Here is a 112,323-nt window from a genome sequence, read left to right on the forward strand (position 1 = left end):
ACGACGCAGATCGACCGCCATCCGGATCGCGCGCTCCCGAAGCTCGTCCGGGTACTTCCTCGGTGCAGCCATGACTCTCATCCTCCGGGGATTGAGAGCCTCCACGGAACCCGGGGCGGTTCACAAGGGGCGAATTCCCTCTGGCGCCGGGGTTAGCGCCCGGCGCGCGCTTCGGAAGCCGTGGCAGCGATTCGTTCGCGGCAACGGTCCGGGTCGTGGAGCAGCTCGTACTCCCAGAGTCGCAAGAGGCGCCAGCCGGCTCGGTCGAGGTAGGCGGCCTGCCGTGCGTCGTTCGCCATGTTCTTCGCGACAAGCGGGCTCTCGCGGTCCTCGGGATTTCGGCCGTGCCAGTAGTCCCCATCGGCTTGGACGACCAGCCGCATTGCCGGCACGCACGCGTCGACCGTCCATTTGTCGAAGATGAGGTGCTGAGGAGCCCAGTTGCCCTCGCCGAAGACATCGTCCATCAGCACGTACAGAGCAAGTTCAGGCCTAGTGGGGCCTCTGCTCGCGAGGTGGTCACGCTGCATCTGCCGCACGCGATGAACGGTGGACTCGTCGGTGCGACGAGCCTCGGTCGCGCATTCTCGCGAACAGCACACATCCCGGTTGCTGACGGGTCGCACGAAGTCGATCCCGCAAATCGGACATTGCCGTATCTCCCGGTTCCGGGCGCCCAGGCCGCGACACTCAACCGAGCAGTAGCGGCCACCCCCGTCCGCGTCGACGCTCGCTACTACCTCAAAGCTCTTGCCACAGACGACACAACTCTTCGCGACCCGACGACGACGGCACTCGTTCGAGCAGAACCGACCCCAGCCCTTCGCGATCTCGCTCTTGGTGGCGGTGAACTCCGCACCGCACCGTTCGCACGACCGATGAACCGGCCCGGGGAACGCACATGACTTCGAGCAGTAGATGCCCCGGCCGTCATTAGCTCGCTGCTGGGTCACTTCGAATGTCACCGAGCACGTCGGGCACACGCGCGCCAAGCGCACCACTCGACGGGCAACGCCCGCGCAGGGCTTCGAGCAGTACACCGCGTCGTCGTCAACCTTCGCGGCCCGCACCGGGAACGGCTTCCCGCAGGTGCTGCACGGCCGGACCGCCCGGGCCCGATCGGCGTCCTTACATTCCTTCGAGCAGAACACGCCTGCCCCGGACGCGAGCCGATTCGGCGACACCTTGAAAGTGCTGGCGCAGTGCGCGCAAGTCCGATCGACGAGGTGTCCCCGCTTGGATGCGTACCAGCAGTCTCGCGAGCAGAACGTCGCGTCGTTGTACGTAGCGAACGCGTTCCCGCAATTGGCACAGTGCTTCGTGACGCGCGGCACGTCAATGGACCGTCAGGCTCGAGACCATGAGCCGAGTGAACACCATCGCCCTACATTCCAAGTTGACACACGACTGCCGGCCACGGCGCGGTACGGGCCCCGCATGGCGGGTCCTCAGACCCCTGCGAGCCGCTCTGGCGGCACGGCAATAACCCCGCGGATTGGCCTGGCCTTCCTTTCACACGCGCGCCCGCGACGCTAGAGCACTTCACGCGTACGCGAAGAGTCGGTGGAGTGGGAGTGACCGCACCTTGCCCTGGAGCTCCGGGTAGTACCCCACTTGATGCAGCCACCAGTGAGGCTGGGGGACGACGCGTACGCAGATGTCGCCGCCCACGTCCAGTGGCTCGGACGCGCCCACGAACCAGAACCACTCGCCCGCTGCGTTGCGAGACCTCAGCGCCCGTCCGGTGAGAGCGCCTGCGTCGCGCGCGGTGACCGGACGCAGCACCGGAGGTGAGTCGGCGTCCAGGCGCACACGCTCAAGCCACGACGAGGCCTCGACATTGGACGATGCCTCTTCAGATTCGACGGACGTCCCTTCGGGCGGAAGCGCGTCCCGGTATACCCACGCATAGTCCGCCGGCCACCACTGCATCACGGGGTTTCGGTCCTGACTGACCCTCCACGTCCAGTAGTGGATCGGCGCACACACGGCCACCGACTCGTGCAGCTCGCCGTCCCCGGGGAACTCAACCAACCGACGCTCCGGGCGAAGAAGCACCTGACCGTCGATGAAGTACCGCCGTGGGACCCCGATCGTCACCTCGTCACCGACCTCGAGGTCGGGTACGTAGGCAGCGGGCACCGGGTGGCGGACCGGCGGCGGCACGGTCTGCCACGTGAGGTCTTCGAACGCGAAGAACTCGGCGTCCATCATGACCATGCTCGCAGGTTCACTCCGTGCTGGAGCATGAGCGGCTCGGGATCCACGGGCACTCCGTTGACGTGAACCTCGAAGTGGTAATGCGGACCGGTGCTGACGCCAGTGTCGCCGGACAAGGCGATGATCTGGCCGCCCCGCACTTGGTCCCCCGGCTTCACGAGCACCTGGGACAGATGAAGATGGCGGGTCTCGACGCCACCGGCGTGCGCGAGGGTGACGTTGAGCCCCGCGCCCGAGTCCCAAGAGACGGTTTCCACCACGCCGACCGTGGGCGCGGCTATCGGCGTTCCGACGGCGGCTTGGAAGTCCGTGCCTGCGTGCAGGCGCCAGACGTGCAAGATCGGGTGGAACCTCATGCCGAACGGTGACGTGATCCGCGCCTGCAACGGAGCGGTCCATTGACCAGAAGGGATGATCCGCTCCTGCGAGGCGGCCGCGGCCCCCGACGCCGAAGCGAGCTCGAAGTTGGACGAGCAGAACGCATCGATGTCCACGCCGCTTGCGCGGTAGTCGGCTGCCGTCATGACGCCTTGCGGCTCGCCGCCGACTTGGAGCGCCGTGCTCGGCTCCTGCGATGCCACCGATCGGGCCGCGCCCGATCCGCCGGTCAACGCGTCCACGATGATCGTTGCTCGCGCCTCGTGCTTCGCGTACGCGCCAGGGAAGGCTGACCGCTGGACGCTCTGGGCGGAGACGGTGATCGGGAGCTGCGCCCAACCGGCGACGTCCAGCAGACCGGCCGGGGATGCCTTGCCGCTCGCGGGGTCGAAATGGGGCGAGGTCCGACCGCCGAAGAACGACAACGCCGCGAAGCGCGGATCGCGAATCTGCTGAGCGGTGCCCCAACCCTGCGACGGCCGCTGCTGGAAGAGCCCCAGCGAGTCGCGGTCGCCATGGTCGAGGTTCTCGAGTCCCGACTCCTGCAAGGCGGCGGCGATCCCCACGATGAGGCCGCGCCGCCCCACGCCGGCTTCAACGCCGGCCACGATGATGCCCTGAGCATTGGTGATCTTGTCGCCGTCCGTAGGGCCGAAGCCAGGGACGGCCCCGCCCGTGGGAATCGTCGGCGCCTGGTCGAGAGGCGGTGGCTGGTACGCGGCGTCGTCGACGGAGTAGCCGAGTTGGGTGCAGGTTTCAGCGGCTGCGGCCTCCCGGCCGCCGCTCGAAACCACAGTCGCCGCCGTGACCCCGACGAAGACGCACGCGCCACCGAGCACGAGGGCGCCGACAAGGAGCTTCGGCCAGTGGCGCGCGAGCCATCCAAGAGTCTGGGTCTTCGCCCAGAGGACGAGCCAGGCGGTGAACGGTTCCAACGGTCTGCTCCCAGATCACCCAGCCGGCTCGACGCTGGAGACCAGCCACGTGCCGCCGGCGGGAGCTGGAACAACGTGGACGCGAATCCACGCACCCGTCGTCGGAACGTCCAGTACGCCCTCCTCGGCGTTGATCGCGACCTGCCGCGGCTGACCACGCACGGTGACGTCTGGCGTACTCGCCGGGTTCGTCGTGCTCAGTCCGCTGCTCCAGAGCTCGCTTGTGACGAGCGGACGCACGCCGGCGGACCAGGCCTGAGCGTCAAGGTCGGGACGCGCCCAGGCGGCGACGAAAGCGGCCGCCGCGTCGGCTGCAGCCGCAGACGGATCGCCGCCAGTCTCATCGGCGCCGAGATCGTCGGTGCCAGCCGTTCTATCTACGACGTTGTCGCTCAAGCTGTCGGATGGGGAGGGAGCGGCGGTGGTCGAGACGGCCTCAGACGGCGAGGCACTGACCGCAGTCGTCGGTCCGGACCCTGAGTGGTCGTTCGCCTGGCCGACAAGGAACACCGCGGCGAGCGCGACGATGACGACGGCGGCGAACCGCCGCGCCGAATACAACGGCCACCGGACGATCGGAGCGAGCGCGTCCCACATCAGAGGTACTCCTCCGGCTCGTCGGCCTTTGCATGCGCGCCCGTCGGCGGCCGCCAGATCTCGAAGACCGGCCTGCCTGCGGCGTCGTATCGCGCGGTCGCCTCCACCACACCGGGCGGAAGCTCGACGGAGTGGCCCAGGACCTCACCTCGGGGAGCGTTCTTGTCGACCGGAGCGGCGAGATCGACATCGCGTTCCTCCGGTCCAATCGGCGGGTGGCTCCGTAGTTGCTCGCGAGTGCCGCCATGCTCGCCGTCCAGCTCGGCGCTTGCTGCGCGCCGACTTCCCATCGGTCCGGCGTCGCGGGCAGCAGAGCCAGCTATCTCCCGCGCACTGGACTGGTCGTTGAGCGCATCTCCTCCACCGACGATCGCCAGCTCACGACGCGAGCGGCGCGGCAACGCATGCTCGGGCTGCTGACCTTCGGGCAGTTCGCGCTGGCGGTCCAGGTACCGCCCTGTGCCTGCAGCGGCGGCCGCGTCCGTCAGCTCGCGGGGTGCTGGCGCCGTCGGCAGCTCGCGACGAGGCGCACCCGTCATGGCGATTTCGTGGGCGTCGCCCACCGCCACGGGGGCGCCCTTGGCGTTGACGATTCGATACGTGCTGGGCTTGCGGCGCAGATCCTCGGGTCCGCCCAGGTCCGGGTTGCCGCCCTTGGCCTGGCCGTCGTCGACAGCGTCGCGGACCGCCTTGTGCGTCACGAATCCGTTGAACAGCGTGCCGATGCCTGACCTCGCCATGCGGCGCGCCGCGCGAGATCCCGGCATCGCTCGGCCGGGTCGCAGCAGCTTGAACAGCACGATGGGAATCGCCGCGACAATCACGAGCTGCAGCCCGAACGCCAGGTGGGAGTCGAGCACCGCCGTGTCGAGCAAGAGATTCGCGAGCGCGGCGACGAAGAAGGCCGGCCCGAGGACGACGAAGCGTCCGACCTGCTTGAGCACGCCGATCACCCAGTCCTGCGTGACGTAGAGCAGCCCGAGCACGCCGAACGCCGGCGCGAGCGGCACGAAGACCCTCGTGGCGATGTACGCGATGACGATGAAGACGGCGGCCACTGCGAGGAAGGGCATCGTGACCCCGACGCGCAGGACCACCGTCGCCGCCGCATCCCAGCGTCCGTTGTTCCCGGTGAGCTGCTGGTACGCGCCGGAGTCATCGCGCTCCACCGACGACGCAGTCTTGACCCACAGGTCCTTCTTTGCCTGGATGATCGCCTGGCCCGCGGACGGATCGTCCTTGACGGTCTCCGCTTCGCGCCACGAGAGGTGCGAAGCCCGGAACAGGTCCGGCCCGTAGGTACGAGCGATCGCGCTGTCCGACGAGCCGACCGTCCCGTCGAGCCATTCGTTGTAGCACGTGTCCCGGTTGATCGTGTCGAACATGTCGTCGAGCGCCGCTTGCGCTCTGTTCGTCCCAGGCGGCCCAGGCGTCTCCTCAGCCGCGCCGACGCCTCGGGCCGACGTGGCGATCGTGGTCTGCACGAGCTGGTCGACCGCGCGCGCCGACGAGACCGGGTAGCTCATGACGAAGGTGGCAGTCACCAGGACCAGGAGCGCCCATCCGGCCGTCGTTACCGCCGCGGAAACCTGGGCGCGCGTGGCTGCAATCAGCACGCCCGAGCCGACGATCACTAGCATCGCCGTCACCCACGGGTCCCACAACCCACCCTTGATCGCGCTCGTTGCCGCGGTGAGCACGCCGTCGAGCGGAGCCAGGAAGTCTGGCGTCACCACGACGCTGAACAGGGAATGCGTGAAGGCCGACACCGACGCGCTTCCGCTCATGAGGGCGTTCGCGACGGAGGTCTGGACCTTGGGCAGCGCATCAGAGCCAGGAAGGCAGCCGTTGTCGTAGTTCACCCAGTGGTAGGAGTACCCGTAAACGTCGGCGATTTTGACGTTCCGGTCCGTGAACGGGTCGGCGTCCGTCGCTGTCGCAGGCTTGCCGTAGAGCTTGCCGGGCAGGCCGTCGAACGGCGAAGCCGGTTCGGGAGCGGGCGCGCACGCCTTCGTCAGCACCGGACCAACTGCCGGCGCGGACGCCGCCGAGGCAGCAAGCGCGGGGCCACCGACGGTCAAGCCAACCGCGAGGGCTGCCGTCATCACGGCGCGGCGGATCATGCCGCGCCCTCCTCCGCGACGAGCTCCACCGCTCTCCGCTTCGCCGGGTCCGCCGTGGTGTTGAGGGCGGCGGTCAGACGTTCGTGATTGCTGTAGTCGACGCGGATCTTCTCGACGCCGCCCTTGCCGTCCTCGCCGCCCATACCATCGCGGAAGATGAACTCCCGCGGTGTCCCGGTGAGCTCGGACCGTCGGGAACGCCGCGAGAGCTTGGCGAACTCAGCCTCGTATCCGACGCCGACCGGCAGTCCGAGGAGCCGGCAGTTGTGGGCCTGCGCCTCGTCGTCGGTCGTCTTCCCGACGAAGGCGGCGCCAACGAAGTTGTTGATGTTCTGCCCGATCACGTTGGCCGCGTTCTGCGTCGAGACGAGCGCCGCTATGTCGTGCTTGCGGGTGTCGGTGGCGACCTTCTGCACGAGCGTCCGGCCGGTCGAGACGGCGGTGATCTCGTGGACCTCGTCGAGGAACATGCCTTTGCGCTCGTTGAAGTCCGCTCGGTACACCGACCGCAGCGCCGACCACGCGGCCAAGGACATGACCGGGCGGCTCATGAGCTCGTCGTACGACCATTCGGTCTTCGGCTTGTTCTCGTCGATCTGCGCCAGGCCCTTGAGGCTGAAGAACGTCATGCGCCGGTCGCTCAGCGGCGCGCCATGGTTTCCGCTGGACGGCGTGGCGAAGAACAGCCGTGAGAGCTCGCGTTCCGACGCCTCACGCAGCCGTCGCCCGACCCGGGCGACGAGGTCGCGGTCGCCCTGGGCGTCGTTGTGCAGGGTGATCAGGACGCCGTGGGCGGTCGAGTGCGGCCGTGCCTCAGCCCTGGCGACCGCGTCTCGTAGGACGGAGAGCGCAGCCTGGTCATTCTGGTCTTCTGCGGGCAGACACCACCGCAGCGTGTCGGTCATCAGGTCTCGGCGCTGAGCCTCGGCAGCTGACTTCGCCAGCGCGAGGGCGTGCTGCGGGTCGGGCTCGTCACGGAACCACGCCAGCTGCGGTTCGGGCACGAGCGCGTACGGGTTGAGTGCGCCCGGCTCGGACTGCAGCAGATTGATGGCGGCCGCGACTCCCCGGAACTCGGGCAGCTCGGCCAGTGCGCCGAGTCGGCCGGACGGGTCCATCACCGTCCACGGCACGCCCTGCGCTCCCGTCTTGTAGACGATCCCGCCTGCGAAGAAGCTCTTGCCCGCGCCGAGCCCGCCGACGATCGGGACGAGGCCCGATCCCTCCACGACCTCGGGGCCGTACCAGGGGTCCCACGTGACCGGACGCTCTGCGAATCCGCTTGTGTAGCCGATCAGCACTCCGCGCTTGTCGCCGACCTCGGCCGTCGCCGCTGGCACACCGGCCGCGAGCTTGAGGATCGGCAGATGGCGAGTGTGGCCCGTGTTCGCCAGCGGCTCCATCGGCACGAACTCGCGCGCCAGACGGAACTGATCGAACTCGCGCTCGATCTTGATCGCCGGCTTGTAGACCTTCTGGACGAGCTTCGCTCGCTGGAGTGCCTCCTCCTGGCTCGGAGCGGCGACTGCTATCCGGAACCAGCCCCGCGTGCGGGTCGCGAGGCCGTCGAAGCCTGAGCGCTGCTCGTCCTCAACCGCCGAGGCCCGCTCGGCCTGCCGGGCGAGCTGACGAGGCGGCTGCTTGCCGTGGTCATCGAGGTAGTGATCGCGCTGAGCCAGGACGCGGTCGGAGAGCTTGTTCATCTCCTTCGACGTCTCTTCCGGCGAGCGCACGTCGACACGGAACGCCCACTCGACGGGGAACGGCAGCTTGTCCGTCTTGGCGATCCATGGCTCGTCCAGCTCAGGGATGTGCAGCTCGCCCATGCGACCGACGGTCAGGACGACCACGTGCCGAGTGATCGGCTGGTCGCCCATCGTCGAGTCGATCCGCACGGACTGCGCCAGAGGCTCCGCGCTCCAGTGCGTCGCGCCGGTGAACTCGTGCAGGTCCTCCTTGGACCACTCGCGTTCCTCGATGGTGTCCTGCAGGGGAGCGGGGCAGCCGAGCGCGAACGAACGAGCCAGGAGCCACGCCATGTCGTTGCCGACGGCGGGCATGGCGTCGACGCCCGGGCCGGCCATGATCTCGTCGATCTCGTCCAGCCGATGCTGGAGCGCCTCGAGCTCCCGCCGCGCGACATCGGCGATCACGCGCCCGGTCAGGTTCACCGCCGACGACCGCGAGCCCAGGTCGACGCCGAAGTACACGAGCTTGTCGCTCTGCATCCGCGACGAGAGCTGGACTTGGTCGCGCTCGAGGATCTTGGCGAAGCCCTCCGTCGGTGCGGGGGAGTTGTTCCACGCCGCCTCCGCCCAGGTCTCCACCGCGTACGGCCGCGTCGTGATGCGCCCGTACACCGTCCGACCCACGAGCTCGGCGATCTGCGACGCGTGCGCCTCGATCAGCGACTCGCCGTCCGCGACGGTGCGAAAGCTCCACCGCTGCGGATCCAGCAGGTACCACGCGACCATGCGCTTGTCGGAGAACGTGACGTGATCCGCCACGCGCGAGAGCAGCCAGTGCATCGGGCTCGTGAGCCGCGGCGCGTCTGGGTGCCGGCCCCGGCCCTTGGGTGCCCTCGTCGACCGCGGTTGCGAGCTGTCGACGAGTTCCTCCGCCGGGTCGTACGAGACGTCGACGTCTTCGTCGTCGTCCCCGTTGGGCCGATGACCCAGCAGCGACCTGAGATTGAGCTGCATCATTCCCCCTCGTATGCAGCGGCCTTTCGGTTCGCATAGGACCGCCACCGTCGACGCCGCCCGAGCGGCAGTGCATGCGCATCCCCGATCGAGGTGATCCGCCTGCGGAATGCCGATGACCGGCGAGAGTGCTGGCCCCTCGTGGGCACGCGGGTCGCGGTCAGCTCGTGCCAGAAAGTCGCGGCGAGCACGCTCATCGGGCGCTCGTGCGTCGTCTTGTCGACCACCCACTGCGACAGTCGCAACGACACGAGCACCGTCAGGGCGACCGAGAGCAGCGAGAACCCGATGCCGGTCTTCACCAGGAACGCGAAGCCCAGCAGCGCGAACACTGGCGTCACGGCGATCATCCGGTAGCGGAGCCGCCCGATGTAGTAGCCCGGTGGACCGAGATAGGTCTGGTCGACGTCGTAGATCTCGTCGTCGTCGGGCAGGCGCATAGTCAGCCCGCGTTGAACAGACCGAGCAGCCACCGTCCGACGTCGTCCGACTTGCCCGAGATGACCATCGCGAGGAATGCGATGCCCACGAGCGTGACGCCGACCTTAGTCACTGCCTTCGAGATGTTGCCGGTGTTGCCGGCCCACAGAACACCGATGGCGATGATGATCAGGATGAGCGGAACCACGTTGTCCTGGATCCACTGAGCGATGCCGCCCGTACCAAACATGACCTACCCCCTGTGTCGGTCTCTATCGTGTAACGCACTACACGCTACACGCGAAGTCGGACCGCTGCCAGCGACCGCTTCGAGATTCATCCGAGATGTTGTGGACCCGTCGGACTCAGACAACCGTCCAGATCGCGAGCCCGCGGGGCGTGCGTTATCGCACGCGGGGCTCAATGGGCCGCACGACTGCTTCGGGCGGCGATGCGCACTGTCATCTCCAGTGTTAGCGGGCGCGTCCCAGCCGCGTCGGCGGCGCGCCGGGCGCCGGCACCTTCGCTAGACCGCTTCGCTCGACGCCCCGGAGTGCTTTGCGAGGTAGGCGCGGGCCTGCTCCGCGTTCTCAAAGCTCGCGCGGGCCGTCCGCTCGATGTAGGCCACCATGCTCTTGGACAAGCCCACGTCGGCGGCCACACTACTGAGCGAGGCGCCGGGCGTGGCCAGCATCGCCAGCACCTCGATGTCCCGAGCAACGCGGGCCTCGCGTTCCCGCTCTGACGCTTCCTTCTGGCGCGCGATCGCTTTGCGCGCGCGGTCGCGGTGCATGTCGTAGCGGGAGCCGCCGTTCACAGGTGGACCCTACCTCACGGCGTACAACGCGTTGCACGAATCTCCGCTTGGCTCGCATCCTGAGTCCCAGGTTTGGCGAATGCAGCCGAGAGCCCTCGGATGCGGATCTCCCGAGCGGACCCGGGAGTCGGGTGACTGGGCATGATCAGATTCCATGGTTCGGTCGGCGCGCGCCTAGCACCAAGCCGCCACGCAGCACAGCTGCGAATCGGGGCTACTTGAGTCGGCTAGCGCCCAGGAGTGCCTCGTCCCGGACGGCTTCCGCCACCGCGGTTGATGAAGTCACCCACAATGCGCGTCCCTGCGGCGACTTCGAGACATAGGAACTTCCAGGCGGAGCGACCAGCCATCCCGAGGCCGCCGCTTGCAGGAGCGCCGGTCGGTCGCGCAGGTAGCCGAGCAATTGTGCGAGACCCGCGCTCAGGTAAGAACTTGAGGATGAAGCTTTAAGTTCCAGCAGAATCGCGCGCGTCGGCACACCGCTATCGACGAACTCGACCACTATGTCGGGGCGGTTGCCGCCCGCAGCCAGCTCATAGTGGAGCATTGCGTCCATCAGCTCAGATGGTGCCGTAGAGGGCGGCCATGACTGATACCACACGCGCACATCGCGCGACGCACTGATCCTAAATGCCGCAAATGGGCGACTTTGCCCATCGACTAATAGGCGAGTCGGATTTAGCCGCAGACCAACTACGGCCAGCGCAGCGGTGATTCGAAGAAGAACGGCTATCTCAAAGAGCCTCCAGTCCTCCTTCGGCTCGAAGTAACGCTCGCTCAGGGCGTCAATCACATCCTCGGGCGACGGTGCGACAAGCATGCGTCGCAAGTGGCGCGCCGCAGCGCCAACTCGCAGTCGATAGAAACCGATGCGATCCGCCTCAAGCCTCGAATATGCCTCGTCGCCCGGCCACTCGGCCGGGACGCCCTCGAGCCAGGCCATGCGGCGCGCGCGATGGATGATGTCGGTCATCGAACGGATCTCCGAGCTCCAAGTCGTCGCCGACTCGCTCAGCCGAGACGCGGCAATCACGCTCCGCTCTTCAGCCGCTTTTAGTGACCATGCCAGAAGCCGATTCTCGGGGATGTCAAAGATGCGATTTGCCGGACGGGTCACCCAAATATCACCCGCCGGGCTCGAGGTCGCGCGATGTCGGACTGTCGCAGCCCAGTCGATGCCGGAGGTCACACTCCGGCCCGCCACCCTCGGACGAGCTGACGCCGTAAGCGGTCTGCGGATTCCTGTCGGCAGCGCAGCAACGAGATCTCGAACCGGCCTCGACAGCATCAAGTGGACAGCCAGAACCCGACGAAGGTCGGACTCCGCTAGGCGAAGCAGTTCGGCTGCTGCCGCGACTGGCCCGCCACGCTCAGTGCTTGCTGCACTGAGGAAAGCAGGGAGATGGTCCCTGACCTCCGAGAGCAGTACCGCTCGGAGTCCAGGCTCCAGGCTGCTCTCGATCTGGCTCATGACAACGCGACTTCGCGGATGGCGGACTCGAGAACGTCTCTGGCGCCGACGCCGGCGCTCGGCAGCAGCTCGTCGATCAGTCCCAAGAGCCTCTCGCTGGCTGTCAATGGCTGGCCCTCGTACTGCGGAACGACGAGGAGACGCGTGGCAGTCAGAATCGCTTCCTCGTCACTAGAAAATGTCGGTTCTCCGCTCGCGGTTTCCGCCAATCCTTCCACTATGAGCTGTGCGAAGTCGCGCCCGATCGCCGGACCGATCGCGACGGGTCCCGCGACGATCGCCATCGCGACGTCGACGAAGATAGCAACGTCGGGGCGGCCCAACTTCGCGAACCATTGCAAAAAGAGCGCGCGATAGTCGGCTTTCGCTGGAAGAGGCACGTCGATCACGGCGAATCGACGAAGGAACGCAAAGGATAGGCGAAAAAGGCTGGCCTTATCGGATACGTTCAGCGTGCCAATAATGCGCCACGCTGGCGTGACGGCGAAGACGCCGTCCGCGACGGTCGGGTTCGATGACCATTCGATCGTTACCGGCTTTCCGTCGCTGGTGGTATACGGCAATACGGAAGTCCGTCCACCGGATCCCTCGCCGCCCGAAAGCACTGTGAAGAGGGGACCAAACGCCTTATCGATGTCGGCGCGGTTTACCTCGTCAATGACCAGCCAGCCGTTGGTGCGTAGCGAGCGCAGCACAACACCAGGTACGAACCGCAATCCATTGGCATCGGGGAGATAACCCCCGATCGTGTCGAACGTTGTCCAGTCGGCTGTCGCGGTCGTCACGTCGTAGTTATTGCTCACGACGGCTCGACACAGCGCTTCGCCCAGCGTAGTCTTCCCGGTTCCCGGTGGGCCGCCCAATAGCAGATGCTTTCCCGCACGAAGGGCGGCGACAGCAGCGGCGACAACGCTGCGCTCGATCGAGAAGCCATCTGGGAGTTCCGCCAGTACGGCTTCGACGGAAAGCCCCTGCAGCGCGGCGGCTGTGTCGGCGTCCGCAGGTGCTTCCTCGGTCGCACCCAGTACCGCGTCCGGGGGAAGCGGTCGCTTTGCCAGTTCAATGGCTTGAGTCACAGCGCGGCTGAGCGAGCGGAACTCGTAGAACGCGGCGTAGTCGTCGACCGCACGGACCGCCTGATTGGAATTCAGGAGGCCGAGGAGTTCATCGGTCGCGCCAATGGCAGGCTCGGCGTTGAACGGGTCGGCGGGTGTCGCCTTGCGTTCAGCTTCAATTAGGAGTGCGCGTATCTCTTCGGGCGTGCGGGCGATTGGCTGCTGGGGTTGCGCCAGTACCCCGCTCGCGTCGGCGGTGGCTGTCCCCGGCATTGTCGCTCGCGTAACGAGGAATGCCATGTCGCCATCGCGCGGAGGGCGCCCTGCGGCCGTTAGAAGTTCAGCAGCCTTTTCGACGTTCTGCGCCTCGACGAGGCTGAGCCTCCTGAGCAAAGCCTCGTCGTCGCGTCCGGGATCGGCAGCCGCTCGAAGGCTAGCAACGAGCCCACGAGAGACCTCCTGGATGGGTCTCGCTGGAGCTGACCCCTTGAACTGTGAAGCGACGGTCTCGCTCAGGCTGCGCAGCCGCAGGAAGTCAGCTGCCGGCAGGGGAGCGGTAAGCGGCTCCACCGCGACAGGTACGACAACCCAGACTTGTCCGTTGTCGGTTCTGTCGCTGGCCTTGCCGGCCACTCGAAGCACGTGCGGGACGCCGCCCGCGACCGCTTCGTACTGTCCGAGTAGCTCCTCGTCGGCTTGCCCCATCGACGCTGCCAGATCGTGCAGTGTGTGCAGTTCATCCTCGCCTCGGGCTGGGGATGACTCGTACAGCGGCACGATCTGTTCGCCGGGCGACACGCGGTGCAATGCGTCTGCCATCGCGGTGTCCGGCTTCGCAGCCAGCTCGCCGTTCTGGACGTGCGCGAAGGTCGTCGCGTTGGCGAACAGGGCGTAGTCGGTCACGACCGTAAAGTAGCGGAGGCCGGCCGCGGCTCCAGGGACGTGTCGGTAGGACACCCTATGGTGACGACGTGTCCAACCGACGACCTTCACCCGACTGGCTTGCTCTGTCGTCACCAGGGCACAACCGTCCACTCGTTCCCCGGGTGGAACGACGGGCGCGGCACGTTCGGGCCGTCGCCGCCAAGGTGGAGTCCGATGTCGGTCTGCCGTTCGAGGAGCTCTACAAGCCGACGAGGGCCGGACTGGGTTTCACGCTCGTTGATCGTGACGTCGCCCGGCGCTCCGCTTGGGCGCTCGTCGGCGAATGGCTCGTCGCTGCTTCAGTGCAAGCGCCCTGCGCGAGCGATGGCCTGAGCGCCGCTCATGAGTGGTTCTGGCGGGGAAGTGACCGCGCGCTCGGTGCTGTGCCTGAAGTCCGCATGTCGATCGACGTTGAAGCCCTCGAGCTTCGAGCCCTGCTTCCGTACCTACTCGACCCGATGGCGGCGGCGACGCGACGCGACGTTCTCAACGCAAACAGCACCCCTCACGAGCGGAGAGTCCGCAAGGCAACCGGCGTCTACTACACGCCGGGCGACGTTGCCCACTTGATGGTCGAACGGGTCGCGTCACGCCGCACAAGTCTCGCTACCGACCTCTGGCTCGATCCCGCTCATGGGAGCGGCGTCTTCCTGCGCGCGGTCTTCTGTGCGCTTGGGGGGCGCCCGGATGCTCTCGATCGCATTTACGGCGTCGACGTGGATCCGATCGCGGCGGAGACTGCATCCTTTGTGCTCACCGCGGAGAGCATCGCCAACGATCCCGACGGAGATCGTCCTTGGGAGGTCTGGCACCGCGTCCGCCGAAACCTGGCCACGGGAGACGCTCTTCTAATTGACCCTGCGCCGCTGACCGACGCGCCGACTTCGCTCATTGACGAAATGGCGCGATCGTTGGACGGGAACCCGCTCGGAAGTGTTCGGCCCTGGCGGCTAGACTCAGTCTTTCCTGAAACGAACGCCAGCGGTTTTGCGTGCATCGTAGCGAACCCGCCGTACGCCCCGCTTCAGCGCAACGCGGCGACACACCACATTTCTGACTTGCACCCCGTTGCGGGCCCGACAGTTAGTGCAGACATATCGCCGGTATTTGTGGAGCTGTGCACCAACCTATTGCCTCGCGAAGGCGCTCTGGCGATTGTACTCCCACTTTCCGCGGTCTCATCCACGCGGTCGCCCTTCCCACAACTTCGCGAATACTTGGCCGGTCAACCGGGCCGGCTCGAGTTGCTCTCATTCGACCGGGTTCCAGATGCCCTCTTTGGCGATGACATCAAGACGCGCAACTCAATTGTGCACCTGGACAGGAGCGCTCCAAGCGACATTACTGTGAGCCCGCTCTACCGCTGGACCAGCCGACGGCGTTCTTCGGCATTGGGCGAAGCTCCCATCGTCTCCATCGCTGGTATCGCGGAAGTGCCAGAAGTCATTCCGAAGATCGGCTCGTCTTGGGAGCGTGAACTCCTCCTCGCCTGCCAAGGCCACGGGCGCTACCTGGCACACCTGACCTTGAGCCAGCGGCTGTCACCGCTCGACAACACGGGCGGGGCCCTGACCGGCGGTGACCAGCTAGACCTGCTGGCGTTGGCGCCGACGGCGTACAACTTCCTCGGGGTTGTCCGCGATCCCTTTCGCGCGGTCATCGACGGGCACGACTCACAGAACAAGTTCTCGATCCTGCGATACGCATCGGAACGGGAAGCCTCGGCCGCCTACGCCCTGCTCAGCAGTCGCCTGGCCTTCTGGCTGTGGCACGTAACGGGCGACGGCTTTCACGTCACCGGCGCGCTCGCCCGCCGCCTGCCGGTCCCGTGGCGCGAGCAGGAGCGCGTCGAGCGGCTGGCGGACCTCGGAGAGCAACTGTGGAAGGACGCGCTTCAGAGGCCCCTGATCAGCAAGAACCGCGGACGCACCACCGTTGCGTACCCTCCGGAGCGCGACACGCAACTCGTCGACGAGATCGATGCGGTGATGGAGGAGGTCGTCGGCGTACCCTATGGCGCTCAGCTGGCCGCGTGGCACGAGCAACTCATCGTTGTCGACTCCGACTCCGAGAGACGCAACTTGATCCGGAGGACGAAGCAGTGAGTCTCGTTGTGACCCGAGAGCAGCGCGACGCCAGCGCGATCACCAAGGAAGAGTGGCGCGAGTACACCAAGACCGTGTGGAGCATCGCCAACGTCTCCGATCCCGAACACCCCGCCGTTTTCCCCCGGGAAATCCCCGCGCGGCTCATCAAGATGTTCAGCTTCGTGGGAGAGACGGTCTTGGACCCGTTTGGCGGCACGGGAACAACGGGTCGCGTCGCAGCCGAGCTCGGCCGCCGGGGGGTTTGTGTCGATCAAAGCGACGCTTACGTCCAGCGCATGCGTCGAGAGAAGGCGATGCTGAACGGGTCAGGCGAGTTGTTCGAACCACGCCTCGGCGACGCCCGGGCGCTCGATCTCGAAGACGAGTCGGTCGGCTTGGCTGTCACGAGTCCGCCCTACTGGAACAAAGCCGACTATGGCCAGGGCCTGAACAATTTGGGCAACGTCGAGGGTTACCTCGAGTTCATCGAGTCCCTACGGCCAGCGTTTTCGGAAGTGTTTAGAGTTCTGGCACCTGGACGGAAGTTTTGCGTTAACACTGCCAATGTCAACCAGCACACCGAGCACGGCTTGCTTACCTTCCCTTTGGCGACGGACCTCGTAATCCTCCTCCGCCAACTTGGATTCGTGCTTGTCAATGAGATCATTTGGAACAAGGATGGCACCGGAGGCAAGTGGGGCTCGGCGAATGGTCAGCGCCCCATCTTTGGCAGCTATCCGTATCCACCGAACTTCCTATTTAAGAACGTGCACGAGTACATCATCATCGTGGCAAAGCCGCCTTCGAAGAAGTCCTCTGGCAAGACCGTGGTGCCCTACGATGAGATTATGCGATCGCCAGAACGGTGAGCGGGGAGCGGGATGACACAGCTGCCAGACCTTCTGACTGGGACAGAACTTTGCCTCGTGGCAGAGGTCCCGGGTGCGGGTGATCGATGGAAGCAGGTGCATTTCAACCTCGACATCGCGCGGCGGTTTTTTAATCTCGAACCCGGTTCGAATCGCTCAATTACTCTCGAGCGTATCGGCCCAACCGGGTACGTCGTCGAGCGTGCTAGCCGGCAGTTGGTCATCCCCGAATCGAACAGAAACTCAAGGATTGAGTTTTCGTTTGGGCGCGCGGCGGAGTATCCTCCGGCTCCGAATCGACCGATTGTTGTTGTCGTGGAAGCGAGCTACCTGACCTACCGGTACAGAACGCTCATGCCCGGTGAACCCGGCTACGAGGGTGCCAAGGCTCTCCTTGCCGCCGGGCCAAGCATTGGAAAGGGTGTCCGGCGAAGAATCGTTACCCTCGATGACCTCGAGGGCTACTGGCCCCACGCACTTCTTCGTGGCGGCATCTAGGCCGCTTCGCTCTGTCGACCGACCGACACATCGAATCTCGATCGATCTTCAGAGCCGCATGAAGGCTATCGTTGCGCCCAGTTTCTAGCGTGTCGCCCGCTCGTGCGTCGGCCCATGGCGATTTTCCGAACCGTGACTACCTTGCAAGTTGTGCATCGATCGCTGCACGAACGCTCGTGAGAGCGTCGGCGTCAAAGCCATCTGGCTTCAACGCCAGGCGATGAAGCCGAGCGTCTTCGTTTTCGGCGCGACCGTCGTCATGGCGGTCGATTTCTCGTACATGCAAGAGTCCGTACCAGTCGAGAGTCTTCCGCGCAGCCGAAAAAGGGTCGCGGTGGATGCCGTAGTGCCGGAGTCGCGCCCAAGCTGGGATCGCAACCTCACCCTCCCTGACGTCACTGTCCGGGTCCGGTCTTAAGGCGTGTAGCCCGCACGCGACCATCAAGAGCAACGTGATCTCCGAATCTTCCAGGACGTGGATCCAGCCGTTCGTGATGAAGCCTGCTGGTACAGCAAAGGTGCTGGACTCGCGCAGACGAGGAACGACGTACGGTCGCCGGTCACCGGAGAGTTGCCGTCCCGCCTCGTGCAGGAGCGTGAAGCCCTCGTGCCGGCCGCGCCGTCCGGGATCGCCCGGGAGTTCGACGAGACCGGCTTCACTGAGGGTGTCGAGCGCAGCGCGGACGGAGCGAGCTTTCTTGTCTCGTGCCGAGGAGTGAGTTGCTCCCCTTCCGGAACTGATGGCGCCGGACGCGATGACGTCGGTCCACCCTCGTTCCGACTCGAAAGAGGCGATCTCGAGCTGCGGGAGGCGAGCGCGATGTCCCGGCGGGGTAGTCATCTGCGCGATCGCGAGGCCCGCGAGATAGAGGCGCAATGCCACTCCCTGGCTCGTCGAGACACGTGTGGCGGACGGTCGCAACTCCCGCCGCGGAGCTCGGCGGTCTGAGGCCGCGTTCTCGTCGATCGGTGCGTCGAGGCACACGAACTCGTTCCGCAGTGTCAGGCCCCGTCGGAGTGATCCGAAGCGGTCAAGCGCCTCGGCCGCGGAGACCACCGACCGTCCGAACGCGCCCGCTAACCGGTCCCGTCGGTACTCGAACGCAGAGCGTTCCTTCGCTCGCAACGGGCGGCTGAAGTCGATACCAAGCATGGGCGCGCTGCTGCCCTCTTTCGTCAGATAAGTCTGAGCGCCTAAACCGGCCAGTACTCGACGTTACTGGTCGATGCTCTAGCAATAGGACTGGCTGGTTTACCTGCGGAACCATGCTACTCGATTTGGCCCAGTGTCGCCCCTACCTTCGACTTGCGTTCGACTCGAGAGGAGGTGCACATGCACAAGACACGAGCCCCTGCGCCACCAGACAACAGGTGGCCTGGGCGCCTGGACGTAGTCAGAACGCTTCTTCAGGCAGCCCAGACCATCCTGCTGCTGCTGCGCTTCATGGGTGGCTGTTGACACCCAGGGGCCCGTCCCGATGCACCGGGGCGGGCCTCACGCGCTTCCACCGTACGACGCAGTCACCGCCAAGGAGAAGAAGGCATGGGAGCTCGACGCCACGGGTAAGGCACGGTTGCGGACCGTCGGTGGCGGGCTGATCGACAAGCAGCGGCGCCTCGGCCTTCACGGCGTCGGCCCGGCGGCAAGGGGACTCAGACCGGCAGGACCCCTCCGTTACGGCTCGCCGTGAGAACTTTCCTTACTGACTCAAGGCGCGCGCCTCCGGCGCGCGCAGTCGGCCTCCCGGGCGGGGCCCCGCGCTCCGGCGCTTCGCGCCTGCGCGCACCCCACCCGTCCAGCCTCCCGCGACACCACGAACGCGAGCCGCAAGCCCCCGGAACTACCTCACCCTCCACTGCTATCCAGCGCCACTGGACCCGCTCGCCCAGCCGGCCCGCACCGACTGCCGAGCATCCGGCCGGCTCCACACCGTGTCAAGGGCGCCGTCTGCGCCGCTGCGCGATGGCCCTTGGCCACCCCTGACCCGGAGCTCCGCCGGCCTCTTGTGCTCCGCTATCGGTTCAGCCCTCGGAATGTCCCATCCGTGAGCCCCAGAGAACGACCACCAAGAGCCAGGCCGACCGCTCGGTGCAGCGGGGTGTAAGCACGGTGGCGGTCTTTGCCTTACGGCGCGGGCACGGAGGTTGGGGTCGAGATCATCGCGGCGATGATCCGTCCAAGAGTTCCAGTTGGCGGCGCCATTCGCCGTGCCACCGCTGTGATGTCAGTGCTTGGGGCAATGATCTCAGCGTTGTCTCGTCGAGGGCGTTGGAGGAGCTGTGGCGCACGGCAATGGCAGACGTCGGCGCGGGTGGGTCGACAACACGGTGCCGGACTTGTGGACGGCGGTCGGCACTCAACAGTCGCGGCTGACGCTCAGCCGGATGTCATGGCCTGCACCGTCGCGCTTCCCGGCCAACCACGCGTCCTCACACGTCGATTCGATCCTGCGACCCGACTTGATGGCCAGCTCGGCGGTGCTGGCGGTCGTCGGCTTCGCTTCCATTGAGCAACTGGTTGAGCTCGTCGCTGCGCGATCGGCCGATCCCCGCGACGGTGTGCGGGTGCTGCTTGGGTGGGAGCCGTTCATCAGCCAACGGGTGTCGTTCGGGTCAGCCACAGCATCGTTCGATGACGAGGTTCGCCGCTACTGGATCGAGCAGGAGGGCGTCTCACTACGCAGCTCCGCCAAGATCGTGCAGACCTTGAACGCCCTTGAGGCCGGCCACCTACAGGTGCGGTTCGTCCCGGGCCACGATCGCCTTCACGCGAAGGTGTACCTCGCCGATCGGGCGGCGACGCTCGGCTCGAGTAACTTCACGCGCAACGGACTGCGAACCCAGCTGGAAGCCAACGCACGGTTCGACCGGCTCGACTCCGACGGGCGCTACGAGGAGCTGCGCACGATTGGCGAGAACTTCTGGCAGATCGGCCAGGCGTGGGACGAGCCGTTCGCCGCACTGCTGCGTGACCTGCTCAAGTTCGTCTCGTGGCCGGAGGCGCTCGCCCGCGCATGCGCCGACCTGCTGGAAGGTCACTGGGCCGACCGTTTCCTGTCGGCGCAACCCGGCGGTGAGCCGCTGTGGCCTTCTCAGCGGTTTGGGATCGCCGAAGCACTTTGGGTCGTTGAGAACGTCGGATCGGTGCTCGTCGCCGACGCCACCGGGTCGGGCAAGACCCGCATGGGTGCCCACCTGACAGCGGCGGTCCGCAACCGGCTTTGGAGCACGGGACGCGTCCGGCGCGACCTCACCGTGGTCGTATGCCCCAAGGCGGTCGAGGCGGACTGGTTGCGGGAGGCCGTCTCCTGCGGCCTGACCGCCCGCACCGTGGCCCAGAGCCTGCTGTCGCAGGCATCGCCAGACGGCCCCCGCCTCCAGGAACGAGAGGTCGCCGAAGCCCAGATCCTCGCAGTGGACGAGGCGCACAACTTCCTCACGGCCTCGCGGCGCACCAGATTCGTCCGAGAGTCATCGGCAGACCATGTGCTGATGTTCACCGCGACCCCGATCAACCGGGGTGCGTCCGACCTGCTGTCCCTGGTCGACCTGCTCGGCGCAGACAACTTCGACGACGCCACACTGAAGGTCCTGGACAATCTCGGCCGACGCGGGCGCGACGGCATCCTCGCGGATCAGGAGAAGGCTCTGCTGCGAGCCGAGATCCAACGGTTCACGGTCCGACGCACCAAGAACCGTCTCAACGGACTCGTCGCAGACAACCCCGAGGCGTACCGCGACCCATCGACCGGCCGGATCTGTCGCTACCCGGAGCACCGCAGCTCGAGCTATCGCACGGGGGAGTCAACCCAAGACGTGGCTCTGGCTGCCGAGATCCGAGAGCACGCGCATGCGCTCACTGGAGTTGGGCTGCTCGGAAACCAACTTCTGATGCCACCCGGACTGCGCCGGGAGATGACCGATGAGCATTGGCTCGAGCTCCGGCTCGGATCGGCCCGCGGCTTGGCGGCCCACCACGTACTGTCCGCGCTCCGTTCCTCGAAGGCCGCGCTGATCGAGCACTTGCGCGGCACGGCCGTTGCGGTGGTCAGCCTCGAGGTGACGAACCTGGTCAAGGCCCAACCTACGGGCAACCAGATCGGCGCCGTTGGTGCGGTCAGGGAGCGCGGACGTCCGACAGTCGACCTGCGGTGCAAGCTGCCTGTGTGGCTGACCGATGACGACGCGTGGCTCGCACGGTGCGAGGAGGACCTCGAGCACTACCTGGCGATCGAACGATGCGCTCGGGAACTGGACGCCAGCCGCGAGCAGGCCAAGGCGGAGCATCTGCTCGCGCTGTCACGCCGGCACAGCCTCGTCCTCGCCTTCGACCGGCACCCCATCACGTTGGCCGTGCTCGGCGCGCGCCTGGCCGCCGCCGGAGTCGATGTCGAGATCGCGACCGGCGCGGACAAGGCCAGCCAGAAGCGCGTGACACGGCAGTTCGCCCTCGGATCGACCCACCGCGGAGTTGCGCTCTGCTCGGACGCGATGAACGAGGGCATCAACCTGCAGGGCGCCTCCTGCATCGTGCACCTGGACATGCCAACGACGCTGCGGGTCGCGGAGCAGCGCGTCGGTCGCGTAGATCGGATGAACTCCCCGCACGCCGCCGTGGAGGTCTGGTGGCCGAACGACGGAGCGGAATTCGCGACTCGAGCCGACGAGCTGTTGGCCACCCGGAACATCGAGAGCTCGCAGCTGCTCGGCTCTAACCTCCCGATCCCGTCGGACGGGAACACGATCATCGACCACTCCCTGTTCAGCCAGACCCGGGACGAAGACTGGGACGGCCTGTACGACGCGCTGGAGCCCGTGCGCCGGCTGGTTAGCGGGGAGGACGCTCTAGTGCCGCCCGACGTGTACGAGGACCAGCAGCACGCCCGGGAACGCGTGATGTCACGCGTGAGCCCGGTGCGCTCCAGCGTGCCTTGGGCGTTCTTCGCTATTGCGGGCACGGCACACGGCGCTCCTCGCTGGCTCGTGTTGGAAGGGAGTGACTCCGCGCCAACGACAGGGCTTCCCGAGGTGACAGCCCGGCTGCGTGCGCTGCTCGCGGAGGATCCGCCGCAACGCGACTTCGACGGGGCCTGCGAATACTGGCTCGAGCGGTTCCTCGACGCTGCGGCACGCGCCGAGATCGCGCTGCTCCCGCGGCGGGATCAGAGGGCTCTCGCGCAGATGGCCACATGCGCGCGAACGTGGGCGTCTGCGGCGAGGTTCGCGGGCGACAGGGAGGAGGCCGCTGCGCGGTGGGACGTGATCGGCCGCATCGCGCGCGGCGAGACCGATGAGGGGGCGGTCGACCTGCACGAAACGGCGGCAATCTGGCGTCAACTGACCCGCACCCGACGTGACGAGTACCGAGCCGCACACCGGCGTCGCCGCTACCTGACCCTGTCCGACCTCGACCAGGACTTGGCGGTCCGACCGCTGGATCTGACCGACGTTGAATCGGGACTGTCCGGCCTAAGCGTGATTCCCACCCTTGACCGACGCATCTCAGCCTGCATCCTCGCTGTTCCGTGAAAGCCGCACGGTGGCCGGCCGGCCCTGGCGCCGCGTCAGCACGAGGAAGGCGGGTCCCCGCTCGCCCATGGCTCGCGCGGTCGACGAGGAAATTGGAGTCTGGGGCACGAGCGGGTGACACCTGACCAACCGAGTCGGGGCGGAACCGTTGTCTACGCCGCAGCGCTGTAGCGGCGGGAGGCTGGTGCGGGCCGCGCGGATGCTCGAACCCTCGGGTTCGCGTCGCGCGCCCGACGACGGGCTGGGCTCTCGTACGCTGCCCAACATGAAGGACCCCGTGCAGCCGACGATCGGCCCACTTGCGTTCCAAGACGCGCCGGTCCCTGTTGACGACCCGAACCAGTGGTTGCGTGCGGCGAGCCGGACGCTGCGTCATCTGGCTCGGTGCCCCCACCTGTCTGACACCACGACCTTCGTCGTCGTGTCGGCTGCCGAGCTCGACCGGTACGAGGTGTGCCAGTGGTGCGCTGACGAAGCCGCCGGAGTCGGACGGAAGTACTTCACGAATCTGGAGGACGCACTGGAAGCGTTCCACATGCCGTTGGAGAACCGGCGCCGGGCACGTGAGGTCGCAGCGGCGCACCGTCACGACAAGATCTGGACGAACGGTGCACGGACCTACATAGCTCTTGCGCTCGGGGACGGGGGGATGCTTGCCCAGCTCGGTAAGTCATGGATCTGGACGTGGGACAACGGTCGTGAGCTCCTCCCGAACCACACCAGCTCGCGGTCGTCCACGACTCGAAGCGCCGACCAGAGGGCGGCCAGCGTGTGCCCCACCTGCAGCGTCCAACTCCCCGCGACCGGAATCTGCGACACCTGCGGGTGACTGACGTCCGGGCCGGCTAGCGTCGGCGCGGCTTAATCGTCCGCACGGCCGCGCTGACAGGAGGGGAGACCCGACCCTCCTTCCGCGTTCCCGCCGTTGACGGCGTCAACGCTAGAATTCTCGCGGGCGCGAACTGGACGCGACACCGTCAGCAAAGGGGCACGTCAGCGCTTCGCGGCAACCCGAGTCGGCCCGCCGTGGTTGGTTCGATTCCCGCCTCCTCCACCGACCGGCTTCACGTCTCTGACCTGCACATTCGCGTTGGGGAGAGGCGCTCCTCGCGGACGCCATCCACAGACGCGTCTCGACGCCGCGCGTCGGCGAGCCGTCCCGCGGGAGCGGCCGATGCACCGGGTAGCCAGTCCGGCTCTGGCGCGGCGACCAGGCGCTGCGTTCGCGCGGGGCGCTCGACCTCGTCAGCGGGCGCCGCGGAGCTGTTCGACGATCGGGCACTCGAACGGGTCACGAGCGGCAAGCCCGACGCGGTTGAGGTACCGCACGACGATCCCGTACGACCGCAGCAGGCTCGTCTCGGTGTACGGCACGTCGTGCTCGGCGCAGAACCGGCGGACGACGAGCCGGGCCGCGCGGAGGTTGGCCGACGGCATGCTGGGGAAGAGGTGATGCTCGACCTGGTAGTTCAGGCCCCCCATGAACACGGCCATGAACCGCCCGCCGCGGACGTTGCGGCTCGTGCGGACCTGGCGTTCCAGGAAGTCCGTCCGGGCGTCGCGCGGGATGATCGGCATGCCCTTGTGGTTGGGCGCGAACACCGCGCCCATGTAGACGCCGAACACCCCGAGCTGCACGGCCAGGAACGCGACGGCCATGAGTGGCGGCAGGAACCAGAACACGACGGCGAGATAGCCGCCGAGCCGCAGCGTGATGAACGCGATCTCGACGGGCCGCCGCTTGACGGCCCCGCGGCCGAAGATCGTCTTGACCCCCGAGATGTGCAGGTTGAGGCCCTCGAGCAGCAGCATCGGGAAGAAGAGCCAGCCCTGGTGCGCCCTGAACCAGCGGCGGAGGGGGCTGCGCGCGACGGGCACGTCCTGCGTGTGGAAGAGGATCGCTCGCCCGTTCACGATGTCGGGGTCGGCGCCGACCTGGTTCGGCTTCGCGTGGTGGCGGCTGTGCTTGTGCTGCCACCAGCCGTAGCTGACCCCGGCGACGAGGTCGCCGATCACGAGGCTCGCCCAGTCGTTCCACCGGCCGGAGCGGAAGATCTGCCGGTGCGCGGCGTCGTGCCCGAGGAACATGACCTGGCCGAGGACCACCGCGAGGGCGGCGGCGACCAGCAGCTGCCACCAGGATCGGCCGATCACCACCAGCGCGACGCCGGTCGCCGCGAGCAGCACGACGAGCACCCCGAACCTCGTCCAGTACCGGCCGTAGCGCCGGCGCATCAGCCCCGCGGCCTGGACCTCGCGGCTGAGGTCGGTGAAGGCGCTCACGGCGCGCGCACGGGGCGACGCGTTCCCGGCTCCGCGCGACCCCGGCGCGGCCGTCGTGGCGCGCGGTCCAGCCGCGACGGAACTCCTACTCGAAGACGACATCCGAAGCCTGCCGGGTGATGCGATCTGTACGGTCACGTTCCTCGTGCGCCAGCACCTCGCTCGCTGCGGATGCCGTGTCACGGTCGTGCTCGAGGTCGTCGGCGATGTCCCGCAGCACCGCGGCGATCTGTGCGGCCAGCCCGTCGCGAAGCTCGTCAAGGGTCGTGTGCTTGATCAGCAACCGACGGTCCGACACGACGAGCTCGATCGGGGCCCCCGCGTGGTCGCTCAGGCGGCGAGCCGTCTCCGGGCTCTCGATGCGGATGCGTTCCGTGCCTCCCACCTGCCGGGAGAAGACCGCCGGCACCGTGTAGCGCGCGGGCGCGTGGCTCGTGCCCAGCTCGGGCGGCAGGCCCGAGACGAGCACCGACGTGAGCCGCAGCGGATCGATCCGCGCGCCGGAGCTGCTGGGCGCCGCGGCGCCCCGGATGCCGTTCACAGGACGGGCTCCGGAGTGGCGCCGCCAGCAGCCCTCCTTGCGCGCCCGAGCCGGTGGCGGAGCTGGCCGATGCGCACGCTCCCGACGACGAGCGCCACGATCCCGACTCCGACACCGGCGATGAGCAGCGTCAGGGCGAGCGGTGCGGTCCCCGACCATCCGAGGAACGACACGGAGACCGGTGCGGTGTTCTGGAGCATGAACACGATCAAGAGGAGCAGGACGGCGCCGCCGATGCAGATGGCGACCCAGGCGCCGCCCAGGCGCGACCGCGAGCCGGGGGTCCGGTTCAGGGGCTCGGTGGGTTTGGAGCCGCTCTGCTGCTGCGGCACGCCGTCGAGCGACGGAGGAGAGGGAGGGGAGTTGATGTTGTTGCGCTGGACGGGCATGACGCCCTCTTCCGCAGTGCCGGGTAGCGGGCGGCCAAGCTGGCCGCCCTTTCGTCCCGGAACTGTGTTCCATGTTACGCCCCCCCGGCGCACCCGCCATCGGGGACGAGGACGTGCAGCCCTTCCCCGCCATCGTGGCCGCACCCGCACCCACCACTGCCACGGCCGCAGACCGCGCGTCGCGCCGTCAACGGTCGGACAGCCAAGCGGGACGTCGGCGGACCGGACGTGAGCCCACGCGGTGGGGGGTCAGGGCTTCGTCGTCCCTTCGCGGCCGTATCGGTCGGCGAACCTGACGACGTCCTCGCGCCAGCCGGGTGCCGCCGTCGACGCCTCGGCGAAGAGGAGATCACCCACGGCGGTGACGCGGTGGAGGACCGTGGCCGGAAGGTGGACCACGTCGCCGGGTCGCAGCGTGCGGGAGACGAGCCGGGCCGGGTCCTCGCCGTGCTCGAGGCGAGCCTGCCCGAAGACGACGGTGAGGGTCTCGTCCTTCTGGGCATGCAGCTGGAGGCTGAGGGACTCGCCGGCTCGCACGAAGATGAGCTTGCCCACGTAGCCGTGCGTGCCGTCGGCGAACAGGGCCTCGTGCCCCCAGGGTTTGGCCACGCCGACGGTGCGCCCGAAGCTGGCGCGGGCAGCCACCGCGGGGGAGCGGTCGCCCCTGCTGCCGTCGGTCGGCGTGCCCGCGTTGAGTGTGTCGGTCATGTGTGCAGCTCCTCGAGCAGGGCGTCCAGGTCGACCAGTGCGATGCGGATGGTGGAGTCGCTGCAGCCGTAGGGCAGGACGAGCGTCCGGCCGTGGAGCATGGCTCCGCAGGAGTAGACGACGTTGGGGACGTAGCCGGAGCGCTCGTCGGCCGCAGGGGTGAGCAGCGGGCGCGCGAGGCGGCCACGAACCCGGGTCGGGTCGTCCAGGTCGAGCAGCAGCGCGCCGATGCGATAGGTGCGCATCGGTCCGACGCCGTGCGTCAGGACGACCCAGCCGCTCTCGGTCTCGATCGGCGATCCGCAGTTGCCGATCTGGACCAGCTCCCAGGGGTGTGCGGGACGCTGGACGACGACGGACTCTGCCCAGTGCAGCAGGTCGCTCGACGTGGTGACCGAGTTGGTTTCCCGGTCGGCCCGCGACAGCGCCAGATAGCGGCCGCCGACCTGCCGGGGGAACAGCGCGAGGCCCTTGTTCCGTGCACCCGGACCCGACAAGGGGGTCGCCGTGAACCGGGTGAAGTCGCTGGTGCGCAGCAGCTGCATCGACACCTCCCGCCCGTCGAAGGCCGTGTAGGAGGCCAGGTACTCCTGCGCGCCGTCGGGAGCGATGAAGCGCACCATCCGGACGTCTTCCACTCCGTGGCTCTCCGAGGCGCCGTGCGGCAGCAGCACTCTCTCGCCGATGGCCGAGTCGGACGGGTACTCGACCTGGTAGGTGCAGTCGGCGATCCACTCGAGGCGGGCGATGGTGCGTTCCGCCGCGCCGCGTGTCAGGCGCTGAGCGCGCAGCACGTCCAGGGCGCGATCGAGGTCGTGCCGGTCGAACGTCGGCGGCAGGGCGTCCAGGACGAAGTCGGCGTTGGTCAGGTGGCCGCCCAGGTCGTCGAGCCGGTGTCGGAACGCCTCGCGCGAGTAGGGGGCGGGCCGGGTGGCCGGGAGCACGCCGACCGACGGGGCGGGGTCCAGCGTGAGGTCGTCGTGGGCGTCGATGACGCCCGTGCGCAGACCCATGCTGGAGACGTGGCCTTCGCCGACGGCGCGCACGGCCATGACGAACCGGGTGGAGCCCGCCGCGACTCCCGTCTGGTCGGGGTGCGGGACCAGGGACGGGTTGAACAGTGCCGCGCCCTCGACCGCGAACTCCTGGGTGAAGTACGCGCCGATGAGTCGCCGGCGGTGCTGTGCCAGGTCCACCGCGTCGGCGACCCGGTGGCGCATCAGGGCGAAGTGGGCGTCCCAGGTGGCGTCGAGGTCCCGGTGACGAGGAGCGAACGCACGAGTCAGGCCGTCCAGCTCCGCGTCGACCTCGCCGTCGGTCAGGCCCAGCACGCGGGCGAGCACGGCCGCCGAACGCGACTCGCCGGACGCGAGCAGCTCCTGGCCCGGCAGGAAGAGCGTGCTGACCACGCGGGTCGGGTCGGGGCCGAGCCTGAGGTCGGTGCGTCGGACCCAGCTCGGGTCGTCGGTCGCGGAAGAGGTCATCGCGCTGCGACGGGCTGCGCCTGCACCAGCTGCAGGCAGGCCAGCCACGCGAGCGTCGACTCGGCGCCCTGGTTCCGGTTCACGCCCGTCGGCTCCAGGCCGTCATAGCAGCCGCCGGTGTGGCGGTCCCGCATCGGGAGATGGCTGTCGTTGTCGCCCTCGAACCAGGTGACGCACCGGTCGAGGACCACGCGCCAGCCCTCGTCGCCCGTCGCCAGGTACGCGGCCGATGCGGCCTCGGCCAGCACGGCGGCCTCGATCGGCTGCTGGTCGAAGCCCGGGCTCATGTCGCCCGGGCCCCGCCCACCCGCAGGGACGAGGGACAGGTGACCGGCGCGGGTCTGTTCCTCGACGAGCCAGCGCAGCAGGCCCAGGCCGTCCTGCAGCAGGTCGTCGTCGTCCAGCTCGACCCCGATGGTGATCAACGCCTGCGGAAGCACCGCGTTGGCATAGCTCAGCCGGGTCTCGGGCCACGGCCAGGGGGCGTCGCCAGCGAGACGGGGCAGCACCCCTCGGGCGTCGCGAAGCATGCGGGACGCCATCGCGTCGTCAGGCGAGCAGCGGAGGATCGCGGCGGCGCCGAGTGCGGCGTATGCCATCGCGCGGGGGTAGGCAGATCGTGCGCCCATCGCCACGGTGGCGCCTCGGCGGGCGTCCGCGGCGAGAGCCTCGTCGTCCACGTGCGCGGCGGCCGTGCCGAGCGCCCAGATCGCGCGGCCCCAGTGATCTCCCGTCGACGGCGCGTCGACCCAGGCGCCGTCTGCGGTCCGCCGGTTGTGCGTGCGGCCGTCGGCGCGCTGGCCGTCGCGCAGGAAGCGCAGGTAGGTCGTCGTCAGCGCTCGCGTCGTCGGCGTGGGTTCCGCCACCCGTGCCATGACGACGAGCCCGCGGGCCACGTCGTCGACGCACATGCCGTTCGCGACGCGCGGCGCCGTGCCCAGCGCGTGCTCGTAGAGCCCGTCCGGCGTCGTCAGGCGCAGCAGGTGCTGGAGCGGGAGCGGACGGTCGCGGGCCGTCGTGCCGTCCATCAGACGGCGCGAACGGTCAGTGCTCGCATCGACGAGGCAAGCTCGAGGTAGCGCGCGGCGACGGTGGGCCACAGCAAGGACGCGGCGAGGTTCCGGGACGTCGCGGCCATCTGGTCGGCCAGCCCATGGATCGTGAGCACGCGCTCGAGGGCGACGGCGATCGCGGACGGGTCGCGCGGCGGCACCAGGAGGCCGGCGCCGCTCGAGAGCAGCTCGACCGCGTGCGGGAAGCTCGTCGAGATCACCGGCTTGCTGGCCGCGACCGCCTCCGTCAGCACTCCGGACGTCACCTGGTCGGGCGAGTCGTACGGGAGCAGGATCACGTCTGCTTGCCGCACCACCTCACGCAGGTCCGGGCTCGACAGGTACCTGCGGTCGAACCGGACCCGTTCGGCCAGGTGCAGGCTCGCGGTCATCTCCACGAGCCGGTCCCGGTACGCCTCGCCCTCGCGCTCCAGGACGCGCGGGTGGGTCTGGCCGACGACCTCGTAGTCCGGCAGCGGCATCCTGCGTCGGAGCTCCGCGAGACCGAGCAGGGCCCACTCGATCCCCTTGCCCTCGGACAACAGTCCCCACGTCAGCACGCGGCGTCGGCGGGTGTGTCCGTTGGGGAACGGCACGATGGTGGACCGGTTGTCCTCGGCGCCGTGCGGGATGACCGTCACGCGGTCCGGGTCGACGCCCCAGCCGGCGATCAGCCTGTCGCGAGCGGTCGTCGTCATCGTGACCAGCGCCGCCGCGTGGTCGACGAGCTCGGCCATGACACGGTGCTGGTTCATCGACGGGCGGGTCAGGACCGTGTGCAGCACCGCGACGACCGGGACGTTCAGCCGCGCGACGAGGTCGAGCAGGTCCTGCCCGTCGGGGCCGCCGTAGATGCCGTACTCGTGCTGCACCACGGCGACGTCGTAGTCGTCGAGCGTCGCCGCGGCCGCAGCCGCACCCGCGGGCTCGGCCGTGACCCATTGGTCGACGACAAGCGGCACGGGCGGCGCGGGCGCGTCCACGAGCCGGACCAGGCCGACGTCCGCCCCGGCCGCCACCAGGTGCGTGACCAGTGCCTCGCTGAACGTCGCGATGCCGCACTGCGTGGGCGGATAGGTGGACAGCATGCCGATTCGAACGCCCATGTGGGGCCTCTTCCGTGGTGCGTTGCCGCAGCGAGAGTGCTGCCGTGCACGGAGGAGGGGAAGGCCGCGTCCCTGGGTTGCTCCACGGAGAGGCGGAGCCGAGGCCGGGAATGACGTCCGGCCCAGTGCGATGCTGCTCCGTCACAGTACCCCGGATCGCCCGCGGCCCCGGCGTACGCTCGAGCCGAACCGGGGGAGGCCACCGTCAGAGTCGCCGTGCTCGCCTCGATCGCGCACCGCGTGCCGCCGCGCGACTACGGGCCGTGGGAACAGGTCGCGGCGACGATCACCGAGGGGCTCGTCGCTCGTGGGCACGACGTGACGCTGTTCGCGACCGCCGACTCGCTGACCTCGGCTCGGCTGCACGCCGAGGCGCCCGCCGGCTATGAGGAAGACGCCTCGGTCGACGCCAAGGTCTTCGAGGCCCTCCACATCGCCGCCGTGTTCGAGCGCGCCGACCAGTTCGACGTCATCAGCAACCAGTTCGACTTCCTGCCGCTCGTCTTCACCCGCATGACGTCGACGCCCGTGGTCACGACGATCCACGGCTTCTCCTCGGAACGCATCGTGCCCGTCTACCGCGCCTACGACGACGTCGGCCACTACGTCGCCATCAGTCACGCCGACCGTCGAGCCGACCTGACCTACGCGGCGACGATCCATCACGGCATCGAGGCACGAGACTTCACCGCCGGCGCGGGTGAGGGCGGGTACCTGCTGTTCCTCGGGCGCATCCACCCGGACAAGGGCACCGCAGCGGCGATCGAGGTGGCCCGCCGCGTGGGCCTGCCGCTCGTCATCGCCGGTGTGATCCAGGACGCCGACTACCACCGCCGCGAGGTCGAGCCGCACCTCGGCGGCACGAACGTGACCTACCGGGGACCGGTCGGGCCCGCGGAACGCAACCAGCTGCTCGGCGGCGCGCGGGCGCTGCTGCACCTCATCGACTTCGACGAGCCGTTCGGCCTGTCCGTGGTCGAGGCGATGATCACCGGCACCCCCGTCATCGCCTTCCCTCGCGGCTCGATGCCGGAGCTCGTCCGGCCCGGCATCTCGGGCTTCCTCGTCGACGACGTCGCACAAGCGATCGCCGCCGTCGCTGCTGCCGGCGATCTCGACCGCGCGGCGTGCCGCCTCGACGCGCTCGCCCGCTTCTCGGCCGACCGCATGGTCGACGACTACGAACGCCTGTTCCGTCGCATCGTCGCCGGGATCACGCCCGACGGCCCGCGACCGACGTCCGCCGCCTGAGCCCGTGCTGCCACCGGCCGTAGCTGACACCCGCGACGAGGTTGTCGATCACCAGGCTCGGGGAGGAGTCCCGGTCTGCGAGCGCCGCTCTACGCCCCCTGGACGTCGTCGTCGCCAATGCCCTGCTCGGCCCACCTGCGGCGCAGCGTTCCCGCGAGCCAGTCGGGAAGGATGAAGCTGAACTCGTCGCCGGCGTCGTCGCGAAAGACGTGCCGGTGCATGTCGCTCGGCATGCCGGCGTCGTCCTGCCAGCCCAGGTAGTCCACCAGCATGCGCAGTCCAGCCGCGTCGATGTCTTTGCCCACGTAGACGGCGTGGTCCTCGTCGTTGTACCTGAATGGCAAGCCGGCGGCGATGAGCGCGTCGTGTTCGCGGCACACGCGGAACTCGATCGGCAGGCGATCCGGGTCGCCGCCGTGAACGACCCGCGTGGCGGCGGACTCGTTGTCACAGCGCAGCACCATGCAGGTGGCCATGGTCTGCACCGTAGCGCGCACACCGCCGTGGGGTGTCAGGGGCCGAGTGCCGAGGACCCCGGCGGCGTTCAGCACGTCAACGGATCGCCTCGAAACGGCGCTCGGACCGTCGGATCGCCCGGCAGAACCGCTGCTCAGCGGCTCGCGACGGGCCGAGCTGCCTGGCTCGGACAGTTTCGGTTCCCGGCCGGTGCCGTCCGTCGCGCCCCGCCATCCGGCGTTGGCACTCGAGCCAGGCGCCGGTTAGTTGTCCTGGGCGCCCGGAGCGGGTCGGTCGCCGCGCGGGACGTCGAACCAGACGGTCTTCCCCCCGCCGTGGTGCCGCTCCACTCCCCACGCGTGCGACAGTCGATCGATCAGCAGCACCCCACGCCCGCCGATCTCGCCCGGGGCGGGATCGCGCAAGACGGGAACGGCATCGCTGCCGTCGCGCACACCGACGCGCAGGTGGGGTCCGCGCTGGTCGACGGTGACCTCGACGGTGCCGGCCGGCGGGCCGTGCACGACCGCGTTGGTGACGGCCTCGGTGGCGAGGAGCTCGATCGTGCGCACGGTGCGCAGGCCGACCCGGTGCGCCCGAGCCTGCTCGCCTGCCCAGTGTCGGGCGTGCGGGATCATCGAGAGGGCAGCGATGAAGCGCACGAACGTGCTCCCGGGGGACTGGTGCGAGATGCGCACGGGTTCATCCTGTGCGGCGATCGGCTCTGACGCACGCCAGGGGGCGCGCATGCCCGGATCACATCTGCAGAGCGTGCGCTGGTGCGCCGAAGGTCAGGCCGCACGCGTCGAGGGTGACGCGGACCGGCTCGCTCGCCGCCCGGACGGTGAACGACTCAGCGGGAGCGGCTGCTCGCAGCGCGACGAGGGCGTCGGCGGCCCACGCGCCGAAGAACGTCACCTCGCTGAGATCCACCGCCACCGGCAGGCCACGCGCCTCGACGAGCCCACGCAGCGAGGTGACGTGCTCGGCCAGGGCGAGGTCGAGCTCGCCCACCTCGAGAGGCGGCGCTCGAGCCTGCAGGACGCGCCTCGCCGGGGCACGCTGGGTACCGGCGGCGGTGGTGCCGTCGAGGGAGGCGCATCCCATGGGCCGTGACGTCGGGCACCGGATCGACGCAGCACTGGCGTCGAGGCACGCATCGCCGTCCGCCGAGGCGATCGACCCCCGCTGGTTCACGAAGCCGGTCCTGACGTTCGACCTGATGCCGCCCGAGGCACGCGCCGCCGACCGGAACGGGGGCACGCCGCTGGCGGACGTGGTCCAGGTCGCGCGCTCGTACGCGAAGACGATCGACGGGGTGCCCCACCAGCTGCAGACGGGCTTCCGGGTGTACCCGTCGCAGGTGGTCGTCGCCCATGCCGTCCGCCCGCTGCGGCCCGCCCCGGCCGGGGCCTTGACGCCCGCGGGTCCCTGGCGCCACCTCGACGTCGTCGTCTACTCGGCCATCAGCACCGTCGGTCGCACCACCGGGCAGCTCGACCCCGGCATCGGCGTCACGCCGGAGAGCGACGACGAGGACGAACCCGTCGACCCGCAGCACCGGCACGCGGCAGAGCAGTGGCCGCGCCTTCCGCCCGCACTGCGCGCCACGCTCCGGCGCGACGTCCCCGACCCGCGCACGTGGCTGTCGAGCATGGCGCAGTGGACGTACGGCGGCGTCCCCCAGCGCCAGGACGCCGTCGTGGTGCGCATCGACGACTCCACGCTCACCTACGCGCTCCTCGAGCGGCGCGTGTCCTGGGGCCTGCGGGTGACGGCCGGAGCGTCCGCGCTGACGCACGCGCCCTGGCGCGTGACGCAGGTGACGTTCGCGCACGACGGCGGCGGCCGCACGGGGATCGGGCGCTCCACGCGACGCCTCGGCCGCGCGTGGCGACGGGGGATCGGACGGTGAGCACGGCGTACGACGTCCTCGGGGTGTCGCCCGACGCCACGCAGGACGAGCTCAGGAGGGCGTACCGCTCCCGCGCGCGCCGGACCCACCCGGACGCCGGCGGGACGCACGAGGACTTCGTTCGCGTCTCGCAGGCGTGGGACCAGGTGCGCGACGCGGCGTCGAGGGCCGCGTACGACGGACGGGTGCGCGCGTCGAGGCCAACCTCGGCCAACCCTGACGTCGCCGCGGATCCGCCGGCGGCGGAGTGGGGGAGCCGCGAGTACTTCCGGCCGGGACGGGCGGGGAACAACCCGCGACCGCGACCGGCGCCGCAGCCGTCCGGACCGTACCCGCCGCCCGGCTGGCGCCCGCCGACGGGCTTCTCGCCCCGCACGACGTCGCGGCGACCGCCGACCGGGGCGTCCCGGCCCGGTCGCCGCGCCGTGCCCACGGAGAAGCGGTGGGGTCCGCGCACCTGGCGCGGGGCTCTGCTCTGGTGGCCGATCTCGTTCGTCTACTGGTGGACGCTGCTGATCGCGATCGTGGTGCTGTCGGACGGTGGCCGGGACGTCACGGGTGCGGCCGCGCTGATGCTGTTCGGGTGGCTGCCGGCGCTGCGCTACTTCCGCCGGCTGCGGACGTGGCGACTCTGGGTCGCGCTCGGGCTGGTCACCTCGTTCTTCGCTGCGGTTGCCTACCTGACGCAGTGGTCATTCGTCGGCGGTCTCATCACGATGGCGGGGCTGGTGGTCGGGGTGGAGCTCGTCCGTCAGGCCGTCCTCAGCTCGAAGGAGATGCTCCTCGCCGGGCGCCGGTGAGACCCGGTCGCGCAGCGAACGCCTCCCGGGACGAGGATCCTGCTCGTTGTCGTCGTCGGTGCTGACCAAGGTGGGGCCATGGGACGAGTCGTGGTGTACGAGCTGCTGTCGCTCGACGGGATCGCCGAGGACCCCGCTCGGTTCATGGGCGACTGGGACGCCGAGCTGGACGCGAACTTGGCTGCCGTGATCGGACGCCAGGACGCCGTCGTGCTCGGCCGGCGCAGCTACGACGAGTGGTCCGGGTTCTGGCCGACCAGCGACGTCGAGCCGTTCGCAACCTTCATCAACACCGTCCCGAAGCACGTGGCGACCTCGACGCCGCTCGCCCACCAGTGGGCGGGCGCCACCGTGATCGAGGGCGACCTCGTCGCGTTCGTCCGCCACCTGCGCGACGCGCTCGGCGGTGACGTCGGCGTGCACGCGAGCATCTCCGTGGCGCGGGCGCTGCTCGCCGCCGGCGAGGTCGACGAGCTGCGCCTCGTCGTCGCCCCGCGGACCGTCGAGGGCGGCCGTCGGCTCCTCGACGGGCTGCCGCTCGAGCTCGAGCTGCTCGAGTCCGTGACGTCGTCGAACGGCTGGCTGCTGCTGGGCTACCGACCGCAGCGCGCCTGACCGCACGAAGGTGGCTCCGCCTACCTCGCCACCGCGGCGACGGATCCTCGTCCGAACAGCGGCATCGCGAGCCGGTGCACGACGGGGGAGCCGGACGCCTCGGCCGGCTCAGCCTTCTCCCGCATCCCCAGCAGCACCTCCACCGCCCGCCGCCCGAGCTCCTCGTGCGGGATCCCGAACGTCGTCAGCCCAGGCCGCAGCCACTCGGCCAGTGTCGCGTTGTCGAACGACACCACCGACACGTCCTCCGGCACCCGCAGCCCCGCCTCCTGCAGCGCCTGGTAGGCACCGAACGCGAGCCGGTCGTTGAAGCAGATCAGGGCCCGCGGGGTCGGGTCCCGCGCGAGCAGGTCGTGCACCGCCGCAAAGCCGTTCGGCGGGAGCCACGCGTCGCACAGCCACCCGGACGCCGGCGCGAGCCCCGCGGAAGCCAGCTCGTCGCGGATGCCGGCGAGGCGCTCGCGCCCGGCGACCGTCGCCGGCGGCACGTCGTGCTCGCCGGGCCCCGCGCCGATCAGGTGCACCGAGCGATGGCCCGCCTCGAGCAGCAGCCGGACCGCAGAACGCCCCGCGGCGTACTCGTCCGGCACCACCGACGGCACGGCCGACGCGCCCACCGGCAGCGCGTTCAGCATCACGGCCGCCGTGCCGTCGAGCGTCGAGGGCAGCGGACGCAGCCGCGTGAACATCGAGGCCAGGATCACCCCGTCGACCTGCCGGTCGAGCATCGCGTCGATCAGCTGGCGCTCGCTCGCCGCGTCGCCCTCGGTCTCGCCGATGAACAGCATGTAGCCGTGCTCCTGGGCGGCCTCGAGGGCGCCTCGGATCATGTCGCCGGCGAGCTGGGAGGTCGCGACCGTGTCGGAGACGAAGCCGATGGTCTTCGTCGTCCCCTTGCTCAGGCCGATGGACACGATGTTCGGCCGGTAGCCCAGCTCGTCGGAGACGGCGTGGACCCGTTCCTGGACGATGTCGGAGATGCGCAGCTCGCGTCCGCGCCCCGTCAGGACCAGCGACGCCGTGGTCGGCGAGACCCCTGCGGCGGCCGCGACGTCCGCGAGAGTCACTCTCTTGCGAGCCACTGAGCCTCCCCAAGTCGAGCCGAGCGTAGTGGACGGTCACAGCCGCGTAACGAACGCGAATCGCGCCCCGGACGCGTTGACATCGGATCGATCGCGTGGCAACACTAGCGCTGCTAAGCCGATTTAGCACAGAGAACGGCGACCGGGCGACGAGGCCCGATCGAACCCGTGACGAAGGGAGACATCGGTGTCTCGACCGGCTGGAAGGACTCGGCGCAAGGCCGCCACCGTGGCCTTGATCGTCGGCGGTCTCATGACCGCGACGGCATGCAGCGCCCCCGGGGGCGACAACAACAACGCAGCGAACACGCAGGGTTCGACGAGCACGTCGACCGCAGGAGGGCAGCCGACCTGCGGGACCGCTCCGGTCAAGCTGAAGATGTACATCGAGACGGGCTTCCCGCTGCCGAAGGACCTCTCGGACGAGTTCACCAAGCAGTACCCGAACGTCACCTTCGACGTCCGCGAGGACCAGTTCGCGGTGATCACGCAGAACGCGCCGCGCGTCCTGGTCGACGACCCGCCGGACCTCATGCGGCTGCCGCAGGTGTCCGAGCTCGCCAAGGACAACCTGCTGCTCAACCTCGACCCCTACGCGACCGCGTTCGGGTGGGACAAGTGGCCCCAGTCGCAGCTCGAGCAGATGCGCGTCAACGCCGACGGCAGCCGAGGCGACGGGCCGCTGTACGCGATGGGCCTCAACTTCTCCATGACCGGCGTCTTCTACAACAAGAAGCTCGCCCAGCAGATCGGCATGACGGCGGCGCCGACGACCCTCGCCGAGCTCGACCAGGACCTGCAGAAGGCGAAGGACGCGGGGATCGTGGGCATCGCCCAGTTCAACGGAGGCGCCACCGGCGGCCTCGCGTTCCCGCTGCAGAACCTCATGGCGGCGTACGGCGACCCCGCGCCGATCAACGACTGGATCTTCCAGAAGAAGGGTGCGTCGATCGACACGCCGACCAACCTCCAGGCGGCCGAGCACCTCGACAAGTGGATCAAGGCGGGCTACTTCGCCAAGGACATCAACTCGTTCGACTACGCGACGATGATGAGCCGCTTCATCGGCGGCAAGAGCCTGTTCATCTTCGACGGCGACTGGGAGTCCGGGAACCTGGACAAGCAGATGGCGGGGAACGCCGGGTTCTTCATCATGCCGCCGGCCCAGGCGGGCGGTAAGCAGGCCGCGATGTCGGCGCCGCTCACGTACGGCATCTCGGCGAAGGCCGCGAACCCCGACTGCGCCGCGTTCTTCCTCAACTGGGTGGCGACGAACGACAAGGCCCGGACGATCGCCGTCCAGGTCGGCGGTTCGCACCCCATGGGCCCGGCGGACGCGTTCATGCCGCCGGTCGAGGCGAACACCGTCACCGCGCAGACGCTCGACGCCGGCGCCAAGATCGGCAAGGACAACGGGGCGATGGACTTCATCGCGAACGCGACCGGAGCCATCTACGCGAAGAGCTGGACGCCGAACCTGCAGAAGATGGTCGCGGGTCAGCAGACGCCGCAGGGTCTTCTCACGGCGGTCCAGAAGGACTACGAGAGCGAGATCGGCGGCTGACATGAGCCAGCAGCGGCTGGACCGGACCGACGCCGACAGCCGCGAGGTCACAGCGCCCGACGCTGAAGCCTTCGAACGCAGGCGCCGCGCCCTCAGAGCGCGGCGCCTGCGCCGAGGCTGGGTCGCGTGGGCGCTCGTGGTTCCCGCGGCCGCGTTCTACGTGGTCTTCGTCCTCAAGCCCATCGTCCTGACGGTGCAGTACTCGTTCTACGACTGGGACGGCGTCACGGCGGCGTCGTGGGTCGGGCTCGGGAACTACGCCAAGCTCCTGCAGGACCCCGAGCTCGGCGGGTCGATCGTCCACGCCTTCGAGCTGATCCTCTACTTCAGCTTCATCCCCGTGGCCCTCGGGCTGGCGACGGCGGCGATCATCCGGAAGTTCGCGACCAGCCGGATCTCCGTGGTGTCGCGGACCGTCCTCTTCCTGCCGCAGATCATCCCGCTCGTCGCCGCGGGCATCATGTGGACCTGGCTGCTCTCCACCGACGGTCTGGTGAACCAGGTGCTGCGGGCCGTCGGCCTCGGGTCGATCACCAGGGCGTGGCTCGGCGACTTCCACACCGCGCTGCCCGCGGTGGGCGTCATCGGCGCGTGGGTGCTGTTCGGCCTGTGCATGCTGCTGCTGCTCGCGGGCATGACGAAGATCGACCCCTCGCTCTACGAGGCGGCGCGCATCGACGGCGCCGGCGCGTGGCGCGAGTTCTTCTCGATCACGCTGCCGAGCCTGCGCCAGGAGGTCGGCGTCTGCCTGACCGTGACGGTCATCGCGGCGCTCGCGAGCTTCGACATCGTCTACATCTCGACGCAGGGCGGTCCGGGCAACGCGACCCTCGTGCCGGGCCTCGAGATCTACTACCTGGCCTTCTTCCAGCGGCAGGTCGGGACCGCGTCCGCGCTCGCCGTCGCTCTCATGCTGCTCGTCCTCGCCGTCGTGCTGCCGCTGCAGCGCCTGAACCGGACCGGTGACTCGTGATCGCCTCCCGCCGAGAGCTGTGGCTCGGCCGCGTGCTGCTCGTCGTCCTGATGCTGGTGACGGTGATGCCGTTCGTCAGCCTGTTCGTGACGGCGCTGCACGAGTCGGGCACGTACCCGCCGGGGCTCGCGTGGCCGGAGGTGCTGCACTGGTCGAACTTCGCGACCGCGTTCCAGTCGGCGCAGATGGGCAAGCTGCTCGTCTCGAGCGTGCTCATCGAGCTCGGCGTCGTGCCGGTCGCGCTGCTGATCGGGACTCTCGCCGGTTTCGCGATCGGGCACCTGCGGCCGCCGGGCGGCCGGTGGATCTTCCTCGCGTTCCTGCTCGGGCTGACGCTCCCGTTCGAGGGCGTCATCGTGCCGCTCTACTACCAGATCCGGGACATGGGCCTGCTGAACACCCGCTGGGCGATCATCCTGCCGCTCATCGGGCTGTACATGCCGTTCGCGGTGTTCTGGATGCGCGCGCACTTCGTCAACATGCCCGACGACGTCTCCGAGGCCGCGCGGATCGACGGCGCGACCACCTGGCAGCTGTTCTGGCGGATCCACCTGCCGCTGTCGATGCCGGCCCTGTCGTCGCTCGGGATCCTGATGTTCCTGTGGACGTGGAACCAGTTCCTGCTCGCCGTGGTGCTCGTCGACGACCCCACGAAGCGGACGATGGCCGGCGCGCTCGGCGCCTTCCAGGGCCAGTGGGGGACCGACATCCCGCTGCTCTGCGCGGGCTCCCTGCTGATCCTGCTGCCGACGCTCGTGCTGTTCGTCGTGTTCCAGCGGCAGTTCGTCACCGCGCTGCTGCAGGGCTCGGTGAAGGGGTGACCGAGGTTGCCTGGCGGCGGCCGCCCTTCGACCCGGAGATCCAGGCGGCGCTGGAGTCGCAGCGCTCCGAGGTCGTGACGGCGCTCGCATCGGACGAGGTTCCCGAGCTGCGGGAGCGGTCCGTCGTCCCGTCGGACGCGCTGCTGAGCCAGAACGGCCGGCTCGCCGTGACGCGGCTCGTCGTGCCCGGCGCCGCGGGGGCGCCCGACGTCCCGGCCGTGCTGGTCCGACCGCGCACGGCGCCCGACGAGCGGACGCCGGTGCTCTTCCACCTCCACGGCGGCGGCCTGGTGACCGGGACGATGTACGACGACCTCGTGCCGGCCGTGTCGCTCGCGGCCGACCTCGGGTGCGCCGTGCTGTCGGTGGACTACCGGCTTGCGCCCGAGCACCCGTACCCCGCCGCGCTCGAGGACGCGTACGGGGCGTTGGTGTGGATGGTCGAGGAGGCGGGCGACCTCGGCCTGGACGCCGACCGCGTCGTGATCGGGGGCGTGTCGGCGGGAGGAGGGCTCGCGGCCGCGGCGACGCTGCTGTCCCGGGAGTCGGGCGGGCCGGCGGTGATCGGCCAGATGCTGGTCTGCCCGATGCTCGACGACCGCAACGACACGACCTCGGCCGTCCAGATGGCCGGCGTGGGCGCGTGGGACCGGCAGGCGAACCAGACGGCGTGGAGCGCGTACCTCGGCGACCGGGTCGGGACGCCCGGCGTCCCGTCGTACGCCGCGCCCGCGCGGGCGACCGACCTGGCGGACCTGCCGCCGACGTTCATCGACGTCGGGTCGGCGGAGACGTTCCGGGACGAGTGCGTCGCGTTCGCCGGGGCGTTGTGGGCGGCGGGGAGCCAGGCCGAGCTGCACGTGTGGCCCGGCGGCTGCCACGGGTTCGAGTTCCTGGTGCCCGACGCGGCGATCTCGCGTGCGGCGCGGGCTGCGCGGACGCGATGGCTGCGGCGGACACTGGCGGCGTCGGCCGGGGCGCGGCGTCGCGGCTGACCCCGAGTCCTGTCACACCTGCGAGCGGAGTACGTCCACCTCGCACCCGGGCGCGAACGGGTCGAAGCCGTGCTCGGTGAGCCAGTGGATCGCGACCAGGCTGCGCCAGCACCACCACGCGCGGACCCCGTCGAGATCGACGTCGGCGCCGTAGCCCGCGACGACGTCGCCGAGCCGCTCGCCGTGCCCGAACGTCAGGCTCGCGAGGTCGAACAACGCGTCGCCCGGGCCCGCCTCCGACCAGTCGAGCACGCCCGTGATCCGGTCGCCGTCGACGAAGACGTGGTCGGCCTGGAGGTCGCCGTGCGCGAAGACCGGCGGGCGCGGCCGCAGTGCCTCCTCGGCGACGCGGCGTCCGCGCGTCACCACGTCGGTGGGCAGGACGCGGTTCGTGACGAGCCACGCGCACTCGTCGTCGAGGCGGGTCGCGAGGTCGTCGAGGCTCCTGCCGGGCCACGGCGGCGGCGGCGCGTCGTGGAGCGCGCGGACGGCTTCTCCCGCCGCGGACCAGGCCGTCGGTGAGGCCGTCGACGGCTGGCCGAGCCGCGCCAGCGGCGCGCCGTGGACGGCGGCGAGCGCCAGCACGTGCGGCTCGCGCCAGAGGACGTCCGGGGTCGGGAGCGGCGCCAGGGCCATCGCCTCGGCCTCGAGCGCGCCGCGCGCCTCGTCGGCGTCGACCTTCAGGAACATGTCGCCGACCCGCAGGACGGTCCGCTCGTTGTGCGCGACGACGACCTCGACCTCGGCCACGCTCGCCATTGTCGTCCGGGCGGTTGTCGGGGTCGTCCCCTTATCGGATGGCCGGCGCGTCGGCCGCACTCGGACGATGCGTGGCGAGCCGACGCGCGGCCCATCCGATCGCGCCATGGACGAGACGCGCCCTGACCTGCAGACTCGCGGGGTGACCACCGTGGGCGGGGCGGTACTGATCGGGCGCGACGACGAGCTGCGGGCACTGACGGCGCGCCTCGCGGACGTGGGCACCGGGCCGGCCGCGACGCTCGTCGTCGGGGGACCGGGGGCGGGCAAGACGGCGCTGCTGGCCGCTGTCGAGCACGATGCTCGCGAGCGAGGCTTCACGGTGCTCGCCGCCCGGGGCACGGGCGCGGAGGCGAACTTCCCGTTCGCCGCGCTGCACCTGCTCCTACGGACGCGGCTCGACGGCGTCGACCGCTTGCCCGCCCAGCAGCGCGACGCGCTCCTCGCGTGCTTCGCGATGGGCGAGCCGGCCGAGGTGAACCCGTTCTTCGTGTCGCTCGCGGCGCTCGAGCTCGTGGTCGAGGCGGCGCCGGTGCTGCTCGCGCTCGACGACCTCGACCGGATGGACCAGCCGTCGGTGGACGTGCTGCGGTTCGTGACGCGCCGGATCGCGGGGGAGCGCGTCGCGGTCGTCGCCACGACGTCCGCGACGCCGGCCGCCGCGAGTGAGAGCACGACCACCGCGCTGCTGGAGCTGGGCGCCCTGGACGCGGACGCGTCGCTGGAGGTGCTCCGGTCGCGGGTGCCGGCGCTCGACCCTGCCCTCGAGGAGCGCGTCGTGCAGCAGGCCGGCGGCAACCCGCTCGCGCTCATCGAGCTGGCGCGGGCGCTCGACGAGGGTGGCGCCGAGCCGGACGAGCGCCTGCCCATGACGGCCCGGCTCGAGCGCGCGTTCGCGTCACGCGCGGGCGAGCTCGACGCGGACGCCCGCGCGGTCGCCGACGTCGCGGCCGTGGACGACGGCGAAAGCGTCGCCGACCTGCTCGCCGCGGCGGAGCTCCTGCTCGGAGAGCCCGTCGCCTGGGCGGCGGCCGAGGCGGTCGCGCGTCGCGGGATCGTCGACGTCATGGGCGATCGCTACCGCGTCGCCGGCCCGCTCATGGGGGACGCCCTGCGACGCACCATGTCCCCGGCCCGGCGCCAGGCCGCACACGCCGCGCTCGCGGAGGTGCACGCCGCCGATCGCGACCGCGCCACCTGGCACCGCGCCGCTGCGGTCGCCGGCCCCGACGAAGCCGTGGCGGCCGAGCTGGAGGCCGCCGCCGCGGACGCGCGCCGGCGCGGCGCCGTCTCGACCGCCGTCGCCTGGCTCGAGCGCGCGGCAGCGCTGAGCCCGACCCCCGAGGCGCGGGCGTCACGGCTGCTCAGCGCCGCCGAGCTCGCGTACGAGCTGGGGCGGTTCGGCCAGGTCGAGGAGCTCAAGGCGCGCGTCGCGGGGACGGCGCTGCACGCGCGGGACCGGTCGCGGCTCACGCTGCTCGACGGCGCGTTCCACGACGGAGCGTCGAGCGAGCCCGCGGAGATCCGGCGCATCGTCGGGCTCGCGCGCGACGCGACACGCGCCGGCGACCCGGACCTCGCGGTCCAGCTGCTCTTCGGCGCCGCGCGCCGGGTGTGGTGGCGCGACCCGGGTGCGGCGATCCGCGGCGAGATCGTGGACGCCGCGCGGCAGGTGCCGCTGCCCCCGCACGACCCGCGCATCCTTGCAGCGCTCGCGCTGGCGGAGCCGTTCGGGCTCGGCGCCACCATCGTCGCGGACCTCGGGCGCTGGCCCGCCGATGCCGACGGCCGGCCGGACCTCGCGGCCCTGCTCGGCATCGCCGCGTTCTGCGTCGGCCAGTTCGACCGGGCGGACGCGTTCCTGACGACCGCGATCCAGGAGCTGCGGGCGCAGGGCCGGTTGAGCCTGCTCGCCGAGGCGCTCGCGATCCGGTCGTGGACCGAGGTGAACCTCGGCATCTTCGTGCCCGCACGGTCCGCCGACGAGGCGGTGCGGCTCGCCGACGAGACCGGTCAGGCGGTCTGGGCCGCCAGCGCGCGGATCGCGCTCGCGCTCTCCGACGCGGTCGCCGGGCGCTGGGATCCCCGGCACGCGGTGCTCGGCCACGCGGAGCGGACCGCGGTCCGGACGCCGAACGCCAGCTCGTCGCTGCTCTCGGCGGTCCAGCTCGTGCGCGGGGTCGGCGAGCTCGGCGCGGACCACCCGGGCCAGGCGTTCGACGAGCTCCGGCGTGCGTTCGACCCGTCCGACCCGGCGTACCAGGAGGTGCAGCAGCTCTGGGCGATCGGCTACGTGGCCGACGCGGCCGTGCGGACCGGGCGCCGCGATGCCGCGCGTGAGCTCCGCGCGGTGTGCGAGCAGCTCGCCGGTGCGCAACCGCCGCTCGGCTCGGCCATCGCGCTGGAGTACGCGGCCGCGGTCCTGGCGGACGACGACGCCGCGGAGGCGCGCTTCGAGGCGGCGCTCGGCGGTCCGGCGCGCGCGTACCCGTGGCACCGCGCGCGCCTGCTGCTCGCGCAGGGCGAGTGGCTGCGCCGTCAGCGGCGGTCCGTCGAGAGCCGGGAGCCGCTGCGCACGGCGCGCGAGGCGTTCTCCGCGCTGGGCGCCGCGTCGTGGGCCGACCGCGCCGACCAGGAGCTGCGCGCGACGGGGGAGCAGGGCTGGCGCCCGGCGTCCGCGCCGGCCGAGGAGCTGTCCGCGCAGGAGGCGCGGATCGCCGAGCTTGCGGCGCAGGGACTGTCCAACCGCGAGATCGGCCAGCGGCTGTTCCTGTCGCACCGGACGGTCGGCTCGCACCTCTACCGCGTGTTCCCCAAGCTCGGCATCACGAGCCGGGGTCAGCTCGCCGGCGCGCTCGCGGTCAGCCGACCGACGTCGCCGCCGCCAGCACCGCCGCGGTGACCGCCTCGGGACGCGACACCATCACGGCGTGCGACGACGTCGTCTCGGCGACCGTCGCGCCGGCGCGCTGCGCCATCCACCGCTGACCCGCCGGCGGGATCGCGTTGTCCTCCGAGGCGACGAGCGCCCAGCTCGGCAGGTGCTTCCACGCGGGTTCGGCGGCGGCCGTGCCGGTGAACGCGGTCAGCGACAGAGGTCGCTGCTCGAGGTACATCAGGCGGGCGCGCGCGGCGCCGACGTCGGCGGCGAAGACCTTCGCGAAGTCGGCGTCGGTGATGTAGAGGTCGCCGTCCTGCCCGTCGGGCGCCGCGGGGTTGCGGACCGGGCGCGTGATCGTCGTCTCCGGGCCGAGCAGCCCGCCGGGGTAGCGCTCCGGGTCGAGCACGGTCGCGATCGACTCGCCCTCGTCGAGCGCGTAGGCGGCGACGAAGACCAGCGCCCGCACGTTCGACGCGCCCCGCGCGGCCTCGCCGATCACCGCACCGCCGTACGAGTGGCCGACCAGCACCACCGGGCCGTCGATCGTGTCGAGCACCGATCGGACCTGGTCCGCGTCGGCGGTGAGGCCGCGCAGCGGGTTGGGTGCGGCGATCACGGGGTAGCCGCGGCCGTCGAGGTCGGCGAGAGTGCTGGACCAGCCGCTCGAGTCGGCGAACGCGCCGTGCACGAAGACGAGGGTGGGCAGAGTGCTCATCTGACGTCCTTCCGGGGTCACCAGGTGGGGTCGAAGCCGCCGTCGAGTGCGATCGCGGCTCCGGTGAGGTTCGGCCACCGGTCACCGGCGAGCACCACCGCGAGCGCGGCGACCTCCTCGGGCCGCGTGAACCGGCGGGTGACCATGGCCGCCGCCGCCCCCTGCTGGACGGCGGCGGGGTCCTGGCCCGTCGCGGCGCCGACGACGTCGGCGACCCCGCCCGCGCCGAGCCACAGGTCGGTCGCGACCGGCCCGGGGTCGATGCTGTTGACGCGGACGTTCCGGTCGCCGAACTCCTTCGACAGCGACTTCGCGAGGTTGACCTGCGCGGCCTTCGCCGCCGAGTAGTCGACGACGAGCGGGTCGGGCACGCGCGCGTTGACGGAGCCGATCACCACGACGCTGCCGCCGCCGCGGGCCAGCAGCACCGGGATCGCGGCGCGCAACGTCCGGACGTGGCTCAGCAGGTCGAGCTCGAGCGTCTGCCGCCACATCTCGTCCGTGACACTCGCGAAGCCCTCGGGCCGCGGGTGCACCGACCCGACGTTGTCGACGACGACGGCGAGGTCGGGTCCGGCCGCGTCGATCAGCGCCGCCGGACCGTCCGGCGTCGCGAGGTCGACCGCGACCGCCTCGACGCCCTGGTCCGCGAGAGCCGCGAGCTCGGGCGTCACCGTGCGCGAGCCCGCGACGACTCGCGCCCCCTCCGCGACGAACGCGCGCACCGTCGCCAGCCCGATGCCCCTGCCCGCACCCGTCACGACGACGGTCGTCCCGCTCAGCCCCAGGTCCATGCCGACGACGCTAGGAGCGCGGCGCCGGGCGATCTTCGGTCAGATGACTGAGTCGTCCGTACTCAGTCACGTGACTCAAGCGCGCTCCGCGCAGGCGGGACGACGATCGGTGACGTCATCGTCTCCGAGGGAGGAAGCCATGTCTGACGTCCGACGCCCCGTCGTCTTCATCCACGGCCTCTGGCTGCACGCGTCGTCGTGGCAGCCGTGGGTCGACCTGTTCGAGCGCGCCGGCTACGCGCCCATCGCACCGGGCTGGCCCGGTGACGCCGACACCGTCGAGGAGTCGCGTGCCCACCCGGAGGACATCGCGGACAAGGGCATCGACGACGTCGTCGAGCACTACCTCGCGATCTTCCGCACGCTGCCGCGCAAGCCGATCCTCGTCGGCCACTCGTTCGGCGGGATGATCTCGGAGAAGCTGCTCGGCCTCGACGCCGCCGACGGCGCGGTGGCGATCGACGCGGCGCAGATCAAGGGCGTGCTGCCCCTTCCGCTGTCGTCGCTGCGCGCCACCCTGCCCGTCTTCAAGAACCCGGCCAACAAGCACCACGCGGTGTCGCTGACGAAGGAGCAGTTCCGCTACAGCTTCGGCAACGCGGTCTCGGACGCGGAGTCGGACGAGCTGTACGAGCGCTGGACGATCCCGGCGCCCGGCAAGCCGCTGTTCGAGGCGGCCGCCGCGAACTTCTCGCTGCACTCGCCCGCGAAGGTCGCCACCGACAACGAGGCGCGCGGGCCGCTGCTGCTCGTCACCGGCAGCGAGGACCACACCGTGCCCGAGGTGATCACGAAGTCGACCCTCAAGCAGTACCGGCACTCGAGCGCGGTCACCGAGCTGGTGGAGCTGACGGGCCGCGGGCACTCGCTCGTCATCGACAGCGGCTGGGAGGTCGTCGCGAAGACGGCGCTCGCCTGGCTCGAGGAGCAGGGGCTCGGCCCCGACGCCTGACGCGGCGCGGGGCCTGGCCGCCCGGCGCAGCGCGGCTCGCGCCGGGCGGCCTCGGTCGCCTCACCAAGGCGACCTGGGCCGACTGCGCCGGCCATCAGCGGCTTCAGGCCGGCCCGCGGCGCCCCAGCCGACAGGGAGCTCAGGCCGCGCCGCGGCGGGCTCGGACGGCCAGGGGGATGCCGATGCCCGCGCCGACGACCACGAGGCCGAGCGCCCACCACACCCACGCCGGCGTGCTGCCGTCGGACGGGTCGGTCGGGGTCGCCGTCGGCGACGGGCTGGGCGTCGGAGTCTCGGTCCGGGTGGGCGTCGGGGTCGGTGTGGGCGTGGGGGTCGGCGTCGGGGTCGCGGTCGGCGTCTCGACCGGCGGCGGGACGACGGCAGTCTCGGTCGGCTGCGGCGGGGTCGTCGGCTTCGGCGTCGGGGTGGGGGTCGGCGTCGGGGTCGGGGAGGGCGACGGGGTTGGCGTCGGCGTGGGGGTCGGCCGCGGAGTGAGCGTCGGGGTCGGACGCGGCGGCACGGTCACCGTCACCGTCGGCGAGGGGAGCGAGAACGTGGGCGTCGGCAACGTCCGCGTCGGGCTGGGTCCGCCCCCGCCGGTGCACGACGCGAGCAGAACCACGGTGATCAGGACGGCGACCACGCCCGCGATCGTGCGGACGGTGCCGCGCTGCGGTGCTCCCACGCCAGCCTCCCGGCGATCGGTCCGGACCACGGCGGCCGAGGGCGGCTGCCCTCGGGAACCCGGCTCTCGGGGGATGCAACGTATCGGCGCGCCGGAGCGGGTGAGAAGGGTCGGACCTCTCGCTTCGTCCGATATCACCCAGCCCGGGTGACCCGGGGCGCGGCGGCCGGCTGCGGATGGGCGGCGGGCAGAACTCGGCCCTTTGGTCCCGGTCCGGCGGCCCGTCCACGTCACTAGCGTCGAGCTGACGACTCGGTGTGGAGCGACCATGACGACCATCAGGGAAGCGGCGGACACGTTCCTCGGCGTGCAGCGGATCGCGGTCACGGGGGTGTCGCGCACGCCGGCCAGCCACGGCGGCAACGTCGTGTACCGAAGCCTGCGCGAGCGCGGCTACGACGTCTTCGCGGTGAACCCGAACGCGACCACCGTCGAGGACGACCCGGCGTACGCGAGCCTGGAGGCGATCCCGGGCGGGGTCGACGCGGTCGTCGTCGCGACGCGCCCGGAGCACGCGCGCGCGACTGTGCAGCAGGCGATCGACCTCGGCATCAAGCAGGTGTGGATGCACCGGTCGGTGGACCGCGGCAGCGTGGACGACGCCGCCACGCGGCTGGGCCGCGAGCACGGGCTGACCGTCATCGACGGCGGCTGCCCGCTGATGTACGGACCCGACGCCGACCGCGCGCACCGCGTCATGTGCCGCGTGATGTCGCTGACGCGACGCATCCCGCGCGAGGTGTAGGGCCGTCCGGTCCGGCGTCCGACCCGCCCGAGGGAGTGCGGGCCGGGCGTCCCGCTCGGCGTTCCCGTGCGCTGTCACGTTTCGCGGCGCTGTCTCGACTCGTGGGGTGAGACCGCGGTGAGACCCACGAGAGGTGAGAACGATGCACGTGTACGTCGCAGGCGCCACGGGCGCCGTCGGGACGAGGCTGGTCCCGATGCTCGTCGAGCGCGGACATCGGGTGACGGGGACGACGACCGACCCGGCGAAGCGGGCGCTGCTCGAACGGATGGGCGCCCGGGCGGTCGTCGTCGACGGGCTCGACGGCGCTGCCGTCGGGGAGGCGGTGGCGACAGCCGAGCCGGACGCCGTCGTCCACCAGATGACGGCGCTGGCCGGGCGGCCCGACACGAGGAACTTCGACCGGTGGTTCGCGCTCACCAACCGGCTGCGGACCGAGGGCCTGGACCACCTCGTCGCCGCTGCTCGCGCGTGCGGGGTCACCCGCTTCGTCGCGCAGAGCTACACGGGATGGCCGAATGCCCGGACCGGCGACTGGGTCAAGGATGAGGACGACCCGCTCGACCCGGACCCGCCCCAGGCGCAGCGCGAGACGCTCGCGGCGATCCGCTACCTCGAGGAGGCCGTGCGCAAGGTGGACGGCACCGTGCTGCGATACGGCGCGCTCTACGGCGGCGCCCCCGACCCGATGGTGGAGCTGGTGCGCAAGCGGCGGTTCCCCCTCGTCGGCGGCGGCACCGGTTACACCTCCTGGCTCCATCTCGACGACGCCGCGGGCGCCGCGGTGCGCGCGCTCGAGGCCGACGTCCGGGGCGTGTTCGACATCGTGGACGACGAGCCGGCGCCCGCGTCGGACTGGCTGCCGTACCTCGCGGAGTGCCTCGGCGCGAAGCCGCCGCTGCGGCTGCCGGTGTGGGTGGCGCGCCTGGCCGCGGGGGAGGTCGCGGTGTCGATGCTGACGCGCACGCGCGGCTCGTCGAACGCCCGTGCGCGGCGCGAGCTCGGGTGGGAGCCGATCTGGCCGAGCTGGCGGCAAGGCTTCCGGCACGGCCTGGCGGCCGGGGCGTAGCCGTGGGCGCAGCGGAGTTCGAGCAGCTGCGGCCGCTGCTGTTCTCGATCGCCTACCGGATCCTCGGCAGCGTGAGCGAGGCGGAGGACGCCGTGCAGGAGACCTGGCTGCGCTACGACGCCGCCGACGTCGACCCGGCGTCGCTCAAGTCGTTCCTGTCGGCGATCGTCACCCGCGTGTCGATCGACGTGCTGCGCTCGGCGCGCGTGCGCCGCGAGTCCTACGTCGGCCAGTGGCTGCCCGAGCCGCTGCTGACGGACGGCGAGCCGGAGGCCTCCGGCGACCCGCTCCGTGCCGCCGAGCTCGCCGACTCGCTCTCGATGGCGGCGCTGCTGCTGCTCGAGCGTCTGACGCCCGAGCAACGCGCGGTGTTCGTGCTGCACGACGTGTTCGCGTTCCCGTTCGCCGAGGTGGCCCAGGTGATCGGGCGCTCGGAGACGGCGTGCCGGCAGCTCGCGTCGCGGGCGCGCCGCCTCGTCGAGGACGGGAGGCCGCGCTTCGACGTGGACCGGCGCGAGCGGGAGGAGCTCGCCGGCCGCTTCTTCGACGCGATGACTGCCGGCGACGTCGACGCGCTGCGCGAGCTCCTCGCGGCCGACGTCGAGGTCTACGGCGACGGCGGCGGCAACGCCCCGCAGTGGACGCGCGTCGTGCGGGGGAGCGACAACGTCGCGCGGATGTTCGGCGGGCTCGGTCGGCGGTTCGCCGGCGTGGGTCTGCAGGTCGAGCCGCACGAGGTCAACGGCCAGCCGGGCGCCGTGCTGCGCGACGCGTCGGGTCGCGTCATCAACGTGTTCGCGTTCGACGTGCTCGACGGCCGGATCCAGGTGGTCCGCTCGGTGATCAACCCGGAGAAGCTGCGCCACCTCGGACCGGTGGCCGACGCGTGGGCCCTGATGCGGGACAACGCGCCGGGCGGGCCCGCGACCTGACCGTTCGCGCGGTCAGGCCGCCAGGTGGAACGTGCTCGCGAACCGGTCCAGCAGGTCGCCCGGACCGCGCAGCACCTCGACGACGCCGGTGGCGATGGCGCGCTCCGGCGCGAGCTCGCCGGAGATGACCCGCCGGATGTCGGGTCCGGCCGCGAACGACAGGTCGACGGGGCCGTCCCCTCGCGCCACGTGGAGCGCGGGCCCGTCCACGCGGATCAGCAGGCCGGCGTCACCGAACCTCGCCCCGTACGCCGTCGGCGGCAGGTCCGCCGCGACGTCCGGCCGGAACGCGGTCCGGAGGGCCATCGTCATCGAGTCCGGCGTGACGATCTGGTCGGTCCGGGGGTCGCCCATCGCCTTGAAGCCCCACGCGCCGAGCGCGAGGACGACCGGTTCGAGCTCCCGGCCGTACGGCGTCAGCTCGTAGACGATGATGCGGGACCGCGGACCGCGCCGGATGATGCCCGCGGCCTGCAGCTCCTTGAGCCGCGCCGCCAGGATGTTGCTCGGGATGCGGGGCAGACCCGCGGCGAGCTCTCCGTAGCGGCGCGGCCCCACGAGCAGGTCGCGGACGATCAGCAGAGCCCAGCGCTCGCCGATCAGCTCGAGCGCGCGCGTGACGCCGCAGTACTGCCCGTACTCGCGCGCGGTCATCGCGTCAGGCCTGCTGCGCCTGCTGCGCCATGAACGCCTCGGGGCCCTGCTCTGCGGCGACCGGGTCCATCCAGCCGAACTCGAGGATGTTGCCGTCGGGGTCGGTCAGCTGGCGCTGGTACATGAAGCCGTAGTCGGAGGCAGCCTGGTCCTCGCGGCCGCCGTGCGCCAGGCCGTTGGCCACCGTCGCGTCGACCTCGGCGCGGCTGTCGAGGAAGATCGCCGTGGAGACCGAGATGGCCTGCGCGGGGTCGCCGATCGGTCGCTCCGAGAACGTCTGGAAGAACTCGCGCGTCAGCAGCATGAAGTAGCTGTGGCCGTCCTCGACGACGAGGCAGGACGCGTTGTGGTCCGTGAACTTGTCGTTGATGGTGAACCCGAGCGACGCGTAGAACGCCTTGGCGCGGTCCAGGTCGGTGACGGGCAGGTTGACGAACATCTGGGCCATGGTGGCTCCCTCGGTCGGCCTCGCTCGGTTGTGACGTCCCCGACACTTGCAAAAAACAAGTGAGGCGTCAAGGGGGTGCGCCGGGCCGGTCGGCGCGAGGACGGCGCGGCCGGACGGCCGCGACGCGACCCCGTCTGGACGCCCACGTCCCGGTCCCTCGGTACGCCCGACGAAGCGGCGGCCGCTCCGACACCGTTATCGTCGCGGGCGGGACCGACGCCGCCTCCCCGCGGCCGCGCGTCCCGCCGGCGCCCGCGAAGGAGAACCCGATGTCGTCCGACCAGCTCACGTTCGACAACCCCGTCGAGCGGCACTCGCACATCAAGCCGCACGCCTCGTGGCAGCCCGTCCCCGGCCTCGACGCCGAGCTCGACCCGAAGGCCGACCACGGCGAGACGACCTACCGCGGCACGGGCCGCCTGCCCGGGCGGAAGGCGCTCATCACGGGCGGCGACTCGGGCATCGGCGCTGCGGTCGCGATCGCGTTCGCGCGCGAGGGCGCCGACGTCGCGCTCAGCTACCTGCCGGAAGAGCAGGTCGACGCCGAGGCGATCGCCGAGGTCGTGCGCGCCGAGGGCCGCAAGGCGATCCTGCTGCCGGGCGACATCCGCGACCGGGAGTTCTGCCGCACGCTCGTGGCCGACGCGGTCGAGGGGCTCGGCGGCCTCGACATCCTCGTCAACAACGCGGCGCACCAGGTCTACCACCAGACGTTCGACGAGCTCGACGAGGCCGACCTCGACCGCACGATCCAGACGAACCTCTACGCGCTGAACTGGATCACGCGCGACGCGCTGCCGCACCTGAGGCCGGGGTCGACGATCATCAACAGCACGTCCGTCCAGGGCTACAACCCGTCGCCGATGATCATCAACTACGCCTCGACGAAGTTCGCCATCATCGGGTTCACCAAGGCGCTCGCGGCCGACCTCGCGCCGCGCGGCATCCGTGTCAACGCCGTCGCGCCCGGCCCGGTGTGGACGCCGCTCCAGGTCTCCGACGGTCAGCCCGCGGAGAAGCTGAACGGGTTCGGCGAGTCGTCGTGGCTCGGCCGCACGAGCCAGCCCGTCGAGCAGGCGCCCGCCTACGTGTTCCTCGCGTCGCCCGAGTCGAGCTTCGTGGTGGGCGAGGTCATCAACGTCAACGGCGGCGCGAACGTGCCGTGACGGTCGGCGGCCGGCCGGCGGTCCGCGTCGTTGCGTCGTCCAGTGGCAACTTGCCCCGCGCCAGGAAGGCCTTTACTCGCTCGGCTCGAGATCCGCGAAGAAGCGATCAACGTCGCGTCTGTCGATCAACCGAGCCAGGCCGACAGCCGATTGGGCTGACTTGTTCTGAGCGTGTGGATTGGCCCGCTGGCCGTGCTGAAGCGGTTGACGGTTCGCAGGGCCGTTTGTCAGGGAGCCAGAGGCCAGATGCGGAGCAATCCGACCACGCGCGGCTCTTCGCAGTCGAGCATAAGGAGAAAGTATCCGTCTGAAGAATCGATCATCGTGTTCCTGACCATCACGCCTTCGTGGCCGCGCAGACCAGCAACCGTCGCTTCGAGTCCCGAGACGCGGACGCCAGCGCCTTGGGCGGCGATGTACTTGACCAACAGCGACTGCGCAAGCGAGCCAGCGTGGCTCGTGCCGAACGGGATGGCGTCGGTCGGGCGCTCACCGAGCAACCTCGCGAGCTCGACTCGTTCCGCGAACCGGTGCTCCGCCCGTTCAACGGCTCCACGAACGGCTGCACCCGGGATCAACGACATCGTCACCCCGCCACCTCCACTGCACTGCTTCCTGCGACTCCACGTTCGCCTTTGCGGGCGAAGTCGACACTGCTCCCCGCCTGGCAGGGAACGAGCGGCAGGCGCCTCGGACCCGCTTGGCGATGACTCTGAAGTTCGGCGCCCACGCCCGACGGCCGCGTCCGGCAAGGCGCCGATGCGCGTGCGTGCGAGCAGGCGACGCATGCCGACGTCACGGGCCTGAGCCGTGGAGGCGGTCGATCAACTGCCGCAAGTCGCTGACGCCAGCGTCGCGGCGGCGCTTGGCCGCCCAGGCCTCGAAAGCGTCGATCGACTTCGAGAGAGAGGTGAGAAGCGCTGCTCTCGGATCGTCTTGCGCGCTCGCGGGCAGTGCGACTTGAACCTTCAGGAGCGAGTCGGCCCTCCGGAAGGCGCCGGTGCGCACGCCCTCGAAGTCAGGGACCAGGTGGTTGCCGGGGACGTGAAACTCGCCGTTGACGTTGACGTCGGCCACGGCCCCCTCGCGCAGCGTGGCGACGTCGAGCATGAGCTGATGAAGGGCGGTGACCCAGGCGCGGTTGGCAGGTGTCCTGCCGCCGACCAGGATGCCGATCGACACGACCCGTGCGCTGTCACCGCTGGCGCTCACGGGACGTCTATCCCCTTACCTGGGCCGACATCGAGAGTCACACCGCACGTTCCCGTTGCGACGGATCTTGCCGAGAAACGTACTGAGCCAGCCCGTCTGTTGTCATCGCCCGAACCGGTGGGGCCGGCCGGCGCGGACAGGGCCGCGGGGCCGGCCGCCCGTCCTCACGCCGTAGGCTCCCCGGCGTGGGGCACTACCTGTCATTCCTGGCGCTCGCGGTGGTGCTCGCGCTGATCCCCGGGCCCGACATGCTATTGACGACGCGCAGCACGGTGGTCCGCGGGCGGCGCAGCGGCCTCTGGACGCTGGTCGGTGTCACGGTGGCCGGCGGTGTGCAGGGTGTGCTCGCGGCGTCAGGGCTCGGCGCGGTGATCGCGGCGTCGCGCCCGGTGTTCGAGGGCATCCGATGGGCCGGAGTTGCATACCTGCTGTACCTCGGCACCCGCGCGCTCGTCACGGCAGGGCGCGACCGACAGGGCGTCGGCGTGGGCGAGACGCTCGGCGTCGAGCGTCCGTGGCCGGGGCTGCGGCAGGGCTTCCTCTGCAACATCACGAACCCCAAGGTTCTGGCATTCAACCTCTCGGTTCTCCCGCAGTTCGTGTCCCGCGACGCAGGTGTCGGCGAGTTGCTGACGTTCGCGCTGACCGCGACCGGCGTGGGCATGCTCGTGCTGCTGGGCGTCGTCGCGGCGGCGGGTGCGGCGCGTCGCGTGCTCGCGTCGAGGCGGGCGCGCCGGCGGCTGGAAGGTGTCGCGGGCCTGACCTTCGTCGGCTTCGCGACGGCGCTGGCCGCGGAGCACTGACCGGTCAGATTGGCGTTTTGTCCGACGGCGTCGGATGGCACCATGGCGAGCGCGGATGTCCCGCGCCTGCCGACTAGAGGTGCCGCCCATGAGCCTGGCGTTCCTGCTCACGTCGCTCGCGATCGTCGCGACACCCGGCACCGGGGTCGTGCTCACGGTCGCGGCGGGGCTGCGCGGGGGCGTGCGGGCTTCGCTGGTGACGGCGCTCGGGTGCACGCTCGGGATCGTGCCGCACCTCGTCGCGGCGGTGACGGGCACGGCCGCGCTGCTGCGCGCGGGCGGTCACGCGTTCGAGGTGCTGAAGGTCGCCGGCGTGCTCTACCTGCTGTACATGGCATGGTCGACGTGGCGGCACAGCGGCGTGCTCGCGGTCGAGGACGAGCAGGCGCCGACACCCCCGCTGCGGCGCATCGTGAACGCCGTGCTCGCCAACCTCCTGAACCCGAAGCTGACGCTGTTCTTCTTCGCGTTCCTGCCGCAGTTCGTCTCGCCCGGCCAGTCGGCGCTCGCGCAGATGACGGGCCTCGGCGCGGTGTTCATGGCGATGACGTTCGTCGTGTTCGCGCTGTACGGCTGGGGCGCGGCGGCGGTGCGGCGGCACGTCGTCGGCCGGCCGCGGGTCGTGCGTCGACTCCAACGGGCGTTCTCGCTCAGCTACCTCGGGCTCGGCGTCCGGCTCGCGACCGTGCACCGGTAGCGGGCCGCCCCGCAGCTCGCGGGCGACGCGCGCTAGAATGCGGGTGAAGCCTTCGTGCACGCCCCGGGTCCGGGTGCGGGTCGAAGGCTTTTTTCATGCCACTCGTCCTCACCGACACGACCCGTCCCACCTACCGCTCACTTCTCGGCCGCCGCGAGTTCGTCGGCCTGTACACGAGCTTCACGGTCACCACTGCGGGCTCGACGATGTCGGGCTTCGCGCTCGGGAGCCTCGTCCACACGGCGACCGGATCGCCGCTGCTCACGGCGATCGCGATGTACGGATCCACGTTCGCCGTAGTGCTCGGCGCGCTCACGCTGATGTCGGTCGCCGACGGCGGCCGGCCGCGCGCCACGCTGCTCGCCCTCCAGGTGCTGTCCCTCGCGGGCGTGGCCTCGCAGGCGTGGCCGGGCCTCCCGATCCCGGGGCGTTTCGCGATCTTGGTCGTGCTCGGGTTCGTGCAGTCGCTGAGCACCGGGGTCCGGATGGGCCTGCTGGCCGAGACGGTGCCGCTGGAGCTCTACGCGCTCGCGCGGTCGCTGATGAACGTCACGTCGGGCGGTGCCTCTATCGTCGGCTTCGCGGTGGGCGGCGTGCTCCTTACGTGCCTCGGGACGTCGGGCGTCTTGCTCACGAGCGCAGGGCTCGCGGCCGTAGCCCTCACGGTGCTCGCGACGACGGTCCGCGAGCGGTCGGTGCGCCTCAGCCGGCGGCCCGGCCTGTCCGCCACCTGGCGGACGAACCGTGTGCTGTTCGCCCGGCGCGGCCCCCGGGCGCTCCTCGTGAACCTCTGGGTGCCGAACGGCCTGATCGTCGGGTGCGAGGGTCTGCTGCTGTCGTATGACTCCGCGCACGCCGCCACGATGCTCGCCGCCGGCTCCGCCGGCATGCTCGTCGGCGACCTGACGGTCGGGCGGCTCCTGACGGCGGCTCAGCGCCGTGCCTGGGCGTACCCGCTGCGGCTCGTCCTCGCGACACCGTTCCTCGCGTTCGCGGCGCATCCGGGCGTGCTCGTCGGCTCCGCGATCCTCTTCGTGTCGAGCGCCGGCTTCGCGGCGACGCTCCCGCTGCAGGAGCGCCTGCTCGCGCTCACGCCCGAGGCGGTCCGCGGGCAGGTGCAGGGCGTCGAGTCCGCGGGCCGGATCGCGTGGCAGGGGATCGGAGCCATCGTGGGCGGCGCGGTGGCGCTCGCGGTCGCGCCGGCGACGAGCATCGCCACGCTCGCGCTCGCCTCGGTCGCCATCACGGTGGCCACCCGAGGCGCGGTCGGGAGCAGCCGCGCGCTCCCGATGTGACCTGGGCGTCCACCACGGCCGGCTCTTGCCACCGACCACCTCGCGGCAGAACTGTGCTGCCAGAAGGCCGCGTGGCGCATCGGGCCGATGCCGCCGGGCCGCCATGATGTCGCCCGGTGCGGACGCCATTCATCGAGGAGCCGTCGTGATCGACTTCGACAACGCGTCATTCGTCAAACTCAACGCGTGGGATGGGGCGCAGGCGCACGCCGAGCTCGCCGAGATCCTCGTCCCCGGCGAGCAGGTGTACCTCGCGTTCAAGGGGATCAGGGACTCAGTCACGTTCACCGACAAGCGGATCGTCGCTCTCAACGTCCAGGGGATGACGGGCAAGAAGAAGGACTACACGTCGCTCCCGTACGCGCGCATTCAGGCGTTCTCGGTGGAGACCGCGGGCGGCCTGGACCGCGACACCGAACTAGAGCTGTGGTTCAGCGGTCTCGGTCGCGTCAAGCTCGAGTTCGGTTCGGGCGTGGACATCCGCGGGCTCGGGCGGCTGCTGGCAGACAAAACTCTGTGACGCGGTAGCCACACTCAGCGGCGCGACTCGAGGATGCGCCGGAGCCGGTCGAGGTCGGCCGCCACGAGCCCGGCGTCGCGCTCGAACTCGTCGTCGGTCATCCCCGCGAGCCGCCGGACGCTGAACACCACCTCGCTGCCGTCGCCGTTCGCCGTCACGCGCATCGGGTTGTAGAACACGTCGCCCGTCGGGAACGCCACGTAGTGGTCGAGGACGCCGTACTCGTTGCGCGGCGCGAACTCGACGCCGACGCGGCCGGCGTCCGTCTCGACGAACCACCGGCCGTCGACCTGGATCACCGACGACCCGAGGCCCGGGGCCCACTCCGCGAGGTGCGCGGGCTCGGACACGTAGTCGTAGACCACGGCCGGCGCGCGCTCGATCAGGACCGTCAGCTGCTTCGACTCCGATGTCATCCCGCCACTGTGCCAGCGCGGTCCGACACGCCTCCGCATCCCGGGCTGCGTCAGGGGCGCGGGTGCACGTCCTCGGCGGCGCTTTCCGACCGCGCCTCGCGCTCCTGGATCGCCTGCTCGGCCTCCCGGCGGAGCAGGCGCCCGCGGCGGACGTCCTCCTCGGCCTTGGCCTGCTTCTTGTCGCTCGCCTTGGTGTCGCGCGGCGGCAGCTGGATCGTCTCCTCGGCCGGGATGCCGGCCTGGAGCTGGCGGCCACGCTCGAGCTCGGCGTCGAGCTCGGCACCGAACAGCAGCGCGAGGTTGGTGATCCACAGCCAGAGCAGCACGAGGATGACGCCCGCCAGCGAGCCGTACGTCTTGTCGTAGCTGCCGAAGCTCGCGACGTAGAACCCGAACGCGACCGACGCGACGACCCAGACCAGCAGGGCCACGAACGCGCCGACGCTCATCCAGCGGAACTTCGGCTGGCGCACGTTCGGCGTCGCCCAGTAGAGCAGCGCGATCGCGACGATCACGAGGAGCACCACGACGGGCCACTTCGCGATGTTCCACACCGTGACGAACGCGTCGCTCATGCCGAGCGTCCTGCCGACGGAGCGGGCGACGTCACCGGACAGCACGAGCGCCACGACCACGAGGACCGCGATGACGAGGAGGGCGAGCGTGACCAGCAGCAGCACGGGCCGCAGCTTCCAGAACGGCCGGCCCTCGGGGATCTCGTACACCCGGTTCATGCCGCGGCTGAACGCGGCGACGTAGCCCGACGCGGACCAGAGCGCGATCACGAGGCCGACGATCAGCGTGACGCCCGCGGCGGACGACGTGGTGAGCCGCTCGAGGATCGGCTGGAACGTGTCGACCGCGCCGGACGGGCCGAGGTCCTTCACGATGCCGAGCAGCTTGTCGACGGTTGTCGCGGGATCGCCCGTCAGGCCGAGCAGCGAGACCAGCACCAGCAGCGCGGGCGCCACGGCGAGCACCGCGTAGTAGGTGAGGGCGGCCGCGAGGTCCGTGCACTGGTCGGCGAAGAACTCGCGGAACGTCTTGCGCGCGACGTACTGCCAGGACGGCTTCCTCAGCTCGTCGGGCGAGCGCGGCTTGCGCGGGTCGTCCGGTGCGGGTGCGTCGGTCGTCGCTTCGTCGTGCGTCATCGCGCTCCTCAGGCGCGCGCGCCGGCGCGGCGGCCGGACTGCGGCAGGGCGTCACCGACCCAGACGAGGGCGCGCGACGTGGGGGTCGCGCCGTGGTTGCGGGTCTCGACGCGCCGCGCCCACGCCCGCACCGCGACGCGGGTGACCCGCACGAGGACGGCGAGCACGAAGAGGCGCCAGATCCGGCGCCAGAAGAACATCCACATGGGCGCTCCCGGTGGTCCAGCCGCTGCGGCGGCTCCCGGGCGCAGTGGTCTCGACGCCGCTCCCACGCTACGACGAGCCTCGCAGCGGCGCTCGGGGACCTGCACGAGAACCGGTTCTGCGGGACGAAAGCCCCCACGCGGCAGTGCGCCGGCCAGTACGTTCACCCCATGGCCGACCCCCGCGGTTTCCTGCGCACGCGCCACCGCGAGCTCCCGCCGGACCGTCCCGTCGCGGTCCGCCTGCTCGACTGGGCGGAGATCCACGAGCACCTCGCGGGCGACCAGGCGGCGATCGGCGTCGTCGGGCGGCAGGCCGGCCGGTGCATGGACTGCGGCGTGCCGTTCTGCCACTTCCAGTGCCCGCTCGGCAACGTGATGCCGGAGTGGAACGACCTCGTGTGGCGCGGCCAGTGGGCCGCCGCGTCCGAGCGCATGCACCTGACGAACAACTTCCCCGAGTTCACCGGCCGCCTGTGCCCGGCGCCGTGCGAGACGGCGTGCGTGCTCGGCATCAACGAGCCGCCCGTGACGATCCGCAACGTCGAGCTCACCATCGCCGAGGAGGCGTTCGACCGCGGGCTGCTCGCGCCGCTCGTGCCGGATCGGATGACCGAGCAGTCGGTCGCCGTGATCGGCTCCGGCCCCGCGGGGCTCGCGGCCGCGCAGCAGCTCACGCAGGCGGGCCACGCCGTCACCGTGTTCGAGCGCTCGCCCGCGCCGGGCGGCCTGCTGCGGTTCGGCATCCCCGAGTACAAGCTGCCCGCGTCCGTCGTGGAACGCCGGCTGGACCTCATGCGCGCCGAGGGGACGGTGTTCCGCTGCGGCGTGGCGGTGGGGACGGACATCTCGGGGGACGAGCTGCGCGCGCGGTTCGACGCGGTCGTCGTCACCACCGGCTCGACCGTGCCGCGGGATCTGCCCATCCCGGGCCGCGAGCTTCGCGGCGTGCTCGCCGCGATGGAGTACCTCGTGCCGGCGAACCATGCCGCGCTCGGTGAGCCGGTCGAGGGCGCGGAGGTCGCGACGGGGCTGGACGTCGTGGTGATCGGCGGCGGCGACACCGGCGCGGACTGCCTGGGCACCGCGTTGCGGCAGGGTGCGGCGTCGGTGACGCAGCTCGAGATCCTCGCGGAGCCGCCCGCGGACCGTCCGGCCGGGCAGCCGTGGCCGACGTACCCCGCGATCTTCCGCGTCTCGACGTCGCACGAGGAGGGCGGCGAGCGCGTGTTCGCCGTCAGCACGGTCGAGCTCGTGGCGGACGACGACGGCCGCGTGTCGGGCGTCCGCGTGGTCGACGTCGAGCGCGTCGGCGGCCGGTTCGAACCGGTGCCCGGCACCGAGCGGACGCTGCCCGCGCAGCTCGTCGTGCTCGCGCTGGGCTTCGCCGGGCCGGAGGCGGGCGCCTTCGCCGCGCAGCTCGGTCTGACGACGGACGCGCGGGGCGCGTTCGTCCGCGGCGACGACTTCTCGACCGGGACGCCCGGGGTGTTCGTCGCGGGCGACTGCGGGCGCGGCCAGTCGCTCGTCGTGTGGGCGATCGCCGAGGGCCGGGCCGCGGCTGCCGCGGTCGACCGGTACCTGGCCGGCGGCACGCAGCTGCCGTCGCCGGTCACGCCGCGGACGGCGCCGCTGCGCGTCTGAGCCGGCGGCCGCTGCGCGTCTGACCCGCGCCCGTTGCGGCCCCGGCACGCCGCGACCGGGCCTGCGTCATCGCAGACCCGGCCGCAGCAGGGGTGGTGCGGGGGCGTGAGGCGTCAGCGCGTCACGGCAGGTAGTAGTTCGGGTTCGGCAGCTTGAACGTGCGGTCCGCGAAGCCGCCCTTGAGGTCGCTGTACTGGTCGCCGAAGTTCGCGACGATGTCGTAGCCGAGCGACTCGATGTGGGCGCGGGTGGCCGACTTGTAGTGGATCGTCGTGCACGAGCCGTTCGGGTCACCGGCGCACGCCGTCTTGAGGTAGGCCGGGTAGTCCGCGACCGCGGGCTTGGTGAACAGCCCGTCCTCGCCGTTCGTCAGCGTGGTGGGCGCCGGGTAGCCGGCGTCGACGCCGATCCCGTCGGACGTCAGGTTGCCGAGCGTCGCGGCCTCCTGCGTCGCCGGGCGGCCGGTGAGGAAGAAGATCGCGTAGCCCTCCGAGGCGGCCTGCTTGACGAGGTCGACCATGCCCGGCGTCGCCGGGAACAGCTGGCCGGTCACGTACGCGGCGTTGGTCGTCGGGTTGTAGGCCCAGTTGCTCGCGATCTCGTAGTTCCACGTCGTGAGCGTCGTGTCGTCGACGTCGAGGACGATGGCCTTGGTCGCGCCCGTCTTCGCCTTCCCGTGCGGGTGCTGCTTCGCCGCGAGCCAGTGCTCACCGGAGCGAGCGACCTTGCTCGCCTCCTTCGCGTAGTTGCCCTGCGGGTCGAACGTGCCCGTGCCGAGCGGGTCGCCGTAGTAGTTGCGGATCTGCTGGCGCAGGACGTCGATGTTGGTGATCTGGTTCGCGGATCTCGGCGTGAACGTCTTGATGGCGGGCTGCGTCGTCGCGCCGTAGGCGACGCCGCCGCCCACGAGGGTCGCGACCACGGCAGCCGTGACGATCGTGGTGCGCCGGGGGAGGCGCCGGAAGCGGAAGCTCATAGATCCATCTCCTTGTGTGTCGCACGTCCTGGTGAGTCGCAGGGATGAATGCACGCTATGCGGACCGGGTGAAGTCGGCGCGGTGGAGGCGAACGGCCGTCCAGGAGGGTGTCCGCAGACGCAGACGCAGACGGGCGGGCCGCCCCCGCGTGGGGGACGGCCCGCCCGTGTGGTCGCCGCGTGTGCGGCGCAGGGTCAGACGATGCGCAGCTTGCTGACGCTCGACGTCGACGTCTTGAGCACCTTCGCCGTCGTGCCCGACGGCGTGAAGGTCGCGGTGACCTTGTAGGTCGCCTTCGTCGAGAGCCGGGGGAGCGTGAGCGTGACCCTGCCCTTGGCCGAGGACTTGACCGCCTTCGTCACGGTCTTGGTGCCGACCTTGACGGTCACCTTGCCGACCGGGCTCGCGAGGCCCGTGGCCTTGACCCTGACGGTGACCTTGACGGTCGCGCCGGCCTTGGCCTTGGTCGTGCTGAGCGTCTCGGTGACGGTCGCCTTGCCGCGGACGACGGCCTTCGTGGCGGCCGACGTCGCCGAGGCGGACGTGTGGCCGAGCACGTGCGCGGTGATGCGGACCGAGAGCCGCTTGCCCACGTCGACCGTCGAGACCGCGTAGGTCTTGGCCGTCGCGCCGGAGATCGCCTTGCCGTTGCGCAGCCACTGGTACGACGCCGTGACACCGGACAGCGACCACGTGCCGGCCGAGGCCGTCAGCTTCGCGTTCGACGCGACGGTGCCCGAGATCGTCGGCGCGGTCTTCAGCACCGGCGCGGCTGCCGCGGCGACCGTCGCGGAGGCGACCGACGTGGCCTGTGCCGGCCCGTGGCCGGCCGTCGACGGCGTGAACGTCACACGCGACGCGACCTTCGTGCCGTAGTCGGCGCCGACAAGGGTGTACGTCGACGCGGTCGCGCCGGTGATGACTGCGCCGTTCCGCAGCCACTGGTACGACGCGACGCCGTCCTGGTCCCAGGTGCCCGCGGTCGTCGTCAGGGTGCTGCCGACCTTCGCCGTCCCGCTCACCGTCGGGGCGGCCGTCGCCGTGGCCGTGACGTAGTACAGGTCGACGCCCTTGGAGCCGCCCGTCACCTGCACCGCGTGGGCGTGGTCGAGCGTGAGCCCACGGTACGGGCCCGCGTAGAAGTAGCCGTCGAGGCTGTCCTCGACGTCGTAGGTCGACAGGACCACGTCGTACTTGACGCCCTGCGTCGCGCCGCCGAGCGTGTACGGGCCGTTGCCCGTCTCGGCGATCGTGGCACCCATCGGCCGGCCCGTCGACGGCTCGAGCAGGTACGGGCCGTCGACGTCCACGCTCACGTCCTCGGGCACCACGTAGCTGCCCTTGACGGCGACCGCGCCGGCGAGGTCGAGCTCGAGACCGGTCGTGCCCGCGGCCACGAGGGTGGCGCCGGAGACGGTTGGCGCGAGCGTGTGCTTCGAGGTGTAGTACCCGCTCGCGTACGTGCCGTACAGGTCGGTGTAGAGGATCTGGTAGCTCGTGCCCGGCGTGACGCCGTCGAGCTCGAAGGTGCCGTCGGCGCCCACGGGCGCGTCGCTCACGTAGTCGATGCCACGCGCCCCGGGGACGTAGGCCAGCACCAGCGCGAACGGCGAGGCGATCCCCGGCGCCTCCACGTGACCGGTGATCACCGGGTCGACCGCGGATGCAGGTGACGCGCCGACGAGCGCCGCGGCGGCGAGCCCGGCGGCGGTGAAGGCGCCGACGGCGAGCCGCCGGCGGGAGGGGTTCGGAGCGGTGGCGCGCGGCGTCATGGCGTTCCTCGTCTGTGGGTGGGTGCGGGACCGGCGTCCCGCGCACGCGTGACTGTGGTGCATCCCGGCTGTCGCTGAGGGCAACTGTGAGCGATTCGGTCGGGATGCCCGGACTTGTCGCCCGCGCTTTCACCCGCGTGACGCAGGCCGTCCCAGAGGACGGAACGCCGCCGTCGGCGCCCCAGCTCCGTCGCCTCGCCGCGCGCGCGCCCGCCGTCCTCGCCAGACTGGCGACCCAACGGGTGGAGGGAGCGGGCCGTGAGCATCCTGCGGACCAAGTCGATCGAGCAGTCGCTCGCCGACGCCGACGAGCCGGAGTTCAAGCTCAAGCGGTCGCTCGGCGCGCTCGACCTCGTCGTCTTCGGCGTCGGCGTCGTGATCGGGGCAGGCATCTTCACGCTCACCGGTCGCGCGGCGCACGCGGTGGCCGGGCCCTCGATCGTCATCAGCTTCGTCGTCGCCGCGGTCTGCTGCGCGCTCGCGGCGGTGTGCTACGCGGAGTTCGCGTCGACCGTCCCCGTCTCGGGGTCCGCGTACACGTTCAGCTACGCGAGCCTCGGCGAGATCGTCGCGTGGATCATCGGCTGGGACCTGCTGCTCGAGCTCGTGCTCGGCGCGAGCGTCGTCGCGCAGGGATGGAGCTCGTACCTCGGCGTGTTCCTCGACAACCTCGGCATCCACATCCCCGAGGCGATCGGGTACGGCGGCGACGTCGACCTGATGGCGATGCTGCTGGTGGTCGCGCTCGGCGTGCTCATCACGATCGGCATCAAGGAGTCGATGCGCGTCAACATGGTGCTCGTCGGCGTGAAGGTGTTCATCGTGCTGTTCGTCATCGTCGCGGGCATCGGGTTCATCGACTCGGCCAACTACCACCCGTTCGTCCCGCCCGCGGCGCACACCGACGCGACGACCGGGCTCACCCAGCCGCTCATCCAGGCCGCGTTCGGGCTGACGCCCTCGACGTTCGGCGTGGGCGGCATCTTCGCCGGTGCCGCGCTCGTCTTCTTCGCGTTCATCGGGTTCGACGTGGTCGCCACGACGGCCGAGGAGACGCGGAACCCGCAGCGCGACCTGCCGCGCGGCATCATCGGCTCGCTCGCGATCTGCACGGTGCTCTACTGCGCCGTGACGCTCGTCGTCACCGGCATGGTGAGCTACGACAAGCTCGACCCGGCCGCGGCGCTCGCGAGCGCCTTCGAGGCGCACGGCCAGAAGTGGATGGCGACGCTCATCGCCGCGGGCGCCGTCGCCGGCCTGACGACCGTCGTGCTGACCCTGCTGATCGGCTCGACCCGTGTCGTCTTCGCGATGGGACGCGACCACCTGCTCCCGCCCGTCGTCGCGCGGGTGCACCCGCGATTCCGCACGCCGTACGTCATCACGATCGTCGTGTCGGTGGTGACGCTGCTGGTCGCAGGGCTGACGCCGGTCGGGGTGCTCGAGGAGATGGTGAACATCGGCACGCTGAGCGCGTTCGTGCTGGTCAGCATCGGCGTGATCGTGCTGCGCCGGACGCGGCCCGACCTGCCGCGCGCGTTCCGCGTGCCCTGGGTGCCGGTGCTGCCGATCATCTCGGCGCTCGTCGGGCTGTACCTGATGGTCAACCTGTCGGTCGAGACGTGGCTGCGGTTCCTGATCTGGCTGGTGATCGGGTTCGTCGTCTACTTCGGGTACTCGAGGCGGCACTCGCGGCTCGAGACGGGCGAGGCCGAGCAGGGGGAGCGGGTCACGACGGGCGCGTGAGGCGCGCGGGCGTCGCCGGAGCCGTCGGATCCGCGGTGTCTGCCGCGTCCGCGGCGGACGTCAGCGCCAGCCGAGACCCGGCGCCACGTGCGTCAGGATCGCCTCGATCACGTGCGCGTTGTACTCGACGCCCAGCTGGTTCGGCACCGTGAGCAGGAGCGTGTCGGCCGCGGAGATCGCCTCGTCCTCCCGCAGCTGTTCGATCAGCACGTCGGGCTCGGCGGCGTAGGAGCGGCCGAAGATCGCGCGGGTCGAGGAGTCGAGCCAGCCGATCTGGTCGTCCTCGTCGGAGCGTTGGCCGAAGTAGGCGCGGTCGCGGTCGTCGACGAGCGCGAAGATGCTGCGGCTCACCGAGACCCGCGGTTCGCGGTCGTGGCCGGCCGCCGTCCACGCGTCGCGGAACGCCTGGATCTGCTTGGCCTGCTGGACGTGGAACGGCTCGCCCGTCTCGTCGTTCTTGAGCGTCGAGCTCATCAGGTTCATGCCGCGCTGGGCAGCCCAGATCGCGGTGGCGTCGGAGCCGGCGCCCCACCAGATGCGCTCGCGGAGGCCTTCGGAGTAGGGCTCGACGCGCAGGAGGCCGGGCGGGTTGGGGAACATCGGCCGTGGGCTCGGCTGCGCGAACCCCTCGCCGTCGATGACCTTGAGGAACACGTCGGTGTGGTCGCGCGCCATGTCGGCGTCGGACGTGCCCTCCGGCGGCTGGTAGCCGAAGTAGCGGAAGCCGTCGACGACCTGCTCCGGTGAGCCGCGGCTGATGCCGAGCTGCAGCCGGCCGCCGGCGATCAGGTCGGCCGCGCCCGCGTCCTCGGCCATGTACAGCGGGTTCTCGTAGCGCATGTCGATGACGGCGGTGCCGATCTCGATCCGGCTCGTGCGCGCGCCGACGGCGGCGAGCAGCGGGAACGGCGACGCGAGCTGCCGTGCGAAGTGGTGGACGCGGAAGTACGCGCCGTCCGCCCCGAGCTCCTCCGCCGCGACCGCGAGGTCGACGGACTGGAGGAGCGCGTCGGACGCGGACCTCGTCTGCGAGGCGTGCGAGGGGTTCCAGTGGCCGAACGAGAGGAAGCCGATGCTCTTCACGTCAGCCACAACAGCACAAGCCGCGCCCGATTCCCAGGTGGGCGATGCCGACACGACCGTCCCGGCCCGACCAGAGGCTCTGCCGCGTGCTCAGCGCGTCTCCGGACCGGGCGTCGGACGGGTCGCGCCGGGAATCATGGGACGAGCCGGCCCGTTGAAACTTGCGAGAACGATTCTCGCAACGGAAAGGGTGATCGCATGCCGGTTCGTTCGAACCGAGTGGAGTTCGAGCGCGACGACGGTGTGGTGGTGCGCTACGTCCGGCACTCGAACGGTGGCGGGCTCGTGTCGCCGCGCGCGCGGGTGGCGGACGACGCGACGGTCGCGGCGACCGCGTACGTCGAGGAGGGCGCCGTCATCGACGAGCGCGCCCGGATCGGCGACTGGTCGTGGGTCGAGCAGGGGGTGCACGTCGAGCACGACGCGGTCGTGTCGCGGCACGTGCGGCTCGGCGTCGGGTCGGTGGTCGGCGCCGGCGCGCGCGTCGGCGAGTACGCGCAGCTCGGCGCGGGCGCGTACGTCGCGCCCCGCGCGCGGGTGGAGCCCGACGAGGCCGTGCCGGACGGCGCGGTCGTCGGCGACGCTCAGGAGCGCGCTGCGGCCTGACGGCCGGCCGCGCCGACGCGGGCCGCGCCTCAGCGCGCGGCCCGTGCGGGGCGCTGGCTAGTGTCGGCGGTGCAGGACAGGCCGCCGCTCCCGCGCGTGCGGCACGGTGCGCCGGGCGAGGGGGACGAGCTGCGATGACCGTTCCCGACGAGGTCGCGGCGGCCGCCCGAGCCGCGCTCACCGGGGCGTCGCCAGAGCGGCGCGAGGTCTTCGAGGCGCGGCTCGACCGCTGGTGGTCCGACCTGCGCGACGGCCTCGCCGCCGTGTACCCCGACCCGGGCCCGCTGCTGCTCGAGCTCGTCAGCGCTGCGGCGCAGGCGTACGCCGAGCGCGATCCCGAGCTGCACCGCCTCGACCTCGAGCGCACGCTCGCGCCCGACTGGTTCCAGCGTCCGGAGATGCTCGGCTACGCCGCGTACACGGAGCGGTTCGCCGGCGACCTCGCGGGCGTGGCGGACGCGATCCCGTACCTGCGCGAGCTCGGCGTCACCTACCTGCACCTCATGCCCCTGCTCCAGCCGCGCGAGGGCGACAACGACGGTGGCTACGCGGTCGCCAACTACCGCGCCGTGCGCGCCGACCTCGGCACGATCGACGACCTGCGCGCGCTTGCGACGCGGCTGCGGGGCGCGGGCGTCAGCCTGGTGCTCGACCTCGTCCTCAACCACGTCGCGCGCGAGCACGAGTGGGCGCGCCTCGCGCGCGGGGGGTCGGCTCGTCATCGCGCGTACTTCCACGTGTTCCCCGACCGCGAGGAGCCCGACGCCTACGAGCGCACGCTGTGGGAGGTCTTCCCGGACTTCGCGCCCGGCTCGTTCACGTGGGACGACGAGCTCGCGGGCTGGGTGTGGACGACGTTCCACGCGTGGCAGTGGGACCTCAACTGGGCGAACCCCGACGTCTTCGCCGAGATGGCGCGCGTCGTGCTGTTCCTCGCCAACGTCGGCGTGGAGGTGCTGCGGCTCGACGCGATCGCGTTCCTCTGGAAGCGGCTCGGCACCGACTGCCAGAACCAGCCGGAGGTGCACCAGCTGACGCGCGCCCTGCACGCGCTGACGCGGATCGCGTGCCCGGCGCTGATCTTCAAGGCCGAGGCGATCGTCGGGCCGTCCGACCTGGCCGCGTACCTGGGCGTCGGGCCGCTGTGGGGCAAGGTGAGCGACCTCGCGTACCACAACGGCCTCATGGTCCAGGTGTGGTCGATGCTCGCGGCCAAGGACGTGCGGCTCGCGTCGCACGCGCTCCGGGCGCTGCCACACGTGCCGTCGAGCACCGCCTGGGTCACCTACCTGCGGGGGCACGACGACATCGGGTGGGCGGTGTCCGACGCCGACGCGGCGGCGGTCGGGGCAGACGGGGGAGCGCACCGGTCGTTCCTCTCCGACTGGTATGCCGGCGAGTTCCCGACGTCGGACGCGCGCGGGCTCGTCTTCCAGTACAACGCGGCCACGGGGGACCGGCGCATCAGCGGGACGACCGCGAGCCTGGTGGGGCTGGAGGCGGCGCGCGACGCGGGCGACGAGGGCTGGGTCGACGCGGCACTGGCGCGGCTGCTGCTCGGCCACGCGATCGTGCTGAGCTGGGGCGGCATCCCCGTGGTGTGGTCCGGTGACGAGCTCGGCCTGCCGAACGACCCGGCCTGGGCCGACGAGCCGGACCACGCGGACGACAACCGCTGGGCGAACCGGCCGCGCCTCGACCCGGCCGCGGTCGCGCGGCTCGACGACCCGACGAGCCTCGAGTCGCGCGTGTTCGGCGGCCTGCGGCACCTGGCGCAGGCTCGCGCCGGGCTGCCTCACCTCCACGCGTCCGTCGCGTCCGAGGTGCTCGGCCCCGACGACCCGGGCGTCCTGCTCGTCGCCCGGCGGCACCCGCTCGGCGCCCTGCTCGCCGCGGCGAACGTGACCGGCGACTGGCGGCCCGTGACGGGTGACCGCCTCCGCGAGCTCGGGCTGACGGCGTCGACGGACGCGATCACGGGCGAAGAGCTCGCGCCGGGGGACGACGGCAACCTGTGGCTCGCGCCGTGGCGCGCGGTGTGGCTGGTCGCGCGCTGAGGCTCGGGGGCGCCACGATGCCGGTGTGAGCGAACCCGCCGAGACCGAGGGAAGCGCCGTCGACGACGACCGTGCCGCCGCCAACGTCGAGGCCGGAGGCGGCGCCTCCGACGCACCCGCTGCGCGCCTGACCGCCGAGCCGGCGCCTGGCCCCGAGCGGCACGCGTCGTGGCTCGAGCTGTTCTTCGACCTCGTGGTCGTCGCGGGCATCGGCCAGCTCGCGCACCTGCTCGCGGTGGACAGCACGGCGGGCGGCCTCGGGCTGTACGCGGTGGCGTTCACCGCGTTCTGGCTGGTCTGGGCGTGCTTCACGGCGTACTCGAACATCGTGGGCGACGCGGTGCACACCGTGACGATGCTCCTCGGGATGGCCTGCCTCGGCGTCATGGTCGCGGCCGTGCCCGAGGTGCACGGCGAGCACGCGCGGGCTTTCGCGATCGCGTACGTGGTCGGCCGGTTCGTGGCGTCGAAGCCGTGGCGGGCGGGCACGGTCGTCGTGGACCTGCCCGTGCTGCAGGCCTCGTTCGGCGTGCTCCCGTGGGTCGTGTCGATCTGGGTCGAGGGGGACCTGCGCTACTGGCTCTGGGCGGCCGGGCTCGCGTTCGACCTGCTCGTGCTGGTGTCGACGACGCGCGAGCGGTTCGTCGCCGAGACGCAGCGCCGGCTCGACCGGATGGCCGACTCGATGGCGCGCCGCTCGGCCGAGCGCCGGCGCCGTGCCGACACGCGGAGCGCGCGGTCCTCGCGGCGACCGGACGCCGCGACCGACCCGCGAGCGGCGACGACGGGGGTGGGCGGCGCCGCGGCTCGCGCCGATGTCGGCCCGGACCGCGGTGGCCCTGGCCGCCCTCGGGACCGCGGCATCCCCGGTGGCCCTCCGGACCGCGGCGGCCCCCGGAACCGCGAGCTGCCGATGACGCCCGAGGTCGCGGGCGCCGACCTGCCTCACCTGGCCGAGCGCCTGTCGCTGTTCGTGCTCATCGTGCTGGGCGAGTCGCTGATCCAGATGATCGAGGGCGCGTCGGAGGCGACGTGGAACCGGCGGCTCGCGGTGACGGCGCTCGGTGCGTTCGTGCTGATCACGGGCCTGTGGGCGGTCGCCGTGCGGCGCGGGTTCGCCGGGGTGGCGCTGCTGTCGGCCGGAGCGATCGCGCCGCGGCTCGCGTGGGTCGCTCACCTCCTGACGACGGGCGCGCTCGCGACGATGGCCGCCGTGGTCGCGCGGCTCGTCGAGGAGCCGGAGGCGCCCGTCGGCGACCACGACAGGTGGCTGATCGTGGCCGCGTTCGGGGTGTACGGGCTCGGGTCGGCCCTCGTACACGTGGTGGTCGCGCAGCGCGCACCGTCGAGGCCGGAGCGCCGCGCCGGGCGCGTGCGCGCGCTGTGCGTCGGTGTCCCGGTGGCCGTCGCCGTGCTGCTGGGTGCGGTGCGTCAGGAACCGGCCGCCGAGGGGCTGGTGTGGACGCTGGCACTCGCCGTGCTGGCCGTGATCGTCGCGACCGCCCGCGCCGCGCGCCGGATCGGCGGCGTGCTGCCGCCGATCCACGACTGACGGCGCGCTCAGCCCTTCAGCGCGTCGAGGAACGCCAGCACCCGCTCCCACGCGAGCGCCGCCTCGGCCGGCTGGTACTCGTCCGCCTTGCTCGCATCCGTGAACAGGTGGCCCGAGCCGGGGTAGTGGAAGACCTCCGCCCGCGCCCCGGCAGCCTCGACGTCGGCCGCAAGGCGCTCGGCGAAGCCCTCGTCGCGGAAGGGGTCCTCGAGCGTCTCGTGGACCTGGACCGGCACGCCCGCCGGCCACGTGCCGCCGAGGTACTCGACGGGGATCGCCCCGGCGAAGAAGACCGCCGCCTGCACGTCGCCCGGCCGGGACAGCGCGAGCATCTCGGCGAGCACGACGCCGGCGGAGAACCCCAGGACCACGAACGGGCCCTGGACGTCCGCGGCGCCGCGGGTCGTCCGCTCGAGCAGCACGTCGTCGCCGATCGACTGGAACCGGGGGATCGCCGTGTCGTAGTCGTCGGACACCGGAGCGTCCGACGGGTTGAGCACGACCACCTCGTGGCCGTGCTCGCGCAGGAGCTCGGCAGCGTCGGTGACGCCCTGGCGGACGCCGAGCACGGACGGGAACAGCACGATCGTCGTCATGCCTGCCACCGTACGAGCAGCCACTGACACCGGCCCGGCGGCCGGTTCCTCACCAGCAGAGGCAGAACGGGTGCCCCGACGGGTCGGCATAGACCTGGAAGCCCTCGTCGGCGTCCAGGTCGGCCGAGCGCAGCAGGCGGGCGCCGAGCGCGACCGCCTCGTCGTGCGCCGAGCGGATGTCGCGCACGTACAGGTCCACGTGGAGCTGCTGGGGCTCGCCGTCGGGCCAGTCCGGTGGCACGTGGTCGGGTGCGAGCTGGAAGCCGAGGCGCGGCTTGCCGTCGACGCGGACGGTGTGCCAGTCGTCCTCCGCCTCGACCTCGCCGCCGAGCAGGCCGGCCCAGAACGCGCTCTCGGCCGCGAGGTCGGCGGTGTCGAAGACGGTGATCTGCTGGGTGATCTCCATCGGCTCATCGTGGCTCGGCGTGCTCGCCGCGGCCATCGGAGGCCGCGACCCCCGGCGCCGAGGGGCGCCGGCCGGGCCTCGCCGTGTGGTCGAGCAGCACGTCGCGCTCGCGCCCGAGCATGCTCGCGCGCAGCACGGTGCCCGAGCCGAACCGGGCCGCGACCGCGTCGGTCGCGCGGTCGAGCCCGGCCGGGTCCGGGCCGTCGAGCGGCAGCGCGGGCTGGACCACCGCGTCGGGCTCGAGCCCCGAGAGCGCGACGCCGACCAGGGTGAGCCCGCGCGCGGCGATGAGCGGCGCGGCCGCGTCGAGCAAGGCCGTCGCCGCTGCGCCCAGCTCGGCACCGGAGGCAGTGGCGAATGCCAACGACCGCGAGCGCGTCGCGCGCGTGTAGTCCGCGAACCGGAGCCGCAGCACGACGGTGCGGGCCGTCCGGTTGCCCGCGCGCAGCCGACGGCAGACCCGGTCGACGAGCGCGAGCAGTGCGGACCGCACGTGCTCCGCCTCGTGCGGCCCCGGACCCAGCGCCCGCTGCGCACCGACCGACCCACGCGGCCGGTCCGTCACGAGCCGCACCGGCGTCAGCCCGTGCACGACGGCAAAGAGGTGGCCGCCGGCCGCCGGCCCGAGGACGCCACGCAGCACGGAGGCCGGCAGCTGCGCGACGTCGCCCGCGGTCTCCAACCCGTAGCCGCGGAGCCTGCGCGCCGTCACGTCGCCGACCCCCCAGAGCTGCTCGACGGGCAGCGGGTGCAGGAACGCCTCCTCGCGGTCGGGCTCGACGAGCAGCAGCCCGTCGGGCTTCGCGACCCGGCTCGCCACCTTGGCGAGGAACGGCGTGCGCGCGACGCCGACGGTGATCGGCAGGCCGACGCGGTCGCGCACCTGGGCGCGGACCCGCGCGCCGATCTCGACGGGCGCGACGTCGATGTGCCGCAGCCCGGCGACGTCGAGGAACGCCTCGTCGATCGAGACCGCCTCGACCTGCGGCGTCGTCTCGCGGAAGACGTCGAACACCGCGCGGCTCGCCTCGACGTACGCCTCGAACCGCGGGCGGACCACGATGAGTCCGGGGCACAGACCGCGCGCCTCGCGGATGCCCATCGGCGTGCGCACGCCGCGGCGTTTGGCCTCGTACGACGCCGCCAGGATGACGCCGCCGCCGACCGCGACCGGGCGCCCGCGGAGGCGCGGGTCGTCGCGCTGCTCGACCGACGCGTAGAACGCGTCGAGGTCTGCGTGGAGGATCGCGGCGCGGCGGTGGCCCGGCTCGGTCATGGAACACATGTTCGATCACGGGTCCGACATCCCGCGAATTCACCCGTCCCGCCGCGCCGGAGAGGCCCCCGGTGCGCGAGTCGTGACGCCGCGATGACGCCGCGGTGATGCGACGTCCGAACGATCGGTGCCAGGTCTCGTCGGCTCGCGAAGGGGGTGGACCGTGGACGATGCGGATGCCGCGCTGCTGCGGCTCGCGGACCCCGCGCAGCGCGCGTCGCTGCTCGGCTCCGACGACCTCCTGCAGGTCGCGCTGGCGAGCTACGCGCTCGACGAGGGCTCCGTCGTCGGCGCGACCACGGCCGTGTTCGACCGCGTCGACCTGACCGTCACCCTCGTGACCGACGTCCAGGCGACCTACCGGTGGGGCCGCGCGACGGACCCGCTCGCGACCGAGGGCACGGCCACCCTGAGCGGCCTCGCCGCGCCGCAGGCCGGCGCCGACGCCGTGTGGACGGGCAGCGTCGTCGTGCGGACCTCGGGCGGCGACGGCCTCATCACCGTCGCCGACCCCAGCGACGCGGGACGCACGCCCGACGGCATCGACCACCTCGGCGTGGGCCTGACGTTCTCGGCGCCGCCGGCGGTGCTGCCCGCGACACCGCCCCTCGTGCTGCCGGTGGTGGTGGCCTTCCTCGTGGCCGCGACGGGGGAGGGCCCGATCTCGCTGCTGCGCCGCACCGACGCGGCACGGCGTGCGGCCGCGCGCTACCCGGTCCTGCCGCCGCCGGCGGTGGCGCCGCTGCGCACGCGCGAGCGGTGCGTGTGCTGGGTGCTGCCCGCGACGGCGTTCGACGACGACGGCTGGCCGGGCGGCGGCGCCGGCACGCCGGCACAGCAGCGCGCCGCCCGCCTCGCCGCCGCGCGCGGCTGGCTGACCACGCAGGGCGTCGCCCTCGTCACGACCTGAGCTGTCCCCGTCCCGGATCCCGTGGAGGACCGATGACCACCCTGCTCCAGCCCGCGTTCCCGTTCGTGAGCGTCGTGATCGACACGAGCGCGCTGCTGCCCGTCGCGCAGCGTGCGCCCGGCGTCGTCGCCGTCGTCGGCCTCGCCGACGACACCGCGGCGACCCCCGCGAACACCCCCGTGGTCGTGACCGACCACGACTCCGTCATGGCCGCGTTCGGCAAGGGCACCGACCCGACGACCCTGACCCAGAGCCTCGACCTCGTGCTCCAGCAGGACCCGATGCCGAGCAAGGTCTACGGCGTCCGCACGGACAGCACGAAGAACTACGGCGCGGCGCTCTCGAGCCTCGAGGCCGCCGACGACGTGACGTTCGTCTGCCTCGCGGCCGAGTACAACGTCGGCACGGGCGGCGGGACGCCGACCAACCTGCGCGCGCTGCTGGCGCACGTCGAGCAGATGTCGGCGGCGGGGAACAAGCGCATCGCCGTCGCGGCGATCGACCCGACCGTCGCGAAGTCCGGCACGTACGCGACCGCGCAGCTCACCGCCTACGCGAACGTGATGAGCGACGACGGCCGCATGGTCCTCGTCGCAGCCCGAGGCGCCGACGCGGACCCCGCGGCCGCCGCGATGGGCGCGATCGCCGGGTACTCGCCGAGCACGAGCGTCGTGCTCAAGCAGGTCCGCGGGTTCCACATGCCGGTGACGGGCCAGTTCTCGCCGGCGGAGATCGGCGCGCTCGCGGGCGCCGGCGTCATCCCCGTCATCGACCCGGCGCTGATCCCGGGCACCGGCCTGTACTTCGGCGACGGCGGAACGTTCACGTCCGACGCGACGCGCAGCTACGTCGACATCGTGCGCGTGCTCGACGACATCGAGTTCCGGCTGCGTGCGGGGCTGATCGGCACGGTCGGCGCGAGCCGCATCACCAAGGCCGGGCTGACGTCGATCCGCATGCGCGTCGAGGGCATCCTCGGCCCGCTCCAGCGGGCGGCCGTCATCGACGACTTCTCCGTGCAGATCCCGGTGCTCGACATCCTCTCGATCCCCGAGAGCGCCCGCAGCGCCGCCGACACGGCGACCGTCGTCACCGCCCGCAGCACCCGCCAGGTCGACGTGCTGCTGAGCATCACGTACGGCCCCGCCGTGCACCGGCTCAACGTCACGCTCGCGCCCAAGTTCTGACCTCAGGAGACCACCGTGTCCGTCACACCCACCGAGTGGAACACCCGGCTGACCGTGCACTACACCGACCCGAACGGCGTCGAGCACCAGATCAGCCCCGTCACGTCGTTCACCCCGACGTTCTCCACGACCGCCGAGGCGCTGCACAGCATCGAGCGCACGCACGTCGGCGTCGTGTACTCGCCCCAGGCGCTGACGTTCTCGCTCACCGTGCCGGTGATCGGCGACGCGGCCGCCAAGCTGACGGCGATCGCGCTGCAGGGCCAGCGGTTCAGCGTCTCGCTGATGGAGGCGAGCGGCGACGACTGGTCGTTCTCGACGCTGCTGCTCGCCGAGTGCATCATCACGAGCGCGAGCCCGACGCCGGCGTCGATCAGCGGCGTGCCGCAGGCGCAGTTCTCCGGCTTCTCGCTGCACGTCGAGGCGACCGACTCCGCGAACACCAAGACGGTGTCGCCGCCGCAGTCCGGCAGCTGACCGTGACTCTCGCGCCGCAGGCGGGGCCGACGGTCGTCCAGCGGACCGGCCTCGCGCTGGTCCACGAGGGCGAGCTCGTCGTGCCCGCACAGGGCTCCGAGGCGGTCCTCTCGGTGCTCAACGGCGACGGGACGCTCGTGCTCGAGTTCCCGATCACGGTCGAGGTGCGCGTCCTCCCGGCGTGCGACCCCGACCAGCACGCCGACCGCACGCTCGACCGCCTGACCCGCGCCTTGGAGGGGCTGGCATGACGACCCTGCGCTTCCCGACCCGCGTGGTGCTGACCGTCGCGGACGACCGGCTCGACGACGACCTCGTCGCGCTCGCGGTCGACGCGGCGGACGCAGCCCTCACGCGGGCGGTGCGGCGCGCCGGGGCGCTCGACGTCGTGCGGACGTCGGCGGCCGAGCCGGGGGACGTGCGGGTCGGCGTCGAGCTGCGCGGGGACCCGCTGCCCGAGACCGTCGACGCGGCGCTGCGGCGTGGGCTCGGCGCGCTCGCGACGGCCCGTGCGGCCGCGCTCGCGGCGGTGCCGACGCCGCGCGGCCGATCGGATGCGGCCCGCGGGCCGTCGGGCGAGTCGGCGAGCGAGCGGGCGGCCGAGCAGCTCGACCCCGACCTGCTGCTCGGCGGCTTCGCGGCCGTCGACGACGCCTACCTCGTGGCGAGCTACGACGAGGGCGGTCGACGCGTGGCGCTGCCGATCGGCGGCAGCGGCCGGGGGGACGAGCGTGCGCGGACGGGTGCGGTCCAGCAGGTCCGCGTGCAGCTCGTCGTGATCCGCAGCGTGGCGGAGCTGGAGGCGCGCCTGCGCGACCGGTACGGAGACGCGGTGCCGAGCCGCGTCGTCGTGCTCTCGGGGCTCGACAGCGGCGCCGCCGTGCTGACGCTCGTCCGGTGGCGGAACGGCGCGGTCGCGGAGCGCGAGGGCATGGGGACGCTCGCGATGTACCAGCCGCCCACGGGCGCCGGCGCGGGGCGGTGGCGGCAGACCTCGCTCCTCGACCTGACCCAGATCTCGTTCGCCGGCCGGGCGGACGACGAGGCCGAGCGCACGCGCTGGCGCATCCGGATGCTGCTGCAGCTCGCGCGGAGCCGTGGCGCCGACGGCATCCCCGAGGCGGACCTCCGCCAGGCGGCCGCGCTGGTGGTGGCGACGATGCCCCAGGTCGCGCCGATCACGTCGTACTACTGGATCGAGGGCAGCGCGTTCGCGGCGCAGCTCATGGAGGTCGACCAGCCGCCGCAGCTCACCGACACGCTGCCGGTCGTCGCGTTCGTCGAGCAGGTCGCGACCGACGTCACCACGCCCGAGGAGCACGCCACGCCGGCGCTGCCGCTGGGGGAGCTCACGTTCGGGTTCGACCCCGACGTCGCGCGCCCGTTCCTCGCCGAGCCGCCCGTAGAGTTCTGGCCGCTCGGCGTCGGCGCGCGGCTCGAGCACCTGATCGGGGAGATCGCGGCGATCCTCGGGATGCCTGCCGGCAGGTTCCCCGGCATGTTCCTGCTTGCGGCGCTCGTGCGGATCGGCCAGATCGCGGCGGGCGTCGGCGCGATCGTGGCGACGGGCGAGGGCACCCCGGCCGACAGCCCGCGGCTCGCCCGGCTCCGCACGGCGATCTCGGCGTACGAGCCGATGACGCGCCTCGAGCTGCTGTACACCGCCCTGGTCGCCGGCGCAGACGAGGGCGGCACCGCGCCGCCGCCGCTGCGGCACAACAGCGCGAGCTGGCTGCTGCACTTCTACGAGGAGTACTTCTCGCGGCGCGACGGCTCCGTCCGCGACCTGTTCGTGGCCGCGTGCCAGGACCAGCTCCTCGACGTGCTCGAGACGAGCCACCGCGAGCTCGTCCAGCGCCGCCGCAACCTCTCGGCCTACCTCCGGCTGACGCGCGTGCTCGTGCTGCTGCTGCTCGTCGACGACGTCGAGCTCTCCGAGCTCCGCCGGCTCCTCGTCGAGCGGATCGACCAGGAGCGCGCCGAGCAGGTCGTCGACGTCGCCGTGCCCGGCGCCGGCCCGCTCGAGCAGTGGTGGTCGTCGACCTCGGTGGTGCTGGGGTCGCTCGGGCACGTCGAGACCGGACCGGTCCCGGTGACGGGACGCGGGTCGCTGCGCCGCACGCGGGACGGGTGGCAGGTGCAGGACAGCGTCGGGCGCTGGTGGACGCGCGGCGACCTCGAGGCCGTCATCGCGGGCGGGCGGCAGGAGGCGTTCGCGGTCGACCCGTTCCTCGAGAAGCTCGCCGACCTCGACGACGTGATCGAGCGGATGCGCACCGTGGGCGCGGACGGCCTGGAGGACGAGTTCGGCCGCCTGCTCGACGAGCTGCGCAGCGAGAACGAGGACAAGACGCGCGACGTCCGGGGCGACCGCGACATCGCGTTCGGCCTCGCCGCGGTCTCCGAGGCGCCGCGCAGCGAGCTCGGCGGCCAGCTCTCGGGCATCCACGAGCTCGCCGACCACGAGCTGCGGCCGCTGTTCACCGGGCCGTCCGCCGAGGTGTACGACACGGGTCTGCGCGCGCTCATCGGCGTCGAGCTCGGCAAGGCGGCGTTCCTCGAGTTCATCAACGTGGTCGGGCTCGTCGCGCTCGCGATCGTGTGCCCCGAGGCCGCGCTCGTCATCGGCGCGGTCCAGGCCGTCGACGCCGTGGACACCGCGCTCGAGCACCGGGGGATCCAGCGCGCGATGCTCGGCGGCGACCGGATCATCACGCACGCGCAGGCCGAGGCCGAGCTGTGGGGCGCGGCGATCGGCGCGGCGCTCGTGTTCGTGCCCGAGGTGCCCGGCCTGCTGCGCGGGACCGCGCGCGGCGTCGGCGCCGTGGTCCGTGGCGAGGCGCGCGAGGCGGTCGCGACGGCGGGGCGCGAGGTCGCCGAGAACATGGCCCGCCACATCGCCGAGCTCGCGGCCCGCGACCTCGTGGTGACGTTCGCGCGCGAGTGCCTGCAGGGGTACCTGCTGAACCTCGTCATCAACGCGGCCATCCAGCGGTTCGCGCAGACGATCGCGCGCGAGGTCGAGGTCACGGGGCACGCGTCGCTCGGCGACATCACGCGGCTCGTCGGCGACGCCATCGCCGGACCGGCACCGGTGACGCCGGCCCCGGCCCAGGGCGCGGGCGGCGCCGGCGGCGGCGCCGGCGGGATCACGCAGGTGACGCCATGACCGTGCTCGAGCACCTGACCCCCGAGGCGGTCGAGACCGTGGTGCGCAGCCACCCGCGCCTGTCGGCCGCGGTCGCGGAGATCGCGGGCCGCACGGGCCTGCCGGAGGACGTGGTGCGCTCGCACCTCACCGAGTCGCTGCGCGAGTCGCTCGAGCGGCTCGGCGAGGCGTACGTCGGCCACACGACGGAGACGATCACCGCGATCGAGGGCCTGCGCCGGGAGATCGACGCGTTCTACGACCGCGTGCTGACCGGCGGCGACCCGAACCCGAGCGTCGAGCACCTGCAGGACCTGTTCCGCCAGCTGCACGACAAGGCCCGCGACCTGAGCGACCCCCAGACGTGGGCCAACGAGCAGCCCGCGACGCCGGTCGAGCCCGCGCACCCGCCGGTCGAGCCCGTGACGCCGCCCGTCGAGCCGGCCCGGGCTCAGGACGGACCCGTGGACGTGGCCGACCCCACCGCCGAGGCGCCCACCCTCGAGCCCGAGCCGGCCGCCGCCGCCGTCGAGCGCGCCCGCGCGATCGAGACCCTGCGCGGCCACGCGCGCGAGCAGGTCGAGGCGATCGAGGCCGAGATCCGCGCGAGCGACGCGGCGAGCTCGGCGACCCAGCAGCAGATCATCGACCTGAACCGCGAGCTGTCCCGGCGCGGTGTCGACGTGGCGCTGCTCCGCGACCCGCGGTACGTCGAGCGGTTGTCGCCCGAGCTGCGGGCCCTCGCGGAGCGCCGCGCCGATCTGATCGACGAGAACAAGGCTCGCGTGCTGGACCGGCGTCAGCTCGGCGAGCGGGCAGCCACGTGGCGCCGAGCGGTCGGCTCGGACCTCGTCGCGCGGCGGTACCTCGAGCTGCGGAGGCGGACGCCGGACCGCGCCGCCCGGCAGCGTTCGGCGGCGGTGGCGGCGGACATCCTCGGCGTCCCGAACACCGAGCTCAACCCGACCCGGCCCGACCACATCGTCCCCGTCCTGGAGGTCGTCGGGATGGACAACTTCGTGCTGCTCCCCGACGACGTCGCGCTCGGGATCCTGAACGACCCGGCCTACATCGACCACCTCAACGAGAGCGCGAACTCCTCGAAGAGCGACTGGGCCTGGGACGACTGGCCGCAGTGGCAGAACCACGGCGTCGACCCGATCCTGCGTGCGGACCGCATCGCGCGCTCCGCGGAGATCCGCGCGGAGATCCGGCAGCGGATCCAGACCGCGGTCAGTCGCCTGGTCGGCTCGGGGAACCTCCCGCCGGTGGTGACGCCATGACCAGCAGCTACCAGTCCTACCTGCACACGCCGAGCGCGGTCCTGTCCGACGGCATCGTGATCGTGCCGCTCTGGTCGGTGACGCAGATGTCGATCGAGGAGACGTACTCGCTGCCGCAGATCGGCGGGACGAGCCGCAAGGCGGCGGTCGCGAGCCACGACGACACGATCTCGATGACGGCCGTGCTGCTGGGTGCCGAGCGGTTCGCGTGGAAGCTCGCGCTCGAGAACCTCGCGGAGTCGTCGCGCCGCGGGACGGCCCTCCAGAAGCTCACGCAGGGAGCGGTCGGCGGGCTGATCCTCGTCACGGCGGCGACCATCCGCACCGACCTCGCGGTGCAGTCGCTCGGGATCACGCTCTCGGCGGCGCGCCGCGACACGCTCGACGTCACGCTGCGGATGGCGCACCTGCCGCGCCCCGGCAGCCTCGCCAAGCTGCTCGACATCGCGTCCGTGGGGGTCGGTGCGCTCACCGACCTGCTCCCGAGGTAGGCCGACGTGGACCCGCTGCCCCCGCTCCTGACCCGCCCCGAGGCGCTGCTCGCGGACGTCGCGCCGGACGTGCTCGCCGAGACGTCCCCGTCCACCGTCGAGACGACCGTGCGCCAGGCGCTCGACACCGGCGTGCCGGCCCGCATCCCGCTCACGGGTCAGCGCGCGCTCGTGCTCGCGGTCGGGCTCGGCAAGGCGCGCGAGCTGATGGCCGCCGACCCGTCGGCCGTCGCGGTCGACCTCGCCGCGAGCGGCACGCCGGCGGAGCCCGACCCGGACCGGCCCGTCGCCCGCCTCACGCTGCTCGACGGCGCGACGCTCGGCGACACCGTGCGCGTGGTCGCTGGCGTCCGCAGCACGCTCGCCGTCGCGGGCGGCGCGGCCGTCGAGGTCGTGGTCGACGCGCTGACGATCACGGCGGGGTCGCTGCGCAGCCCGGGCCAGTACGGCAGCAGCATCACGCTGCGCTGGCGCACGATCGGCACGGCTCCCGACGACGGCCCGCCGCCGGCGCCCGGCGACCCGTCGCTGCCGCGGTTCACCGTCTGGCACGAGCGCACCGAGAAGGAGCGCCGGACCCGTCACGGACGCAGCTGGAGGCGGCGATGAGCTTCGACCTGATGGGCGCGGTCGGTGGCGCCCTCGGTGGGCTGACCGGACAGGACGGCCCCGACGTGACGCCTGGCGCCGTCGGGGCGTGGGCGCTGCTGGTGTACGCCGACCAGGCGGGCGACCTGTCCGGGCAGCCGCTGCTCTCGATCGGCTCCGACACGTACGACGGCACGATCAGCGCGTCGCTCCCGGCGGGGCTCGACGGCGGCTCGTACGAGGTGGTCGTCGAGGGCATGACCGACGACGACTACGCCAAGCTCCGCTCGGGCGGCGACCTCGCGGCGCGGCTGCACCTGTGGTGGAAGGACTCGCCGTCGGGCGTGCTGGGCGACCTCGCGAGCTTCACGGGCTTCACCGACCCGCTGGGCGTCGTCGCGCCGCAGCCGCCCGAGCACTCGCTCGTCGCCGAGCTCCGGGTCGACCGCATCTCGCGGCGCGCGGGGGAGCGGCGCTACGAGGCGGTGCTGACGCTCGTCGAGCGCGTCCTCGCCCGCACCCGGACGGCACGCGTCCAGGGCGCGTGCTACGACGACCTCGGGAGCGTGCTCGACGCGCTCGCGCGCGCCGCGGGCATCACGGTCACGCAGCACCAGGTCAGCGACGTCACGCCGCAGGGCAACGACCCCAGCTGGGCCTCGGTCGCGCCCGGCACGGTGCTCCAGGCGCTGCGCGGTCAGGGCCAGCACGGCGACGGCACGCTGGGCCAGGTGCGCGACGGCCTGCGCGCCTACGGCCCGTCGGTCGCGCTCGTGCGGGACGGGGCGCTGCACGTCGGCCGGTGGGACGACCCCGCGCTGCCGCACCGCACGCTCGACGAGACGGGCGGGCTCGTCAAGATCGAGCGCGGCACACCGCGGGCGCGCGACGAGAAGGCGGGCGACCCGCCCGCCGGCGCCCCGGCGTCGCGCGAGGCGGTCACGCTCACCGCGCTCGGCCGGCCCGACATCAAGCCCGGGGACACCGTGACGGTCGGGCTGCCGCCGGCGGACTTCCCCGCGACGACCGACCGCTCGAGCATCGGTGCCGCGCTGCTCACCACGCTCACCGGGGTCGTCACGGACGCGCTCGGCGCCGACGACGAGGTCCTGACCAGGTCGTGCCTCGTCGTCGACGTCGCGCACCGGCTGTCGCGCCGCAGCGGCTTCGTCACGACGATCCACGCGGTGGTGCTCGCGTCGGACGACGACCACGGCTGGGACGCGGTGCAGACGTCGACGCCGCCGGCCCCCGCGCACGACGCCGCGCCCACCGACCGGGGCACGGGCTCGACCGACGCCGCGCAGGCGACGGCCCGCCGCATCCACGACGCCGTCGCGGCGGCCCTGCCGCGCACGCCGCACAAGGTCGCGCAGATCCGCACGCACCCCGGGACCGACGAGGGCAGCCAGGACGCCGCGAACACGAGCACTGTCTGGTACGCCGACGCCGCAGGCGACGGCCTGCCGGCGGCCGCGCAGCGCGTCGCGATCACGCAGGACCGCCACGGCGAGCTGCGCGAGGTGCCGTACCTGTCGCCGTTCGCGTGGGGCCACTACGGGCTCGCGCTCCCGCGGTACCCGGGCACGCGCGTGCTGCTCGCGACGGTCGAGGGCGAGCAGGACCAGGTCGACGTCGGCGCGCTGTGGGACCGCACGACCGGGGGGCCGCCCGCGCTCGCGGGCGACTGGTGGCTCGTGCTGCCGATCGACCCGGCGAACCCGAGCGACATCGGCGGCGGCGACGGCACCGCGACCGACGGCGCGGCGGTGCACGACCTCACCGACCAGCACGGACACCGGCTCATCGAGACGCCGCAGTTCGTCGTGCGCGTCACCGACCAGGCGACGCAGGGCGGCACCCGGCCCGACCCGGACGACTCGGTCGACACGGGCTCGATCACCATCGAGAACAAGTCCGGGGGCAACACCGCGCAGGTCGTGCTCAAGTCCGACGGCTCGATCACCGTCAAGGGCACCTCGATCACGCTCGACACCGACGGCCAGGGCGACCTGACGCTCAAGGGCAGCAGCATCACGCTCGACACGGGCGGCTCGGGCGACGTCTCGATCAAGGCGAGCAACGTCAAGGTGCAGGTCAGCGGCACGATGGACGTGAGCTGAGATGGCGACGATCGTGACCAAGGCCGGCTCCATCAAGTGCGCCGACAGCGGCACCGCGACCCTGAGCAGCTCCGCGAAGCTGACGGTGAGCGGCCAGGCCGCGCTGCTGTTCTCGGGCGTCTCGACGTTCACGCCGATCAGTGGCTGCACGTTCACGACGCCGTCGGGCTCACCGAAGCCGTGCTCGACCCTGACAGCCTCGAGCGGGCAGTCGACCAAGCTCACGGCGGGGTCCCAGCCCGTCCTGCTGTCGAGCGCCTCGATCATCACCGACAACCCCGGCACGGTGACCGTCACCGCCGGCCAGTCCAAGCTCACGGCGTCCTGAGGAGCGCGCGATGACCCCCGACGTGACCCCCGACCTCGCCATCCGCCGGCGGCGCCTGCTCGGCGTCGGCGTCCGCGCCGACCTCGTCTCGTCCGCCGACGTCGCGCGCGACGTGACGCTCGTGCCGACGGCCGGCGGCGTCGACCTCGCCACCGTCGAGGGCGTCGACAACCTGTGCCAGTGCCTCGCGGTCGGGCTGACGACGCTGCGCGGCTCGGACGTCTTCAACCAGCGGTTCGGCTTCCTCGGCCTGACGCCGCTGACGCAGCAGACGTCGCCCGTGCTCGCGCGCGAGGGCGTGCGCAGCGCGGTCGCCGAGTTCCTCGCCTCCGACCCGCGCGTGCGGCGGATCGTCGAGCTCCAGGTCGACGACCCGCTCGCGGCGCCGACCGGCGCGTCGCGCCGCGTGCTCGACGTGCACGTCGCGTTCGAGGCCGTGAGCGGCGACGCCGCGGTGCTCGGCACGGGCGGCCTCGCGTCGGGCGGCGACTGGGGCGCCGTCCCGCTCGACCCGGCGGGCGACGTCCAGCTCACCGGCGGCGCCGCGACCTCGACCACCGACCCGTCTGGCCCGTCCGAACCGTCCGGCACTGGAGGTGCCCCGTGACCGACAGCCTCGACCTCACCGACGTGCTCGCGATCGACGACGCGGTGACCCGTAGCACCGGCAGCGCGCAGTTCGGCGTCACGGCGGCCGGGTACCTGCCCAAGCCGTTCACACGGCTGCTCGCCGAGAAGATCGCTCTCGCGCAGCAGGTGATCGACCCCGACCTCGACCTGTCGAGCGGCAGCGTGGTGCGCAAGCTCCTCGAGATCGCGAGCCTCGAGGACGCCCGCACGTGGGCCGCGCTCGGCGCGGCGTACGACGACTGCTTCGTGACGAGCGCGACGGGCCGGGCGCTGTCCGACCTCGGCGCAGAGCTGGGGATCGCGCGGCCGTTCCGGTGCGCGACCGGCTCGGTGACGCTCACCGTCTCGGGCGCCGTGCCGACCTCGGTCGCGCCGGTGACGATCCCGCGCGGCGCGCGCCTCACGACGAGCGGCGGCCACCGGGTCGCGCTCGCGTCGACGGTCGTGCTCAACGTCGGGACGACGTCCGTGGCCGCGCCCGTGGTGAGCGTCGACCCGGGCGAGGCGGGCAACCTCGACCCGACGCACGACGACGGCGCCGGCGGCCACCCGCAGAAGCTCGACCGCTGGGAGACGGCCGACGTCAAGCTCACGGCGCTGCTCGAGGCGGACGACGTGGCGGGGCTCGCGCCCGACGCGTCGGCCACGGGCACCGGGCTCGTGCGCATCCAGCACACCGCGGCGCTGACCGGCGGCGAGGTCCCGTGGGACGACGCGCCGTACCGCGCTCTGCTGCTCCGCGCGCCGCGCGGCCTGTGGAGCGTCGACGCGATCGCCGCGACCGTCGCGCTCGTGCCCGGCGTCCGGCAGGTCGCCGTGCGGGACGGCTGGGGCGGGCTGGACCTGTCCCAGTCGATCTTCGGCGACTTCGACTTCATCGAGCGGCTGTTCGCGGCGGAGCGAGACATCGCGAGCCCGTACTTCGTGCGGGTGCTCGTGGCGCCGACCGACGCAGCGATCTGGGACGGGCCCGGCGGGCTGCGCGCCGCGGTCGAGACGGCGGTCCGGGACGTCCGGCCCGTCGGCATCTTCCCCGAGGTGGTCGAGGCCGACCAGGTGTACGTCGCGGTGCAGGCCGACGTCGTCACGCGCGGGCTCACGCTGCCGACGGGGTCGCCCGCCACCGTGAACGCGAACCCGGCGGCCGTCGCGCTCAAGGCCCGGCTCGTCGACCGGCTGCACGGCGTGGTCGACGGCCTCGCGCTCGGCGAGCCGGTGCGCGTCGCCGCCGTGCTGCACGCGCTGATGAGCGAGCCGGGCGTCACCGACGTCGTGCACCTGCGGCTGGTGCGCTACCCCCGCGAGGTGGACCGGATGGGCTCGACCATGGATGTCGACGCGACGCCCCAGGTGCTGGGCCGGGACGAGAACCTCACGCTCTCGGGCGACCAGATCGCGGTGCTCGTCGACCGCCCGGACCTGGTGGTGGTCCGGTGAGCGTCGTGACGCCGACGGGCGCGGCGAGCCTGGCAGCGGCCGCCGACGAGCTGATCGGGCCGCTGTCGGACGCGGTGCGCCCGCACCCGCTGCCGTGGGCGCAGGTGGTCGACCCGGGCGCGCCGCACCACCCGGGGCCGCCGCGGCCCGAGGACCTCGTCACGGTGCCGCAGTTCGACACCGGCGGCGTGACGCGCCACCCGGTGCTGCTGCTGCGCCTCCTGACCGACCTGGGGGACGACGCGATCGAGGTCAGCGCGACGATCGGGGGAGCGTCGCCGGTCACCCTGACGTTCGCGCCGTGGAGCGAGCACGGGAGCTCGCTCCTGCTCGCGGTCCCTGCGACGGACGCGGGCGGCGCTGCGGCCTCGATCGGCGGGTCGCTCACCGCGAAGCGCACCCACCCGGACGGCACCGCCGACGGGCTCTCCGACGGCGCGGTCGTCACCACCTTCGCCGTCGACCTCGTGCAGGGCGTCCTGGGCCGCCTCGCGCTGGTCCTGCTGTCCGAGAAGCCGCGGCTGCGCCGGGAGGCGCGCGAGCTGCGTGCGTCGCGCGTGCTCGACCACGCGCGGCTCGGCACCCTCGACGCGATCGGCGCCGACCTGGGCGTGCCGCGGCTGCGCGAGGAGATCGCGTGGGACGCGGCGACGCGTCAGGTCGCCGCCCAGCCTCTCGCCGGCGGCGAGGTCGACCTCGACTACCGCGCGCGGCTGCGCGTCGTCCGTGGGGTGCGGCTGCCGTCGCCGACCTGGATCGACGCGACGACGAACGGACCGGGAGGGCCGAGCGACCCGGGCCGCGGCTGGCTCGCCGAGGTGGGGTTCACGACGCGCCTCACGGTCGACGAGACGGCGAACCCGCTGCTCGTCGCGTTCCGGGTGGTCGACCCGACGCGCGGCGCGGGCCGCACCGAGCTGCTCGACGCGGTGCGCCGCCTGCACCTCGTCTGGCCGGCCGGTGCGCCGGGCGACGCGGTGCACGCGCAGCGGATGCTCACGCCCGCCGCGGCGGCGCGCGCGACGACGGCTCGCGCCGCGCTCGCGACGCTCGGGCTGCCCGCCGACCAGCCCGTCGCGCCGTCGGTCGCGAACGCGCTCGCCCGGCTCGTCGACCTGCAGACGCAGCTCGGCGTCAGCGTGTTCACGCAGGCGCTGACCGGCCAGCGCGACGACGGCGGCAGCCGGTTCGAGCTCGGCCTCGGCGTCGCGCTCACGCCGCCGACGACCGCGGCGATCGGCTCGGCCGTGACCAAGGCGCAGGCGCTCGACCCCCGGCTGGGTGCGGTCGGCGCGGCCGACGACCCGGTCGCGTCGTGGCTCCTGCGCGCGGCGGGCATGCGGACGGCGCACGCGACGGCGGACGGGACCGTCTACGCGAGCCCGGTGTCGGTCGGTGGGCTGGTCGTCGACGTCGCCCCGGGTCCCGGCGGCCCCGGGCCGCTCACGTTCACGGCCCGGATCGAGGGGCCGGACGCCGACCACGACGGGCCGGTCCAGGCGATCGTCGACGCCCTCGCGGCCGACGCGCTCACCGCGCTGTCGCCCACGGACGCCGCGGCACGGCTCGCGGGCATGAAGGTCAGCTCGGCGGACCCGAGCATCGACGCGGCGCTCGCGGCGCTCGACCTGCCGCGGGTCACCGACGTGGCGGACGTGCAGCAGCGCCTCGCGCGGGTCGCCGTGCGCGACTACGTCGTGGTGGACCTCGGGGCGACCACCGGCGCGCTCGTCGGTGACCACCAGCGGCTGGACGACCTCGTGGCCGTCGCGGCACGCGGGGGAGCGAGCAGCGCGCTGCCGTTCGTCACCGCGACCGGAACGCTCGCGTTCGCGTTCGGCGTCGTCGACCTGCCGCTCGCGGGCAACAACCTCTCGTCGCGGCACACGGTCGCCTACCGGTGGCAGGTGCACGGCCTCGTCGACCGCGGGCTGCGCGTGCGGCCCGTGCTGGGCCCGAGCACGACGCTCGCGTCGGCGGGCGAGGGCGTGAGCGTCGTCGCGTGCGTCGCGTACGTCCGCACGGGCGGCAACGACCCGTACGAGTGGCGCGCGACGCTGCCCGACGACGCGCTCCTGACGCTGCGCCAGTACGAGCACCTGATGAACGTCGTCGAGCTCGCGACGCCCGTGGGCGTGCGCGCCGACACGTGGGAGATCCGGCGGCGGCACGTGAGCGTCGACGGTTCCACGACGCCGACCCCGCTGAGCCCGTCGGCGGCCCGCACCTACCACCGCTACCGCCCGCTGCACCCGTAGGCACCACCACCGGAGGCTTCCCATGAGCACCTCGAACGTCTGGACCGAGACGATCGGCACCGACCCGGACGCCCTCGTCAGCGGGCTGATGAGCAAGGGCATCGAGAAGTACGACGCCCTGCGGCTGATCAACAACCTCGTCGCGGTCAACCTCGGCCAGTCGCCGCGGCACTTCACGTTCTCGTCGGCGCTGCCCACGTCGACGGCGGCCCCGTGCGCGCCCACCTTCGCGCGCACGTTCGACCATCAGGACTGGGTCGACGGCGAGAGCACCGTGCAGGCCGGCGAGAGCGCCGACGACAAGGGCTTCAACTGGCGGTTCCACGCGATCGCCGCCGACCTCGACGCGCTGCACACCGACACGCAGAACCTGTTCCAGTGCCTCTCGACGCTGCGGGCGCAGCTGGTGGCGGCGTTGCAGGACGTCGCCGCCGAGCTCAACCGGATCGACGCGGACATGGCGGGACTCGGCGAACGGGTCCAGCCGAAGAACCAGTGGGAGACGTTCGTCGACGCCCCGCAGTTCCTGGGGGTCCGCGACCTCGACGGCTCGAAGGTCACGATGTGGAAGACGGGCCAGAACGTCGTCGTCCTGCCGGGCGTCGACACGGTCGGCCTCCAGGAGACCGTGTCCCAGCGCGTCGCGACCGGCGGCCAGGTCGCGCAGTACGCCACCGAGAACCCGCAGTTCGGCAAGGACGTGCAGGCCGGCCAGACGGTGCAGGCCCTCATCGACAAGTACGGCAACGAGCACCTGGCCGACGGCCGCACGGTCGCGCAGGCGCTCAACGTGCTGCCGCTCACCTCGACGTACGCCGACCCGGCCACGCTCGTGACGGCCGTGAACGGCCAGGAGCAGGCGTTCCTGCGCAGCACGGTCGGCTCGGTGGACGCGGTCGGCGCGGTGGTGGGCGTGACGTCGACGGGCGCGCCGCTCAGCACCGCGAGCGCGTACTCCGTGGTGAGCGGCGTGGTCGGCGCGCCCGCCGTGACCGGCACCGAGACGGCGGCGGGCAGCCGCGCGACGCTCAACGCGGGGCTCAACGCTGCAGGGTTCGCGACGGTCGCCGACTTCTCCGGCAAGTCCGCGAGCCAGATCGTCGCGGCGCTCGGCAAGCAGGGCATCACCGTGACGGACGCCCAGGCCGGCAACATCGTCGCGCAGGCGCAGATGATCGCGGGCTTCGGCGGCTGACCCGGCCCGGCGGGGTACGGGCCCGCGGAGGTGGTGCTCCGACGGCCGGGGCGGTCGATCCGCTCCGGCCGCCGGGCGTCCAGGGGCCGCGGGCGTCGGGGCGGAGCGGGCCCGCCGCGTGCCGGGGCTACAGCGCCGCGGGGTCGACGCCCGCGCGCGCGAGCAACGCGCCGGTGTCGGGCGACGGGGGGACCCCGAGCTCGGTCGCGAGCACGTCGCGGCAGCGGCGGTAGGTGCGCACGGCCTCGACGAGGTTGCTCTCCGCGAGGTGCAGCACGATCACGGTCCGGTACGCGCTCTCGCGCAGCGGGTCGCCGCCGAGCGCGCGCAGCGCGACGTCGAGGGCCTCGCCGTGCCGCCCGGCCTGCGACCACGCGAGCGCGATGACGTCGAGCGCGTGCAGGCGCAGCTGGCGCAGCCGCTCGCGCTCGAAGAGCACCCAGTCGTCGTACCAGCCGGGCAGCAGCTCGCCCGCGCGCAGCACGGCGTCGAAGTCGCGGGGGAAGGGCGCCTCGTCGTCGACGACGCGGCGCGCGCTCGCGGCGAAGCCCCGCACGTCGACGCGCACGTCGGGGCTCAGCGCGAGCACGCCGCCGACGTCGCGCACGAGCCCCGGCCGGGCGCGCTGCACGCGCCAGAGCGTCGAACGGAGACTGCCGGCGGCCTGGAGCTCGGCGGCGTCCGACCACAGCGTGCCCGCGACCGCGTGCCGCGACGTGCGGCCCTGCAGCGCGAGGTACGCGACGAGCCGTCGGCCGCCGACCGGCAGCGGCACGGGCGTCCCGTCGTGCTCGACGCGGCAGCCGCCGAACAGCGCGACCTCGGTGCCGGCGGCCCGCGCCCCCGAGCCGACCGACGGCCGCGTCGCCGTCACGCTCATGGCTGCCCCCCGATCGCCACGTCCTGACCGTGAGGAGTCGCGGCGCCCAGGCGTGGATACCTGAGCGCCGCCCGCAGGTCAGACGTACATCGGCGTGAGTGCCTCGTACTCCTCGACGCTCGCGTCGCGCAGCACCGCCTCGATGATCGCGCGGCCCAGCGGGTCGAGGTCGGGCGTGAGGAACTGCGCGAGCTCGGCCTTGAAGAACGACGTCAGGACCTGTGCGCCCGCGTCGTACGCCTCGACGCCGACGTGCGACTGGAGCTCGGGCGCGAGCAGCGACTTGCGGATCGGCTGGCCGTCGAGCTTCATCTCCGCCAGGGCGTAGCCGAGCAGCGGGCAGCGCGCCGGCTCGAGCTGCTCGGGGCGGACCCGCCCGCCGCCGCGCCGTGCGAGGTACTCGCGCGTGAGCCACTCGGCGGCGAAGCCGACGTGGTACGCGCCGACGTGCTGGTTCGGCGTGAGCGCGTACCGCGTGCGCGGCGCGGCCAGCAGCTGGCGCAGCAGCAGGTTCGCGGACTCGACCTTGGTGCCCGTCGAGAACGGCCAGAAGGAGCCGACGCCCTCGGACACCAGCCCGCCGTGCGCGATGACGCACGCCTCGGCGCGCGACTCGCCGATCGACGGGTTCTTGTCGCCGCGGGGCGCCACCAGCCGCCACACCCACGCGAGCGCGGGCGGCACGAGGTGGGTGACGCCCATGATCCCGTAGCTCGGGTTGTCGCGGGTGCACGCGGGCATCCGGACGCCGAACGTGCGCACGTCCACGCGCGTCGGCTCGGAGATGACGTCGGGGAACGCGTTCCGGTCGATGACGACCCGGGGGTTGGGGCACGGCTTGCCGGTCGAGTCGAGCGTGTGCTCCCACGGCAGCGCGGTCGCGTCGGGCATGCCGTCGATGTTGAAGAACACGAGCGGCTTGGCGGGGTGGATGCACGCGCGCTCGAGGTGCTCGTCCTCGCCGTACGACCGGATGTTGTCGACGCGCACGAACCAGCCGGCCTCGGCGTCGGCGATCACGAGCCGCCCGCTGTCGTCCTGCAGTGCCGACGCGCACAGCGTCATGTCGTCCGTCACGGGTGCGAGCGCGCTCGACTCGGCGAGCGTCATGCGGATCTCGCCGCCGGTCACGACGTTGCGGCCGAGCAGGATGCGCCCGTCGTCCTCGCGGCGGAACTCCTGGCACATCTCGGACTTGCCGCCGCCCGAGGCGCCCTCGTGCATGACGACGGTGTCGTTGTCGTACGGCGTCGTCACCCGCACCGCCGACGCGTGCGTGGTGAGCCACCCCTCGCGGCCGCCGATGTCGAGGAGCACGGAGAAGACGCCCTTCTTGGCGCTCGGGCCGGGGTAGAGGTTGTAGGCGAACACCTCGTGCAGCTCGGGCGTGCGGTCGTGCACCACGACCTGGCGGCCGCCGAACGCGGTGTGCCGGAACGGCGGGGCGACGTAGAGGATCGCGCGCGGCGTGAACGCACCGAGCTCGTCGAACGTCACCCAGCCCTGCAGGTCGACGAGCGCGAGCGCGAAGAAGGCGGCGTTCGCCGGCACGATCGCGACCGACGGCGAGCCGTGCACGGGGCCGCCCGCGCGGAACGGCACGACGACGAGGTCCTGCGTCGCGAGCCAGTCGAGCGTGGCCTGCTTGGTCGGCGCGAACTCCGCGCCGAACACGTCGCGGTAGCGGGCCTTGTCGGACGGGAGGTCGTCCGCGATGTGCATGCAGTCGGGGTCGCGCCGGCGCATGTAGTCCTCGGGGTAGTTGACCGCGAGGCCGTTGCGGCAGCGCGTCACGGTCGCCTCGACGACGGGGGTGCCCCCGTCGTCGTAGGACACCTCGTGGACGGGTCCGCCGCACGGGCCGAGCGCGAGCCGGTAGAGCTCGTCGCGGTCGGCCGGGACGACGACCGAGGGGCTGGCGTCGACCGCGGCCCGGACCGCGGGCGGCAGCGTGACGTCGGGCAGTCGGACGGCAGCGGTCATGACGGACATGCGGGGCTCCTCGGTCCGGGCGACAGGCGGCCTTGAGGCTCGCCTGAATGACGCTTTGCCTGCAGATTACGAATCCGCAGGCCGCTCGAACCGGGACTTCCGTCGCGTCTTCGCGGCCGCCCGATGCCGCCTCAGCGTCCCGCCGTCACCACCAGCCCTGCCGCTTGGCCCACGCCACCAGCGCCAGCGACATCGCGACCATGATCGCGAGCGACACCGAGAGCTCCACCACCCGGGTGTGCTGGTTGACGATGAAGTTCATGCCGAAAACCGAGGCCAGCGCTGTGATCGGCAGCGTCACGACCGCGATCACGGCGAGCCGTTCGGCCGCGATCGTCATCTTCGTGTCGGTGCGCGTGCGGTAGTACTCGATGACGCCTTGCAGGTACTCCTTCTCCTCGGCCGCGAGCCCGGCGAGGCGGTCGTACTGGTCGACGAGGTCGCCCACCAGATGGCGGCTCTCGGCGGGGATGTGCTGGCTCGACAGGCGCTCGACGCGGCGGTAGATCTGCGCGGTCTGCGCCGCGATCGTCGTCACCGCGAGCAGGCCGTGACGCGTGCGGAACAGCTGGTCGAGGAAGTCCTCGGACTCGTCGTGCTGGCCGGTCGTGACGCGGCGCTCGAGCACGGCGACCTGCGCGGCGAGCGTCTCGATGAACCGTTCCATGCGGCGCGTCATGGTCGAGACGATCGCGTGCGAGACGTCGAACGGCGTGCGCGGTCGCAGCCGGCCGGACCGCAGGCGCTCGAGGACCTCGCGGGTGTCGCGGAGCGCGGCGTCCTCGCTCACCTCGTCGTCGTAGGGGCCGTGCACCGTGACCAGGTAGTTCGGCCCGACGACCCGGTCGAGCTCGACGTGGTGCACGCGTCCCTGCGAGCCGAGCTCGGGCGCGTGCAGCACGAGGAACAGCGAGTCGGGGTAGGCGTGCACCTTCGGCAGCCGGTTGTGGACCGCGCAGTCCTGGACCGCGAGCGGGTGCAGCGCGAACACGTCCGCCAGGACGCGCGCCGCCTCGTCGTCCCAGCCCGGAACGTCGACCCAGACGATCGTGCCGGCCTCGCCGCCCGGCCTGCGCCGGAGCAGCGCGGGCAGCTCGTCGACGCTCGCGTCGCGGACCCCGTCGTGCGTGATGACGTGCACGTCCATGCGGCACCTCCGGTCGTCGGCGTCATCCTGACGCGCCCTCGGCCGCCCCGCCAGGGGGCGGCCGGCGCGGCGCGTGCCCGCGTGCTCGGTAGCGTCGGCGCATGACGATCTTCGACCGCGTGCCCCTGTCCGACCTGCGCCGACGGACGAGCGAGAAGTGGCGGCGGTACCCGGCCGACGTGCTCCCGCTGTGGGTCGCGGAGATGGACGTGCCGGTCGCCGACGTCGTCGTCCGGGCGGTGCACGACGCGCTGACCGCGGGCGACACCGGTTACCACGAGGGCAGCGCGCTCGCGGAGGCCCTCGCGGAGTTCGCGGCGAAGCGGTGGGCGTGGCAGGTCGACCCGGGGCGCGTGCGGCTCGTGCCGGACGTGATGCAGGGGATCGCGGAGGTCGTGCGCGTCGTCACCGGGCCCGGTGACGCGGTCGTCATCAACCCGCCGGTGTACCCGCCGTTCACCTCGTTCGTCGAGCACGCGGGCCGCCGGGTCGAGCACGCGCCGCTCGGCGCCGACGGCCGCCTCGACCTCGCACAGCTCGACGCGGCGTTCGCGCGCGCCACGGCGGGCGGGGGCCGCGCGGCCTACCTGCTGTGCCACCCGCACAACCCGACGGCCGCGCTGCACACGCGCGACGAGCTGGCCGCCGTCGGCGAGCTCGCGGCGCGGCACGGCGTGCAGGTGGTCGCCGACGAGATCCACGCTCCGGTCGTGCTCGACGGCGAGTTCGTGCCGACCACGACCGTGGTCCCGGGCGCGATCGCGCTCCACTCGGCGTCGAAGGCGTTCAACCTCGCGGGCCTGCGCGCTGCGGTCGTCGTGCCGGGCCCCGACGCCGACGTCGCCGGCATCTCGCCGGTGCTCGCGGACGGCGTCTCCCACGTCGCGGCCATCGCTCAGGTCGCGGCGTACCGCGACGGCGGCGCGTACCTCGACGAGGTGCTCGACGGCCTGCGCGCCAACGTCACGACCCTGCAGTCGCTGCTCGCGTCGCAGGTGCCGGCCGTCGCATGGCGGCCGCCCGCCGCGACGTACTTCGCGTGGCTGGACCTCGGCAGCATCACGGACGACCCGGACCCGGCGCGCGCACTCCTGGCCCGCGGGCGCCTGGCGGTCAACCGCGGGCCGTCGTTCGGGCCGGGCGGCGAGCACCACGTGCGGCTGAACCTCGCCGCGTCGACCGAGGTGCTGACCGAGGCGGTGCGCAGGATCGCGGCGACGTTCGCCTGACCGCCCGATCCGCGCGTGGTAGAACCTCGACCACGCCGGTGCACCCGACCGCGGGCGAGAAGAGGTCGACGATGAGCACGCCCCACGACGTCCCGGTGACGCCCGCGCCCGGCGCCGCGTGGCGGCGGCCGAACCCGTTCGGCGACGTCCCGGCGCGGGACTACGCGACCGACGCGGTCGCCCTCGTGCTGCTGTGCGTCTCGCTCGGGCTCGCGTGGTCGTTCCACGACCGAGCGTGGCAGCGGGTCGACGTGGTGCTGGTCAGCGCGGTCTCGGTCGCGTCGCTCGCGGTCACGTACGTGGTGCGGGCGCGCGGCGGCTCGCTGCGCACCGCGCTGCGCGTCCGCGCGTGGTTGGGCCTTCCGTACGCGGTGTGCGTGCTGGCGTCGGCGGCGGTGGACGCGGTCGGCGCGTTCGCGCTGCGGATCACGGGGCCGACGCTGCCCGGCGGCCTCGGGCCGGCCGTCGCCGTCGGCCTCGCCGGGGCGGCGCTCGCGGCCGCTCCGCGCGCGGCCGAGTCGGCCGACGCGGCGCTCGCCGGCGCGGCCCGCCGCCTCGCGCGGTCGATCCTCGGCGGCCTGCTCGCCGGCGTGGTGGTGCTGCAGGCCCTGACGCTCGGAGCGCTGGCGTCGGGCATCGTGCGGTTCCTCGACCGCGTGGGAGCACAGACGTGGGTCGGTCTCACGGCCGACGCCGTGCTCGTGCTGCTCGTGACCGCGCTCGCGGGCGGTCCGCTGCTCGCCACGCTGCGGGGTTCGGCGCCGTGGCGCTGGGTGCTCGTGGCGATCGCGGCGACGACGACGGCGCTCACGCTCACCGACGGGTTCCCGGTCGCCACGATGCTGCCGGACGGCTCCGGCGGACCGGGCCTCGTGCTCGTGCCGGCGGCGGGTGCGGTGGCGCTCGGCGCGGCGGTCTCCGCGACGCTGCGGCGCGTCGAGCCGCCTGTGCGCGCCTGGTGCGAGGTCGCGCGCGCGGCATGGGTGGCCATCGCGGTGGCCGCGGGCGCCCTCGTGGTGATCCACCTGCTCGGGCTGATCCACCTGCTCCACACCGTCCAGCAGCTCGGCGGCGACCTCCACCCCGGGCGGGTGACCGGCCGGATCGCCCTCGTCGTCGCGCTCGACGCGGTGATCGTGGTGCTCGCGCTCGCGGCGAGCGTGGTCGTGGGGCGCCGCGGCCTCGACGCGCGGCCCGTCGGCCTGTGGCTGACCGCCGCGGCCGTGGTGGTCGGCACCGCCATCATCGCGACGCGTGGGTGGGCGCGGCCCGGGCTGACGGACACGATCGTGGCGTACGGGCTCCCGATCCTCGCGGTGCTCGCGCTGACCGTGCCCGACGCGGTCCGGGAGAGCGCGCGGCTGCCGCGCGGCTCCGCGACGTACGGGCCGGGCGTCGGTGCCGACGGGCCCGCCACGGGCGCCCACGACGGCGCCGGGGCGGCCGACCACGGCTTCACCACGGCGCAGGCCGCCGACCCCGCGACGGACCTCGCGGTGCTCGCCGCGATCGTCGAGCGCGCGCCCGAGCTGCGGCCGCTCGTCGCGGCCAACCCGTCGGCGTACCCCGACCTGCTCGCGTGGCTCGCGCAGCTCCACGACCCGGACGTCGACGCCGCTCTCGCGTCGCGGCCCTCGTAGCCTGTCGGGGTGCACTGCTCCTACTTCGACGCCGGGCTGTGCCGGTCGTGCACCTTCATGGGGCAGCCGTACGACGCGCAGCTCGCGGCGAAGCAGGCCCGGTGCGCGGCGACGCTGCCGCCCGTGGCGTGGCTCCCGCCGTTCGCCGGGCCCGAGGAGGGGTTCCGCAACAAGGCGAAGATGGTCGTCGCGGGGACGGTCGACGCTCCGACCCTCGGCATCCTGGACGCGGCCGGCACGGGGGTGGACCTGCAGGGCTGCGGCCTGTACCCGCCCGCGCTGAGCAGCGCGTTCGCGCCGCTCGAGCGGTTCGTCACGCGCGCGCGGCTCGAGCCGTACGACGTGCCGAGCCGGCGCGGCGAGCTCAAGTACCTGCTGGTGACGCTGAGCCCGGACGGCGAGCTGATGCTCCGCTTCGTGCTGCGCTCCCAGGAGGCCGTCGCACGCATCCGCAAGCACCTGCCGAGCCTGCTCGAGGAGGAGCCGCGCCTCGCGGTCGTCACCGTCAACGTGCAGCCCGAGCACAAGCAGGTGCTCGAGGGCGACCTCGAGATCCCGCTCTCCGCGGCCACGACGCTGCGCATGCACCTCGCGGGCGTCGACCTGCACCTGCGGCCGCGCAGCTTCTTCCAGACCAACACCGCGGTGGCCGACGGCCTGTACCGCCAGGCGCGCGCATGGGTCGACGAGGTCGCGCCGGCGCGGCTGCTCGACCTGTACTGCGGCGTCGGCGGGTTCGCGCTCGCGTGCGCGGCCCCGGGGCGGTCCGCCGTCGGCGTCGAGGTGAGCAAGGAGGCCGTCGAGAGCGCGCGGCAGTCGGCGGCCGAGGCGGGCGTCGACGCGCAGTTCCACGCGGGTGACGCGACCGCGCTCGCGGCGGAGCTGCTCGAGGGCTCGGACGCGCCCGACCTGGTGGTGGTGAACCCGCCGCGGCGCGGCATCGGCGCACCGCTCGCGGCGATGCTCGAGGGCTCGGACGCGCGGCACGTCGTCTACTCGAGCTGCAACGTCGACTCGCTCGCGCGCGACCTCGCGGCGATGCCGTCGCTGCGACCGGTGCGTGCGCGGCTGTTCGACATGTTCCCGCAGACGGACCACCACGAGGTGCTCGTGCTGCTGGAGCGCGCGGGGTAGCCGTGGCGACGCCCGACGCGCCCGTGCTCGTCGTCGGCGGGGGGCCCGCGGGGCTCGCCGCGGCCGCGGCGCTGCGGGCGCGGGGCGTGCCCGTCGCGGTGCTCGAGCGCGCGCCCACGGTCGGCACGTCGTGGCGCGGCCACTACGAGCGGCTCCACCTGCACACGACCCGCCGGCTGTCGGCGCTGCCCGGCCTCGCGATCCCGCGCGCGTACGGCCGGTGGGTCGCCCGGGCCGACGTCGTGCGCTACCTGGAGACGTACGCCGCGCACCACCGCCTCGACGTGCACGGCGGCGTGGACGTGGTGCGGATCGACCCCAGGGACGGGGGAGGCGCTCGCATCGCGCCGGACGCGCCGGACGCGGCGGCCGGTTGGCGGCTGACGACCGCCGACGGCGCCGTGCTGACGGCGCCTCAGGTGGTGGTCGCGACCGGGAACGCGCGGGTACCCGTCCGACCCGCGTGGGCGGACGCGTTCACCGGCGACCTGCGCCACACGGCCGACTACCGCGACGCGACGCCGTTCCGCGGCCGGGACGTGCTCGTGGTCGGCGTCGGCAACAGCGGCGCGGAGATCGCGCTCGACCTCGTCGAGGGCGGTGCCGCACGGGTACGGGTCGCGGTCCGCACGCCGCCGCACGTGCTGCGGCGCTCCACGTTCGGCTGGGCCGCGCAGCAGACCGGTCTGCTCGTGCGGCGGCTCCCCGTCCGGCTGGTCGACCGGGTCGCGACCGTGCTCGAGCGCGCCGAGGTTCCCGACCTGAGCACGCACGGGCTGGTCCGGCCGACGACGGGCCTGGCGACGCGGGCGGCGCAGGGGTCGCTGCCGCTGCTCGACATCGGGTTCGTCGACGCGCTGCGGTCGGGTCGCGTCGACGCCGTGCCGGCGGTGGCGGCCGCGGAGGGGGGCGAGGTGGTGCTCGCGGACGGCACGCGGCTCGCGCCGGACGCCGTCGTGCTGGCGACGGGGTACCGACCCGGGCTCGCGTCGCTGCTCGGGCACCTCGGCCTGCTCGACCGCGACGGCTACCCGGTCCCCCGCGCGGGCCGCGTCGCGCCGGGGCTGTACGTCACGGGCTTCACCACGCCGCTGTCGGGCATGCTCCGCGAGCTGCGGCTCGACGCGGCCCGCATCGCGCGCGCGGTCGAGCGCGAGCGACGCCTCGACGGCCACCGGCAGCCACCGGCGTCCTGATTCCGCCGCGCGAGCGGGGCGCGGGCCGCCGACAGTCCGGTCACGAGACAACCCGTCTCACTATCTGAAAAGCCTATAGATCAGGTGGGAATACTCTGTTTTGGTTCTGCCACCCGCACCGCGGGTCATACCCCCACGCAGACCAGGAGCCTGAGATGACTTCCGCCCCCCGCCGTCCCGCCCGCCACTGGGTCGCCGTCGCCGCCGGTGCGACCGCGCTGACCATGGCGCTCGCGGCCTGTGGCGGCCAGGCGAAGGCGTCGGGCTCGACCGACGGCGCATCGGCCGCCGGTGGCAAGGTCGGCATCGTCGCGTTCTCGGTGCCGAAGCCGGCGTACGACGCCGCGGAGACCGCGTTCCAGGCCACGCCCGACGGCAAGGGCGTCGAGTTCTCGGCGTCGTACGGCCCGAGCGGCTCGCAGAGCAAGGCCGTCGCCGCGGGCCAGCCCGCCGACTACGTCGGCTTCTCGGTCGGCCCCGACCTCACGCGCCTCGTGCCCGACACGGTCGACGCCGGCTGGGACTCGGGCTCCACGAAGGGCATCGTCTCGAGCTCCGTCGTCGTCCTCGTGGTCCGCAAGGGCAACCCCAAGCACATCACCGGCTGGGACGACCTCGTCAAGGACGGCGTGCAGATCGTCACGCCGTCGCCCGCGACGTCCGGCTCGGCGAAGTGGAACATCCTCGCGGCCTACGAGCACGTCATCTCCGACGGCGGCACGCCCGAGCAGGCCGAGGCCTACCTCACGAGCTTCTACAAGCACATCGTGAGCAAGCCGGAGAGCGGTGCGGCCGCGACGACCACGTTCACCGCGGGCACGGGCGACGTCCTCGTCTCCTACGAGAACGAGGCGATCGCGTCCCGCCAGAAGGGCGCCGACGTCGAGTACGTCGTGCCGAACGAGAGCGTGCTGATCGAGAACCCGGGCGCCGTCACGAAGACCGCCTCGCCCGCCGCCGCGAAGTTCCTGCAGTTCGTCGAGAGCGCGGACGGCCAGAAGATCTTCGCGAGCAAGGGCTTCCGCCCGGTCGGTGGCGTCGTCGAGCCCGGCACCGTCGAGGGGGCGACCGATCCGGCCAACCCCTTCCCGCCGGTGGCCAAGCTGACGACGATCGCGTCGCTCGGCGGCTGGGACGTGGTCGACAAGAAGTTCTTCGACAAGACCGACGGGATCGTCACGAAGATCGAGGCGTCCGCCGGATGACGACGACGCTCGACCCGACCGGCGCGGCCACCGAGGTGGCCGCGCCGGTCGGCGTCTCCGGGAAGGGCGCTCGTCGGGGCCGCGCAGCACGCCGGCGCGAGCGGACGCCCGACGTCGCCGACCAGCAACGACGGCCGCTCGGCGTCGGGTCCGGCACCGGGCTCGGAGTCCTCGTGCTGTTCCTCAGCCTCGTCGTGCTCCTGCCGCTCGCGGCCGTCGTGCTCGAGGCGGCCGGTGCGGGCTGGGGCAGCTTCTGGGACGCGATCACCACGCCGCAGGCGGTGCGCTCGCTCGTCTTCACGGTCACCGCGTCGGCGATCGTCACGGTCGTCAACGCCGTGATGGGCACCGTGATCGCGTGGGTGCTCGTCCGCGACGAGTTCCCGGGCAAGCGGCTCGTCGAGCTCGTCATCGACATCCCGTTCGCGCTGCCGACGATCGTCGCGGGGCTCGTGGTGCTCGCGGTGTACGGACGCGGCGGCGTGGTCGACCTGTTCGCGACGCGCGGCGGCGTCGTCGTCGCGCTGCTGTTCGTCACGCTGCCGTTCGTCGTGCGCGCGGTGCAGCCCGTGCTGATCGGGCTCGACCGCTCGCGCGAGCAGGCCGCCGCGACGCTCGGCGCCCGGCCGTCGACCGTCTTCCGCCGCATCGTGCTGCCGCCGCTGTTCCCGGCCATCGCGTCGGGTGCGGCGCTCGCGTTCGCGCGGGCCATGGGGGAGTACGGGTCGGTGCTGCTCATCTCGGGCGGCCTGGCGAAGACCCAGGTCTCGTCGATGTACGCCTACGGGCTGTACGAGGCCTACGACTTCCCGGGAGCCGCGGCGACCGCGACGGTGCTGCTCGTGGTGTCGCTCGCGGTGCTCATCGGGTTCGAGCTGCTGCAGAGGCGGGTGGCGCGCCGTGGCTGAGGTCGTGCTCGACGAGCCGGCGACCGGCGCACCCCCGGCGTCGCCCCCCGTTCCGCAGGGGGAGCGGGCGACCCGCGGCCGGCGCACGGTCCGCTGGGTCGCGCTCGCGTACGTCGCTGTGCTCGTGCTCGTGCCGCTCGGCGTCATCACCTGGCGCGCGTTCGAGCCGGGGCTCGCGGCGTTCTGGGACGCGATCAGCTCGGAGCAGGCCGTCACGGCGTTCCGGCTGACGCTCGAGGTGGCGCTCGTCTCCGTGCTGCTCGGCACGCTCTTCGGCGTCGGGCTCGGGCTGCTGCTCGTGCGGTTCCGGTTCCCCGGCCGCCGGCTGCTCGGCGTGCTCGCCGACCTGCCGATCGCGGTGTCGCCGATCGTGGCTGGCCTCGCGCTCGTGCTGGTCTACGGCCGCAACGGCTGGTTCGGGCCTGCGCTCGAGAGCGCCGGCATCCAGGTCGTCTACGCGGTGCCCGGCATGATCCTCGCGACGACGTTCGTGTCGCTCCCGCTCGTGCTGCGCGAGGTCGTGCCGGTGCTCGAGGAGGCCGGCACCGACCCCGAGCAGGCGGCGCGGGTGCTCGGCGCGGGGTCGTGGACCACGTTCCGCCGCATCACGCTCCCGACGCTGCGCCCCGCGCTCACCTACGGCGTCGTGCTCGCGCTCGCGCGCGCGGTCGGCGAGTTCGGCGCCGTCGCGGTCGTGTCGGGCAACGTCAGCGGCAGCGGCCAGACGCAGACGGTCACGCTCGTCATCGCCGAGCGCATCACCCAGCTCGAGCCGGGCGCGTTCCCGCTCGCGTTCGTGCTGATCCTCGTCACCGTCGCGGCCCTGCTGGTCGCGGCGCGGCTGCGTCGGAAGGACGTGAGCGCATGAGCATCCAGGCCCAGGGCGTCACCAAGCGGTTCGGGCCGTTCGTCGCGCTCGACGACGTGAGCCTCGACGTCCGTCCCGGCGGTCTCACGGCGCTGCTCGGTCCGAGCGGCGGCGGGAAGTCCACGCTGCTGCGGGTCATCGGCGGGCTCGAGACGCCCGACTCCGGCGAGGTCCGCATCGACGGACGCGACATGACGCGCGTGCCCGCGCACGAGCGCGGCGTCGGCTTCGTGTTCCAGCACTACGCCGCGTTCGAGCACCTGAGCGTGTTCCGCAACGTCGCGTTCGGGCTCGAGATCCGCAAGCGGCCGAAGGACGAGATCCGCCGCAAGGTCGGCGAGCTGCTCGAGCTGGTGCACCTCGAGGCGTTCGCCGACCGGCGGCCCGCGCAGCTCTCGGGCGGTCAGCGGCAGCGCATGGCGCTCGCTCGGGCGCTCGCGGCGGAGCCGTCGGTGCTGCTGCTCGACGAGCCGTTCGGTGCCCTCGACACCAAGGTGCGGCGCGAGCTGCGGGCGTGGCTGCGCCGGCTGCACGACGAGGTCCAGGTGACGACGGTCGTCGTCACCCACGACCAGGAGGAGGCCCTCGAGGTCGCCGACGAGGTGGTCGTCGTCAACCACGGGCGCGTCGAGCAGGTCGGGCCGCCCGACGAGCTGTACGACAAGCCCGCGAACGACTTCGTGATGGAGTTCCTCGGCCCGGTGACGACGCTCGGCGGCCGGCTGGTCCGCCCGCACGACGTGGAGATCCTGACCGAGCGCTCGGCGTCCGCCCTGCCCGCGCGGGTCGCGCGGCTGCAGAGGGTCGGGTTCGACGTACGCGCCGACGTCACGACGTCCGAGGGCGAGGCGGCGTGGGTGCAGCTCACGCGCGCGCACGCCGACGCACTGGCGCTCGCCGAGGGCGCCGACGTCTGGCTGCGCACGCGGGGCTGACGGGTCGGGCCGACGGCTGCTCTCAGCCGACCTCGACCGTCAGGTCGTGCGTGGCGAGCGGCTCCGTCTCCCACGAGCGCCCGAGCCGCAGCCGCACGACCGCGCGCCCGGCCGCGACGCCCGTCACGAGGAGCGTCTCGGACGCGGCGGACGAGGACGGCGGCGCGTCCGGGGCCGGCGGGGCCGGCGGTGCGGCCGGTGCGGGCGGTCCCGGGGGAGCGACCAGCACCTCCACCGCGACGGCCTCGCCGTCCGACCCGGCGCTCCACCGGTTCCCGGCACCGCTCGCGCCCGCGTCGAGCGGAAGTGCGACGACCTGCCCGACGCCCACGTGCACGGCGTCGGGCAGGTCGGCGGTCCAGCGGCTCACGTCGCGCTCACCTCGGCAGCACGATGTGCTCGCCGAGCCGGTGCTCGAGGTCGGACCGGTCGCGCACCACGCGCCGCACCCGGTCGGCCGGCCCGAACACCACGCCCTCGTGCCAGCCGGCGCCGTCGCGCCAGTAGTGCTGGAGCTTCCCGTTCGTGCGGCGCACGAGCACCTCGAGGTTCATGCCGAAGCTCCCCTCGACGAGCCCCACGACCTGCGCCACGTCGTGGCCGAAGGTCGCGCTGTTGCGCCACACCATGGACCCGCTCGCGTTGTCGCGCCACCAGTGCTGCACCGCGCCGCCGACGGCGACGCAGAGCTCGAAGTTGCCGTGCGGGCCGGCCTCGTCGTGCATGCCGAACTGGCCCTGGATCATGACGGGCGGGCTCGCGACCCCGGCGCCGAACGTGACGCCGTCGTGCCACACGCCGTCGTGCTCCGTGCGCCAGAAGTGCCGCAGCTCGCCGGCCGTCGTCACCGCGACGAGCTCGAGGTTGCCGTGCCCGTCGTCGAGGTAGTCGCCCTGCACGAGCGACGGCCCCGAGTACGCGATGTCGGCACCGAACCGCGTGCTCTCCTGCCAGGTCCAGGGTGCGCCGTTGATGCGCCACCAGTGCGCCAGGCGGTTGTCGGCCGTGCGCACCACGACCTCGAAGTTGCCGGGCGCGCCGTAGTCGCCCTGGACGAAGCCGGGCACGCCCGCGGTGTCGGTCGGGCCGAAGACGCCGCCGTCGTTCCAGTCGCCGCCGCCCCCGGCGCGCCACCAGTGGTGGAGGCGGTGGTCGGACGTGCGGTAGACGAGCTCGAGGTTGCGGCCGTAGGTCGTGCCGGCGAGCGTCGGGGCGTGCGTGGCATCGCTGCCGAACGTCCGGTCGGACGACCACGGGAAGGGTGACGTTCCCTCCCGCCAGTAGCTCGTGACCTCACCGGCGTGCGCCGACACGGCCTCGAAGTTGCGGTGCGCGGCGCCGTTGCCGGACTCGTAGAGGTTGCCGTTGTGCAGGCGGCGCTTGGTCCACGGGTCCGGGTTGAGGCCCGTCAGACCGGCCTTCGAGTACTGGTCGATCCCGGCCTCGCCGTAGCCGACGAGCACGTAGCCGTGGTCGCCCCAGCTGCCCCACGAGTTCTTGCAGATCCACGCCTGCTGGCCGTCGTCGTAGCCGACGACGAGCATGAAGTGGCCGCCCCGCTCGTGGTTGTCGGCAGCCGTCGATCGGCGGTAGACGTAGCCGCCGCTGTAGCCGTCGAAGTCCTGGTAGACGTCGAACCAGCTGGCGATCGGGCCGGTCGTGTCGATCCACTGCTTCTGCTGCTCGATGTCGCCGATCCACGTGAACGCCGGGACGCGCACCGAGCGGCCGGCGCGGTCGGACGACGGCGCGTAGGCCGCGTCGTCGGTGTGGTACGGCCAGCAGCCGAGGTCGGCGAGGCCGTGGCTCGAGAGGAACGCGTCCACGTTGCCGAGGTTGTTGCCGTCGGCGCACCGCGATCCCACGCCGTCGTGGAGGTCGCCCTCGGACAGCCGAGCCCAGTAGGCGTGCTCGATCTTGAGCATCGCCTCCACGAGTGCCGTGCCGGTGAACGCCCAACAGGACGCGCACGGGTTCTGGTCGCGGATCGACGTGATCCAGTGGCCGCCGAAGCGGTTGCGCCAGTCGACGGCCGACGCGCGGGCGTCGCCGCCGGCCGGCGGCGGTGCGGCGCCCTCGGGGTGGTCGGCCCGGACGTGCAGGCCGAGGGCGCGCCGCCGGGCGACGAGCTGCGGGTTGGCGGTCGGCCTCAGCACCCTCGCGAGGTCGATGCGGCCGATGGTGGACGCGAGCGGAGGGCGCGTCTGGTCGGCACCCAGCGGGTGCTGGCGGATGACCTGGTCGTCGCGCAGGTCCGCGCGCAGGGTGACGCCCTGCGCGGCGAGGACCTGTCGCAGCCAGCCGATGTCGTGTGGCTCGGGCATGTCGGAACGCCTCTCATGAGCTGCGCGGCCGGCCGGACGGCCGACCATCAGAGCAGGAGTCGTTCACCCGGACGGGCGATACGGCGGGCCGGGGTGGTTCAGCCCAGCGGGCGCGGCCGGGGCGTCCGGGCGCGGCGTGGCACTGCCGGACGTGGCGGTGCCACGCACGGGAGGTCGGACGTCGGGACGTGGCTCGCCCGCTCGGGAGGCGGGACGGCGCGGCGTGGCCTAGACAGGGTGGAGGGCGCCGCGGCCCGTCGCGTGGACCGGTCGGCGGTGGCGCGCGGCTCGACGCACGCGCGCCCGCCCGTCACTCGCGAGGGAGAACCATGACGACGAACGTGGCCGTGCTCGGCACGGGGACGATGGGCCGCGGGATGGCGCGGTCGCTGGTCCGCGCGGGGTTCGCCGTCACGGTCTGGAACCGCACGTCGGCGCGCGCGGACGAGCTGCGGTCGGACGGCGTCCGCGTCGCCGCGGAGCCCGCCGCCGCGGTCGCCGACGCGGACGTCGTCGTCACGATGCTGTTCGACGAGGACGCGGTGCGCGCGGTCGCCCAGGAGGCGCTCCCCGCGATGCGGCCCGGCGCGGTGTGGGTCCAGTCGGCGACGGTCGGGCCGACGGGCGCCCGGCGGCTCGCGGAGCTCGCGGCGGCGCACGGCGTCGCGACGATCGACGCGCCCGTTCTCGGCACGCGCAAGCCGGCGGAAGACGGCACGCTCGTGGTGCTGGCGTCCGGTCCGGTCGACGCGGGGTCCGTCGCCCAGCCGGTGCTCGACGCGATCGGCAGCCGCACCGTGTGGGCGGGCTCGGCGCCGGGGGAGGCATCGGCGCTCAAGCTCGCGGCCAACGCGTGGGTCGCGACGCTCACCGCGGGCACCGCGCAGTCGCTCGCGCTCGCCGACGCGCTCGGCGTGGACCCGCGGCTGTTCCTCTCGGCGATCCGCGGGACCGCGACCGACAGCCAGTACGCGCACGTCAAGGGTGAGGCGATGCTGACGGGCGCGCTCGAGCCGCAGTTCGCGCTCGACGGGCTGCGCAAGGACCTCGGGTTGATCCGCGACGAGGCGCGCGCGGTGGGTGCGCCGCTGCCGGTCGTGCCGGCGGTGCTCGCGGCCTACGACGCCGCCGCCGACGTGGTGGGCGGGGACAAGGACATCGCCGGCGTCGTCGCGGCCTTCCGGCCGAGGCTGGCCGGCCTGGGCAAGGAAGGGAGCCGCGCGTGAACGTCGCCGACCTGCTGATCGAGGGCTTCGGCCGCGTCGGACCGGTCCTGCACCGCGCCGTCGACGGGCTGGACGCCGCGGGGCGCACCGCTCGACCCGACGGGAACGCCAACTCGATCGCGTGGCTCGCGTGGCACATCGGCCGCGTGCAGGACGCGCAGGTCGCGCCGCTCGCCGGGGTCGAGCAGGTCTGGACCGCGCAGGGCTGGGCGGAGCGCTTCGGGCTCCCGTTCGACGCGCGCGCCACCGGGTACGGCCAGAGCGCCGACGACGTGGCGGGCGTCGACGCCGAGCCGGAGCTGCTGCTCGGCTACTACGACGCGGTCGAGGCTCAGACGCTCGCCTACCTCGCGCGCCTGACGGACCACGACCTCGACGTCGTCATCGACGAGCACTGGGACCCGCCGGTGACGCTCGGGGTGCGGCTCGTCAGCATCCTCGGCGACGACCTGCAGCACGTCGGGCAGGCGTCGTACGTCCGCGGGCTCGTGGAGCGCGGCGCGCGGTGAGCCCGCGCGTCGCGCTCCGCCCGGGCCGCCCGAGGCGCGCTCCGGTGTCAGTGCCCGGTCGGGTCGTCCGGGTAGATGCGGTGGACGCCCGTGTCCTGCCCGCCGTGCGGCGGGTTGCCGTCGGGGTCGTCGTCGTGCGGCATGGCGTCCGGCAGAGGCCGTACGTCCACGCCGCGCGGGTCGGGCAGGTTGTCGGGGCCGCTCAGGGTGCTCATGGGTCCACGATCGGGGCTCGGCGCCCGCGGCGCCAGAGGTGCGGCACCGCCGCCCGCGCCGCCGGTTGTGCCGCGGGGTCGCACCGCCGCCGCCGGTCGAGCAGAGCGGACCCAGCCGCGCGCACTGCGCGTCGCCACCCGTCCTGACTCCGGCACCTGAAGGAGACGCACCAGCCCGAACCGGCCCGCACGAACCAGAACCAGCCGCACGAACGAGAACCACCCCCGTACGAAGGAGTCCCGCCATGCGCCTCGGCATCCACCTGATGCGGTTCGACTCGATGGAGCCGGCCGCCATGCGCGACGAGCTCGCGCGGACCGCAGAGACCGCCGACGCGGCCGGCGTCGCCTGGATCTCGGTGATGGACCACTACTTCCAGATGGTGCGCGCGGGCTTCCCTGCCGAGGACCCGATGCTCGAGGCGTACACGACGCTCGGCTACCTCGCCGGCCACACGGAGCGCGCGCAGCTCGGGGTGCTCGTCACGGGTGTGACGTACCGGTACCCGGGCCTGCTCGCGAAGATCGTCGCGACCCTCGACGTGCTGACGGGCGGGCGCGCGACGCTCGGCATCGGTGCCGCGTGGTACGAGGAGGAGCACGCCGCGCTCGGCGTGCCGTTCCCTCCGCTGTCGGAGCGGTTCGAGCGGCTCGAGGAGACCGTGCAGATCGCCCGCCAGATGTGGGACCCGGCGAACGACGGGCCGTACGAGGGCAAGCACTACCAGCTCGCTCAGACGCTCTGCTCGCCGCAGCCGCTGTCGCGGCCGGAGATCATGATCGGCGGCTCGGGCGAGCGGAAGACGTTGCGCCTCGTGGCCCAGTACGCCGACGCGTGCAACCTGTTCGCGCAGACACCGGACGAGCTCGAGCACAAGCTGGACGTGCTGCACCGGCACTGCGCCGACGTCGGACGCGACCCGTCGGAGATCCGCGTGACGACGCTGCACGGCGGCGACGACCTGCTGCGCGGCGACGTCGCCGCGTTCGTCGAGACGATGCGGCCGTTCGCGGAGCTCGGGGTCGAGACCGTGATCCTCCGTCCGCCGGCGACGTCGCTCTCCGCCTGGGTGCGCGACGCCGTGGCGCCGGCGGTCGGGCCGGTCGGCGAGCTGTAGCAGGCGTGGCCGGGGGGCGCGCCGCGCGGGGGCCACGGCACCGTGGCTGTCGTCGTCCGCGGCGCGCCGCCGTCGCGCGCAGCTCGGGCCGGCTGCCATCGCGGTCGGAGCGCCCGGAGCACCTCGTCCACCACCGCGGTCGGAGCGCCCGGAGCACCTCGTCCACCACCGCGGTCGGAGCGCCCGGAGCACCTCGTCCACCACCGCGGTCAGAGCGCCCGGAGCACCTCCTCCACCACCGCCGCCGAGCGGTCCGCGGCGTCGTCGACGTGCGCAGCGAACTCGCCGGCCTCGACGGGGCTGCACAGGTCCGAGATGCCGCGCACCGCGAGGAACGGCACACCGAACAGGTGGGCCGTGTGCGCGAGGGCGGTCGTCTCCATGTCGGCGGCGAGCGCGTCGGGGAAGTCGGTCCGGACGCCCGCCACGCGATCGGCGTCGACGAACACATCCGCCGAGACCACGGACCCCGTCAGGACGCGGATCGTCGTCGGCTCGGTCGGTCGAGGGGCGAGCCGGTCGGCTGCGCCTACCGCGACGTCGTGCAGCCGGGCCTCGGCCGCGAACGTCGGCGGCATGCCGGGCACCTGACCCAGCGCGTAGCCGAACCCGCGCGCGTCCGCGCCGCCGTACGCGTGCTGCGAGCCGACCACGACGTCGCCCACGCGAACCCCCACGCCGAGTCCGCCGGCACTCCCGGCGCTGACCAGCACGCGTGGCCGGTGCTCGGCGAGCGCCACCGATGCCGCGCTCGCGGCGTTGACGAGGCCGATCCCCGAGCGGACGAGCAGCACCTCGCGGCCGGCGATCGTCAGCCGACGGTGCTCGGCGCCGCCGGGCGCCGGCAGAGGCTCGGACGCGGCCGACGCGCGCTCGACGAACGGCGCGGCCTCGCTCGCCATCGCGACGACGACGACGGCCTCGACGGGCGCGCTGGCGGGGCGCCGGGCTCGCCGGCCGTGAGCGGTGATCTCCGCGGCGGGGTCGGCCGCCGCGTGGCTCGCGGGGTCCGGGGTTGCGGCGGCCGGGGCCGGGCCGTCGAGCGACGGCGCCTCGCGGGCCGGCTCGTCGGGTCCGAGAGCCGTCACGCGGTCACCTGGCTCCAGCCGGCGCGCTCGGCGAGGAACGCGCGGGCGGCTGCCTGTGCCCCCTCGAGCGAGTGGTTCGCGCCCCAGCCGCACTGGACCTCGTTCGCCGCGGGAACCTCGGTCGCCTCGAGCACGTCCTCGAGCGTGACCTGGACGAGCGCGAGGACGTCGTCGAGCTGCCAGGTGCCGGAGAGCATCAGGTAGAAGCCCGTCTGGCAGCCCATCGGCGAGAAGTCGAGCACGCGGTCGCTGTGGTTGCGCGAGTGCTCCGCGAACAGGTGCTCGAGCGAGTGCACGGTCGGCATCTCGAGGTGCGCGCGGTTGGGCTGGGTGAAGCGCACGTCGTACTTCTCGATCACGTCGCCCGCGGGCAGCCGCTTGGTGTCGGCGAGGCGCACGTAGGGCGCGGCGACGGTGCGGTGGTCCAGGTTGAACGACTCGACGTTCATCCGCTGCTCGGTCATGCGGCCATTCTCACCGCTCGGGCCGGCGCGGGTCGGGTGTGTCCGTCGATCGTCGCGCGGGTATGGCCGCCAACCTCGGCGTCGACTCGTCGGACGAGGTGCGGGCCGGCGCGTCAGAACGGCGGCGGGTCGTCGCGTTCGGGGGGCCGCAGTCCTCCTGGCCGATCCGCTCGCGTCTCGCGACGCGGCACGCGTGGGCCAGGGCGCTGGTCGGTCGTCATCAGCAGCGTCGGCGACGGGCGGAGGTAGGTGAAGCCGGTCGGGCTCGTCGTCGCGGTGATACCTGTCTCGGGGTCGTGCGCCACGGACCACCCGAAGTGCGTCTTGAGCCGGTGGTGGCGACGACACAGCGGCCGCAGGTTGCACGCGCAGGTGGGGCCCGCGTCGGGGTCGGACGAGTCGAACGGGAGAGCGTGGTCGAGGTCGCAACGCCACGCGGGCATGCCGCAGCCCGCGAACGCGCACACCTGATCGCGCACGAGCACGAAACGCCGGAGGCGGGCGCCGGGCCGGTAACCGGCTCGACCGACGTCGCCCGGCGGTGGGCCACCGGGTTCCGGCCCGGCCTCGGCGGAGCGCCCCTCACCTGACCGCGCACCCCCGCGCGTCGTCGCGCCCGCCGGCTCGGCGTTCGGCTCGCCCCCACGAGAACGCGCAGCGGCAGGCGTCATCACCAGCCCTGCCCGGTGCGTGTGGTCGTCGACGTGGAGCACGTGGCCGGCGGCGTCGGTGAGGACGCGACGCCACGTGCCGTCGCGGGCGAGGTCGCGCGCCATCGCGGCGGGGATCGGGCCGTAGCCGAGGAGCTCGCCCGGCAGGTCGTCGAGCCCGAGCAACGTGGTCGCGCCGACCGCGACCTGCACGCCGACGCGGTGACCCTGCGGGGTGGGGAGCGGGGTCCCGTCCGGCAGAGCGCCGGTCGCGAGGATGCCCGCGAACAGCCCGCTGAGCGCGTCCGCGCGGCGCTGGTCCGCGCTGCGGTCGTCGTCACGGGCACGCTGGGCACACGCGAGCGCGTCGATCACACCGTGCATCGCCACCGCGTCCGGCGCCGGGAGGTAGGCGTGCACCCACGCCATGGCGTCCGGACCGTGCTGCAGGTCCACGCAACGCTCGCGCCGCGCCTTCTTCGCTCGGGCCTGCGCGACCTCGGGACGGGCGGTGAGCACATGGCGGCGCACGAGACGCCGCAGCTGGGTCGTCGTCAGACCGTCCGCGCGCTCGCGCACCTCGCGGAGCACCGCATCGGCAGCCGGCACGGGAAGCACCGCCACCTCGTCGAGCAGCAGGTCCACCTTGGCGGTGTCGAGCGAGCCCGAGGCGAGGGCGTCCCGCAGGACCGCGAACTGGTCGAGCCCGTGAGCCCGGCCGAGCAGGTGGGTGGCACGCCGCCGCGTGCACGCCAGCGCGAGTGCGACCTCGTCGGCGACACCGTCGCGGGTGACGGGCCGACGGGCGACGAGCTCGCTGATCGCTGCAGCCTGGGCTGCGCTCGCGGCGTCGACGACCTGCTGCCAGCCGGCGATCGCGTTGACGACGTCGGCGTCCGCAGCCCGATCGAGCCGGACGGCTCGGAGCGTCGCTGCGACGGAGGCGACGTCTGCGCCGAGCACGGGGAAGTCGGGGAGCTGGCCGGGCTGCACCGCGCCGCCTCTCTGCGCCGCAGTCGCGGCCTCCACTGCCGATCTCCCCACGAACAAGTGTACGAGAAATGCCCGCTAACAGCACCTTCACCGGCTTCGCTCTGGGCGAAACCCCGGACATGCCCCGGGGCGAAACCGCTGTGCGGAACTGGTGGGAACCGGTGGCGGGAACCGGTGGGCGGAACCGGTGGTGGGAACCGGTGGGCGGAACCGGTGGGGAACCGGTGGGCGGAACCGGTGGGTGGGAACCGGTGGGCGGAATCGGTGGGCGGAATCGGTGGCCGGAACCGGTGGCCGGAACCGACGGGCGCGCCGGTGGGCGGCGCCGGTGGCCGGAACCGACGGGCGGCACCGTTGGGCGGACCCGCTGGGCGGAACCGCCGCGACGCCCGACGACGACCCGCGGGCGACTCCTCCGCGGCCGCGAGCGCACGGCGTCTGCCGTCGGCGGATCCGCCCACGGCAGACCCGAGGTCCACGCGGGCCGGGCCGGTGCGACGGTCGAACGACCCGACCCGAGGAGCACCGATGTCCCACCCTCAGATCCACCCGACCGGACCCACCGAGATCGCACCGTTCGACGCACGCACCGCGGCGCCGCCCGACGCCCGCTGGGCCGGCGAGCAGCGCGCGAGCACCGCCGCACCGTTCGCCCGTCGCGTCGACGAGGACCGAGCCGCCGCCGCCCGCACCGCCGCCACCCGCACCGCCGCCCCACCCGTCGGCCGGGCCTTCGACGACGACCTCGCCGCCCGCCTCCTGCACCAGCGGATCGTCGTGCTCGGGCAGGAGGTCGACGACACGGTCGCCAACCGGGTCTGCGCGCAGCTCCTGCTGCTCTCCGCCGAGGACCCGCGCCGCGACGTCGCGCTGTACATCAACTCGCCGGGCGGCTCGGTCAGCGCGGCCCTCGCCATGTACGACACGATGCGGCTGATCCCGAACGACGTCTCGACGCTCGCGATGGGTCTGGCCGCGAGCGCGGCGCAGTTCCTCCTGTCGGCGGGTACGCCCGGCAAGCGGTACGCGCTGCGGCACGCGCGGGTGCTGATGCACCAGCCGTCGGGCGGCATCGGCGGCACCGCGGTCGACATCGAGATCCAGGCGCAGAACCTTGCGCACGTGAAGCACACGATGCAGTCGCTGACGGCCGAGCACACGGGCCGGACGATCGAGGAGATCGCGCGCGACGCGGACCGTGACGCCTGGTTCACGGCCGAGGAGGCGCGCGCCTACGGGTTCGTCGACAAGGTCGTCGAACGCCTCGACGACGTCCGCCCCGCGGGCGGCGCACGGACGGCGGGCCTGTGATGAGCCAGTACACGATCCCGTACGTGGTCGAGCAGCGCCCGAACGGCGAGCGCGCGGCCGACGTGTTCTCCCGGCTGCTGAGCGACCGCATCATCTTCCTCGGCACCGAGATCGACGACGGCGTCGCCAACGTGGTCGTCGCGCAGCTGCTGCACCTGCAGTCGGAGAGCGACATCTCGCCGATCCACGTCTACATCAACTCGCCCGGCGGCTCGATCACGGCGCTGCTCGCGATCTACGACACGATGCAGTACGTCCGGCCGACGGTGGCGACGTTCTGCCTCGGTCAGGCGGCGTCGGCCGCGGCCGTGCTGCTCGCGGCGGGCACACCCGGTCAGCGGCACGTCCTCGAGCACGCACGGGTGCTGCTGCACCAGCCCTCCGGCGGGGGAGAGGGCACCGCGGCGGACCTCGAGATCCAGGCGCGCGAGATCCTTCGGCTCCGCGCCGAGGTGGAGCAGGTCCTCGCGCGGCACACGGGTCAGAGCGTCGAGCGGCTGCGCCGCGACACCGACCGCGACCTGATCCTCACCGCACACCAGGCGGTCGAGTACGGCCTCGCGGACCGGGTCGTGACGAGCCCGCGGGACGCCGCGTGACGGGCGGCGGGCGGCGTCAGGCGGCGAGCAGCACGGCGTCACCGGCCGCCGACTGGGCACGGCCGCCGGCCGCGCCGCCGCGCAGGACCACGAGCCGCTCGCGCGCCCGCTCGGCGCGCGGGTCCGTGAGGTCCACGACGACGCGCCCCTCGGCCGCCGCCAGCT

General features: G+C 72.4%; 105 protein-coding genes (1 of these 105 only partly in view). 55 read left to right on the plus strand and 50 right to left on the minus strand.

The window, feature by feature from the left end:
• Positions 1 to 152 precede the first annotated feature (152 nt).
• The 11 genes from QRT04_RS12720 to QRT04_RS12770 all read right to left on the minus strand — a co-directional run bounded on the left by QRT04_RS12720 (position 153) and on the right by QRT04_RS12770 (position 13,621).
• Complete coding sequence (locus QRT04_RS12720) at positions 153 to 530, minus strand: DUF559 domain-containing protein (RefSeq protein WP_289456355.1); 378 nt, start codon at positions 528 to 530, stop codon at positions 153 to 155.
• A gap of 1,012 nt (positions 531 to 1,542) precedes the next feature.
• Entirely contained in the window at positions 1,543 to 2,220 is a 678-nt protein-coding gene (locus QRT04_RS12725) for a hypothetical protein (RefSeq protein ID WP_289455802.1), read from the minus strand.
• Entirely contained in the window at positions 2,211 to 3,533 is a 1,323-nt protein-coding gene (locus QRT04_RS12730; protein WP_289455803.1) for a M23 family metallopeptidase, read from the minus strand. Before QRT04_RS12730 ends, QRT04_RS12725 begins: the two co-directional genes overlap by 10 nt.
• Positions 3,534 to 3,548: 15 nt before the next feature.
• Positions 3,549 to 4,130, minus strand: coding sequence for a hypothetical protein (locus QRT04_RS12735; protein ID WP_289455804.1), 582 nt, complete (start codon positions 4,128 to 4,130; stop codon positions 3,549 to 3,551).
• Positions 4,130 to 6,253 carry a hypothetical protein gene (locus tag QRT04_RS12740; protein ID WP_289455805.1) on the minus strand — a complete coding sequence of 708 codons (2,124 nt, stop codon included), beginning with the start codon at positions 6,251 to 6,253 and terminating at the stop codon, positions 4,130 to 4,132. Before QRT04_RS12740 ends, QRT04_RS12735 begins: the two co-directional genes overlap by 1 nt.
• Positions 6,250 to 8,481, minus strand: coding sequence for an ATP-binding protein (locus QRT04_RS12745; protein WP_289455806.1), 2,232 nt, complete (start codon positions 8,479 to 8,481; stop codon positions 6,250 to 6,252). The genes QRT04_RS12740 and QRT04_RS12745 overlap by 4 nt, the downstream gene beginning before the upstream one ends.
• A 473-nt stretch (positions 8,482 to 8,954) precedes the next feature.
• The gene (locus tag QRT04_RS12750) at positions 8,955 to 9,395 is read right to left on the minus strand and encodes a hypothetical protein (protein ID WP_289455807.1); all 441 of its coding nucleotides are present in this window, start codon (positions 9,393 to 9,395) and stop codon (positions 8,955 to 8,957) included.
• A 2-nt stretch (positions 9,396 to 9,397) separates the two neighbouring features.
• Positions 9,398 to 9,625, minus strand: a complete 228-nt coding sequence (locus QRT04_RS12755; protein ID WP_289455809.1) for a hypothetical protein — start codon at positions 9,623 to 9,625, stop codon at positions 9,398 to 9,400.
• Between the two features lie 276 nt (positions 9,626 to 9,901).
• On the minus strand, positions 9,902 to 10,192 hold the full coding sequence (locus QRT04_RS12760; RefSeq protein ID WP_289455810.1) for a hypothetical protein: 291 nt from the start codon (positions 10,190 to 10,192) through the stop codon (positions 9,902 to 9,904).
• 214 nt (positions 10,193 to 10,406) lie between these two features.
• Entirely contained in the window at positions 10,407 to 11,165 is a 759-nt protein-coding gene (locus QRT04_RS12765; protein WP_289455812.1) for a hypothetical protein, read from the minus strand.
• 494 nt (positions 11,166 to 11,659) lie between these two features.
• The gene (locus QRT04_RS12770) at positions 11,660 to 13,621 is read right to left on the minus strand and encodes an AAA family ATPase (RefSeq protein WP_289455813.1); all 1,962 of its coding nucleotides are present in this window, start codon (positions 13,619 to 13,621) and stop codon (positions 11,660 to 11,662) included.
• A 68-nt stretch (positions 13,622 to 13,689) separates the two neighbouring features.
• Between QRT04_RS12770 and QRT04_RS12775 the strand changes: the two genes are divergently transcribed.
• From QRT04_RS12775 to QRT04_RS12785, 3 genes are read left to right on the plus strand one after another with little or no spacing between them, the layout of a single operon-like run.
• A complete protein-coding gene (locus QRT04_RS12775) occupies positions 13,690 to 15,747 on the plus strand; it encodes an Eco57I restriction-modification methylase domain-containing protein (protein WP_289455814.1) in 2,058 nt (685 codons plus the stop codon).
• The gene (locus QRT04_RS12780; RefSeq protein ID WP_289455815.1) at positions 15,744 to 16,598 is read left to right on the plus strand and encodes a site-specific DNA-methyltransferase; all 855 of its coding nucleotides are present in this window, start codon (positions 15,744 to 15,746) and stop codon (positions 16,596 to 16,598) included. The genes QRT04_RS12775 and QRT04_RS12780 overlap by 4 nt, the downstream gene beginning before the upstream one ends.
• 57 nt (positions 16,599 to 16,655) lie before the next feature.
• A complete protein-coding gene (locus QRT04_RS12785) occupies positions 16,656 to 17,096 on the plus strand; it encodes a hypothetical protein (protein ID WP_289455816.1) in 441 nt (146 codons plus the stop codon).
• A 136-nt stretch (positions 17,097 to 17,232) separates the two neighbouring features.
• Here the strand turns inward: QRT04_RS12785 and QRT04_RS12790 are convergent, their stop codons facing one another.
• Positions 17,233 to 18,249, minus strand: coding sequence for a hypothetical protein (locus tag QRT04_RS12790; RefSeq protein ID WP_289455817.1), 1,017 nt, complete (start codon positions 18,247 to 18,249; stop codon positions 17,233 to 17,235).
• Positions 18,250 to 19,376: 1,127 nt separating this feature from the next.
• Between QRT04_RS12790 and QRT04_RS12795 the strand changes: the two genes are divergently transcribed.
• Positions 19,377 to 22,625 carry an SNF2-related protein gene (locus QRT04_RS12795; protein ID WP_289455819.1) on the plus strand — a complete coding sequence of 1,083 codons (3,249 nt, stop codon included), beginning with the start codon at positions 19,377 to 19,379 and terminating at the stop codon, positions 22,623 to 22,625.
• Between the two features lie 265 nt (positions 22,626 to 22,890).
• Positions 22,891 to 23,454: a hypothetical protein gene (locus QRT04_RS12800; protein WP_289455821.1), complete on the plus strand. Its 564-nt coding sequence runs from the start codon at positions 22,891 to 22,893 to the stop codon at positions 23,452 to 23,454.
• Positions 23,455 to 23,870: 416 nt separating this feature from the next.
• Here QRT04_RS12800 and QRT04_RS12805 read toward each other — a convergent pair whose 3' ends face one another.
• The 7 genes from QRT04_RS12805 to QRT04_RS12835 form a co-directional block, all read right to left on the minus strand.
• Positions 23,871 to 25,010: a fatty acid desaturase family protein gene (locus tag QRT04_RS12805; RefSeq protein ID WP_407653620.1), complete on the minus strand. Its 1,140-nt coding sequence runs from the start codon at positions 25,008 to 25,010 to the stop codon at positions 23,871 to 23,873.
• Entirely contained in the window at positions 24,994 to 25,449 is a 456-nt protein-coding gene (locus QRT04_RS12810) for a hypothetical protein (protein ID WP_289455823.1), read from the minus strand. Before QRT04_RS12810 ends, QRT04_RS12805 begins: the two co-directional genes overlap by 17 nt.
• A complete protein-coding gene (locus QRT04_RS12815) occupies positions 25,446 to 25,838 on the minus strand; it encodes a LapA family protein (protein ID WP_289455825.1) in 393 nt (130 codons plus the stop codon). The genes QRT04_RS12810 and QRT04_RS12815 overlap by 4 nt, the downstream gene beginning before the upstream one ends.
• Before the next feature lie 249 nt (positions 25,839 to 26,087).
• Positions 26,088 to 26,546: a cupin domain-containing protein gene (locus tag QRT04_RS12820; RefSeq protein ID WP_289455826.1), complete on the minus strand. Its 459-nt coding sequence runs from the start codon at positions 26,544 to 26,546 to the stop codon at positions 26,088 to 26,090.
• Positions 26,543 to 28,030, minus strand: coding sequence for a glycoside hydrolase family 130 protein (locus QRT04_RS12825; protein ID WP_289455827.1), 1,488 nt, complete (start codon positions 28,028 to 28,030; stop codon positions 26,543 to 26,545). The genes QRT04_RS12820 and QRT04_RS12825 overlap by 4 nt, the downstream gene beginning before the upstream one ends.
• A complete protein-coding gene (locus QRT04_RS12830; RefSeq protein WP_289455828.1) occupies positions 28,027 to 29,058 on the minus strand; it encodes a glycosyltransferase in 1,032 nt (343 codons plus the stop codon). The genes QRT04_RS12825 and QRT04_RS12830 overlap by 4 nt, the downstream gene beginning before the upstream one ends.
• Positions 29,058 to 30,188: a glycosyltransferase gene (locus QRT04_RS12835; RefSeq protein ID WP_289455829.1), complete on the minus strand. Its 1,131-nt coding sequence runs from the start codon at positions 30,186 to 30,188 to the stop codon at positions 29,058 to 29,060. The genes QRT04_RS12830 and QRT04_RS12835 overlap by 1 nt, the downstream gene beginning before the upstream one ends.
• 216 nt (positions 30,189 to 30,404) lie before the next feature.
• Between QRT04_RS12835 and QRT04_RS12840 the strand changes: the two genes are divergently transcribed.
• The gene (locus QRT04_RS12840) at positions 30,405 to 31,439 is read left to right on the plus strand and encodes a glycosyltransferase family 4 protein (RefSeq protein WP_289455830.1); all 1,035 of its coding nucleotides are present in this window, start codon (positions 30,405 to 30,407) and stop codon (positions 31,437 to 31,439) included.
• A gap of 89 nt (positions 31,440 to 31,528) precedes the next feature.
• Here the strand turns inward: QRT04_RS12840 and QRT04_RS12845 are convergent, their stop codons facing one another.
• The 3 genes from QRT04_RS12845 to QRT04_RS12855 form a co-directional block, all read right to left on the minus strand.
• Positions 31,529 to 31,915, minus strand: a complete 387-nt coding sequence (locus QRT04_RS12845) for a hypothetical protein (RefSeq protein ID WP_289455831.1) — start codon at positions 31,913 to 31,915, stop codon at positions 31,529 to 31,531.
• 243 nt (positions 31,916 to 32,158) lie between these two features.
• Complete coding sequence (locus QRT04_RS12850) at positions 32,159 to 32,593, minus strand: ATP-binding protein (protein WP_289455833.1); 435 nt, start codon at positions 32,591 to 32,593, stop codon at positions 32,159 to 32,161.
• 58 nt (positions 32,594 to 32,651) lie between these two features.
• Entirely contained in the window at positions 32,652 to 32,909 is a 258-nt protein-coding gene (locus QRT04_RS12855) for an STAS domain-containing protein (protein ID WP_289455834.1), read from the minus strand.
• A gap of 91 nt (positions 32,910 to 33,000) precedes the next feature.
• On the opposite strand from QRT04_RS12855, the gene QRT04_RS12860 reads away from it, so the two are divergent.
• The 3 genes from QRT04_RS12860 (at position 33,001) to QRT04_RS12870 (ending at position 35,225) form a co-directional block, all read left to right on the plus strand.
• Entirely contained in the window at positions 33,001 to 33,810 is an 810-nt protein-coding gene (locus QRT04_RS12860; protein WP_289455835.1) for a hypothetical protein, read from the plus strand.
• On the plus strand, positions 33,807 to 34,610 hold the full coding sequence (locus QRT04_RS12865) for a J domain-containing protein (RefSeq protein ID WP_289455837.1): 804 nt from the start codon (positions 33,807 to 33,809) through the stop codon (positions 34,608 to 34,610). Before QRT04_RS12860 ends, QRT04_RS12865 begins: the two co-directional genes overlap by 4 nt.
• A gap of 78 nt (positions 34,611 to 34,688) precedes the next feature.
• Positions 34,689 to 35,225, plus strand: coding sequence for a dihydrofolate reductase family protein (locus tag QRT04_RS12870; protein ID WP_289455840.1), 537 nt, complete (start codon positions 34,689 to 34,691; stop codon positions 35,223 to 35,225).
• Between the two features lie 20 nt (positions 35,226 to 35,245).
• Here the strand turns inward: QRT04_RS12870 and QRT04_RS12875 are convergent, their stop codons facing one another.
• The gene (locus tag QRT04_RS12875; RefSeq protein ID WP_289455842.1) at positions 35,246 to 36,307 is read right to left on the minus strand and encodes a LacI family DNA-binding transcriptional regulator; all 1,062 of its coding nucleotides are present in this window, start codon (positions 36,305 to 36,307) and stop codon (positions 35,246 to 35,248) included.
• Positions 36,308 to 36,536: 229 nt separating this feature from the next.
• On the opposite strand from QRT04_RS12875, the gene QRT04_RS12880 reads away from it, so the two are divergent.
• Genes QRT04_RS12880 through QRT04_RS12895 form a run of 4 tightly spaced genes read left to right on the plus strand, consistent with a single transcriptional unit; the run spans position 36,537 to position 40,660 of the window.
• Positions 36,537 to 37,871: an ABC transporter substrate-binding protein gene (locus QRT04_RS12880; RefSeq protein ID WP_289455844.1), complete on the plus strand. Its 1,335-nt coding sequence runs from the start codon at positions 36,537 to 36,539 to the stop codon at positions 37,869 to 37,871.
• A gap of 1 nt (position 37,872) precedes the next feature.
• On the plus strand, positions 37,873 to 38,844 hold the full coding sequence (locus QRT04_RS12885; RefSeq protein WP_289455845.1) for a carbohydrate ABC transporter permease: 972 nt from the start codon (positions 37,873 to 37,875) through the stop codon (positions 38,842 to 38,844).
• Positions 38,841 to 39,665 carry a carbohydrate ABC transporter permease gene (locus QRT04_RS12890; protein ID WP_289455846.1) on the plus strand — a complete coding sequence of 275 codons (825 nt, stop codon included), beginning with the start codon at positions 38,841 to 38,843 and terminating at the stop codon, positions 39,663 to 39,665. The genes QRT04_RS12885 and QRT04_RS12890 overlap by 4 nt, the downstream gene beginning before the upstream one ends.
• Positions 39,662 to 40,660, plus strand: coding sequence for an alpha/beta hydrolase (locus QRT04_RS12895; protein ID WP_289455848.1), 999 nt, complete (start codon positions 39,662 to 39,664; stop codon positions 40,658 to 40,660). Before QRT04_RS12890 ends, QRT04_RS12895 begins: the two co-directional genes overlap by 4 nt.
• A 12-nt stretch (positions 40,661 to 40,672) precedes the next feature.
• Here QRT04_RS12895 and QRT04_RS12900 read toward each other — a convergent pair whose 3' ends face one another.
• On the minus strand, positions 40,673 to 41,419 hold the full coding sequence (locus tag QRT04_RS12900; RefSeq protein WP_289455849.1) for a phosphotransferase family protein: 747 nt from the start codon (positions 41,417 to 41,419) through the stop codon (positions 40,673 to 40,675).
• A 142-nt stretch (positions 41,420 to 41,561) separates the two neighbouring features.
• Here QRT04_RS12900 and QRT04_RS12905 point away from each other — a divergent pair, with 142 nt between their 5' ends.
• Positions 41,562 to 44,321 (plus strand): helix-turn-helix transcriptional regulator, encoded by a 2,760-nt coding sequence (locus QRT04_RS12905; RefSeq protein WP_289455850.1) that lies wholly within the window; start codon positions 41,562 to 41,564, stop codon positions 44,319 to 44,321.
• On the opposite strand, the gene QRT04_RS12910 is transcribed toward QRT04_RS12905, so the two are convergent.
• On the minus strand, positions 44,281 to 45,015 hold the full coding sequence (locus QRT04_RS12910; RefSeq protein WP_289455851.1) for an alpha/beta fold hydrolase: 735 nt from the start codon (positions 45,013 to 45,015) through the stop codon (positions 44,281 to 44,283). The two genes, QRT04_RS12905 and QRT04_RS12910, sit on opposite strands and share 41 nt — an antisense overlap.
• 17 nt (positions 45,016 to 45,032) lie before the next feature.
• Positions 45,033 to 45,809, minus strand: a complete 777-nt coding sequence (locus tag QRT04_RS12915; protein ID WP_289455852.1) for an SDR family NAD(P)-dependent oxidoreductase — start codon at positions 45,807 to 45,809, stop codon at positions 45,033 to 45,035.
• A gap of 139 nt (positions 45,810 to 45,948) precedes the next feature.
• Here QRT04_RS12915 and QRT04_RS12920 point away from each other — a divergent pair, with 139 nt between their 5' ends.
• The gene (locus QRT04_RS12920) at positions 45,949 to 46,761 is read left to right on the plus strand and encodes an alpha/beta hydrolase (RefSeq protein WP_289455854.1); all 813 of its coding nucleotides are present in this window, start codon (positions 45,949 to 45,951) and stop codon (positions 46,759 to 46,761) included.
• Positions 46,762 to 46,900: 139 nt separating this feature from the next.
• Here QRT04_RS12920 and QRT04_RS12925 read toward each other — a convergent pair whose 3' ends face one another.
• Positions 46,901 to 47,446, minus strand: coding sequence for a hypothetical protein (locus QRT04_RS12925; protein WP_289455855.1), 546 nt, complete (start codon positions 47,444 to 47,446; stop codon positions 46,901 to 46,903).
• Between the two features lie 268 nt (positions 47,447 to 47,714).
• Here QRT04_RS12925 and QRT04_RS12930 point away from each other — a divergent pair, with 268 nt between their 5' ends.
• The 3 genes from QRT04_RS12930 to QRT04_RS12940 all read left to right on the plus strand — a co-directional run bounded on the left by QRT04_RS12930 (position 47,715) and on the right by QRT04_RS12940 (position 50,192).
• Positions 47,715 to 48,191 (plus strand): CoA-binding protein, encoded by a 477-nt coding sequence (locus QRT04_RS12930; protein ID WP_289455857.1) that lies wholly within the window; start codon positions 47,715 to 47,717, stop codon positions 48,189 to 48,191.
• 142 nt (positions 48,192 to 48,333) lie between these two features.
• Positions 48,334 to 49,260 carry an NAD-dependent epimerase/dehydratase family protein gene (locus tag QRT04_RS12935; protein WP_289455859.1) on the plus strand — a complete coding sequence of 309 codons (927 nt, stop codon included), beginning with the start codon at positions 48,334 to 48,336 and terminating at the stop codon, positions 49,258 to 49,260.
• A gap of 2 nt (positions 49,261 to 49,262) precedes the next feature.
• A complete protein-coding gene (locus tag QRT04_RS12940) occupies positions 49,263 to 50,192 on the plus strand; it encodes an RNA polymerase sigma-70 factor (RefSeq protein WP_289455860.1) in 930 nt (309 codons plus the stop codon).
• Between the two features lie 12 nt (positions 50,193 to 50,204).
• On the opposite strand, the gene QRT04_RS12945 is transcribed toward QRT04_RS12940, so the two are convergent.
• The gene (locus QRT04_RS12945) at positions 50,205 to 50,846 is read right to left on the minus strand and encodes a winged helix-turn-helix transcriptional regulator (RefSeq protein WP_289455862.1); all 642 of its coding nucleotides are present in this window, start codon (positions 50,844 to 50,846) and stop codon (positions 50,205 to 50,207) included.
• A gap of 4 nt (positions 50,847 to 50,850) precedes the next feature.
• A complete protein-coding gene (locus QRT04_RS12950; RefSeq protein WP_289455863.1) occupies positions 50,851 to 51,294 on the minus strand; it encodes a VOC family protein in 444 nt (147 codons plus the stop codon).
• 269 nt (positions 51,295 to 51,563) lie between these two features.
• Here QRT04_RS12950 and QRT04_RS12955 point away from each other — a divergent pair, with 269 nt between their 5' ends.
• Positions 51,564 to 52,460: an SDR family oxidoreductase gene (locus tag QRT04_RS12955; RefSeq protein WP_289455864.1), complete on the plus strand. Its 897-nt coding sequence runs from the start codon at positions 51,564 to 51,566 to the stop codon at positions 52,458 to 52,460.
• 227 nt (positions 52,461 to 52,687) lie between these two features.
• Here the strand turns inward: QRT04_RS12955 and QRT04_RS12960 are convergent, their stop codons facing one another.
• Both QRT04_RS12960 and QRT04_RS12965 read right to left on the minus strand, forming a co-directional pair.
• Positions 52,688 to 53,050 carry a hypothetical protein gene (locus QRT04_RS12960; RefSeq protein WP_289455865.1) on the minus strand — a complete coding sequence of 121 codons (363 nt, stop codon included), beginning with the start codon at positions 53,048 to 53,050 and terminating at the stop codon, positions 52,688 to 52,690.
• A 205-nt stretch (positions 53,051 to 53,255) separates the two neighbouring features.
• Positions 53,256 to 53,672, minus strand: a complete 417-nt coding sequence (locus QRT04_RS12965) for a hypothetical protein (protein WP_289455866.1) — start codon at positions 53,670 to 53,672, stop codon at positions 53,256 to 53,258.
• A 185-nt stretch (positions 53,673 to 53,857) separates the two neighbouring features.
• Between QRT04_RS12965 and QRT04_RS12970 the strand changes: the two genes are divergently transcribed.
• The 4 genes from QRT04_RS12970 to QRT04_RS12985 all read left to right on the plus strand — a co-directional run bounded on the left by QRT04_RS12970 (position 53,858) and on the right by QRT04_RS12985 (position 56,987).
• Positions 53,858 to 54,475 carry a LysE family translocator gene (locus QRT04_RS12970; RefSeq protein ID WP_289455867.1) on the plus strand — a complete coding sequence of 206 codons (618 nt, stop codon included), beginning with the start codon at positions 53,858 to 53,860 and terminating at the stop codon, positions 54,473 to 54,475.
• Between the two features lie 88 nt (positions 54,476 to 54,563).
• Positions 54,564 to 55,172 (plus strand): LysE family translocator, encoded by a 609-nt coding sequence (locus tag QRT04_RS12975; RefSeq protein ID WP_289455868.1) that lies wholly within the window; start codon positions 54,564 to 54,566, stop codon positions 55,170 to 55,172.
• A 95-nt stretch (positions 55,173 to 55,267) separates the two neighbouring features.
• Positions 55,268 to 56,467, plus strand: a complete 1,200-nt coding sequence (locus QRT04_RS12980; RefSeq protein ID WP_289455869.1) for an MFS transporter — start codon at positions 55,268 to 55,270, stop codon at positions 56,465 to 56,467.
• A gap of 145 nt (positions 56,468 to 56,612) precedes the next feature.
• Positions 56,613 to 56,987, plus strand: a complete 375-nt coding sequence (locus QRT04_RS12985) for a PH domain-containing protein (protein ID WP_289455870.1) — start codon at positions 56,613 to 56,615, stop codon at positions 56,985 to 56,987.
• A 14-nt stretch (positions 56,988 to 57,001) separates the two neighbouring features.
• On the opposite strand, the gene QRT04_RS12990 is transcribed toward QRT04_RS12985, so the two are convergent.
• From QRT04_RS12990 to QRT04_RS13000, 3 genes are read right to left on the minus strand one after another with little or no spacing between them, the layout of a single operon-like run.
• Positions 57,002 to 57,403 (minus strand): SRPBCC family protein, encoded by a 402-nt coding sequence (locus QRT04_RS12990; protein WP_289455871.1) that lies wholly within the window; start codon positions 57,401 to 57,403, stop codon positions 57,002 to 57,004.
• A 50-nt stretch (positions 57,404 to 57,453) separates the two neighbouring features.
• Entirely contained in the window at positions 57,454 to 58,554 is a 1,101-nt protein-coding gene (locus QRT04_RS12995) for a YihY/virulence factor BrkB family protein (protein ID WP_289455873.1), read from the minus strand.
• An 8-nt stretch (positions 58,555 to 58,562) separates the two neighbouring features.
• Complete coding sequence (locus QRT04_RS13000; protein ID WP_289455874.1) at positions 58,563 to 58,760, minus strand: hypothetical protein; 198 nt, start codon at positions 58,758 to 58,760, stop codon at positions 58,563 to 58,565.
• Between the two features lie 168 nt (positions 58,761 to 58,928).
• On the opposite strand from QRT04_RS13000, the gene QRT04_RS13005 reads away from it, so the two are divergent.
• Entirely contained in the window at positions 58,929 to 60,401 is a 1,473-nt protein-coding gene (locus QRT04_RS13005; protein ID WP_289455876.1) for a glutamate synthase subunit beta, read from the plus strand.
• 121 nt (positions 60,402 to 60,522) lie between these two features.
• Here QRT04_RS13005 and QRT04_RS13010 read toward each other — a convergent pair whose 3' ends face one another.
• Both QRT04_RS13010 and QRT04_RS13015 read right to left on the minus strand, forming a co-directional pair.
• Entirely contained in the window at positions 60,523 to 61,377 is an 855-nt protein-coding gene (locus tag QRT04_RS13010; RefSeq protein WP_289455878.1) for an HAD family acid phosphatase, read from the minus strand.
• 195 nt (positions 61,378 to 61,572) lie between these two features.
• Positions 61,573 to 63,150, minus strand: a complete 1,578-nt coding sequence (locus QRT04_RS13015) for an Ig-like domain-containing protein (protein ID WP_289455879.1) — start codon at positions 63,148 to 63,150, stop codon at positions 61,573 to 61,575.
• 258 nt (positions 63,151 to 63,408) lie between these two features.
• Here QRT04_RS13015 and QRT04_RS13020 point away from each other — a divergent pair, with 258 nt between their 5' ends.
• A complete protein-coding gene (locus QRT04_RS13020; RefSeq protein ID WP_289455880.1) occupies positions 63,409 to 64,896 on the plus strand; it encodes an amino acid permease in 1,488 nt (495 codons plus the stop codon).
• Between the two features lie 60 nt (positions 64,897 to 64,956).
• On the opposite strand, the gene QRT04_RS13025 is transcribed toward QRT04_RS13020, so the two are convergent.
• The gene (locus QRT04_RS13025; protein ID WP_289455881.1) at positions 64,957 to 65,979 is read right to left on the minus strand and encodes an LLM class flavin-dependent oxidoreductase; all 1,023 of its coding nucleotides are present in this window, start codon (positions 65,977 to 65,979) and stop codon (positions 64,957 to 64,959) included.
• Positions 65,980 to 66,177: 198 nt separating this feature from the next.
• Between QRT04_RS13025 and QRT04_RS13030 the strand changes: the two genes are divergently transcribed.
• The 3 genes from QRT04_RS13030 (at position 66,178) to QRT04_RS13040 (ending at position 70,194) form a co-directional block, all read left to right on the plus strand.
• Positions 66,178 to 66,585 carry an LbetaH domain-containing protein gene (locus tag QRT04_RS13030; RefSeq protein WP_289455882.1) on the plus strand — a complete coding sequence of 136 codons (408 nt, stop codon included), beginning with the start codon at positions 66,178 to 66,180 and terminating at the stop codon, positions 66,583 to 66,585.
• Between the two features lie 134 nt (positions 66,586 to 66,719).
• Positions 66,720 to 68,642: an alpha-amylase family protein gene (locus QRT04_RS13035; RefSeq protein ID WP_289455883.1), complete on the plus strand. Its 1,923-nt coding sequence runs from the start codon at positions 66,720 to 66,722 to the stop codon at positions 68,640 to 68,642.
• Between the two features lie 25 nt (positions 68,643 to 68,667).
• Positions 68,668 to 70,194 carry a low temperature requirement protein A gene (locus tag QRT04_RS13040; protein ID WP_289455884.1) on the plus strand — a complete coding sequence of 509 codons (1,527 nt, stop codon included), beginning with the start codon at positions 68,668 to 68,670 and terminating at the stop codon, positions 70,192 to 70,194.
• Positions 70,195 to 70,202: 8 nt separating this feature from the next.
• Here the strand turns inward: QRT04_RS13040 and QRT04_RS13045 are convergent, their stop codons facing one another.
• The 3 genes from QRT04_RS13045 to dinB are packed head-to-tail and all read right to left on the minus strand — an operon-like array spanning position 70,203 to position 72,472.
• Positions 70,203 to 70,790 (minus strand): dienelactone hydrolase family protein, encoded by a 588-nt coding sequence (locus QRT04_RS13045; RefSeq protein WP_289455886.1) that lies wholly within the window; start codon positions 70,788 to 70,790, stop codon positions 70,203 to 70,205.
• 49 nt (positions 70,791 to 70,839) lie between these two features.
• The gene (locus QRT04_RS13050; RefSeq protein ID WP_289455887.1) at positions 70,840 to 71,196 is read right to left on the minus strand and encodes a VOC family protein; all 357 of its coding nucleotides are present in this window, start codon (positions 71,194 to 71,196) and stop codon (positions 70,840 to 70,842) included.
• A 4-nt stretch (positions 71,197 to 71,200) separates the two neighbouring features.
• Entirely contained in the window at positions 71,201 to 72,472 is a 1,272-nt protein-coding gene (dinB, locus tag QRT04_RS13055) for a DNA polymerase IV (protein WP_289455890.1), read from the minus strand.
• A gap of 163 nt (positions 72,473 to 72,635) precedes the next feature.
• Here dinB and QRT04_RS13060 point away from each other — a divergent pair, with 163 nt between their 5' ends.
• Genes QRT04_RS13060 through QRT04_RS13125 form a run of 14 tightly spaced genes read left to right on the plus strand, consistent with a single transcriptional unit; the run spans position 72,636 to position 88,527 of the window.
• On the plus strand, positions 72,636 to 73,382 hold the full coding sequence (locus tag QRT04_RS13060; protein WP_289455891.1) for a hypothetical protein: 747 nt from the start codon (positions 72,636 to 72,638) through the stop codon (positions 73,380 to 73,382).
• A 32-nt stretch (positions 73,383 to 73,414) separates the two neighbouring features.
• Complete coding sequence (locus tag QRT04_RS13065) at positions 73,415 to 74,569, plus strand: hypothetical protein (RefSeq protein ID WP_289455893.1); 1,155 nt, start codon at positions 73,415 to 73,417, stop codon at positions 74,567 to 74,569.
• A 15-nt stretch (positions 74,570 to 74,584) separates the two neighbouring features.
• Positions 74,585 to 75,046, plus strand: a complete 462-nt coding sequence (locus QRT04_RS13070) for a hypothetical protein (RefSeq protein ID WP_289455894.1) — start codon at positions 74,585 to 74,587, stop codon at positions 75,044 to 75,046.
• Positions 75,047 to 75,048: 2 nt separating this feature from the next.
• Complete coding sequence (locus QRT04_RS13075) at positions 75,049 to 75,297, plus strand: hypothetical protein (protein WP_289455895.1); 249 nt, start codon at positions 75,049 to 75,051, stop codon at positions 75,295 to 75,297.
• Positions 75,294 to 78,215 (plus strand): hypothetical protein, encoded by a 2,922-nt coding sequence (locus QRT04_RS13080; RefSeq protein WP_289455896.1) that lies wholly within the window; start codon positions 75,294 to 75,296, stop codon positions 78,213 to 78,215. Before QRT04_RS13075 ends, QRT04_RS13080 begins: the two co-directional genes overlap by 4 nt.
• Positions 78,212 to 79,477: a hypothetical protein gene (locus tag QRT04_RS13085; RefSeq protein ID WP_289455898.1), complete on the plus strand. Its 1,266-nt coding sequence runs from the start codon at positions 78,212 to 78,214 to the stop codon at positions 79,475 to 79,477. The genes QRT04_RS13080 and QRT04_RS13085 overlap by 4 nt, the downstream gene beginning before the upstream one ends.
• Positions 79,474 to 79,968, plus strand: coding sequence for a hypothetical protein (locus QRT04_RS13090; protein WP_289455899.1), 495 nt, complete (start codon positions 79,474 to 79,476; stop codon positions 79,966 to 79,968). The genes QRT04_RS13085 and QRT04_RS13090 overlap by 4 nt, the downstream gene beginning before the upstream one ends.
• Before the next feature lie 6 nt (positions 79,969 to 79,974).
• On the plus strand, positions 79,975 to 80,577 hold the full coding sequence (locus tag QRT04_RS13095; RefSeq protein WP_289455901.1) for a hypothetical protein: 603 nt from the start codon (positions 79,975 to 79,977) through the stop codon (positions 80,575 to 80,577).
• A complete protein-coding gene (locus QRT04_RS13100) occupies positions 80,574 to 82,679 on the plus strand; it encodes a head GIN domain-containing protein (RefSeq protein ID WP_289455902.1) in 2,106 nt (701 codons plus the stop codon). Before QRT04_RS13095 ends, QRT04_RS13100 begins: the two co-directional genes overlap by 4 nt.
• A 1-nt stretch (position 82,680) precedes the next feature.
• On the plus strand, positions 82,681 to 83,007 hold the full coding sequence (locus QRT04_RS13105) for a hypothetical protein (protein ID WP_289455903.1): 327 nt from the start codon (positions 82,681 to 82,683) through the stop codon (positions 83,005 to 83,007).
• A gap of 10 nt (positions 83,008 to 83,017) precedes the next feature.
• Positions 83,018 to 83,614, plus strand: a complete 597-nt coding sequence (locus tag QRT04_RS13110; protein ID WP_289455904.1) for a hypothetical protein — start codon at positions 83,018 to 83,020, stop codon at positions 83,612 to 83,614.
• Positions 83,611 to 85,074, plus strand: coding sequence for a baseplate J/gp47 family protein (locus tag QRT04_RS13115; protein WP_289455905.1), 1,464 nt, complete (start codon positions 83,611 to 83,613; stop codon positions 85,072 to 85,074). Before QRT04_RS13110 ends, QRT04_RS13115 begins: the two co-directional genes overlap by 4 nt.
• Entirely contained in the window at positions 85,071 to 87,332 is a 2,262-nt protein-coding gene (locus QRT04_RS13120; RefSeq protein ID WP_289455907.1) for a hypothetical protein, read from the plus strand. Before QRT04_RS13115 ends, QRT04_RS13120 begins: the two co-directional genes overlap by 4 nt.
• Before the next feature lie 22 nt (positions 87,333 to 87,354).
• The gene (locus tag QRT04_RS13125) at positions 87,355 to 88,527 is read left to right on the plus strand and encodes a hypothetical protein (protein WP_289455908.1); all 1,173 of its coding nucleotides are present in this window, start codon (positions 87,355 to 87,357) and stop codon (positions 88,525 to 88,527) included.
• Between the two features lie 127 nt (positions 88,528 to 88,654).
• Here the strand turns inward: QRT04_RS13125 and QRT04_RS13130 are convergent, their stop codons facing one another.
• The 3 genes from QRT04_RS13130 to QRT04_RS13140 all read right to left on the minus strand — a co-directional run bounded on the left by QRT04_RS13130 (position 88,655) and on the right by QRT04_RS13140 (position 92,546).
• Positions 88,655 to 89,407 (minus strand): AfsR/SARP family transcriptional regulator, encoded by a 753-nt coding sequence (locus tag QRT04_RS13130; RefSeq protein ID WP_289455909.1) that lies wholly within the window; start codon positions 89,405 to 89,407, stop codon positions 88,655 to 88,657.
• 78 nt (positions 89,408 to 89,485) lie between these two features.
• Positions 89,486 to 91,399, minus strand: a complete 1,914-nt coding sequence (locus tag QRT04_RS13135; RefSeq protein ID WP_289455910.1) for a DUF4914 family protein — start codon at positions 91,397 to 91,399, stop codon at positions 89,486 to 89,488.
• Between the two features lie 145 nt (positions 91,400 to 91,544).
• Complete coding sequence (locus QRT04_RS13140) at positions 91,545 to 92,546, minus strand: magnesium transporter CorA family protein (RefSeq protein ID WP_289455911.1); 1,002 nt, start codon at positions 92,544 to 92,546, stop codon at positions 91,545 to 91,547.
• 101 nt (positions 92,547 to 92,647) lie between these two features.
• Between QRT04_RS13140 and QRT04_RS13145 the strand changes: the two genes are divergently transcribed.
• The 8 genes from QRT04_RS13145 to QRT04_RS13180 all read left to right on the plus strand — a co-directional run bounded on the left by QRT04_RS13145 (position 92,648) and on the right by QRT04_RS13180 (position 101,661).
• Entirely contained in the window at positions 92,648 to 93,775 is a 1,128-nt protein-coding gene (locus QRT04_RS13145) for a MalY/PatB family protein (protein ID WP_289455912.1), read from the plus strand.
• Between the two features lie 71 nt (positions 93,776 to 93,846).
• On the plus strand, positions 93,847 to 95,415 hold the full coding sequence (locus tag QRT04_RS13150) for a DUF7937 domain-containing protein (RefSeq protein ID WP_289455914.1): 1,569 nt from the start codon (positions 93,847 to 93,849) through the stop codon (positions 95,413 to 95,415).
• A gap of 9 nt (positions 95,416 to 95,424) precedes the next feature.
• Positions 95,425 to 96,549 (plus strand): 23S rRNA (uracil(747)-C(5))-methyltransferase RlmC, encoded by a 1,125-nt coding sequence (gene rlmC, locus QRT04_RS13155; protein ID WP_289455916.1) that lies wholly within the window; start codon positions 95,425 to 95,427, stop codon positions 96,547 to 96,549.
• A 2-nt stretch (positions 96,550 to 96,551) separates the two neighbouring features.
• Positions 96,552 to 97,745 (plus strand): flavin-containing monooxygenase, encoded by a 1,194-nt coding sequence (locus tag QRT04_RS13160; protein WP_289455917.1) that lies wholly within the window; start codon positions 96,552 to 96,554, stop codon positions 97,743 to 97,745.
• A 155-nt stretch (positions 97,746 to 97,900) separates the two neighbouring features.
• Complete coding sequence (locus QRT04_RS13165; RefSeq protein WP_289455918.1) at positions 97,901 to 98,950, plus strand: extracellular solute-binding protein; 1,050 nt, start codon at positions 97,901 to 97,903, stop codon at positions 98,948 to 98,950.
• Positions 98,947 to 99,858: a sulfate ABC transporter permease subunit CysT gene (gene cysT, locus QRT04_RS13170; protein WP_289455919.1), complete on the plus strand. Its 912-nt coding sequence runs from the start codon at positions 98,947 to 98,949 to the stop codon at positions 99,856 to 99,858. The genes QRT04_RS13165 and cysT overlap by 4 nt, the downstream gene beginning before the upstream one ends.
• Complete coding sequence (locus QRT04_RS13175; protein ID WP_289455920.1) at positions 99,851 to 100,726, plus strand: sulfate ABC transporter permease subunit; 876 nt, start codon at positions 99,851 to 99,853, stop codon at positions 100,724 to 100,726. The genes cysT and QRT04_RS13175 overlap by 8 nt, the downstream gene beginning before the upstream one ends.
• Positions 100,723 to 101,661 (plus strand): sulfate/molybdate ABC transporter ATP-binding protein, encoded by a 939-nt coding sequence (locus tag QRT04_RS13180; RefSeq protein WP_289455921.1) that lies wholly within the window; start codon positions 100,723 to 100,725, stop codon positions 101,659 to 101,661. Before QRT04_RS13175 ends, QRT04_RS13180 begins: the two co-directional genes overlap by 4 nt.
• Before the next feature lie 22 nt (positions 101,662 to 101,683).
• On the opposite strand, the gene QRT04_RS13185 is transcribed toward QRT04_RS13180, so the two are convergent.
• Both QRT04_RS13185 and QRT04_RS13190 read right to left on the minus strand, forming a co-directional pair.
• Entirely contained in the window at positions 101,684 to 102,031 is a 348-nt protein-coding gene (locus QRT04_RS13185) for a hypothetical protein (protein ID WP_289455923.1), read from the minus strand.
• Between the two features lie 7 nt (positions 102,032 to 102,038).
• The gene (locus QRT04_RS13190) at positions 102,039 to 103,985 is read right to left on the minus strand and encodes a C1 family peptidase (RefSeq protein WP_289455924.1); all 1,947 of its coding nucleotides are present in this window, start codon (positions 103,983 to 103,985) and stop codon (positions 102,039 to 102,041) included.
• Between the two features lie 329 nt (positions 103,986 to 104,314).
• On the opposite strand from QRT04_RS13190, the gene QRT04_RS13195 reads away from it, so the two are divergent.
• Both QRT04_RS13195 and QRT04_RS13200 read left to right on the plus strand, forming a co-directional pair.
• Positions 104,315 to 105,211, plus strand: coding sequence for an NAD(P)-dependent oxidoreductase (locus tag QRT04_RS13195; RefSeq protein WP_289455926.1), 897 nt, complete (start codon positions 104,315 to 104,317; stop codon positions 105,209 to 105,211).
• On the plus strand, positions 105,208 to 105,720 hold the full coding sequence (locus QRT04_RS13200; protein ID WP_289455927.1) for a mycothiol transferase: 513 nt from the start codon (positions 105,208 to 105,210) through the stop codon (positions 105,718 to 105,720). Before QRT04_RS13195 ends, QRT04_RS13200 begins: the two co-directional genes overlap by 4 nt.
• Positions 105,721 to 105,767: 47 nt before the next feature.
• On the opposite strand, the gene QRT04_RS13205 is transcribed toward QRT04_RS13200, so the two are convergent.
• Positions 105,768 to 105,935, minus strand: a complete 168-nt coding sequence (locus tag QRT04_RS13205; RefSeq protein ID WP_289455928.1) for a hypothetical protein — start codon at positions 105,933 to 105,935, stop codon at positions 105,768 to 105,770.
• A 245-nt stretch (positions 105,936 to 106,180) separates the two neighbouring features.
• Here QRT04_RS13205 and QRT04_RS13210 point away from each other — a divergent pair, with 245 nt between their 5' ends.
• Complete coding sequence (locus QRT04_RS13210; RefSeq protein WP_289455930.1) at positions 106,181 to 107,053, plus strand: LLM class F420-dependent oxidoreductase; 873 nt, start codon at positions 106,181 to 106,183, stop codon at positions 107,051 to 107,053.
• 209 nt (positions 107,054 to 107,262) lie between these two features.
• Here QRT04_RS13210 and mtnN read toward each other — a convergent pair whose 3' ends face one another.
• From mtnN to QRT04_RS13225, 3 genes are all read right to left on the minus strand, one after another.
• Positions 107,263 to 108,141, minus strand: coding sequence for a 5'-methylthioadenosine/S-adenosylhomocysteine nucleosidase (mtnN, locus tag QRT04_RS13215; protein WP_289455932.1), 879 nt, complete (start codon positions 108,139 to 108,141; stop codon positions 107,263 to 107,265).
• Positions 108,138 to 108,605: an S-ribosylhomocysteine lyase gene (locus tag QRT04_RS13220; protein ID WP_289455933.1), complete on the minus strand. Its 468-nt coding sequence runs from the start codon at positions 108,603 to 108,605 to the stop codon at positions 108,138 to 108,140. Before QRT04_RS13220 ends, mtnN begins: the two co-directional genes overlap by 4 nt.
• Positions 108,606 to 108,718: 113 nt before the next feature.
• Positions 108,719 to 110,284 (minus strand): HNH endonuclease signature motif containing protein, encoded by a 1,566-nt coding sequence (locus tag QRT04_RS13225; protein WP_289455935.1) that lies wholly within the window; start codon positions 110,282 to 110,284, stop codon positions 108,719 to 108,721.
• Positions 110,285 to 111,007: 723 nt separating this feature from the next.
• Between QRT04_RS13225 and QRT04_RS13230 the strand changes: the two genes are divergently transcribed.
• Entirely contained in the window at positions 111,008 to 111,559 is a 552-nt protein-coding gene (locus QRT04_RS13230; protein WP_289456356.1) for an ATP-dependent Clp protease proteolytic subunit, read from the plus strand.
• Positions 111,559 to 112,158 (plus strand): ClpP family protease, encoded by a 600-nt coding sequence (locus QRT04_RS13235; protein ID WP_289455937.1) that lies wholly within the window; start codon positions 111,559 to 111,561, stop codon positions 112,156 to 112,158. The genes QRT04_RS13230 and QRT04_RS13235 overlap by 1 nt, the downstream gene beginning before the upstream one ends.
• Positions 112,159 to 112,174: 16 nt before the next feature.
• Here QRT04_RS13235 and QRT04_RS13240 read toward each other — a convergent pair whose 3' ends face one another.
• Positions 112,175 to 112,323 carry the end of a helix-turn-helix domain-containing protein gene (locus QRT04_RS13240; RefSeq protein WP_289455938.1) on the minus strand. It continues 238 nt past the right edge of the window, so the window shows 149 of its 387 coding nt (coding positions 239-387); its start codon lies off the right edge, out of view — the gene reads right to left on this strand; it ends in the stop codon at positions 112,175 to 112,177.

It is taken from the genome of Cellulomonas alba (assembly GCF_030362835.1).
Taxonomy (GTDB): Bacteria; Actinomycetota; Actinomycetes; order Actinomycetales; family Cellulomonadaceae; genus Cellulomonas; species Cellulomonas alba.

What these genes read in the sequence shown, in the direction of transcription:
- QRT04_RS12720 (WP_289456355.1), bottom strand. Translation starts at nt 530, where the DNA reads ATGCAGCGTGACCACCTCGCGAGCAGAGGCCCCACTAGGCCTGAACTT.
- QRT04_RS12725 (WP_289455802.1), bottom strand. Translation starts at nt 2,220, where the DNA reads ATGGTCATGATGGACGCCGAGTTCTTCGCGTTCGAAGACCTCACGTGG.
- QRT04_RS12735 (WP_289455804.1), bottom strand. Translation starts at nt 4,130, where the DNA reads ATGTGGGACGCGCTCGCTCCGATCGTCCGGTGGCCGTTGTATTCGGCG.
- QRT04_RS12740 (WP_289455805.1), bottom strand. Translation starts at nt 6,253, where the DNA reads ATGATCCGCCGCGCCGTGATGACGGCAGCCCTCGCGGTTGGCTTGACC.
- QRT04_RS12745 (WP_289455806.1), bottom strand. Translation starts at nt 8,481, where the DNA reads ATGCAGAGCGACAAGCTCGTGTACTTCGGCGTCGACCTGGGCTCGCGG.
- QRT04_RS12750 (WP_289455807.1), bottom strand. Translation starts at nt 9,395, where the DNA reads ATGCGCCTGCCCGACGACGACGAGATCTACGACGTCGACCAGACCTAT.
- QRT04_RS12755 (WP_289455809.1), bottom strand. Translation starts at nt 9,625, where the DNA reads ATGTTTGGTACGGGCGGCATCGCTCAGTGGATCCAGGACAACGTGGTT.
- QRT04_RS12765 (WP_289455812.1), bottom strand. Translation starts at nt 11,165, where the DNA reads ATGACCGACATCATCCATCGCGCGCGCCGCATGGCCTGGCTCGAGGGC.
- QRT04_RS12790 (WP_289455817.1), bottom strand. Translation starts at nt 18,249, where the DNA reads ATGCTTGGTATCGACTTCAGCCGCCCGTTGCGAGCGAAGGAACGCTCT.
- QRT04_RS12800 (WP_289455821.1), top strand. Translation starts at nt 22,891, where the DNA reads ATGAAGGACCCCGTGCAGCCGACGATCGGCCCACTTGCGTTCCAAGAC.
- QRT04_RS12805 (WP_407653620.1), bottom strand. Translation starts at nt 25,010, where the DNA reads ATGTCGTCTTCGAGTAGGAGTTCCGTCGCGGCTGGACCGCGCGCCACG.
- QRT04_RS12815 (WP_289455825.1), bottom strand. Translation starts at nt 25,838, where the DNA reads ATGCCCGTCCAGCGCAACAACATCAACTCCCCTCCCTCTCCTCCGTCG.
- QRT04_RS12820 (WP_289455826.1), bottom strand. Translation starts at nt 26,546, where the DNA reads ATGACCGACACACTCAACGCGGGCACGCCGACCGACGGCAGCAGGGGC.
- QRT04_RS12825 (WP_289455827.1), bottom strand. Translation starts at nt 28,030, where the DNA reads ATGACCTCTTCCGCGACCGACGACCCGAGCTGGGTCCGACGCACCGAC.
- QRT04_RS12830 (WP_289455828.1), bottom strand. Translation starts at nt 29,058, where the DNA reads ATGGACGGCACGACGGCCCGCGACCGTCCGCTCCCGCTCCAGCACCTG.
- QRT04_RS12835 (WP_289455829.1), bottom strand. Translation starts at nt 30,188, where the DNA reads ATGGGCGTTCGAATCGGCATGCTGTCCACCTATCCGCCCACGCAGTGC.
- QRT04_RS12845 (WP_289455831.1), bottom strand. Translation starts at nt 31,915, where the DNA reads ATGGCCACCTGCATGGTGCTGCGCTGTGACAACGAGTCCGCCGCCACG.
- QRT04_RS12860 (WP_289455835.1), top strand. Translation starts at nt 33,001, where the DNA reads ATGGGCCGTGACGTCGGGCACCGGATCGACGCAGCACTGGCGTCGAGG.
- QRT04_RS12870 (WP_289455840.1), top strand. Translation starts at nt 34,689, where the DNA reads ATGGGACGAGTCGTGGTGTACGAGCTGCTGTCGCTCGACGGGATCGCC.
- QRT04_RS12885 (WP_289455845.1), top strand. Translation starts at nt 37,873, where the DNA reads ATGAGCCAGCAGCGGCTGGACCGGACCGACGCCGACAGCCGCGAGGTC.
- QRT04_RS12900 (WP_289455849.1), bottom strand. Translation starts at nt 41,419, where the DNA reads ATGGCGAGCGTGGCCGAGGTCGAGGTCGTCGTCGCGCACAACGAGCGG.
- QRT04_RS12910 (WP_289455851.1), bottom strand. Translation starts at nt 45,015, where the DNA reads ATGAGCACTCTGCCCACCCTCGTCTTCGTGCACGGCGCGTTCGCCGAC.
- QRT04_RS12915 (WP_289455852.1), bottom strand. Translation starts at nt 45,809, where the DNA reads ATGGACCTGGGGCTGAGCGGGACGACCGTCGTCGTGACGGGTGCGGGC.
- QRT04_RS12920 (WP_289455854.1), top strand. Translation starts at nt 45,949, where the DNA reads ATGTCTGACGTCCGACGCCCCGTCGTCTTCATCCACGGCCTCTGGCTG.
- QRT04_RS12930 (WP_289455857.1), top strand. Translation starts at nt 47,715, where the DNA reads ATGACGACCATCAGGGAAGCGGCGGACACGTTCCTCGGCGTGCAGCGG.
- QRT04_RS12935 (WP_289455859.1), top strand. Translation starts at nt 48,334, where the DNA reads ATGCACGTGTACGTCGCAGGCGCCACGGGCGCCGTCGGGACGAGGCTG.
- QRT04_RS12945 (WP_289455862.1), bottom strand. Translation starts at nt 50,846, where the DNA reads ATGACCGCGCGCGAGTACGGGCAGTACTGCGGCGTCACGCGCGCGCTC.
- QRT04_RS12950 (WP_289455863.1), bottom strand. Translation starts at nt 51,294, where the DNA reads ATGGCCCAGATGTTCGTCAACCTGCCCGTCACCGACCTGGACCGCGCC.
- QRT04_RS12955 (WP_289455864.1), top strand. Translation starts at nt 51,564, where the DNA reads ATGTCGTCCGACCAGCTCACGTTCGACAACCCCGTCGAGCGGCACTCG.
- QRT04_RS12975 (WP_289455868.1), top strand. Translation starts at nt 54,564, where the DNA reads ATGAGCCTGGCGTTCCTGCTCACGTCGCTCGCGATCGTCGCGACACCC.
- QRT04_RS12980 (WP_289455869.1), top strand. Translation starts at nt 55,268, where the DNA reads ATGCCACTCGTCCTCACCGACACGACCCGTCCCACCTACCGCTCACTT.
- QRT04_RS12990 (WP_289455871.1), bottom strand. Translation starts at nt 57,403, where the DNA reads ATGACATCGGAGTCGAAGCAGCTGACGGTCCTGATCGAGCGCGCGCCG.
- QRT04_RS12995 (WP_289455873.1), bottom strand. Translation starts at nt 58,554, where the DNA reads ATGACGCACGACGAAGCGACGACCGACGCACCCGCACCGGACGACCCG.
- QRT04_RS13000 (WP_289455874.1), bottom strand. Translation starts at nt 58,760, where the DNA reads ATGTGGATGTTCTTCTGGCGCCGGATCTGGCGCCTCTTCGTGCTCGCC.
- QRT04_RS13005 (WP_289455876.1), top strand. Translation starts at nt 58,929, where the DNA reads ATGGCCGACCCCCGCGGTTTCCTGCGCACGCGCCACCGCGAGCTCCCG.
- QRT04_RS13010 (WP_289455878.1), bottom strand. Translation starts at nt 61,377, where the DNA reads ATGAGCTTCCGCTTCCGGCGCCTCCCCCGGCGCACCACGATCGTCACG.
- QRT04_RS13015 (WP_289455879.1), bottom strand. Translation starts at nt 63,150, where the DNA reads ATGACGCCGCGCGCCACCGCTCCGAACCCCTCCCGCCGGCGGCTCGCC.
- QRT04_RS13030 (WP_289455882.1), top strand. Translation starts at nt 66,178, where the DNA reads ATGCCGGTTCGTTCGAACCGAGTGGAGTTCGAGCGCGACGACGGTGTG.
- QRT04_RS13035 (WP_289455883.1), top strand. Translation starts at nt 66,720, where the DNA reads ATGACCGTTCCCGACGAGGTCGCGGCGGCCGCCCGAGCCGCGCTCACC.
- QRT04_RS13045 (WP_289455886.1), bottom strand. Translation starts at nt 70,790, where the DNA reads ATGACGACGATCGTGCTGTTCCCGTCCGTGCTCGGCGTCCGCCAGGGC.
- QRT04_RS13050 (WP_289455887.1), bottom strand. Translation starts at nt 71,196, where the DNA reads ATGGAGATCACCCAGCAGATCACCGTCTTCGACACCGCCGACCTCGCG.
- dinB (WP_289455890.1), bottom strand. Translation starts at nt 72,472, where the DNA reads ATGACCGAGCCGGGCCACCGCCGCGCCGCGATCCTCCACGCAGACCTC.
- QRT04_RS13065 (WP_289455893.1), top strand. Translation starts at nt 73,415, where the DNA reads ATGACCACCCTGCTCCAGCCCGCGTTCCCGTTCGTGAGCGTCGTGATC.
- QRT04_RS13080 (WP_289455896.1), top strand. Translation starts at nt 75,294, where the DNA reads ATGACGACCCTGCGCTTCCCGACCCGCGTGGTGCTGACCGTCGCGGAC.
- QRT04_RS13085 (WP_289455898.1), top strand. Translation starts at nt 78,212, where the DNA reads ATGACCGTGCTCGAGCACCTGACCCCCGAGGCGGTCGAGACCGTGGTG.
- QRT04_RS13090 (WP_289455899.1), top strand. Translation starts at nt 79,474, where the DNA reads ATGACCAGCAGCTACCAGTCCTACCTGCACACGCCGAGCGCGGTCCTG.
- QRT04_RS13100 (WP_289455902.1), top strand. Translation starts at nt 80,574, where the DNA reads ATGAGCTTCGACCTGATGGGCGCGGTCGGTGGCGCCCTCGGTGGGCTG.
- QRT04_RS13105 (WP_289455903.1), top strand. Translation starts at nt 82,681, where the DNA reads ATGGCGACGATCGTGACCAAGGCCGGCTCCATCAAGTGCGCCGACAGC.
- QRT04_RS13110 (WP_289455904.1), top strand. Translation starts at nt 83,018, where the DNA reads ATGACCCCCGACGTGACCCCCGACCTCGCCATCCGCCGGCGGCGCCTG.
- QRT04_RS13125 (WP_289455908.1), top strand. Translation starts at nt 87,355, where the DNA reads ATGAGCACCTCGAACGTCTGGACCGAGACGATCGGCACCGACCCGGAC.
- QRT04_RS13130 (WP_289455909.1), bottom strand. Translation starts at nt 89,407, where the DNA reads ATGAGCGTGACGGCGACGCGGCCGTCGGTCGGCTCGGGGGCGCGGGCC.
- QRT04_RS13135 (WP_289455910.1), bottom strand. Translation starts at nt 91,399, where the DNA reads ATGTCCGTCATGACCGCTGCCGTCCGACTGCCCGACGTCACGCTGCCG.
- QRT04_RS13140 (WP_289455911.1), bottom strand. Translation starts at nt 92,546, where the DNA reads ATGGACGTGCACGTCATCACGCACGACGGGGTCCGCGACGCGAGCGTC.
- QRT04_RS13145 (WP_289455912.1), top strand. Translation starts at nt 92,648, where the DNA reads ATGACGATCTTCGACCGCGTGCCCCTGTCCGACCTGCGCCGACGGACG.
- QRT04_RS13150 (WP_289455914.1), top strand. Translation starts at nt 93,847, where the DNA reads ATGAGCACGCCCCACGACGTCCCGGTGACGCCCGCGCCCGGCGCCGCG.
- QRT04_RS13165 (WP_289455918.1), top strand. Translation starts at nt 97,901, where the DNA reads ATGACTTCCGCCCCCCGCCGTCCCGCCCGCCACTGGGTCGCCGTCGCC.
- cysT (WP_289455919.1), top strand. Translation starts at nt 98,947, where the DNA reads ATGACGACGACGCTCGACCCGACCGGCGCGGCCACCGAGGTGGCCGCG.
- QRT04_RS13180 (WP_289455921.1), top strand. Translation starts at nt 100,723, where the DNA reads ATGAGCATCCAGGCCCAGGGCGTCACCAAGCGGTTCGGGCCGTTCGTC.
- QRT04_RS13190 (WP_289455924.1), bottom strand. Translation starts at nt 103,985, where the DNA reads ATGCCCGAGCCACACGACATCGGCTGGCTGCGACAGGTCCTCGCCGCG.
- QRT04_RS13195 (WP_289455926.1), top strand. Translation starts at nt 104,315, where the DNA reads ATGACGACGAACGTGGCCGTGCTCGGCACGGGGACGATGGGCCGCGGG.
- QRT04_RS13205 (WP_289455928.1), bottom strand. Translation starts at nt 105,935, where the DNA reads ATGAGCACCCTGAGCGGCCCCGACAACCTGCCCGACCCGCGCGGCGTG.
- QRT04_RS13210 (WP_289455930.1), top strand. Translation starts at nt 106,181, where the DNA reads ATGCGCCTCGGCATCCACCTGATGCGGTTCGACTCGATGGAGCCGGCC.
- QRT04_RS13220 (WP_289455933.1), bottom strand. Translation starts at nt 108,605, where the DNA reads ATGACCGAGCAGCGGATGAACGTCGAGTCGTTCAACCTGGACCACCGC.
- QRT04_RS13235 (WP_289455937.1), top strand. Translation starts at nt 111,559, where the DNA reads ATGAGCCAGTACACGATCCCGTACGTGGTCGAGCAGCGCCCGAACGGC.